Raw genomic sequence first — 102779 nt, 5'->3', positions numbered from 1 at the left:
TCACCCTTGAGGGCGGCCAGAGCAACTTTGGACTTGAATGATGCGCTGTATTGCTTGCGTTTCTTGCTCATGATTCTCCTCCTCGTGGAGATGATGAATCAGAGCTTAGGCACCTGTCCAAAATTTGGGGTCCACTTCAATAAGTATCACTGAGCAAAGGCAGCTGATTAAGAAGAGACTTGTTTACATGCCCAACACCTGTGCTCTTCACACGGAAGTCCAGCGGAATGGAAGCGGTATAACAGAACAGATCTAATAGATCTTTGTCGTTCTTATATATCGTGCTCAAACACGTATGGATGTGACCTACACCTTTCGGGGCAATTGTGGTCATGAGAGTTCGCTCTGATGAAGTCCCGACCATCTCTCGGTTAACCAACCGATAATAGTCCGTCACCAACCGCGCCCGATGCTCGCCCTCTTCCACCCAGGGCACGCGCGGGGTGCGGTCGCGGTAGGTGGCGGGGTCGCAGGCGGGGATGTAGTTGGTGCGCGGCAGGTAGTCGTCCGGCAGGGTTTGCAGGTCGAGCTTGTCGTAATCCTTGTTGCTCTTACAGCCTGGCCGGGGATTCTTGAAAAACGGGCTGCCGACGAAGAAATGGGGGCCAGAGAGTATCCATTGTTCCGGGTTCTCCGGGAAGCGGGTTTCCCGTTTGATGGTGCCGTCTTGCTGGGCATTGACTTCGTTCCAGTGCTGTGTGGAGTAGTACTGCCCTTTCAGATCCCCCAGCCGCCGGGGCTGGGCTGCGAACTTGTCCAGTACTGCCAACAACTGCCGGGCGTGAAGGGCCGGCAGGCGCGCTTCCAGAGCATCGGTGCCGGCTTCGTCGTAGAGTTGGGCAAACAGAGTCAACTCATGATCGCCCACTTCAATAATGCGGTCCCGGTGGCCGTCGAATCCCCATTTCACTTTAACCCGGCCATCTGGCAACTCTATCTCTTCCTTGATGCCCGGAACTGGTCCGTGCCCATCATGGCTGAATGAATAATCCACGGTTTGGGGTACAAACAGGTTGGAAATATTGTAGAAACTCACCTCTCCGACCGGACCATAAATGTTCTGGCTGTAGCGTGTGTGGTTATCCACCTCGGCAAACAGCTTCACTTCATTCGCGTACTGGAAATGTGCACGCAAGCGCCGATACACCTCCCGCCGGAATTCCCCACCTTTAGGGTCATCGTAAATCCCTTCCGGATGCAGGAAGCCACTCACGCCCTGCCTGTTCACATTGGCCCAGGCGCGGGGCAGAAAGCATTTGTAAAGGTTGGCCTTTTGGCCAGCGAGCTGCGGGTAGTTCTGGGTGGCATTCAAAAACGACTGGGAGCCTTCCGCTTCCGCCAGTTCGTCAAACCAGGCCTGCTGCAGTTGCGGGCTGCGCTCGAAGGCGGCTTCGCGCTCGTCGGTCGGTTGCTTGGCACTGAGCTTGTGCAGCACAAAGGCCGGGTTGTGGTCGCCGAGGATGCCGGCTTCCTGCCATTCCACCTTGCGCCAGGGCGGGTTACCCAGGGTGATGTCGAAGCCACCGCGCCTGGCGAAGATGTCGGCGAAGGCCAGCTCCCAGTGGAAGAAGCGGTAGTGCTCGCCCAGTTTGTTGGCAATGGCCAGGGTGTTGAAGAAGGGGTTCCTGAACAGTTTTTCCAGGTTAAGTTCGCCGCGCTGGTTGCTGACATCGCGGGCGGCCTGTGTTTCTGCACGCAGGGTTTGCTGGGGCTCGTCGGCGGCGAACAGGTCGTCTACCGGTTTGGCAAACAAGTCTTCGCCCTGCTCTACCGGCTTGCCGTTTTCCGAGGCGGAACTTTCAGCGGTTGGAGTGCTGCCCAGCAGGCTTTCCTGCTCCGGGGCAAAATCAAAGGTACCGGCGCTGTTGAGGATGGTGTTCAGGTCGAACAGCCATTTCTGCCGGTCCGGCAGTTGGTCCACTTTGTCTAGGGGCCAGAACCAGAGGGCGCACCAGTAGTCCATGGCCAGTTTCAGGCGGCGGTAGGGCGAGGCAATGCGGGCGTTGGTGTTGAAGATGCCGTGGGCGCGCAGGTTGTCTTTTTCCCGGGTGGTGGTGTGGTGTTCTTCTACCTGTTCCTGGCCCCACAGGGGGTAGGTGTCTTCGGTGCGCCGGCGGTGTTGTTCCAGCATTTGGGTGTGTTCGCGCCACAGGCGGTCTACGGCATCGCTCAGGCTTTGCAGGGTTTTGATTTCCTGCTCGTCCAGCGGGGCGCAGAAGTCTTTTTTCCAGTCTTTGATTTTCTTGAAGGCATCCGGGCGCAGTTGTTTGGCCACTTTGTCGTTGTAGCCGGCCATGCCGGGGTCGGGTAACAAAAAGTGATAAATCTCGTTTTCGCCGCGGCCGCCCTCGCCTGTCGGGTTCAGCAGGGATTCCGGAGTTAGCCGGCGCGGGGCGTTGTTGTACCAGTAGCCTTCTTTGCCCTGTTTCTTCAATGCAATCTTCGGATACACCTCGCGGCGGGCGCCGATCAGGCTGTTGCCGGTAAAGAGCTGGTAGCCGAACCAGGGTACGTTGTGGCCGCCGCTGAGGGCGTTCAGCCACAGGGACACTTCCGCCAGTTCCACGGCGATGGGGTTGAGGTCTACCCCGTATACGTTGTGGTCGGCGATGTGCATTTTTACCCGCTGCAGTTCCCGCTGGTAATCCTCGTGGGGGATGCGTTCGCCAAGCTCCTGCTGTTTGCGGGTTAAATAGGCTTCCGCGAGCTGGTTGACGGCTTCGTTCAGGAAGGCCGCGCTGCCCATGGCGGGTTCGCATACTGTTAAGTCGAGGATGTCGTCTGCCGTTACCTCAGCCGTCAGGCGTTCTTTGAGGGTGTATTTCACCAGGCTTTTGGTGAGCACTTCCGGGGTGTAGTAACTGGCGGATTTTTCCCGGTCGCGCCCAGCCATGCGGTAGATGAATTTGCCTTTGGGGTGTACGCGCAGGCTGAGTTTGCCGTCGACTTTGTCGTACACGCGCTCTTTGTCGTCGAATTCGTCCAGCTGGCTCTGGGTAACGAAGTAGCCGGTGTCCAGTTCATCCGGGTTGATGTTCTGGCCTTTGGGGGCCACTTCGTAAAGGTCTTCGGTAGCGAAGAAGCCACGGTAGCTCAGCAGGGCTTCGTACACAGCACCTAGTTGGTTGATGCCCAGCTGGGTGTAGCTTACGCGGCCCCTGCGTCTTTTGCCTTTGGCGGGGCGTGTGAGCGACATGCTCTGGACAACCTGCTGCAGGGTGGCGTTGCTGAATACCACGCGGTTGAGCAGCGGAGTTTTGGCCGGGTCGAACAGGTGGCTGTCCAGGCCTTGCAGGGTGAAGGCGTTGGTGGTGCTTTCGTGCAGGTTGTCTTGCTGCTGGCTGGCCTGGTTGCCCTGGTAGATCAGGCTGAACATGCGCTGCAGGCTGTGGTGGAAGTATTCGCCCTGCTGGCTGTGTTCGGTGGTCAGGCGCACCATTTCCAGGTCGCGCAGGCTGTCGAGGCTGTAGCCCATGCGCCAGGTTTCGTCTTCCGTGGGCAGGTAGCCCAGTTCCGGCCGCGCTTCGATGTAGAAGAGGAACAGAATGCGGTACATGTAGCGCAGGCATTCCTTGGAGAGCTGGTCGGCATCCAGGGCGTTGCTGCCACTGTAGATGCCTTCCTTGCGGTCGCGCGCCTGTTCGATGAGTTGTTCGGCGGCCTCGTTGCCCAGGGCTTCGATGGCCTGGCGCAGGGCGTATTTGAGGTCGTCGGAGACTGCAAAGGCGTGTTTGTGGCTGTTTTCGTCCAGGCTGTCCAACCTGCACTGGCCTTCATCTGGCGCGAGGCTTTCCCGGTGCAGCAGTACGGCGGTGGCTTTGAGGGTTTTGTCGTCGCGCCGGCCGAGGATTTCTTCCCAGTCGAAGCGCAGCATGCGGTTTTGCGACCATTTGTAGCGGTCGATCAATATGCCTTGGCGGTCGCTCAGCAGCAGTACCCAGCGGGGCGGATTTTCGTTGTGGGGTGCGTTCTGGCGGAACACGGCCTGGTCCAGGATGTGGTACCAGTCGGTGTTTTTCAGGGCATCAAAGTGCGGGCCGGGGCCGAAGAACTGGTTGCTGTGCAATTTGAGGGAGAGCGGGTCTTCGCCTTCGTTGTCGGCATCCAGTGCGCCCAGTACCCACAGCTGGTCGCCCAGGGTGCTGAGCACGGGCAGTTCGGTGTTGGGGGCTACGGTTCGGTTTTGTGGCTGGTACGGAATGCCCAGGGTGCCTAGCAGGTCTTTGAAGAATTCCCGCTGCAGGCGAATACGCTCGGCGACGCTGCGCTCGGTTTTGAGTTTGTGGCGCAGGGCGAAGTAGGTCTGGTTGAGGTTGCGCAGGGCGCGGTGGGGCGTGGCGTATTCTGCCCCGGCCTCTTTGGCCTGCTCTTCGCGGGCATCCCAGTCTTTAATGGTGTCGGCAAAGTCGCCCTGGAACACTTCGGCCAGGTAGTGGGCACTGAAGAATTCGTTGTCGTTGGTTAACCCGATGAAGGTGGCGGCGGTGTCTTGTACGGCCATGGTTAGTCCTGCTCCCCGGCTTCGCGGGTGAATACAGCAATGATCTGGATAAACGGTACAGGTTCGATGGTGAGGGTGTCGCGCACCCAGGCCTGGTAGTCATCGAACGCTTTTTCGATGCGGCCGATGCGCTCTTCCCTTCTGGCAGCTTTGAAGTGCTCTGCCTGGGCAGATTTTTCCAGCTGGAGCTCTATCTGTTTTACCTGCCGCTGCTGGAGTGCTTCCAGTGCCTGCAGCTGTTCTGTCAGCTCTTCGTTCTTCTGTTCTGTGTAGGCCTGCTGGCGCTGGTGCATTTCTGCCTGGGCTGCGTTGATGACCGGCTGGCGCAGGTCTTCGAGTTCGCTGATGTTGATCGGCTGGGCGCGGTTGGGCAGTTTGTTGTCCAGTTGCAGGGTTTGCAGCCAGTGCTCTGCCGGTTCCACGGCCGATACTTCGCCGTTGCGGGTTTTAATGGCAAACCACTCCCAGATCACAGGGTGGGCCTTGCGGTTGGGAATCAGCCCGCTGACCAGGAATACAGACTCGCCCGGTTGCAGGGCCTGTTTCACGGCATTGGTATCCGGCAGGGCCAGTACCGGGGCGCTGTGGCGGGCCACCTGGGCCAGCAGTTTGTCTTGCAGCCACTGGATGGCCGGATGCTGGGGCCACAGGTAATGGAGTTTGGGCCAGGCGCTTTCGTCTTGCCGGCTGCGGCGGATTTCGTCTTCAAACCGCTGTTTATCGGCGGTGAGCACCAGGCTGCCATCGCTGGGGCTGATTTCCGGCGGCAGGAAGCGGAACCGGTAGTCCAGATCGTCTGGCGGCGTGATGGTGAGAGTTTGTTTGTCGTTGTTGGCGCTGAACTGAACTTGCTTGCGCTCGCGGTTCAGGGCTTCCAGGGCCTGGCGGGCGAATTCGTAGTCGCTGGGGAACAGGCTGTACCGATCTACCGTGTGCTGTTCGGCCTGTTCTTCGGTTTTCGGGGCTGCAGCTTCCGGGTTCAGGAACAGCGCCAGCAGGTCGTCGCCTTCGTTGCTATCGTCGGCCTGGTATTTGTCATCAAAAGCTTTGGCATCGGTGCCTTCGGCCATGGCTTCCATGGTGAGGGCTTCTTCGGCTTCGGCATCGTGCACTTTCATGAAGGTGGCCGGGTCGCCGATGTTTTTGTAGGCCTGTTCGTCTTTCTCTTTGAGGATTTCCAGTATGCGCTGGTCGCCGCGCACTTTTGGGTTGTCGCTCTGGTTAATCAGGTAGGTGATGATCGGCGTTTGTTCCTGGCCGTAGCGGTCTACCCGGCCGTTGCGCTGCTGGAACACCATGAGTGACCAAGGCAAATCAAAATGCACCAGCCGGTGCGAGAGGTAATGCAGGTTGATGCCCTCGCTGGCGACATCGGAGCACAGTAGTACGCGCAGTTTGCTTTCCGGTTTGCCGAATTCTTCGACGATGCGTTGCTGGTCGATATCCGGCAGCGTGCCGTGCAGTATTTCAACGGCCTCGGGTTTGAGCTTGAGGTCATCCTGCAACTGCTGCTTCAGCCACTTAACGGTTTCGATGCGTTCGCTAAAGATGACCAGACGGTCGTTGGTGTCGGTTTTGCTCCAGCCGAACTCACGGCTGCCCAACAACTTCAGTAGTTTCTGATATTTGCCAAAATGGGCCGTATTAACGTTACGCAGGGATAGCAACAAGCTGTTGAGGGCCTGTATTTCCTGCTGTTCGTCTTCGGTAACTTCCGGCTTGTTCGCCAGTTTTTTGATGCGTTGCTGCACAGAAACTTCCGCCGCAGCCGGGGAACTGAAGATGGCCTTTTGCAGGCCGATGCGCACCAGTTGGCCGTTTTTAGTGGTGCTGTGCTCACCCCGGTAAGTGAACGGTACGTCAAGCAGCGCCTGGTAGGCAGCTTCTTCTTCCGGGCTGGCGTTCAGGTAGATGTCGTTTACTACCCGTTCTTTGAATTCCTGCTGTACCTGATTCCGGATGTCCTTCTTGAACCGGCGAATGACCAGCCCCTTATCGCGGAAATCTTCCCTGGCGTAGTCGTCCGGATCGGAAATGGCCGTGGGGTCCAGCATGTTCATAAGGCTGGCGAACGACCGTGCCCTGCCGTCGTGGGGCGTGGCGGAGAGCATGATCAGGGTGTCCGACCGGCCCGCCAGCAGTTGCGCCAGCTGCGCCCGCTGGGAGCTGCTGCCACGCTCGGCCACGTTGTGGACCTCATCAATCACGATGATGTCCCAGTAGGCCTTTTCCAGGTGCTGGCGGTATGCATTGCCCTGCTTGAGGGTGTCGATGGAGATGATCGACTTATCGTAGTAGTAAAACGGGTTATGGTTGCCCGGAATGTGGTTACGCACCCGCTGCAGGCCGGCGGAATCCAGCCGGGTGAGCGGGATGGTAAAGCGGTTCCACATTTCTTTCTGGAACTGGGTCATCATGCTTTTGAGGGTGAGCACAAGGATGCGCTTGCCCCGGCCACGGCGCATGAGCTCGGTCATCAGAATGCCGGCTTCCAGGGTTTTACCCAGGCCCACGGCATCGGCAATCAGGATGCGCTGGCGGTTCTGCTTCAGCGCCTGCAGGGCCGGGTCCAGCTGGTAAGGCACCGGGTCCATGGCCGCTTTGTGGCCGAGGTGGATCCTCTCATCCGCCGGGGTAATCTGGCGCAGCTGGGTTTCAATGAACAGACGGCTTTTCTCGAAGCCGGGGGTCAAGTCCTGCTCAAAGCGGGTTTCCGCCGGGTCCAGTACGCGGATGGTGTTGGCCTGCTCTTCCAGCCGGGTCAGGAATCGTGCGGATTTGCCATTCACCAACTCCGACAGGCCGTCAACGGTAAGGGCATAGCCGCCGTCATCACTGGGGTCTGCCCGGCGGACAACCCATTCGCAATCCCGGATAACAACTCTGGCGCCTGGTGCGTAGAGTGAAGACATGTGCCCTTCCCGACTGGTTTGGTGGAACTGGATGTCGGGAGGGTAGCTGGTGGCTCCGACATCCGTTGTCGCTTTCTGATTGTTACCTTTTGGTTATGACTTTGATGATCGTCCATATAAGGACAAAGGTGAAGGGGTGTTTAATAATTTTTGACAATTCATGTGTCTGTTTTTTCAGGTGTTTCACTTACTCAACTAATTATCAGTTCGCGGGTAAGTTGCGGGTAGGTCAGCTGGGACTTCCTCCCGTTCAAAACAACCAGAAGCAAGACTCCACTCCCTGTCGATTAATCACTCACAGGATTCTGGCGGCTATCACTACCGTCAGTAGTTGTTGTGGCATCTTGCCATCCTATAGCGCTTACTATTCCCCAGTTGCCTTTCAAATTTGGCCTGCGCCATTTTGCGGTTGGCATCCGTTTTAGGTATTCCAATGCAGCTGAATAGTTGGAAAAGCGCTGCTCGGAACCTTTCTCACCCACGGTAAAATATCCGTTTTTGTTGCAGAGATTTATGCAGAATGAACTACCATCCCTTGCATAGGGTATCTTCGACGTCTTCTGCTCAGCACTTGCGGATTTGGAACGAGAACCGACGTTTTGTGTCGTTGAAAAAATTTCGACTAACGCAGCCTGTAGATTTTCTATCGCTACGGTATCTAACTCGACCCAAACTACTGCACCGGATCTGTGCTGGTATTTTATTGGCTGTACAAGGGGCAAGACGTCGCCCAATACCCAGGCGTGGTTCCACTTGTAGCCATCTCGGGTATAGATCTCCGGGCCAACGTTATGTTTTATCTCGTTCTCAAAAACTTCTTCAAAGCACAATGGGCCGATGGAATCGAGAATTGAACCAACACCAACAATGGTCCCACTACCCTTCTCGATCAGGGCGATGGGGCCTCGAATTGTTGTTCGGGCGCTTCGCATTTCCCAGGTTTTATAACCCTTGAGAATTTTATCGATCCACGGCTGGTCAATAATTAAGCCACGAGTAATAGGTTTCGCGCCCGCTTCCCAATTCTTATTTAGTTCGTGTTTCTCTTTAGGCATAGTTGATTCCCTTCATCGGTTTTTCGACCAACGCAAGCTTGCGATCTAAAGTCCCATCGACTTGAGAACCTCATTCTCGCTAACAGCTTCAGGCGTCACCACTGCATCCTTCAGCATCAGTTTTCCGCGTAGCAATCTATCCAGGTGAACATCGAACGCATCGTACTCAGGGTGTAGAACCGCAGGCAGATGGATGCTGACCGGCTTTGTTTGACCAATCCGATAAACCCTGTCCGATGCCTGGGCTTCTTTTGCAGGATTCCAATGCCGTTCCAGATGGATTACGTGATTTGCTCCCACAACGGTGAGGCCGACGCCAGCTGCTACCGGAGACATGATCAGAATATTGAACCCTTCTTTAGCCTCAAACTGCGTAATCAGTTGCTTGCGGCTGAGCACATCTGATTTTTTTGAGACGGCAGCGGTATCACCGTTAATAACGGCGATGTCGAGGCCGTATATCTGGTCAAGCCAAAGTTTAAGAAGACGCTGCAGACGTTTGGTAACCATGAACAGAATGACTTTTTCGCCTCGCGTCCTAATGGCGTCCAAAGAAGTAAGAAGGACCGCCAACTTGGATGACTCCTGCATCACCTTTTTCGCGGATCGGGCATCATTGGTAACCAATTCTGCTTCGTGTCGAAGACGGGGGTGGAGTGAGATTTCCCTGAGTTGCTGCAGCACAGAAAGCGCTTTACCCCGCATGTCTTCAGTTGCTTGTTGCGCGCGATACTCTCTCAAAACGTCTTCGTAAGCCCGTCGTTGGAAACCCTCCATGGTGCTGGTGAGTTCCTGGCTGTAAACAACGTTACCATGGTCAGACTGAGGCACTCCGCAACGAATCGTCTTGGCTGGCAAACCAGAGAGCTGGTCTTCTTTCACCCGGCGTAACATAAACGGGCCTACGACATCCCTCAAATCCTTCCCCAACGCCACTCTAACTGAATCGCGGTTCTCTTCATCTGCCTCGAGTATCGGTTTTATCCAGGTATCCCGAAAAGTAGTCCAGCTCCCGAGCAAACCAGGCTGGGCGGTGTCCATCAGACACCAGAAATCCCCCAGGCTGTTCTCTACTGGCGTACCTGTCGCCAGTAATTTGAAGTCTGCTTTCAGCCCTTTTGCTGCTCTTGTTTGAAGGGTATTGGGATTTTTGATGTTCTGAGCTTCATCAAAAATCACTAACCCCCAATCGATTCTGCAAAGGGAAAACTGGTAATCGCGTAGTGTCTGGTAAGTTGCAAGTACCAGTCGACGCTCCTGATCGAGTCGTTTGGTGCCCGCGTCGGGGCCTATGTGCAATGCGTAACGAATGGCATCTTCGTCTAAGACCTGATCGTTATCCAGAATCGCTGCTATCTGCGCCGCTTCTCGCTTTTCGCCTCTGACCCGGTATTTCGCCAAATCCCGCCCAGACTGCAGAACGACAATGTCTTTGAAGGGAATGCCGTTGTAGGTAACTCTTACTTCATCCTCCCAATTTTCAAGCAAGCTAAGAGGAGCAACGACCAATATCGGTTTTTGCTGCTTACTCGCTTCCTTTTGTCGCCGCAAATATTCGCCAACGGCGACAAGGCTCATATACGTTTTACCAAGACCCATATCGTCCGCCAGCAAAGCACCCTGTAAACGATACAGGTCACCGGAATTTTCACTCCGAGCCTGCTCGATCAGGCTCAGCATCCAGGAAATCCCTTCCTTTTGATGAGGGAACGGCTGCCGCGCATACATACCCCAGTCAGGCTCCGCCTCGCCTTGCGATTCTCTGCCCTTTTGACGAAGTTCTTGATGTAGCTCTTCGGCTTCCTTCAGAACAAGACTGAGCTTCTCTTCTTTGATTGGAGTATCATTGATCTGCGGTTCATCAATGCCTGATGGGTTTCGCAGGTTCTCAGTAATTTGTTCAAGTTGAGATCCAACGGCGTTTCGATCTGAGATATCGATGGTTTCGCCATTAAAAGATAGGATGTCTGCACCCTGCCCCCACGCTGCGTCCACTGCCTCTTGGAATTGAGCCAACTCTTCTTCTGACTGAATAACGTTGGGCAGAGACTCGGGAGGCGCGGGCAGCTTATCAAGTGCAAACCAGTCCTGTTTTTTGGCGTCAGCTTCACCGAACTCCATATGCTGGAGCTTACCAACACCTTCAACTCGCACCGAAAAACCAAGCTCGAGATTGACCAGCGATGCGTCTAGGAACGCGCCAGGGGTTTCGATAAATTCCTGCACTTTGTCCGCAGGAATCCTTCGGTTACCAAATACTTCTTTTACCGCCGCTACCTTTTCTGGTTCCAGAAGAACTACCCGCTTTCCAATTCGAAGAGCACCGCCGGTGTCCTTATCGAAATCGAGTTGATCCCACCTTTTGCCCAGTTCTTCAGGGGTCGATCCATCACCAAGACTTGGGCTAAGGAAAAGACTGCCATCGGGCATTTTGGTTGCGACAACGCCTATACCCTCCGGCACCACAACATCCAATTTTTGGAAATGCCCCAAGTCCAGATTCATTCCATTACGCTGAGCAGTCTGAAGCTCGGCCATTAGACGAAGATTCGCTCCTTCGCCTCTATCATCTGGAGGCAAATACTGATGATGCTCCCAGGCCTCAAGTGCAAACAGTTCTGGGGAAGTAAGGCGATAGGTCTCTGTCGACGTGAGGTTCAGAAAAGGCCCTTTCCTTGAAAACGGCGTACTTTGACCATCAATCAACGCGGTGACATTAACGCGAAATCCGCTATTTCCTGAACGGCCATTGATTTCAGCGTGAAAACTCCCGGGAAACCTTGGGGGTAAGCTCAGAACGTCCGCCTGCTCATCATCAAGCCCTGCGATATTCTCAGCGCCGATGTGGAAACCATTCGCCATAGGTTCCGCATAACCCTGCTCTTCAAGCATTCGAAGGGCAATCAGCTGCATCTTCTGAAAAGCTGGCCCTTGACCATGCTTGAGTTCGTCAAACTTTGTGGGCTCGATGAAGAACAATACACCAGAGGAGTCTGCTCGCAGCTCAAAACCTGCTTGCTGAGAGACGTTCTCTTTCTCACCTGAAACCATTGAGCGCAGTAGATCGAAAAGGCCCATAAAATTCCTTTTTGTTTATTTGAACTTATTGATGAATTCGGACTTTACCACCCAGGTATGTAGGTCTTTTCTTTCAACAAAAGGCTCCAGCGGGCCCGCGAACATAGCAACGAGCTCCTTTAGAGAAAAGCCAAGCAGCGAAGCGACATGTCTCGCTTTCGCATTTGGATTATGCGCCAGATAGCCCAGAACCGTTTTGTGCTGATCAGATAGATTTTGAGACCTGTCCTCTTTAAATCTCTGCTGCCTTTGAACGTAGGCATCTCTGCGCTCTTGTGCAGTTGTTGATGGTTTTCCGCGCAAGAATCGATCAGCAGCGCTGGAAGGTGCTTTTTCTGAGAAAAGATCCTGAAATTTTGGCGGGGGTCGTCTCTGGGCCCTCTGACGCATCCTAACTTCCAGATGCCCAGGCAACTCCTTTGGTTCCGGAACACGTACCTTCGGTGTCTTCACTACCGGATAACCATGGATCGCGAGGTGCCCCCGGTATTCGGCTGGACTTAGCAGGGATTCTATATCGAGCTCGACACCTTGCTCAGCAAGGAAATTGATCACCTTGGACTGCCACGTACCGTTATGAGTCACAGCTTCATAGGGCAAACCGTACATGGCGCTGTACTGCGACGGAGTGATATGAGTCAGCTCACCGTGAGTAAATGACGAACAATCATACGATGGAACAAGCTTTCCCGGCGGAGCGAGATAAACCCAAATCTTGAAACTATGGGAGCCTTCTACGAGGTAAAAATCGCTGCAATCAACGTAGATGATAGCTTTATCCGCGAGTCCGCCCTCCAAGCTCGCAAAATTGGTTTTAATTTCATCTCCGAGCAGTCTTTTAACAATGCCCTCTGCCGACCTACCCAGCATCAAGCGCGTGTTGCGAATGAGTTTCTGATTATAGAGGCCCTCAAGGAAACGTTTTCGTGCAGGAAACATACGCTGCAAGTCGGATTTTCCACTCTCGATTCCGTATTGTTCCAGGGCTTGCAGAAAGAGCTTGAGGTCTTCTCGGGAAAGCCATCCCCTGACTTTGTCTACCCGAGCGGCGCCCAAAGGCCTCCACCACTCCTGGTAATTTGTCGCCGAACTGTTGATTCGAGGATCTCCGGCAACGCCTAGAACGAAATCCTGCCAAGCTTCTGAGACTTCAGAGCCCGCTCGATCAATGAGGATTTCCAAAGCTACGTGGCCTATCCTTTTGCCTTCACCGAAAGGAGCGCGATTGACTGACGGTTTGAGAAGTTCATCGAAAATAGGATCCCACTGGCCGAGCTCCACTTCTTTGAGAGTCTCAATATAGTAGTGCGCCCGGCATAGGTCCCCATACCGCCCTTGGTCATAGCCGACCAAGCCAAGCGCAGCGAACTTTTGCTCAAGTTCCTGGCCACTTTCACGGACCTGTCGAGAAAAATAGGAGGGGCCCTCACTGCCGATCAGCCAGTTGACATTCTCCTTGATCGACGCAACAGGATCTCTCGACGTGTGCTTGTGCGTCTGACGAGGTTGTTTTTTGCTTTGGTCCCGGAGTACCGCTTCTAATTTAGAGGAAAGCCCAGGCTCTATACTTTCAAGGTGGTCAAACTCCTGAAAATAAAGCTGGCATAACTGCAGGAAGGTTGTTCGGGTAAGCCTAGGGTTTTGGGCCTCCACCAACACCTCTATAACTGACTGTCTACAACTGATTTTCCGAATTTTTTCGTCGTTACACCACAGCCAGGTTAGCGCTCTTGCGCCAAGGCGCTTCTCCAAAGCGTCATAAACGTCGCCGAAGTCGCCATTATTAATTGCTTTGACTATCCTTTGACACATCGAATCAAAGGCACTGCCACTTCCCGCTGATTGAGCGAAACTTTCGGCCTGATTAATGAGATTAGACCAGCCGGACTGAACGTGTTCCGGCCATTCCTTTTTAAGTTGCGGGGGCTGAGGCAGCTTCATTTCGTTAAATCTACCTTTGCTCGGACCTTTTCATAGTCCTCGCTACTGGGCCGTCGAATAGTAAATCGAATATCAATTCGACGGTTCTTGCTATAGTCATCTGCAGTACGCTGATTTTCGACGACGGGCCTGGTTTCCGCGTACCCACTCACGGAGAAAAGTGGTTTGCCCTCTCCGTTTTTCAGGCTGCTCAACTTGGCACGCTCCTGAAGTGAGCGCTCCCAGAATTGCCAGAGTGAGATAGCTCTGAATGTAGACAAACACCAATTACCTTTTTCGCCACACAACCGTCCGGTAAACGGCCTGCTATCGGTATGCCCCTCTACGAAAACGGTATCCAGATAATCGGACCGGTCTTCTTTAGAAATGAGCTGGTGGAGCACTTCACCAATTTCGCGAGCGGTATTCTGATATTGCTGGCCGATTTGGTCAGCGGCAGTATCAAATCCTAGCAACTGGTTTGGAATCCTGAGAACCGTACTGTTCTCGCTAACTTCGACCTGAATTCCACGCTTTTGAAGAATCTCTGCGGCCTCTGTTAGGATATTTCGTCGAACCTCCTCCGCTTTTCGAAGCAGCTTAATCTCTTCCTCTACTTCTTCTACTTGTTCCTGCAAACGCTCCCGCTCTTGCTCCGCTTCCTCCTGCAGCTCCATCAACTGGAGGATTAAGATCACTGAGGCCAAGATAAAAATCACCAACAACCCAGACATAATGTCGGAGAAAGACATCCAGTAAGGATTCTCTTCGTCTACCGACACGTGCTTCTGAGACCGGAGCAGCGCCATTAGCGGGTCTCCAATTCATCAAGAATACTGTTCATATTCTCGACCACCCGCAGCATGGAGTCGGCATAAGCTCGAGAACTGTTATTCCATTTGTCCATGCGGTCTTCGATTTGTTGGTTCACCTGTGTGGAATAACTCGACAGCCAGGACTCTGCCTGTTTTTCAATACCAGAAACCTGATTGGCCAGATTCTCAGATAACCCACTGAATTCAGTCTTGATTGAGCTCAACCATTCCTGTTGATGCTGTTTGAGCTCAGCGAAACCTTCGTTTGTTAGTTTTGCAGCATTGCCATATTGCTCTACGCTAGCTTGAATCGACCGTTGGAGGCCTTCAAGCAGTCTAGACTGTTCGCTCAGTCGTTCTGAAAGCAATGCATTCTGCTCGCCGGCAGATTCTATGACTGATAAAACCTCCGACATACGGGTGCCCAATAGGTCGGTGGCTTGTTTTACCTGGGAGCTGAGTAGGCCAAGCTGATTTGCACTACTATCCAGATGTTTGCTGCTCTCGGAAATGGAACCGGTAACACTAGCGAGTTGTTGGAGAGTTTCTCGGTGCTGCTCAGCCAATTGCAGGCTTTGTTTTTGCGTTGTTCTGACAGATTCCGCAATCTCATTAAGCAGACGTTGCTGTTGCTCGGCGACTTGTTCATTCTGCTCTCGGAAACGTTCTTGTCTAAGACCTTCTCGCTCATCTGCCGCCTCAATCTGTGACTTGAGGCTTTCCATAGTCCGACCGGTCAGAACCGCGAACATTTGCTCCATTTTCTGCTCGCGTTTCAAAGATCCTTCTGATGCCCTCTCAGCTCTCTTATCGGCAGCCTCCAGTTGTCTTTCGACCTGTTCTGAGAAACTAGCCATCAGCTGACCGAACTTGTCCTCCAACGCTTTTTGGCTGCTTGATGCGGAGTCCGCAACCCGACTAATCTGGTCGTCAAATTGACTGGCTTGTTGCCGTGAATTCTCAAGCTGTCTTTCTTGCTGTTCGTTGAGTTTTGTGAAGAGCTCTCCAAGTTGGTGGCTCATATCAGTGACAGCAGTGTTCACGTCGGAAGCCGCCTGTTCAAGCAATGCCCCCTGATTTTTTGCTGCCCCGCTAACGCCCTCAACGAAATCGCCTACCAACCGCTCGAGAACCTGAGTGGACTGCTGGCTTGCGTTACTGACTAGAGACTCAATGGCAGGCGCCATAATCTTGTTTAACGCCGTGGTAAAAGCCTCTTCCATCGAATCAGAAACGCCTTTGATACTCTCCTGTAACCGATCACCTATACGCTCATGAAGTTCCTGAAGTGCCTCCTTGCTCTCCCGACTACTATCGGCGATGTGAACCAAAGACTGCTCTGCCGGTATTCTTGGGTAGAGAAAATCGATCTCTTGCTGCACCGACTTAATCTTGGATAACGCCGAGCGCTCCATAAACTTTTCAACCATATTGAGTAGTAGGCTAAGACCCACACCCCAAACAGAGGTCATAAAGGCAACTGTCGCCCCCTGAATTAGTCGATCAATACCATCACGCAGTTCGGGGATGTCAGAGCGGGAGCTCAAGTTCAGGCTATCCAGGCCAACCGTTAAACCCACGAAAGTCCCTAGCACACCGATCGCCACCAAGAAGCTTGGCGTCGCCGCAAGCAAACGACTTCCTGTAAGGCCAGGCGCAAGGGTTCTGGCGTTAAAGAAATGATCAGCATCCAGGGTGTTAAACAGCGCCTTCTGATCGCCCGAAATCACCAGGCTCTCATCAAATTCTCGCCAAACCTTACCAACATCCTCTTGCTTTAAGGCCAAAGCTTTTTGCAAAACTTCACGACGATTGCTCGCGAGCGATTTCTTATCTTGATCACTGATGAGGGTTCTGAGCGAACCCAACCTGCCTTTGAAACGCAGAAAATGACGAGTAACTGCGATGACTGCGACCAAAAAAATCACAATCATAAGCAGCCAAAACAACGTTGCTAGGCCTTGTGGTGTGCCGTTTGATAAAGCAGTAAAGTCAGGAAGTAGGTGCGAAAGCAAACTGACAAAATCCATTTTTGGTACCCTGTTTTTTATCGATTTTTCTTTTTTCAGAGACGGCTGACGTAACAAAAAGCCTCTTTGGCGAGTTCACGCTCACCATCCCACCGGTAAGCGCATAGTTTTCCGTCAGAGTCACCCGCAATGCTGTAGTCCAAGCATGCAATATGCTCATTCAGCGGCGCAGGCTCGCCTTTCATCCAGTAGTGACCGACGAATACAGGCTTCTCACCGTCGTAGCCTGGCAAGACATGAGAGGCAACCGGCAAATGCGGTATCTGGTCGATCGCGTCGCCGGGAACCATGGCAAGATCACGGTAGGTCAACTCGCCCTGCTGCCACCATTTAGTCCGGATATTACTTCGCTTGTGGTTATTTTTGTCAAAAAAATGGTGATCTCGCGGCAAAGGGATTTCCAATCCTTTAAGCAGAGTCTCGATGGCTTCATAGGCATCACTCCCCTCCCTACTCGTTTGCTCCCACGCCTCTGGAAGCAACCGGTTTTCTGAATCGGTGTACTTGCCAATCGCGGCCAGATGTTGCGGATGCCAGCAGGCATGAACAACACGAAATTCCGGCAAGTCCAGGTACACAGGTAATGTTTTGAACCACTCGACCATTCTGTGGTGCAGCTCACTGCCTTCACCCACTTGTTCAAGAAACGCCTGATGTTGGTCCAGGTTTTTATCGGTATGGGGGCGCAAGTACTCACCAGGGCTCTGCGGATCTTCCATGGCCCAGGCCACGGCATTGAATTCGTGATTACCCATCACGGCCAGGGCTTGGCCGTTCTCGACCATACTGCGGGCAATGGTGACGGTTTCCACCTGCTCAGGGCCGCGGTCTACAAAGTCACCCAGGAAGATTACCCTACGTTCGGGATGCTGCCACACACCGTCTATTTCACGGTAATCCATTTTGGTGAGGAGAGCTTTAAGTTCGGTTGCGTGGCCGTGTCTGTCACCTATCAAGTCATACATCATTCATTTCCTTTTGAATTCGTTATTGCCGGGCCGCCTGCACCACTGAATTAATGGCGCCCAGTTGGCGCCCGCTGACTACCCCAACCGATTCCGCCCCACACAGCTTACCAACCACTTCACCATGCAGGTTAAAAAGGTAGGCTGCGTTCTTTTCGTAATAAAACCAATACTGCTTGATCTTACCCCAGATGCCAAGTTCTCCCCCCGTTTCAGCAACATGCGCCCGAATGCGACTCTGGGCCTCACCTAATTGATCAGTTAATGAATAGCGCCAGAACCCTTCAACAAACTGCAGATAACGCTGGTGGTCGCAAGCTGCCAAAGCGAATAACGGTTGGCTTTTTCGCATAAAATCAGTGTCTATCCAGATATAAGGCTTGAAAGCTCGCCGTTCCTGCTCCAAACGGGTAATGAGTTTTGCAATACGCTGTTCAACCACTAGCTTCTCCATACCGACTGCTCGACAAAGGGCTCCGAGGAAATCTTTGCTGCTGTACTTGAAGTCGAATCCGCCCCCACCGAGACCAAAGTTAGGGCATTCCAACACTCGTTGGAGGCGCTTTCGATTCGCAGCGGTAGGTCGCACGTAGCCCATTGTTTTGAGAATGTCGTTATGTGACTTTGCGGCCACCCGGATAATCAGATCCGTTTTAAAGTTGTTGATCACGTTATGCCCTCCCTCATTGTCTGTTAACTCTAACGCGACCATGCGACAAATTCGGTCGCTCTGATGAGATGCGGGGGCTATGGTAAATTGCGTGTCTTAGGTTGCCGGAAAAGATCAACGGAGACTCAAAGGTTCAACTATGCCCTACCCGATTGAAGACAAGCTGGTTATAGCCGTTGCGTCCAGCGCTCTGTTCGATCTGTCTGATTCAGACCATGTTTTCAGAATGCAGGGCGAAAAGGCCTACCGGAAATACCAGGAAGCAAATCTGGACTCTCCGCTGGAGAAAGGCGTTGCGTTCCCTTTTGTCCGGCGCTTTTTGGCGATTAACCAACGGTTTCCGGATAAATCCCCTGTTGAGGTGGTTTTGCTATCCCGCAACTCCGCGATTACCGGCAAGCGAGTGTTCCGCTCGATCAACCACCACGGCCTGGATATAACCCGCGCCGCCTTTCTGGAGGGTAAGTCGCCCTACCCCTACATTCCCGCATTCAACGCTTCGCTGTTCTTGTCAGCTAACGAGAATGACGTTCTACAGGCTATCGACTACGGACACCCTGCCGGCACAGTATTGCCAAGCCAGGTGGTGGACGATGAAGGCGATACAGAGCTGAGGATTGCTTTCGACTTCGACGGTGTGATTGCGGATGATGCATCGGAAAAGGTCTATAAATCTGGCTCTCTGGAAGAGTTCCAAGAACACGAAACCTCCCGTTCCCACATTCCGCACAGCCCGGGCCCTTTGGCTGACCTATTCCGAAAGCTCTCTCATCTCCAAAAGCTGGAAGATAAAGCGGTAGAGGCAGCCCCTGATTATCAGCGTATTCTCAGAACCGGCATTGTCACCGCCCGCAATGCCCCTTCCCACGAGCGGGTGATCACGACTCTGGAGCACTGGGGCGTAGATGCCAATGAGGTGTTCTTCCTGGGTGGTATGAAGAAGGACAGGATACTGAGTGTGCTAAAGCCGCATATGTTCTTTGATGATCAGCGATCCCACCTGGAATCTGAGGCGGGCAATGTGCCGATGGTACATATTCCGTTTGGGGTGGCTAATGTGGGCTGATTCAGGTGCGCACGCCTTGGCGCACCTGAATTGAGAGGGTCTCAGAACCGGAATTCGGGGCCAACGGAGAATACGTTGATATCCGCTTCGCCGGTCTCGTCTTCATCGCCAACATTCAGCAGCAGATCCCAGTCTGCGCGCAAACGCAGCTGCTCGGAAACCTGGTAGCTCATGCCAAGGCCCGTTCGAAACGCAACGCCGCTATCATCGTCGCTTTCTGAAATGGACAGAAAGCCGTTGCTTGCCTCAACCTCATAGTTAAGACGCCACACCATCAAGCCGGCTTTGCTGAACACCTTGAACGGGCCTGATTCAGGCAGACCGAGCTGGAGTGTTGTGTCGACAAAATGGCCATTGATAGCGGCAGCAACAGCGACACCACTGATGAAGCCCGAGGCTTCAACATCATCGATGTAGCGATAACCCACTTCGAGATTGACGAAATCAGTGAGCTCTGTACCACCATGAATCCGGAAGGAGACAGCGTCGTCATCACAGGACACTTCGATACCATCACACAAATCATCTACCGTTGCCTGGCCCGCCGTGACACCAAAATAGCCGGTTCGGTCACTGGCTGCATACGCCGGTGCGGACATTGCAATGGCGAGTAATGGCAGAGCAGCAAGTAATTTGTTGGATTTCATTTCGACTTCCTCGTACTAATCTTCAAATGTCGATGGTAAGCGGGCTATCGGCCGCGGAAAAAATATCATATTCCTGGAAAGCGACATATAGGATCGTGTTACACAAACCTATTCGAGTTCTCAAGGTTACTTGGTTGCGCTGCGCCAATAGCCGATGGAGGTTTCGTTTACATACCCTTGGGTCAGCCCAAGGGTTATGAACGCCGCCTGAACCGCCCTCGCCAACTCAGGCTGATGGCAGTAGTGCAGGCTCCGGATGATGCGGGTAATGCGAAGGTGATTATGGCCCCCCGCTTTCAACCAGATATGGTCCCTGGGGTTCAATCCCGGCAGGGCCTCTATCACACCATTCCGGCGCACGAGACCGTAGAAAGCAAGCATTCGATCCAGCGCTTTTGTCTGTTGCTGCCTTAGATCGGTATCGCGTTTGAAAACGTCGCAGTCTTCTTGGGTTAGTACCGGTGCCATCGGATTGGCTCGACTGGCTTCCGGAATGGGAAACAGCCACTGCACGAAATCGTGGGTGTACTCCAGCCAGAAGTCATCAAAGGCGAGGATTTCATCGATCGTTCGGCCCTGGTGGTCCCGGCCCTCGCCTCGCATGAATTGAATCAGGCGACTCTCCTCCGGCTTGGTAGTTTCGGCGATACTGATGAGGTTGTGTTCAGACCAGAGTTCCGCCGATGTCTCATCAAAACAGACCAGCCAATAGCGATTATTTTCGCTGGTGAAGCCTCCGAATTCGGATAATGGCTGCTCGAGTACTAGGGGCTCTGTCACGTCGAAATATTGGGCATTCCCCAGCACTCGACGCTGCACTTTCCGGGCATCTGGATTGTCATTCGGCAATGCCCTAAGTTGTTCAGAGAGCGCGTCCCAGCGCCCTTGGGAGTATAAAAGAATGGCAGGCCAGTCCGGTGATGCAGTTGCTACCAACTTGCCTGTCATTAGGCGATTCAACTCTGGCGACAGAACTGCAAGCTCTGCCTTGTTCAGCGTCGCCGCTTTCTGCCAGTTAATGGTCATTGAGTTTACCGGGTAGGCGCAGCCGACTTTCCAGGCTGGTTTTGGCGTTCTAATCACTTACGCTCTCCTCTACTGGACAAAGCCGATGGGCTGGCTGAGCAGGCCCTCAGTTTGCTGGCGCTGCTCCTCTTTCAGGGCATCGAGCAATCGGCCTGTACGTGGCCGGAATCCTCGCAGCCGAAGGTTCTGAACGGTAGCTCGCATAACGCCCGGTGTGAGATGGTCCAGTTCGGCCAGCTCTGACGGTGTCAGGTTGTTGGTCTTGTCCGAGTCCACAACGCAGGCTGCAAGTATGGCCTTCACCTGCTCCGGGGTCAGGTAGCCAAATTCCACTTTCATCTGGAAGCGGCGAAGGATGGCTTTGTCAAAACTGTCGAATCGATTGGTGGTAGCGAGGAAAACGCCTTCGAAGCGCTCCAGGCGAACCATGAATTCGTTGACAGCACTGATCTCCCAGCTGCGGTGTGCGATATTCCGGCTATAGAGAAAGGTGTCTGCTTCATCCAGCAGCAACACCGCACCGCTACGCTCTGCTTTGTCAAACATCTCGGCAATGTTCTTTTCAGTCTGGCCGACGTACATGCCCAGCAGATCACTGCCGGATTGCAGCATAAAGGGTTTGTTCAGGCGCTTGGCAAGTTCCTGGGCATAAGCGGTTTTACCGGCACCGGGCGGGCCATACAGGCAGATTCGGGCGCCGCCTTCCTCACGAACGAAACGCTCTACGTTCCAAAGTGTCGGTTTGGTGTTGATCCACTCGGCCCGGAATTCGGGAAAATCGGACTTCTGAGCTTTGGGCAGAATACGGCCCGGCATCCTCTCCCCCATCACTTCCAGCCGCTGCCGGACCATGGTCTCCAGGCGATGCTGGTTACGCATAACCTGGCGTTGCGGAAGATAGCGGCCTACCTCGGCCAGATTTCTCGCGAGAGCGGGCGTCATCCAGGGTTTCCTGGCTACTTCCGATACCCAGGCCGGAGCAACGGGTAACTCAGAAAGCGTTTGTTTCAGCTTATCGGCTTGGCGATCACTACCTGTGCCCTCGATCTCAACAATGAAATCAAACCTCCGCAGAAAAGCAGGGTCGACGGCACTGATGTTGTTGCTGATCCAGATCACCGGGGCGCGATTCTCCTCCAGCATCTGGTTGAACCAGCCTTTGGCGAGCTGATCGGATTTGCGGAAAGCGTCTTCCATTTCATCGAACAGCAGAACGGCGCCTAGCCGATCTTCCAGAAACATCTGCGCCATCTTGGCAGCGTCCAGGCGAACACGGCCGGTCATGGCGCCAGAGTGGCTGTCTTTGGTGGGTACTTCATACAGCGGCGCACTCAGCTTTTCCGCAAGGGCCCTGGCCAATTGGGTTTTCCCGGTGCCGGGCTTGCCGTAGAGCAGAATGTTTTTGCCACGAGATTTGTTATTCAGAGCATCCTGCAGGTAATCCAGCATCAGCTGAAGATCAGGAACACCCCTGAAATCGGCGATGGAATGCAGTGCCGCTGGTCCTGGCGGGCAGATGTGCTTGAACAGCATCTGTTCGATGTCTTCTGTGGCGCCTGCCTCACATTGCTCAGAGGTGGCCACCACCAGCTGACTCAGGAGCGGCCCGGCCTCTACCAGATCCCAGATATCGCTGTTCTGGTTCGGTTCCTCCAACAGGCGAATTTGGCAAAGCATGGCGTCCTGATCTAACGCCGCCGCAATGGTTCTCCCGGATTCTCGCATCGCCCTGGCCAGAGCACTAACCGAGTTTCCAAATTCATTAATCTCCAGATCCCGCATGACATCCTTAGCCTTCGGGTGTTTGAGGAGAAGGATGGCGAAGATCAACAGTTTGACCTCAACCACGCTCGGCTTCAGCAGCTTGATCAGGTTGGCCAACAGAGGCTCAAAGGACAGTTCCGGCTTGCCTTTCAGGCTTCGGGTGAGCTGTTGCTCACGTTTGCGCACTGCCTCCAGAAAGACGGGGGCGCTTACCTCACCATCATCTCTTGTCGGCAGCTTCAGCCCAAGGAAAACGTCCGACTCTTCCATGCCAACGAGACGGAATTCCTTTTTATACCCGGTGATGAGGAACAACCGACAGAGGTAGATTTGCAGTAGCTTCAGGTCGTCTTTGGATGAGGATGCAGGATAGTCCGGCTCGTGGGCTTCATTGATGAGTTCTTTCCATAACAGCATAGCGGGCCTCCAGAGGATCTACGTGCATTCTGAAGGCCGAAGGCGACACGCTGTGTCGCTAACCTAATCTGGTTTTGAGCCATTCAGTGACGTCGTGCTTGTCAATTGGGGAGTATCGGCTGAGATGGGGCAGGCCGGCGACGTATGTTGGCCGACCATTTATTTGGCAGGAAAATCCTTTGATCCTCCAGCTACCATGTCCGGCGGGCAGCTCTTCTTGGCTCCCCCCAAATCTTGAATGCAAATACTCGTATGGCGATACCTGGGAATTACCAAAAGCCAAAATCAAATTTGGCTTTATTATGTCCATAATTGCCTCATGAACCGGCCAACAGATATCAGCCAGCTCATAACCGATATCCTTCACCGTTCTACTCTGCAGAAAGATCAAATTACTTGCACAAACCTCACGTGTCTCCAAACCGAGCTCAGTAAGCAACCAGTCTATTCTCCGCTGCAAGGGCGCCTCACCACTATCCCACGAGCCACTGCCATTACACCAACATTCATCAATATAGGCGTTCTCAGTGTGTGACAGCATGGTGTCCAAGCTATTCGCCAGTGAGCTCCCATTACTACCTCCCGGATTGAATCCTAAGAGGTAAACTTTGCCTGGCTTCAATGTTTCATGGCTACTGTAGAGTACCCCGCCAGGTTCATGGAGGTAATCACTGAGTAATTTCTCAGCCAGCTTTGGAATGTCTTCTTTGTTCATACAGACTCCTCATTTCTTCGAATTATTTTCAGTCACTGTTTGCGACAGACTAAAAAATTACCTCATGTGCAAACAACAGGATTTGGTAGCCGTTAAGCGCTGCATCACACTTCGAAGCACTCTTGAATTTCATGTACAGATAAAAGAGCATATGATTTCTTTTATTCTGCCGGGGCCAATATGTCGAACTGTCTTGTTTCAATTTCAGACCAAGCCTTTTTCACGATAGTGACTGCTGCATTGGAGGCCTATGCCATTGATCACGGAGACCCAGATTCTGAAGAAGAGTCAAAGCACCTTGAAACTTTCGGTAACCTCTGGGGCTATCGAAGCAAATCGGGGCTAGGTGAAGAGGTTTTTCGGATTGCGATGGCCGACGTGTCAACAGCAGCTCACAGAGGAAAGGGTTTTGTAATTGACAAAGAAGAGAGCTACGAAGCCAAAGCAGATTTCGTATCCGTCTTCTACCCGGAACTGACATTTTTAGGGGACTATCACAGTCACCCCTACACTACGCCTGCAGATGGCGTAAATACTGAACTCGATCTTGAGCGACACTCGCTCTATCAATTCTCCAACGCCGATTTCAGTTCCGTGAAGTACCAACAGGACAGTGGACGCGATTATCGTGTTGGGCTCGTTGCCACTGTCTTTGAGCGGAAGGAAGGCATTCCGAGAACAAGCAAACACATGGACGGTGCAAGCTGTATCAGATTCCAATATCAAGACGTGACTATCTGGATCAAGGCCTACGTTTGGGCCGGCGACGATTACCGTCGGAAATCAGATAAAATGGTGCACCTTATCTGCCCAAACCTGGGATTCAATGCCAGTTAAATATTCAGAAAGACGTCGCGGAGCTTCTCAGCCCGCGGCTCGTTCTCAGCAAAGCATTTCGAGCAAATAACTGCCATCCACTTCTCGAGTTGCTCAGCCTTTAAGATTTAATTCGAAACAAACAGCGCTCGAGCGTTGAGGTTACTTCCTGTTTTAGCCATTCAGGCTCCAGAATATCGCAATGAATCGCCTGCGCCGTCAGCCACCACCGCAAATCCTGGGTGTCGCCCACAGTAACGGCAATCTCGAACGTTGAGTCGTCAATCTCATTGGTGATTTGGTCAAATCCCAAAGGTGATTCAATCAGATGGTTCAAAGCCGGTTTGTCACAACGTAACTTCAGGTAAACCGGTTCATTGGACTTGAGAATCCCCATGGCGCCCGAACGGATGTACAAATCCAGGTCGAAATCCTCTGGTCTATCCGATGGTTCTTCTATCAACTCACCTGTGGTGGCTCGATGCAGAACCAGTTGGCGCGTGCTTTCCCTGCCCTCGATGGTGCCAATCAGATACACATTCGGATCCCGGAAAATCAGTCCAAACGGGTGTACCACGATCTCCTCAGGCTCGGCCCATTTACGAGCCTGGTAGGTCAGCTTGCACTTGTACTCTCGTAACAGGGCTTCGGTAACGGTTTCCAGAACATCCGCATCAATAGCCGGCCGTTCACCACCCAACCCGCGGTTGATGACACGCACTCTGTTTGGCCACTGACCCAGAGGATTCTTTTCCCGGAGCAAGGTGCGATGGGCTTCGTCGAAATGGGGCTTCAGGTGAGATAGCGCCCGTGGTGGCAGCATGGGTGACAGGTAGGCTCTGGCCAACTCAAACGTTAACGCGGCAGGTAGGTCGAGTGCCGGGATAATATCAATCGTTGCATTACGATCGAAAGACCACCGGTACGGTCGGGATTCCTCATCCACGATTAACGGAAAGTCCAGACTCAGTTTCTCCAAATCCCGCTGTATTGATCGCATGGTGACCCGGAAACCATGATCATCAAGGCGCTCTGCAAGTTCACTAGTGGTGATGGTCTTCGGGAAACGAGGCACCATTCTGAGCATGGTGAGGTAACGAACCGCGGTGTTGGACATTGGGGGTTCTCTGTCAGATTGGTAGTTTCAAGCGACTGACTGTTCGTAACGCGTCACCTTAATCAATCTCAAAGAATCAAACCAGCTTTGCGCCTGCTCGCAATCCTTGACATGGGCGACATAGTATTTCAAACAGCGCGCTCTATCAGTCAGATTCGGCTGAGAAAACAAGCATCGCAGTTCGTCAGGAAGTTGAGTATCTGGAGGGATGAATGCGAGGTTTCAGCGTTACGGATAGGCCGGTTTCGAGCCTCGAGAAACTTTCGGAGAACTTCCTGAGTGCAGAATAAAACTATTCTGATCGCTGAAATTCGTTTGAAACACTGGGAAAAATGGAGGCGCGGGTCGGAATCGAACCGGCGTACACGGAGTTGCAGTCCGCTGCATAACCACTCTGCCACCGCGCCGGGGAAGCCTGGATTCTGGCTTTTGCTCTCAGGAGGCATTGAGAGACTTGGAGAAATTGGAGCGGGAAACGAGATTCGAACTCGCGACCCCAACCTTGGCAAGGTTGTGCTCTACCAACTGAGCTATTCCCGCTCTAATGTTTCCGAGGCATTGCCTCGTCAACGGCTGCGTATTCTACGGATTCCGCCTTCGCCGTCAACACCTTTTTTTCAACTTTCTGTTTTTACTGAAAATCTGCACAAAGTTTAGCCAGCAACGATTTAGGATCGATCTCCAACCACCGCTGTGGTACTTCGCGCACCGGCCAGCTGCCCGGCGGAATCGCAGTTCAGGTAACTGGAGGACTGGAGCCACTCCTGATCGGGGTAGTATTTAAACACCAGCTGTCCGCCCTTGAGCTCGTCTACCACGGTTTTGATGATTTGATTGTCTACCGCCGGACAGCCATGACTACGGCCGATTCTGCCGTACTTTGTTACCCAGCTGTCCTGAACGTAGTCTGCACCATGGATAACAATTGCCCGCTGACGAGCCAGGTCGTTGAAACCCGGTTCCAATCCATCAAGGCGCAACGAATAGCCATGGGAACCCCGATAGGATTCGGCGGCTTTGAACAGGCCGATACTGGACTTGTGACTGCCCTCGATATTGGAAAATGCGGTTGCCTCAGCATTACCAGAGTTTTTACCGTGAGCCACGAGGTCACGAAGGATTAATTCTCCTTCGTTCAGATCAAACAACCATAGCCTTTCTTTGGAGGACGGCAAAGAGAAGTCGATCACCGCCAGCCGCTCTGGCATGGCCGTGCCATTGCTGATGGCGCAACGGGTTGCCTTGAGTGCAGCTTCGAGAACCTGTGGGCTGAGCTTGGGAGCCGCGGAAGCCAAACGTCCAAACATCTCCTCGTTCGCGGTTTGGGCGTGGCCTGCGGCCGACAACCCAAGGGTAAAAAGCGCGCCTGCAACCAGGGCAGAAATCTTTCGTCGTTTGTGATGCTTTGGCATCAAACTTACCTCTCAACCAGATAGAAGCTGCATAAATCCGCAGATCAAAAAATGCCCCATTCTATCAATAAAAAATGAGACACCCGTCATCGCCGTACAAAAAATAAACAAGCAGTAATCAAACATACGAATTCCGGGGTGTGGCTCCGGCGTGATAGCATTGACTCAACTCAACGGGGTGCCTGGAAGGGCTGAGACCATACCCGCGGAACCTGACCCGGTTAATACCGGCGTAGGGATTGAGTCACCACCTTTCGTGGTGTTCGCGGCATGGCACCCCCGCTACTGAACAAGGTGCCCATGTATGATTTCACGCTTGATTCCCGCGTTGTTCGCCGTGTCGCTGCCGCTGATGGTTGCCGCCGATGAACCGACCGTCCTGAATGTGTATACCCATCCCTCCTTTGCCGCCGAATGGGGCCCGGGGCCCGCAGTTAAAGAGGCGTTTGAAGCCCAATGCGGCTGCTCCCTGAACTACACGGTATTGGACAGCGGCGGAGACATTCTGCAAAGGCTCCGGCTGGAAGGAAGCTCCACCCCGGCAGATGTGGTTCTGGGGCTGGATACCGGCACCATGGAGACCGCTCGGCAAACCGGCCTTCTGGGCCGCCACGGCCAATCACTGGAACGCCTGGCATTGCCTGTTAACTGGGACGACGACACTTTCGTGCCCTACGACTGGGGCTATTTTGCCTTTGTCTACGATACAGAGCAGTTGTCGGAACCGCCCTCAAGCCTTGAAGAACTGGTCAACGCGCCAGACGATCTCAAGATCATCATTCAGGATCCGCGCACCAGCACACCGGGACTCGGCCTGTTGCTCTGGATGCATGCCGTCTATGGTGATGAAGCGCCAGCAAAGTGGCAGCAGCTCAGCGACAAGATTCTCGCAACCACCCAAAGCTGGAGTGACGGTTATTTCTCGCTATTCATGAATGGCGAAGCGCCTATGATCCTCTCTTACAGCACTTCTCCTGCGTATCACATGGCTATCGACAAAACTGACCGTTATCAGGCGGCCCGTTTCAATGAAGGACATTACCTGCAGGTGGAAGTCGCCGCCCTGGTGGAAAGCTCCGATAACAAGACACTTGCCAGAGAGTTTCTGGACTTCATGCTGACCGCGGACTTCCAGCGTCATCTTCCACTGAAGAATGTGATGTATCCGGCGGTTGATCTTGGCGATGAATTGCCAGACGTTTTCGACAAGCTGATTACACCATCCGAAGCCCTGTATATAGACCCCGCGAAAGTTGCCACCATTCGCCGACAGTTGGTGAACGACTGGCTTGATGCACTGACCGACTGATGTGATGCCAACACACGCGAGTGCCGCCCCCTTCAGCCATCCTGGCTGGCAAATCTGGCCCGGCCTGTTACTCGGCACCGGGCTATTGCTGCTCGTGGCACTTGGCTTGGGGAGCATACTACAGGAGGCCGGAGAGCTGGATCCGGGGCGCACGCTGGCAAGTTCCTATTTCCAGAGCGTGGTCCGATTTACCCTTTGGCAGGCCTTTTTATCTGTCCTGTTAAGCCTGGCGCTGGCGCTCCCGGTAGCGACCGCCCTCGCCCGCTACAGAGGCTTCCCTGGTCGCACATTGATTCTGCGGCTGATGGAGTTGAGTCTGGTCTTACCCACTATCGTGGCAGTCTCAGGCATCATAGCGGTGTTTGGTCGGCAGGGCTGGTTAACCGGTCTGCTCAATACTTGGCTTCCTGGAAATGGTTGGAATCTTTATGGGCTGACCGGCATTCTGCTCGCCCACGTGTTCTTCAATGCGCCACTGGCGGCCCGAATCCTGTTGCAGGCTCTGGATTCCATACCCGCGCCACGAATGAGAACAGCTTCTCAGCTTGGGCTCGGCGGCTGGTGGCTGTGGCGTGCGGTACACTGGCCCGCCATCAAACCGGTACTGCCCGGCGTGGCGGCACTGGTGTTCACGCTGTGCTTCACCAGTTTTGCCATCATCATGACGCTGGGCGGAGGGCCAGGAACAACGACCCTGGAAGTCGCCATCTACCAGGCCCTGCGCTTTGAATTCGATTTCGCCCGTGCCGCGCTGTTTGCCATTCTGCAGCTGTTGATCTGTGGCAGCCTCTGGTGGCTGGTTTTCAGGAAGCGTCTGGACACAGCTGTACTGCCAAACCGCCGGTTATCACGTCCGGTCCCTCTGTTTGCACGGCCCTGGCAAGGGTTTTCAGCGGGTCTGCTCCTGGCGATTTTCACGGCCTTTCTGGTCGCGCCACTGCTGGCTATTATCCTGCGCGGTTTGCCGGCGTTATGGCCAACGGCGGAGACTACTTCTATTTACCAGCAGCTCTTGCCGGCCACCGCCCGCAGCCTGTTCATCGCCCTTCCAGCCGGGCTGGGCTCGGTGCTCGTTGCCTTGCTAACTCTGGCAGCCGCCAACCGGGCTGGTCGGCGCTGGCTGGCCATAGTGCCAGCCGTCACCGGCTATCTCCCCTTAATCGTTCCGCCTCTGGTACTGGGGACCGGACTTTTTATTCTGTTAAGGCCGCAATTGGGGAATACCATGCAGGGCTGGTTCCTGGTGGGCCTGATCAACGGGCTGATGGCCGTGCCGTTTGTGCTACAGATACTGCGCGGACCTCTCGCAAGCCTAGACTCCGGATCACTCAAACAGGCAGACCAACTGGGCATCCTGGGCTGGTATCGATGGCGATGGCTGTATTGGCCGTATCTGCGCCGTCCAGTTGCTCTGGCCCTGGCGTATGGTGTGGCATTATCTCTGGGTGACTTCGGTGTTATCGCCCTGTTCGGCAGTCCCGGCAAACCCACTCTCCCCGTTTTGCTATATCAGCAACTGGGTAGTTACCGCTTAGGGGAGGCCGCAGGTACCGGACTCTGGCTGTTGGGGTTACTGATACTGATTTTTGTATCGCTCTCCCGTGTTCCCGGCATTAAGTCCAGAACAACTTCCGCTGCGAGCCAACCACTGCCGGAGCCTGAACATGCTTGAGATCAAAGATCTGGCCTTCGAGTATGGCCCTGACGGCCATCTCTGGCGATTCGATTTTTCCGTGCCTGCTGGTGAATGTCTGGCCATCCAGGGCCCGAGCGGTTCCGGCAAATCAACCCTGCTCAGTCTGGTTGCAGGTTTTCTCCCGCCAGCCAGCGGCCGGATTCTCTGGCAGGACAAGCCGATCCACTTGCTAAAACCCTGGCAGCGCCCGGTCACGAGCGTGTTCCAGGAACACAACCTGTTCGAGCACCTGGATGTCTTTACCAATATTGGCCTTGGCATTCACCCCGGTCTCAAGCTGGATGAATCTCAACGCCACGCCATTGAAACCGGGCTGGAACGCACCGGGTTAGCAGGTTTCGGTCCCAGAATGCCTGGCGAGCTTTCCGGTGGCCAACGCCAGCGCGTTGCCTTGCTGCGAGCCATCCTGCGGCGCCAACCATTGCTCTTGCTGGATGAGCCGATGACTGGCCTGGACACCGAGACCCGGAAGATTCTGTACGCCATGCTGCTGGAAGAGAAAGCCCGGGGCATCACCATGCTACTGGCCAGTCACGATGAAGAAGAACGCAGAATACTGGCAGACAGCCACTGGAATCTTTAAGCTTTCAGAGAACTCAAACAGGGACTCCGTGACTCCGTGGCAAATGAACCAGGCCTATCTCAGCCACTTGGCGCCCACACTCCTGGTAACGCCGAATTCGGTGGCCATACGCTGAAGTTTTCCGGCGACTGGACTCTGTCCCACTATTCCGTCCTGAATCGGCAAACAACTGCCCTGAAACCTCGCGCAGCCGCCTGCAACCCGGATTTTTCCGGCCTGGGCCGCCTGGACACCGCCGGCGCCTCGTTGATGGTCAAATTGCTTGGCAGCGACGCTCTGATCAGCGCTCTGGAACGAGCCGAATTACCGGATGAACAGCGTGCCCTGATACAGGCGGTTGCTGAAGCCATGAACCAGCCGTCGGCGGCGGTCGCAACCGTTAACCCGGTCGTGGCGTTCCTGGCGGAGATCGGAAAGAAGGTGACCACGCTGGGGCAGCTGGTCTGGTTGCTGGCCGGGTTTATTGGCCAGACGCTGGGCACCCTGTTCTACATCCTGCCCCGGCCTACTCGCTGGCGTATAACACCCTTTGTGGCGGCACTACAGGACACCGGCCTGAACGCCCTGCCCATTGTTGCCCTGCTTACCTTTCTGGTTGGCGCCGTGGTTGCGTTTCTTGGCGCGACAGTTCTTGAAGACTTTGGCGCAACCATTTACACCGTGGATCTGGTGGCGTTCTCGTTCCTGCGGGAGTTCGGCGTGCTTCTGGCCGCCATCCTGCTGGCCGGCCGCACCGCCAGTGCATTCACCGCACAGATTGGCGCCATGAAGGTCAATGAAGAACTCGACGCCATTCGCACCCTGGGGCTTAATCCGGTGGAACTGTTGGTGGTTCCCCGGGTATTGGCGATGATGTTCAGCCTCCCCATTCTCACCTTTATCGGCATGATCTCCGGGATGGTTGGCGGGGCCATGGTTTGCGCTCTGGCACTGGACATTCCACCCAGCCAGTTCATTGCCATTGTCGAACGGGATATCGCCCTGAAGCACTTCCTGGTCGGCCTTGGCAAGGCGCCGGTGTTCGCATTTCTGATCGCCGTCATTGGTTGCCTGGAAGGCTTCAAAGTGGCCGGCAGTGCTCAGTCTGTCGGGGAACACACCACCTCCAGCGTGGTGCAGTCTATCTTTATGGTGATACTGCTGGATTCCGTGGCAGCGCTGTTTTTCATGGAAATGGGTTGGTAAAGCATGGCGGATCATCCGGTCATACAGGTACGCGCACTCGACAACCGGTTCGGCAGCCACATCGTTCATGAGAAACTCGATCTGGATCTGTATCCCCGGGAGATTCTGGGTGTGGTCGGCGGTTCCGGCACCGGCAAGTCCGTTCTTTTGCGCAGTATAGTTGGCCTGAATCCACCGTCCGGCGGGCATATCACCGTTTTTGGTGAAGATTTGACGGAATTATCCGCCACCGAACGATCTCGCTATGAGCAACGTTTCGGGGTTCTGTTTCAGGGCGGTGCCTTGTTCACCTCACTGAACCTTGAGCAGAACATCGCGCTGCCGCTGATTGAACACGCCCGGCTGTCGCGGGCCGAAGCGGAGGAACTGGCCCGAATGAAACTGGCATTGACCGGCCTGCCACCAGAAGCCGCCACGAAATACCCGGCCGAACTCTCCGGCGGTATGGTCAAGCGGGCGGCCCTGGCCCGGGCGCTGGCGCTGGACCCGGAAATCCTGTTTCTGGATGAACCAACCGCCGGTCTGGACCCGATCGGCGCTGCCGCCTTTGATGAGCTGATTGTCACCCTTCGCAACGCACTGGGCCTGACGGTATTTCTTGTTACCCACGATCTGGATACCCTGTACACCACCTGTGACCGTGTTGCGGTTCTGTCTCAACGCAGGGTGCTGGTTGCCGATACTCTGGAAAAGGTGGCACAAACCGACGATCGCTGGATTCAGGACTACTTCCATGGCCCCCGTGGCCGCGCGGCGATTACAGCCCACAACAGGCTAACCAAACAGGAGCCCGGTTAATGGAGCCCAAGGCCCATCACGTTATCATCGGATTCTTCACGCTTGCGGCAGTCAGCGCTGCCTTGCTGTTTGCCCTGTGGCTTGGAAAATCATCTACCGACACCAACTGGGCCTATTACCGGATCGGGTTTGATCACCCGGTTGGCGGGCTGGCCAAGGGTAACCCGGTCCTCTATACCGGCGTCCCGGTGGGCGACGTGCTGGATCTTACCCTGGCGCCGGACAACCCCGCCCATGTGCGGGTACTGGTGAGGGTGAACCAGGATATTCCGGTACGGGAGAACACCCGCGCGGGCCTGGTCCTGGCCAACATAACCGGCAGCATGAGCATACAGTTTACCGGAGGCACACCAGACAGCCCCATTCTGGAAGGCCACAAAGACAATCCACCGCTGATAGCCGCCGAGCCTTCGGCCTTCAGTAACCTGCTGACCAACGGCGAGGCCATGCTCGGTAAAGCCGAACAGTTGCTGGAGAGTGCCAACCAGCTGATGTCCGAGAACAACCTGAGTAACATTGCCGAGATTCTTGAAAACACCCGCCAGGCCAGTGAATCCCTGCTGGCCAGTCGGGACGAGCTGGAAGCGCTGATGGCCCAGTTTGATGCGGCCGGAATACGCGCCGAAGAAGCTGCTATCAAGGTGTCTGCCGCAGCAGACAGGTCCCGAGAGGTACTGGATGAACGGGTAGAACCGGTTCTCCTGGCCATGTCCAGAGCACTGACTACCCTTCAACCTACCCTGGACCGGCTGGACACCCTGACCGGCGATAATGAACTGGCGCTGGACGCCGGCCTTCAGGGTCTGGGAGAAATCACGCCGGCACTGCGGGAACTGCGTAGCACCTTGCGCAACCTGAACTCATTTACCCGCAGGCTGGAACAGGACCCCACCGGAACCTTGTGGGGCGGCGCCGGCATCAAGGAGTACGAACAATGAAAGTAGTATTCGCTCTTGCCTTGAGCCTGATTCTGGCTGGCTGCACGGTATTCCCGGTACCCGAATCCCCTCGCCTGATGGAGCTGGCACCAGCGAGCGACTTGCCAGCATTTGACCAGTCGCTGCCGGCCAGCCTTCGGGTAGATACGCCACTGGCTTCTGACCCGCTGGACAGCACTCGTATTCTGATTAAACCATCGGCATACGAATACCGGGCCCTGGCAGGCGCCCGATGGCGGGAGAGCATTCCCGTGGTCGTTCGCGATCACCTGCTTGAAACTTTCCGGGCAAGTCGGGCGTTCGAGAATGTAATGACTGACACCAGCCCGGCAACGTCGCAGTTAACCCTGGTCTCCGAGCTGACCGGATTTCATGCTGAGAATGGTGAAACTGGCACACGGGTGGTGATCAGGCTGCATCAGCAACTCATGGATAATCGCACCAGACGGAGCTTGTGTGTGAGGAGTTATGAAGCCAGTGCGAACGCACAAAGCACCGCGCTGGGGGAGTTGATGGAGGCCTTCAGTAATGCCAGTGCACATTCATCCGTGACCACAGTCACCTGGGCACACCAGTGTATGGCCCAGGAACCTCCGGCCAATTAACCTGCCTCTTTCGGAAACAAGTCAGCCCAGGCGGCACGAAGGTAGAGAATCATGGACCACAGGGTCAGCACTGCTGCGATGTATAGCAGACCGATGGCCACATAAGCCCAGAAATTACCCGGCGGAAACGCCAGCAACCCGACAATGGCCGCCATCTGAGCGGTGGTCTTGATCTTGCCGATATAAGACACAGCAACACTGGCCCGGCTGCCCATTTCGGCCATCCATTCACGCAACGCCGAGATCACAATCTCGCGACCGATAATCACGGTGGCGGGAATAGTCAGTAGTACCGCCGAATACTCTTCAATCAAGACGGCCAGCGCCACTGCCACCATGAGTTTGTCGGCCACCGGATCCAGGAAAGCGCCGAACGGCGTGCTCTGGTTCAATTTGCGGGCCAGGTACCCGTCCAGCCAGTCCGTCAGGCCTGCCAGAGCAAATATGATGGCGCTGACCAGGTAACTCCATTGCATGGGCATGTAAAAGATCACCACGAATACCGGAATCATCACGATACGGGACATGGTCAGTATGTTCGGTAAATTCATGGTGTTCCTATTGGTCATGCAATGCTGCGTAAATGGTCTCTGCCAATGATTTGCTGATGCCCTGCACTTTGGCCATTTCATCAACACTGGCTTTTCTGAGTTCCTGGATGCCACCGAAATAGCGAATCAGTTCGCGCCGGCGCTTCGGCCCAACCCCTTCGATACCTTCCAGGGTCGACTGGCGCCGCTTTTTATCTCGCCCGGCCCGGTGTCCGGATATGGCAAAGCGATGGGATTCATCCCGAATATGCTGTATCAGGTGCAGCGCCGGAGAATCCGCCGGTACTCGGAATACGGCCCCAGTTAAGGCGTCAATCAGCTGCTCCATCCCTGCGCGCCGGGTCACACCCTTGGCGACACCAATCAGAGGGATATCGGAAATTCCAAGCTCTTCAAACACTTCACGAGCAACATTCAACTGGCCCTTACCACCGTCGATAAACACCAGATCTGGCCGCTTGCCCTCGCCGCTCACCATCCGCCGGTAACGCCGGGTGAGTACCTGTCGCATAGCGGCATAGTCATCGCCGGCGGTTATGTCCTGGATGTTATACAACCGGTAATCGCTTTTCAGTGGCCCATTCTCGTCGAAAACCACACAGGATGCGACGGTATTTTCCCCATGACTGTGGCTGATATCGAAGCATTCCATACGGGAAGGTGTTTCCGTCAGCTCCAGCAGGTCGCGCAGGGCCAGCAATCGACGATACACGGTTTCTTTGCTGGCGAGGTGTGTCAGCAGGGTTTGCCGGGCATTGGTCATCGCCAGCTCCAGCCAACGCCGGCGTTCGCCCCGCACATTGCCGCGAATGCGGGTTTCCCGTCGAGCGGCTTCCGACAGGGCCTGCGATAACAATTCCTGCCCGTCTACCGCCACCGGCACCAGGATGTCGCGCGGAATCTCCCGCCGGGTGTCGCCACCGAAATAGTACTGGCCCAGAAACGAGGCCAGCAATTCGCCTTCGGTCTGTTCCAGGGAATAGCGAGGAAAATAATCCTTGGTGCCCAGCACCCGCCCGCCACGAACAATAATCACAACGATGCAGACCACACCGGCATCCTGGGCAATGGCGATGACATCTGCATCCCCTCCCTCACCGTCTACGGATTGCTGTTCCTGAACATGGCGAAGATTGTTGATCTGATCTCTGTACGCCGCGGCTTTCTCAAACTCCAGCGCCCGTGATGCATCCTCCATGGACTGCATCAGGTCCTGAATAATCGCCGGGTTCTTGCCCTCCAGAAACATGCTGGCGTGCCGGATATCCTCTTGGTATTCCTCAGGGCTGATAAAGCCGACGCAAGGCGCCGTGCAGCGGTTGATCTGGTACTGCAGGCATGGCCGGGTTCTGTTTCTAAAATAGCTTTCACTACAGGATCTTATGCGGAAAACCTTTTGTAGAATATTAAGACTTTCCTTGACCGCTCCCGAGCTTGGAAAGGGCCCGAACCAGATGCCACCACCCTTTTTGGTGCGGCCCCGCCGAAAGGTCAGCGAGGGATAATCCGAATGCGAGGAGAGATAGATATAGGGATAGGACTTATCGTCCCTCAACAGAATATTGTAGGGCGGCCGCAGCGATTTGATCAGATTCTGTTCCAGCAGCAACGCTTCTGTTTCACTGCCGGTAATAGTGACTTCAATGGCCGCAATCTTGCCCACCAGGGCTTCGGTTTTAGGGGCCAGGCCTGATTTACGGAAATAACTGCTGACGCGCTTGCGAAGGTTGCGGGCTTTACCCACGTAGAGGATGCCACCGGTATCGTCATACATACGATAGACACCGGGGCGTTCTGTCAGTTGTTTCAGGAAATTCTGGCTGTCGAACTTCCCGGGAGATTGCTCGGGATCAGACCTTGTCGGCATCCAGCAATCCAAGCCTTACTGCCATCAGTGCCAGTTCCACATCACTGGAAATCTCCAGCTTTTCGAAAATCCGGTAACGGTAACTGTTTACGGTTTTCGGGCTCAGGCACAGCTTGTCGGAGATATCCTGAACCTTCTGGCAATCCACCACCATCATGGCAATCTGCATTTCGCGCTCAGACAGGCGCTCGAACAACGACAGCTCGCCGTCTTCATCCCGCTCACCCCCGAGCTGTTTCAGTGCCATTTTCTGGGCAATTTCGGGGCTGATGTAGCGCTGGCCGGAATGGGCTTTACGAATGGCCCGCACCATTTCCTGAATGTCAGCGCCTTTGGTGACATACGCGGTGGCGCCGCTCTGCATCACACGGGCCGGATAGGGGTCGTCAGCACAGGCGGTAACCACGATAACGCGAATGGAATCATCAATACGAAGAATGCGCCGGGTCGCCTCCAGGCCGCCAATACCGGGCATGCGAATATCCATCAGGACAATATCCGGACGGTTTTCACGCACACAGTCAATCGCCTCTTCGCCAGACGAAGCCTGGCCAATGACGTCTATATCGGGATTGTCAGCCAGCATGCGAGTGATACCCGAGCGTACGAGCTCGTGGTCATCAACAACCAATACCCTGATCAAAACTCACCTCGCCGTCAGGTATGAGGAAACAGGCCGATTGTAACGGTTAGCAGCGTCAGCCGGTAGGCGGCATGAAAAAAACTGCCAAAATGGGCACCTTGATCACAGACTATTGCCGGAAGGGGAGCCCAGGCCGGCGGTGTTCTCAACCGGATCGAACCAGACCACCAGTTCTCCCCTACGCACAGCTTCAAGTACGTGCTCCCGCTCTGCCAGAGGACTTTCGGTGTCATTCAACCCGTGATAACGGGTGCAGTATTCCTCGGCCAGGCCCTCGAGCTGATCAGCCGTAAGCAAACCCGTGTCTACTACAAATTTTTCTTCTCGCGGGTCCGGATCGGAAGGCTGCAATGCATCGTTACTCATAGAACCTCCAGTCAGTCGCTGTATGTTACGGTTTTATGAGCCAGACAAGAACCCCCGCAGATGAAGACACATCATCACGTTTCTGGAGAGCGGGTGCGGAAACGGGCAATGAGCTGCTTCATGCCCACCGATTCCTGCCTAAGCGCTTCACTGACAAGGCGGGTATCCTCCACATTCAGAGTCAGGGTCTCAGCACTCTCACCGAGAGCCTCCGCACGACGCCCCACTCTCGCGATTTCACCCCGCTGCAAGGCAACCGCACCCTGCACACTCTCACTCTGACGCTGCAGCTCATGAAACTGAGCCGCCAGACCTTCCAGGTGCGCTCTCAGGGCATGCAGATTAGCGCGATTCATTTCGCCAGCGCCCGCCATATCTTCCAACAGTGAGTCTGCATTGTTTGCACCCACGACAAGATCCTGCACCCACTGGCGAATATTGGCGGTGGATTCCGAGGTCCGACGCGAAAGCGTGCGTACCTCGTCTGCCACCACGGCAAATCCCCGGCCGTGTTCGCCCGCCCTGGCTGCTTCAATCGCCGCATTCAGGGCCAGAAGGTTGGTCTGCTCGGCAATATCGGCGATCACGCCGGTGACTTGCTCGATTTTTCCGGTTGCGTCTATCAACGCGGTGATCGACTCAGAAACCCGTCCAATCACCTCAACCGTGTGGTCAGCGCCTTTCTCACTGTTAGCCAGCCCCTCACGGACTTCGCTGTTGGCATTGACTGCATGCATCACCGTTGCTGCAGAGTGCTCGGTGGCCTGTTCGATCTGTGACGCCTGATCCGCGATGGAAGCCATAGACTGAGCCACATCGGAAATCTGGCGACGAGTGCTTTCGGAGGTTTGCTGAAGTGCTTCCGCTCCGTTATCCAGGCTGGCAGAGCGTGCATCAAGGCCTGAAGCCGCTGACCGAACATCCTCAACAAACACCTCAAAGCGCCGGACCAGTTGTTCAATAGCTCCGGCCACGCCGGCAACCTCGTCACGACCTTTTACCGCGAGGATCTTGGTTAGATCAGCGTTCTGCTCCATGGCCGACACATCCCGGGCCATGGCCTGCAAGCGAAGGATCACCGAAGTCCGTAGCCAGAGCGTCATCGCCACGACCAACGCAAGAAAGACCAGGGCGCCACCAAGCAGGAACCTCTGCTGGTCTGCCAGATAATGCAACAGTTCCGATGCGCTCGCAGTAACGCCATCGCGACTGGCTCTCTGGCGCTCAGTTATCGCCGTCAGCATGGGCTCCAACGCCTGGAACAGTTGAAAATCGACGATTTTTCCCACTTCATAGTAGCTGCGCTGGCCTATTCCCTGTTTCATGTCCGCCATCAGCGCCACGACCCGGTCATATTGCTCGCGATTGTCCCGTGACCAGGTGCCTAACCCGGGATTCTGCTGAATCCTCTGCCAGTGCCGGGGAATTGAGCGCTCCAACTCGGTGAACAAAGGATCGATTTCGTCCCACAGTAAAAGCTGTGCCTTGATCTTGTAAGCCAGATCCTGCAGCAGTCGATGGTCCTGCTCCAGATCAACCAGCATCCAGGATTGCTCGAGACTCTCTCCAACCAGTGCCTGCGAGGTATGCTCGGCTTTCGCTATGATCATCCAGGCAATGAACGTGAGGCCGGCAACAGCAGCCACCGACAGCAACGCAAACGCCAGGATTCTGGCGCGAACAGTGGTCAGCATAAAAACTCCGATCAGGTGTACCCGGTCGGAGGGTATGCCCGTTTTATGACACTTTTATGTATTTGCTTGCGTCATTTTTTCGATACTACGTTTGGCGATCTTCAAAAATAACTGCTAAATCTCTATCATCGCTCTTTTATTTCCGTTCGGATGCTAATGAATCACCACGCTTTCAAGCTCACCCTGCCGATTTTATTTGGCTACATCCCCCTTGGTATGGCCTTTGGTGTGTTGTTTACCACGCAACTGGATTATCCCTGGTGGATTGCTCCCTTGATGGGCCTTGTTATCTACGCCGGTGCCGGCCAGATTCTGGCGGTCAGCCTGCTGGCTGCCAACGCCGGACTGGTTGAGGTGGCCGTTGCCATGTTCGTACTGAACGCTCGACATCTCTTCTATGGGTTGTCGCTGCTGGGGCAATTCCGTGGCGCCGGCTGGCGTAAGGCCTATCTGATTTTCGGTTTGACCGATGAAACCTATTCCCTGCTCACCAGCCGCCCCCGTTCGGCCAATCGCGAACAGGAACAGCATGTGGACTTCCGGATCACGGCCATGAACCAGGGCTACTGGATTGTCGGATGCACCTTGGGTGCGGTACTCGGCAAGACTGTCGCCTTCAACAGTACCGGCATTGAGTTTGCACTCGTGGCGCTGTTTATTGTGCTCACAATCGAACAATTGAAAGCATTGGGGGATTCGTTTCCGGTGTGGGCGGGGGCGGCGGCAGCTGCGTTTGCCATGATGCTGGTGCCGGCAACCCATCAACTGATAGCAGGCATTGTACTGGTTACTGCAGTGCTTCTTCTGCACTACCGGAAGTATCGAACCGACACCATGGCAGGAGACGCAAATCGTGGATGAAAGTAGCTACCTGGCGGCGTTTATTGCCATCTCCGCCCTGGCCACATTTGCGACCCGGGTGGTGCCTTTCCTGTTCTTTGAAAAGCACACGGAACACCCTCTGGTCAAACACATCGGGCGCTTCCTGCCCGCAGCCGTGATGGCATTACTGGCCACAGTATTTTTGCAGAGGTCTGCGGACTGGCAGGCACAGGCACCTGGCGCAGATGCGCTGATACCCGCATTACTGGTGGTTGCCGTTCACCTGTGGCGCAGAAACGCGCTGCTTTCTATCGCGGCCGGCACTGCAGCCTACATGGCCATTCAGCAATCAGGCATTCTGTAAGGCACCCGAAAATCAGGGGGTGCCCTCAACATTGGCCACCAGCCGGGAATCTTCCAGCGCGGCCGTGCGGTGCTTCACCACGCCCTTGTATTCCGGGCTTTCAATCATCGCCAGAAACGCGTTAATGGAGGGGTAGCGGACCAGCAGCACCTGATCCCAGGATTCATCCGGCGGCGCAATCAGCGAACCGACGGAACGGCCAGACCAGATCACCTCGGCACCAACTTCCGAGACACTGCGGGCAGCCTCTGTCATATAACGCTTGTAAGCATCCCTTCCGGAACAGTCTTCGCTGTCATCCTTGTATGCAGCCTTGTCCCTGAACCGAAGCAGATTCAGCATCACAACAGGCTGATCTTTGGGGATTTCATCAAGAATCTTCTGTAACTCTTCCTGAGATGGATTGACGGTCGCCATAGTTGTCCCTGTTCATTCGTTTGCAGGATGGCTCTTTGATGCCATTCTTTGAATAGGACAGTAAACGAAAATCCCGAAATGTGCATCTCCATCTTCGCCTTTCGGAGGGGTTCCCTTGCATTATTGACCTTCGTCAAGCAAGAATTGAGGCCACACTACAGCTATAAGCACATAACCATCAGTGCTAAAGCGTACTTATTCAGAACAAGAGAGAGACAATCGACCGTGAGCAAACTCCCAGTGATACTGGCCGCAATCGGGCTGGCCACCACGGCAGGTATTGCATCTGCTGCGGTATCTGGCGACCCACAAAACGGCAAGGAGGTCGCCAACCTCTGCGTAGCGTGCCACCAGGCCGATGGCAGCGGCAAACACATCGAAGGTGGAGAATCCTGGCCCAGGCTGGCCGGGCTGAATGCCACCTATTTGGCCAAACAGTTGCATGACATCAAAGATGGCTCCCGGACCAGCCCCACCATGATGCCTTTCGTCAACATGCTGGACGATCAAAAGATTGCCGACGTTGCGGCCTACTACAGCCAGCTTGAACCCACCGCTGGTGAAGGCGGCCAAAAAGCCGACGAAGCACTTCTGACCAGGGGCGAACAATTGGCTCAGCGTGGCGACTGGTCCCAATACGTTGTTTCCTGCAAAAGCTGCCACGGCCCCGGGAACCAGGGTGCTGGCGACGTATTTCCCGGCATTGCAGGCCAGCACGCGGGTTACATCGAGGCACAACTGAAAGCCTGGAAGGAAGGTACCCGCAAGAACGATCCCCAGGATCTTATGGGCTCCATTGCACGCCGCATGAGCGATACCGACATTCACGCGGTCGCCGTCTGGCTTGCCAACCAGAACACCGCCAGCAACTAAGGGGACAAAGATCATGATGCGCACACTGCTAACCGTCACCCTGTCCGGCTGCGTAATGCTCCCGGTGACTGTGGCGGCCAATGACGACAAAACCCAGGCCTACATCGACCAACTCACCTCGATGGGTTTCCCTGCCCCGAAAGACAACCAGCTGGTACATATTCCACCGACCATGGCGGATCTGGAAGAAGCCGACATCCATCCGGAACTGAAAAAGGTTATCCGCAGGGGCTACGACCTGTTCACCAACACCCAGCAACTGCGTGGCAAGAACGTGTTCAACAATATGAACTGTTCAAGCTGCCACCTGGGTGAAGGCCGGATGCCTTTCAGTGCGCCCATCTGGCCGGCTGCCGTTACCCTGCCCGGCTATCGCGGCAAAAATGGCCATGTAAACAACCTGGAAGAACGGATTGCCGGTTGCTTCACCTATTCCATGAACGGCAAGCCCCTTGAATACGGCAGTGACAACATGCTGGCACTGTCGGCCTACCATCAGTGGTTGGCGACAGGCGTGGAGATGTACCCCAAACAGCCGATCTATGGCCGGGGCTTCCCGGCTCCGGAGCGGCCAGCCGAACTGAGCTACGTCAACGGTGAAAAGCTGTACCAGGAAAACTGCGCGGTGTGCCACGCTGAAGATGGGACAGGCCTGCGTATCGACGGCCACACCGTATTCCCGGCCCCCTGGGGCGATATGTCCAACAACTGGGGGGCTGGTATTGTGCGCCTGCATACCGCAGCTGGCTTTATCAAGAACAACATGCCATTGGGGCAGCCCAACTCCCTGACTGATCAGGAAGCCTGGGATATCGCCTTCTACATGGACAGCCAGGAGCGACCACAAGATCCGCGCTACACGGGCGATGTGAAGGAAGCCGCTGAAAAATTCGGGCCTACTTTCCACAAACATTCCATGTATGGTCAGGTTCGGGAATCCGATGGCAAGTTACTGGGTGACCACGACAACACCGGAGACAAGCCTTTCCTTAAACCAGACACCGTACGGTCGAGAACATTTGACTGACAGACGTTATAATTCGGTGTCACAGGCCTCCCTTGCGGAGGCCTTTTTGCTTGCAATCAACGCAAGGAGGAACACGATGACCATCAATCGCTGGCACTTGCTGGTAAGCGGCAAAGTACAAGGTGTTTACTACCGGGCATCCACCGAACAGAAAGCCCTGGAACTGGGCCTGACAGGCTGGGTACGAAATTTACCGGACGGCAGGGTCGAAATCATGGCCGAGGGCGATCTACTTCAGCTCAAGGCACTGCATGAATGGTGTCACGAAGGCCCGGAACGCGCTGTGGTCGATGAGGTTGCAACCCAGGAACTGCCCGCCACTCAGGAATTCGCTGACTTCAGGACCACACATTGAGCAGTCTTCTTGATACCTTTCTGTACACGCTGGAGACTACGCTGCCGGTATTCGCCATGGTTTTTATCGGCATCGGTCTTCGGCGCATTGGCTGGATTGACCAGGGCTTCATCGCCACCGCCTCTGCTCTGGTTTTCAAGGCCACGCTCCCCACCCTGGTTTTCCTGAGCATTATCAGAGCCGACCTGGATACCACCCTCAGCATCAGCATGCTGATCTTTTACTTCCTGGCGACCCTGGCCAGTTTTGCCCTTGTCTGGTTCTGGGCAACAAAGCGGGTCCGGCAAGAGGATCGCGGGGTTTATGTCCAGGGCGCGTTTCGGGGCAATTGTGGCATCGTTGGTCTGGCGTTGGCAGCCAACCTTTACGGCGACTATGGGCTCTCGGCCGGGGGCCTGCTCCTGGCTCTGGTGATTGTGGTCTACAACTCGTTATCGGTGATCGTGTTGCTGGCGTATCAGCCCGGTAAAACCATGAGCCTGACCAACACCCTGCGAGACATTGCCAGAAACCCACTGATCATCGGCGTAGTGCTGGCTATTCCTTTTGCAGCCCTTGAAATCAGGCTTCCCGGATGGGTAATGACCAGCGGCGACTACTTTGCTTCGCTAACGCTGCCCCTCGCCCTGCTCTGTATCGGCGCAACGGTCTCACTGAAATCCATCCGCAGTGACAGCGGCCCGGCCGTGGGATCATCCATCTGGAAGATGGTGTCTTTGCCGGCCCTGTGCACACTTGTAGCCTGGCTGGCCGGCTTTGAAGGGCGCGAACTCGGGCTCATGTTCCTGTTCTTCGCCAGCCCAACGGCAGCGGCCAGTTTCGTGATGGTGAAGGCTCTGGGCGGCAACGATCGCATGGCAGCAAACATTATCGCGCTGACGACCTTGCTGGCGAGTGTGACGGTAACTACCGGGGTGTTTATCCTGCAGTCGATAGGAGTTGCCTAAGAATAGGAGGGATTATTCGGGCCTGCGGCCCTCACCCCTTCGGGGCCGTCGTCGCTTTGCTCCGACGTTCCTGCGGCTGCTGCGCAGCCTTCGGTCGAACCCGCGAGGGTGCTTCTACCCACCCAATCGGCCAATAAAAAACCCCAGCATTTCTGCTGGGGTTTTGTATTGGCGGAGAGGGAGGGATTCGAACCCTCGATACTCTCCCTCAGAAAAATTCACTTAAGCGCCTGTTTTATATAGCCTTTTTCGCACATATTTTCGGAAAATAAATTTAGTAAAAAAACACGCTTGTACAGTGCAATATATACACCTTCTGGTTTCTTCTCAAGTATTTTTAGTGCCCATAAGAATGGGGAAACACTACCTCACTGGTGGTGGCAACTCTCAACTGTAGGTAGACTTCACCACGCCCGAACACTGCAAGACTCTACCTTTCAGTGTTTTGATCTTTGCTTTAGGCCATCCAATTCTGAATTAAGCCGTTATGTCGCGAAAACCCGCAGTGTTTGTCGAACCACGCCGTTATCGTAAAGAGAAAGTAAACGCTATTCACCGAGCTACCAAGGCTCTTGCCTTGTCAGCTCTTGTAATAGCTGTCTCGCTGAGTTTCTCCACTCTTGCATCACCAGTGAAGATGTCAAAAAGCGGTCTTTGTCATCCTCCCGAAAGCAATTGGTACGACAGAACAAAAAACTACCAAGCATATGACTCACTGGAGAGCTGTTTAGATGCCGGAGGCGAATTACCCCAAGGAATCTCTTTTGCCGCTTTAGATGCTCAACAGGAGCGATCAAGTGGGCCCCAGGATTACGATCGCTCAAAGTTTGGCCATGGTTGGAGCGACTCTGATGGAGATTGCCAAGACAGCCGCGCTGAAGCATTAATCGCTACATCTACCACCCCAGTAGAATTTGCTTCGAATAAACGCTGTCGAGTAGTGAGGGGCCGCTGGATAAGCCCTTTTACGAATCAAGTTATACAAAATGCCTCTGACATAGACATAGACCACGTCGTGCCGTTAGCGTGGGCGTGGCATCGGGGGGCCTATCAATGGACCAGGCGTGACCGGGAACAGTTCGCGAACGACGGCATTAATCTATGGCCAGTGGAGGCCTCGTTGAATCGCAGCAAAGGCGCCCAAGGACCGGATCAATGGCTTCCTCCATCCGGTCAATGCGGGTATGTTGCTCGATTTGCACGAATAACAATGAAATATAAGCTTCAGTATCGAGAAGCCGAGGCAACATGGATAGAAGAGTTTATTGAAAACTGTCGGAACTAAAGAGTGTCTGCTCTCGGCGGGACCATCGCAAAGAATTTGTACCCTTGAACATGGTTCCGAATTGGACATCCTGCATGCCAGTATGAGTTGCGTAGCAAATAGCAAGAATATGGGCCAGAATGTTGTCGTTCTCTCCCCTTCTGCTCAAAAAGCGTCGCAAAAAATGAGACTTGTATGTATATCCGATACACATAGCCGTCACGACAAAATGCCTCCGCTCCCGGATGGAGATGTCCTTGTACATGCTGGAGATTGCACCGGTTCCGGTACATTGGCGCAGCTTGAAAACTTTGCAGATTGGTACGGCCGACAGCCACACAAGAAAAAAGTATTAATCGCAGGTAATCACGACTATTGCTTTGAGCGTGATCTAGCGCAGTCTCGACAAATCTGTGAAAGTCACGGCATCACATATCTCGTCGGTGAGACAGCTATTATCGATGGAATTCGATTTTATGGATTCCCTTGGCAACCAATATTTCGAAGCATGGCGTTTAACGCAGACGAGTCCAAACGTCGCGATCTCGTCGCTGCAATACCTGATGATATAGAAGTCCTGGTGACACACAGCCCAGCTTTTCTAATATTTGACTGGGTACCGTTTACTGGTGAACATGCTGGCTGTCACGCACTCGCTCAAAGAATTGATCAGTTACCGAAATTAAAAGCTCATATCTGCGGTCATATACACGAAGGTTACGGCTTCGGAATTCGAGAATTTGACTCGATTAAATTTGCGAACGCAAGCATCTGCACTGAAAGATATGAACCTAGCAATAAGCCCATAATTATCGATATTGACTAAATCCTAAATTACAACTAAAAAGGAAGGCTTAGGCTTTTGGTCCAAACACCACTTTTTAGTCAAAAAGATACCTATATATGACAGCTATTCAGTATAACTCCCGGTATCTAATGTATCCACAATATTGAAGGTGCCCTCAAGGATGCCCCTCTCTTCCAGAAAAAAGTCGCTGTTCAACTCTGCAAATCAGCTAATAGATGAGGCTCTAGCTTGGACCCACTCCCTGCCGGTTGGAGAACAATTCCAAAAATGCAATCAGGCTGCCCGACTTCAACTACGCTGCACACTTGACACCTTTGAGTTCACTGAGCCTTATCTTATTCTTATCTCACAATCGATAACGCTTCATGAGTCCATTCGTGGAAAAGGCATTTGCCGACGATTTTTTTCAGAATTAGAGAAAGGCCAAAGCTCTGTCGGCATTGTTATTCACCAAGCCGTCCAGAACCCGCATTTAAGATCTAGGCACTATAGAAATGGTTTTATATGCTTTGGCGACGACTGGCAGTTCTACAAGCGTATCGGCCCACCTCTCAAAAAAGACCATCCACTTTATAAGTACTTTATCGCTGAACGGGAATATATAGAAGCTCGAAAAAATGTTTCAAACCATAGAAACATAGGTTTAGGATGCAGAAGAAAGCAGCTAGTAAATCTAAGCCTCGACCAATCGAGTTCGTAACCTCTGAAACAATCAGCTCAACTCCTAAAACCAGGAGGGGGATCAATCCAGACTTTGGGACTTTAGTGCAGTAAATTCTAAAATTTCAAAAAAAAATTTTCGCCCCTCTTTTTGTATTCAAAAAACTGGTGCGCTGTCGCGCGGTACGATGTCAGAGGTGGCAGGGAGTAAAGAGTAATTCTTAAACATTTTTTTAACTCTGAAAGAGTTTTAAAAATTAAGATTACTCGTTAACTAATGAAATTAGTTTAGCATAAATAAAGAAAAAAATCAATATATACAGCAAGTTGAAGACTTTAAACCACTCGGTTTATTGATCAACTGAGAAACCGTACTAAAAGGTAGGCTTTTTAATCCAGCACCCTTCAATTATTTCTTTTACTCAATAAACTTTTACATTTTTTTACATTTAAATCTTAGAATATTTGTATTCAAAATCGCATCGCACCCTTTTAATCGATTCGGAACTAGGTAGAACTAATAGAAAGTATGAAAAACTCCGATTGAAAAAATTAAAATTTTTCTCTCTTTTTTCTTGCCATACTGTAAACTTCCCCGTTTTAGTTGCACCGCTGATTAGAGTTTTCCGCCCACTGGTGTTTCGCAATATTCCCATGGTGTCTGGTCTTCCAGCGAAGTGGAGCGGACTCCAACGGGCTCACGCGGCCCAGGATCATGGTCTTCGGTCGTTTCTGAGTGTCCGCTTTGTTTAGTCCCAAGAGGGATCGCTCCGGTAGCAAAGCGGACATTAAGATTCGAGGATAACGCCCGACAACAGCCGATTGTTATTCCAATCCTCTTGACTACGCTACACGGGTGCAAATAGTGTTCGATGTGAAATTTTCGACTCAAGCGCATTCAGGATTTGCTGTAGTTCAACTTTTGCTTCGGCCTGCAACCCCAAGCATTGGCCAATCCCATCTGCATCTGTACTCAGCCGCCTTTCCATTGATATTGCATATTCTAATGATTTTTGCTCAGAAATGCTGTACGCATGAAAATGCATAGAGTCGCCAATCTTTGCTGGGTTGCTTAAGTGAGCAAAGTTGAACTCTTTTTTCATATAATCCAATAACTTATCTTGGACGATCAAAACAAGTTTTTTGTTCACATGCTCGAATGTGTGAATTTTATGGTGCATCTGAACCAAAATAGTCTTTGCCGTCATTTTCCAGTTCATGCCAAAAGACTTTTTGGAATCCTCACCATTTCCTTCTTGGTCTATATCCAACTCTTTTAGAAGACGCTGCCGTTCAGGCCAAACTGTGCCAGTTGTATCAAGTGTTTGTAGTTCAATTCCGACGAAATCCTTCACCTTTCCATTTTTTGCAGAAACCAAGAAGTAATCAACGCTACCGCCTGGAATCGATACTTCCGGAACAATATGCAACTCATTTCCCGGCTCATGCGTGGTCAATAAGTGAAGGCAATCAGTAAATATCTTACGCTTATCAATTAACCGCGTAGGGCAAATAATTATTGGATTCTCTTCTTTGCCATACAAGACAGTACATGTTCCAATCGAAATTTCCGGATTACTTTTTCTGACCTTGTAACAGGTCTTACCTAAAAATGGGCATTGTTGCTCATCCACAATAGTCTGCCAGTTTTCGTTGGCGACTTTAGTAGATTGGCCAAATAGTTCCAAAACCTTACTCATAAAAGCGACCAACTCCGTTCTTCGGACATATCAAGATATTGTTTGGATATATCAATACCAATGGATTTTCTATTTAACTGTTTCGCGACCAAAAGAGTCGTTCCGGTACCACAAAAGGGGTCTAACACAATCCCATCAACTGGGCATGTAGCTAAAATGGGAATCCTACACAAATCCTCTGGGTATGGCGCAAAATGAGCATCTCGTTTTTGCGTATCTTCTGGAATAATGTCCCATACATCTGTTGGTTTACTTCCCTTTGGATGATATTTAAGGAAATAAAAACCCTTGTCTCGAAGCTCTTTTGCACGGCCAGAAACCTTCTCTTTGTCCGAGTGCGTAGATCGTTGTTGTCCCCGAATAACCATTCTAAAGTCTGACAGTCTGCCTTCTGCAACATCAGATAAGATGTTATCTAGAGCTTCACGAGCCGATAACTTTTCTTCATCGTTTAATGCTGTTGATAATTCTATCTGACGCTTATAACGGACTCCTGAAACACCGGTTGCGGAAACTACTGCCCCATTTACAACCTTTGTTTGGCGAGGTTTAGATCTTATTGAGTCGGCATCATAGTAATACTTATTTTTTTTAACAAAATGAAACACATTCTCATGAACATTACCAAGCCGATCTTTAGTGTTATCCATACCGCTCTTAACTTTGTTCCATATGACGCTATTCCTAAGAATCCACCCTTGATTATCGGTTAGTTCAAATGCCACACGCCAAGGAATCCCAAGTAACTTCTTCGCTTTGTATGAGTCCCCTATGTTGAGCCAGAACGACCCATCATCTTTTAGAACACGCTTCAGCTCTAGAAAAATAGCGCATAAATCCTTAACGAAGTCCCGATAATCCGGCTCTAAGCCAATCCCACCGTTGTCGTACTCTCTTTTACCCCAATATGGGGGTGAGGTTATTACACAATCTATTGATGCATCTGGGAGTTCTTTAAGAACACCTAGTGCATCGCCAAGCATCAGCAATGGCGATGTCGTTGAACTGATTTTGTACTCTTCAAGTCTCTCTGAGAAGTTATTTTCGATAATTTCTCGTTCACTAAGAAAAGTTGATTCTTTTGCTTTCTGCATAACTCTCTCTGTTAGAACCATTTAGGCCGAAATCTACTCTGTGCCTCAAAGGGCATAACGCTCGCCATCACCGGTGGCAAAACCGCCGCGAAGCAGAGGTTCTGGCATCCAGTGCATGGCCTGGTTATTTCTTGCTTGCGTCATACTCTTCCCAGCTGGCAAAACCAATAGGTCGCTTAGGCTGATCCTGATTTTCGCGCTGTAAGGCAACCAGAAGAACACTAATTTGTGAAACATGTTGAATTAGCTCAACGGGGTCGCCGTTCTCGTTTGTTCCGTGAAACGAAATGAGCGAAGGGTTCCAGTAGCCAATGTCCTCAACATGGAATGTTACAGATTGCCCAAAACTTACTAGCCTTGCTCCCACTTCATGCTCATCATCAAGTGACCGATGAAAATCGTTGATCCATGAGATCAGGCGGCGGTGAAACTCATCCGCTGAGTTTGGATCTACTGGTGGCCGCCAGTCCGGCGGCAGAATGCTCGGAAACAGATCATCGTTCGCCATTAGATCTCCTTAGGACATAACGCGAAGCCTTGAGGCAATTTTGGAGCCGCAGAACGGCGGAAAAATTGTCCGGCAACAGCGGCGTGTTCAAATCTTTTAAAGGCGCCGAGCAATATCGCCTATCTCTGGGTCAATGAATGCTTTTGGCTCGTGAGTGACCTCCGCTCCTTGCGTTAGAGCAAATAACGTAGATGGCTTCCGCCTGATTTCATGGGTTTCCGTTGTTTGGAGTGTCGACATTTTTTCTTGCACGTGAGTAACCTCGCCTCTCCCTTTGACGACCTCCACCTGACCCAGGCTTTCATTGGTTTCAGGATCAAATATCTCATCACCGATTGCCAAGATCAGGAAGCGCTGCCCTACACGGACACCGTGCTCGCGGCCTTTGTTGATAACGATCCGATGGTCATCAATGATTTGAGCGATTCGACCCTCAAAAACAACATCATCGGCTTCGGTTTGCTTAGTCGACATCTGCATTATCCTCTAGAAACCGGGACCGTATCTCTGGCACGACACTCATGCTTGCCCATCGAGACTGGTCTGACAAATAATCTTTAAGATTTTCGTTAGTTAACGACCTCAGCACCACACATTGGGGGAACTTTTTAGTTGTAAACGTTTCGACCCTTAATAAGGCCAAGGGTGTCTGGACGTCATCAGTTGTTTGGAGAAGTACCAGTATTTGTTCCGCATGAATCCAGTTTGAACGGTCTAGTATCAGGACCATCGACCCGAGGTAATGATGTTTGCCATCCGCAATCTTTCGAACCGTCACCGGCGCTCTGACTTGAGCATAAATCTGATGGCACCTGTATAGGAGCATAACCGCTGCCAATACAGACGCTAGAGCTACAACGACAAGGACTCGTTCACGATCACTGATACCTGAAGGAAGCCCAAGCCAGCTAGCTATTGACGCCAAGCCAGTTATCACAAGCCAGACCCAACCTAGGACTCCCCAAACCACTTCTCGAATGAAATTCATCGATTTCCTTTCTCAGGCTTCGATAGAAGGAGACTTTGCACGCCAGCCATAAACGGCGCCCTGACAAAGGCGTCCGGTGGAGGCCACAGGCCGGAACGAATTTGATGGCATTGTTAGCCCCCGGCCTTCCAAAAACAATCCTTCTGCCGAATCAGTTTCGCTTCTTTGGATTGGTCACACGGCCTCATCGACAATTACTGCCGCTGCGATTTTCTTGGCAATATCCTCGACCGAATCCTGCTCGGTCGTGAAACCAGCAAGGTCAGGTAGAATACCACTGTATTTTCTTACATCCTCGAATGTCACGTTGTGAAGAACCGGAATCAGGACATTCTTCCCCAACAAAGCACCGAGCTCTCTTTCTGTCCAGAATCGGCCCGTGAGATAGGCCGGCGTAAGAAGGGCAATGCCCGAGCGAGCCTTCCGAAGGCCAGCATCCATCTGCAACGACTGACTGCGGCCAGGTATAATGGCTACTTCGTCAAACCAAACTGCAACACCTAACTCTTCGAGAGCTTCACGAAGGGCGGATGCAACATCCCCTCCATCGATGCGAGCGTAACTGAGGAAGGTGTCATATTCTCGTGGATCGAGCTGACCTACTGCCGTATGCACACGGTCGGCTAATTGCTGTTCAGGCTCGGTGTATCGAACACCGCTTGAGCCAGATCGAAGCTGACGATTGAGCTCTGCAATGGCCTGCCTATTATGTGTATTCCGCTTCCTAACCTCCGAATTATAGTCAGATATTACTTTCCTGTTATGAGAGTCGACACGGCGATTATAAGCGTCAACTTTCCTTTTATTCTCGCGGTTCACCTTGTCCACCTCGCGTTGCAACTTCTGCTCTGCTTGCCGCATCTGTTGCTTTAGCTTTTGCTCCGCTTGGCGCATCTTTTGTTTGATTTGGTTAGAATTGAATCGTGCCATGATTTCTTCCCTTTCAACCGGTATTCACTTGCCTGTCGACCTCACAAATGCCTAACTTTTTCTGTTCGAGCGACAGGATAAAATCCCGGCAATCTCGAATGGCTAACAGCTTATTAGTTTGAATTCTCATTAAACAGCAACGCCACCACCCCATCCAAAATTGTGTCACAGCCCGAATAACCTCTACTTTTCATGCCCTTACCCTCTGATTCCTACCCGCTTTTCCTGTACTGCTTCTGTGAAAGGTTTGTAGGCAGGTTATTGTTGCACGTTTCTGCAAGCTAAATCCAAAAGGCCAAAATTTTTCGTTTCTAAATCAATGGGCTACTAGGGTGCTCTCTGAAAAGAGCTCAGCGCCATGCAAATTGAACCGCAGAATTTTTGGCATTTTCGAGGCTTTTTCATTATAGCTGTACGAGTATACAGCTTTTAGGCACCGAGGGGTGACTGTGTCAAAATCACCGGTTCTGCAATCGGTTCGTACAGAAATCAGGTCGAAGCAGTGTAGCTATCGAACCGAGAAAACCGATCTCTACTGGGTCCGCCAGTTCATTCTGTTCAATGAAAAGAAGCACCCCGAGGTGATGGGCAATCACGAAATTGAGCGTTTCCTGGATCATCCCGCCGTAAATCGAGGTAGCAAGGCCAGGAACCGGTGAACCTATGAGTTTTACGCTTACCCTACGTTCCTATCAAGTATCGGTGCTAGACCAAATAGCTTGCGATCTTCGTTCCTAGTCAGGAACCGATCCATCTCTTTTTTAAGCCGGTGTTTTTCCCGCTTTTTTTCCTCCTCATCGCTCACTTTATTTAACTGGTCTAAACGCAGTGCCCCGATAAGTATCTTCCTTCGGGTGTCTTCTTTTCGCTTCTGATTCAAAATTTTCGCCTGCTCACGCCGCTTTGCTCTGACGATCGCTTCCTTCTCAGCTTTAAGTTTTGCCTCAATCTCCGCCCGCTTTTTGTCTAACTCAGCAATTCTCTGTTCCGGCGTCTTTTTAGTCATAGCCTATTGCTCCTTGATATTTGATTGTTTTTGTTATTCTAACAAAGAAGCGGGAATCTCAGATTGAGCCCAACGTTCCCGCAGCCTACGCATCTCTTTTGGAATGCGTAGAAAGGCGAAGGGCGCACTTAGGACTCCTATCGGAGTCGTGCGGTTCCTCGGCTTCACCGAAGAACAAGGATAAAAACAAGAAAGGTGCCGCATGGCGATCTATCATTTATCAGCAAAAGCCATACAACGCTCCGCCGGCAAATCGGCAGTTGCGGCAGCAGCTTATCGGAGCCGATCCACATTACACGATGAGCGCCAAGGCAGGACCTTTTCCTATACCGCTGCCTCAGACTTGGTTCATTCGGAGATAGTCGGCTTCAACGGTGATCGGGCCACACTCTGGAACCTGGCCGAATCCATGGAAAAGCGCAAAGACGCTACAACGGCTAGAGAGTATGAAGTCGCGTTGCCAAATGAGCTGCCAGTGCCAGATCAGATCGAACTATCTCGTTCGTTTGCAGAATGGCTAAACAAAGAGCACGGTTGTGTAGTTGATTATGCAATTCATTCCGGATCATGTGAGGAGAACCCTCAAAGGAATAATCCGCATATTCACATGCTTACCACGACCCGCGCTGTAGATGAGTACGGCACGATGGCAGATATCAAAATTCCTCGGGAATGGTCCGACAAAAAGCGGCTAGACCATAAATTACAACCCCGTCGAACGGAGTTAATAAAGGTACGGGAACAGTGGTCGTTCATGGCGAATGCTGCGTTAGCGCGAGCTGGCGTGAATGCTCATATCGATCATCGATCTTATGCCGACCAAGGCCGGGATCGTTTGCCAACTTCGCACCTTGGTCCTGCGGTCTCAGGAATGGAGCGCGCTGGTATTCAGACCCGCTCCGGCGATCACAACCGTATGGTTATAGAAACCAACCTGAAACGTCTCCTCGAGCTAGAAGAACGACATGCTCGAGAGATATCGGCCCAGAAACTGGCTGAGCAGCTAACTGACATAGATGCCAAGATCGAGGCGCTACGAAATCAATGTTCGCGAACACCTGGAACGCGCGATACTAAATCGGGAATCGTCAAATTCGGTCACGCGAGTTCTGACCTTGCAACTCGAGCGGACAAAGAGGCAGCAAAATTCACCCGAGGCCTGGCTCTCTCGATCGGCACCCGTTATAAAGCTAAGTTGTTTCGAGATACTTGGAACGATGACCTCGAAAACTCGATCTTGAATACGATTAAGTGGGTCGATGTTGATGCCAAAGCCCTTACGCTCCGGTCTGGTGAGCAAGTCCAGGATAAGGGGGATACAGTTGTCCTCAGTTCTGGCTCGAGTGACGTTATCGCAGCAGCCATAGCCCTCGCGAGGTCCAAACGCTGGGAAAGAGTTACGGTCTATGGGTCAGATGATTTTCAGCTCAGAGTAGCTTTAGCCCTAAAAGAAGCGGGTATCGAACCTCTAGTGAGTAATGATAACGCGAGAAAACGTTTTGTTGATGAGGTGACCAAACGTAGTAAGACACTTCTGCCAACGCCAGAACAAAGAAAAGCTGCCGTAAACCCTGGGCCAATTAAAACGAACGCAGAGCCATCGCGTGACTCGCAACCTGAGCATAGAAAAAACCCTGCGTCATCCAGCCACTTAGACGCTTTGAGATCCCGAGTTCGTTTAGCCCTTAGAGAGCAATCTCCAAAACAAACAACGCCTTTCCGTGACGATACTGCCGCGCTCCGACAATGGGCCGCGAATCAATGGAACAGTCTGGTGAAAATAGAAGGTCGCGAAGGGCTACGCGAAGTATTTCTTGAAGAAGTAAACACCCAAGCGGCAATTGCCGGCTACAGTGCAAGGGAAATCCAGGAAGTTGTGCTGGACGACAAATGGGCGGGTACTCAGGAAAAGCTGGTTACAACTGTCCCCAAGCTAAAACCTCGAGCCGCGTCGCAACAGCGACGGACCGATCGGTCAACTACCCGGCATACACTCTAATTTTTAACACACTTGAGAGTCTCTTGAGATCTAACGGTCCCGTCCTCTTCAACCTCTGAAAAATCGTAGAAACGGGCAATACCACGAACATCAAGAACAATGCTGTATCGATAGGAATCAGAGTCTTCAGCTTCCCCAAAATACCAAATTCGCCTCAATCCTTCGGTTCGGTATCGTCCCTCAAATTCTTGGTCAAGCACTGTCACGAAACCATCTTCGCGATTGTATGTTAGCTGGACAACTACCTCGCCACCGAACGGAGCTTTACAAAGCCACTTTTTTTCATCCAGTTCCGTTCTAGCTGAGTTTTCATTTTCCACAGTTGATTGGTTGGGCGAAGAATCACCGCCTAATAAGGCGCTACTCTCGCGGTCGATGCAGGATCGATAAAGGGATGGCCCGAGGCTTTTGGAGCATGACTCATCCAGCCAGCGCTTTTGGTCTTGAGATAGTCGTAATAGGTCCGGCATGCCAGCCTCAAATGCTGCCTTCTCACGCTCCATGCAACGGAAGGTCAGCCTCGGACCAAGGGATCTGTCGCAGCTTTCTAGAATCCAATTTCGATTCTCGATACGAAGTCCCGATAAATCTGGCATTCCAGATTTTAATGCGTCCATCTCCCTTTTGACGCACTTTGACCAAAGTGACGTAAGCGTCCGGTGATCCCATCTTGAGCCTGGCGCTGCCGTCGTCAGGATAGTGTCCACTTATTTTCTAGTGGACACTTAACATGAACGAATTAAGCGTAACCAAACCCTGCCAACGCCGTCGCCGGTTTTCCCGGGAATTCAAAGCCGGGATTGTCGCCCAGTGCCGAGATCCGGGCGCATCCGTCTCCCGGATCGCTCTGTGTAATGGCCTCAACGCCAACATGGTCCGACGCTGGATCAAGGAGGCGCGACGAGTGCCTAAAGCACCAGCGACAACGCCGGAGTTCGTGCCGGTCAATCTGCCAGCAGCAACTTCAGCACGGAGCCACCACTCGGTCTCGGACAAGCGTAGCACCATCCGCATCGAGATTCCCCGCGCCAGTGGCGCGGTTGTCGTGGAGTGGCCTGCGGAGCAGGCCCACCAGTGTGCCGCCTTGTTGCGGGATCTGTTGGGATGATCCGCATTGATGAGATCTGGCTGGCCACCGAACCGCTGGACATGCGGGCGGGACCGGATAAAGCTCTGGCACGAGTCGTTCAGGTCTTCGGTTCGGCCAGACCCCATTGCGCCTACCTGTTTGCCAACAAGCGAGGCAACCGGATGAAGGTGCTGATCCATGATGGCCTCGGCATCTGGCTGTGTGCCCGTCGTCTAAACCGGGGCAAGTTCCACTGGGGCGAATCCTGGCGAGGCAAACAGTTATGTCTGACCGAAGAACAGTTATCCGCCCTCGTTCAGGGCCTGCCATGGCAACGTATTGGGGCCGATGGCGTCATCTCAATCCTGTAACCACAAGCTGAGCAATACCGCCATAGCCAGAACTGCGAATCGCTTGCAGTACAAGGGCTTGGCATACTAAGGGGCATGACTCAGCGCCCCGACATCAACCAACTCTCTGCCGGTCAGCTCCGTGCTCTCGCTACGGAACTGTTTGATCGTGTTGATAACAAAGAGCGGGCTCTGGTGCACCGTGATGCGGTCATCGAGAAGCTGACCCACGAAGTGGCCATTCTCAAGCGCCATAAGTACGCCCGGCGTAGCGAGCAGCTGGACGCGGTTCAGGGAAAACTGCTGGACGAACTGATCGACAGCGACCTGGCCTCCATCGAGGTCGAACTGGAACAGGCGATGACCGAGGAGCAGAAAGCCGCTCGGCCAAAGCAGCAACCCAAACGCACACCGCTGCCACCGGAACTGCCCCGCACCCTGATCCACCACGAGCCAGAAAATACTCAATGCCAGTGTGGCTGCCAGCTCAAGCGCATTGGCGAAGACGTCAGCGAGAAGCTGGATTATGTCCCGGGTGAGTTCACCGTTGAACGTCACATCCGGGGCAAATGGGCCTGCGACAGCTGCGAGACGTTGATCCAGGCACCGGTGCCACCGCAGGTGATCGACAAAGGCATCCCCACCGCTGGCCTGCTGGCCCAGGTGCTGGTGGCCAAGTATGCCGACCATCTGCCGCTGTACCGTCAGGAACGCATGTTCGGCCGTGCCGGCCTGGAAATCCCGCGCTCCACCCTGGCCGAATGGGTGGGTGCCTGTGGTGTGCAGTTGCAGCCGCTGGTGGATGCGTTGAGAAATACTCTGCTGGAACACAGTGTTCTGCATGCCGATGAAACCCCGGTCAGCATGCTGGCCCCGGGCAAGAAGAAAACCCACAAGGCCTACGTCTGGGCCTACTGCACCACACCGTTTGCCGACCTGAAGGCAGCTATTTACGACTTCGCACCCAGCCGTGCAGGCGAACACGCCCGAACCTTCCTGGGTGACTGGCGGGGCAAGCTGGTCTGTGATGATTACGCTGGCTACAAGGCCGGGTTCGGCAACGGCATTACCGAAATCGGCTGTATGGCCCACGCCCGGCGCAAGTTCTATGACCTGCACGAGGCCAACAAGAGCGAATTGGCGGCCAAGGCCTTGGAATACATCGGTGGACTCTACGAGATCGAGCGGGAAACCAAAGATCTGCCACCGGATATGCGGCGGGAAATCCGGCAAACCAAAGCCAAACCCCTTGCCGATGCGCTGCATCAGTGGATGCTGGCCCATCGCCAGAAAGTGCCGGATGGCTCCGGCACGGCCAAAGCCCTGGATTACAGCCTCAAACGTTGGGAAGCGCTGACGCGCTACCTGGACGATGGCGCTGTGCCCATCGACAACAACTGGGTGGAAAACCAGATCCGACCCTGGGCGCTGGGGCGCAGCAATTGGCTGTTTGCGGGTTCACTGCGCAGTGGTCAACGTGCGGCTGCGGTCATGACCCTAATACAGTCAGCGAAGCTGAATCGGCATGATCCCTATGCCTACCTGAAGGATGTGCTGACTCGCCTGCCGACACAGAAGAACAACGCCATCGACGAGCTATTGCCCCACAACTGGAAACCGGCCATACCTAACAAGGTGTAGGCCGGACGTGTATGGAGAGCCTTCTTCGAAAGCTGGACAAGGTGCCAACTCTAGACGGCAGGATATGCCCTGGGAGATCGATGAGAGAAAGAGGAGGCCATAAGTAGAAAATTTCCCAAGCGACTGGTGGCTCGCTAGGCATACGTGTCGTGTTACTCCTAAGTTATTAGACACACTAGATTTTCCGGGCTTTGCTGGGCTGCGGGTGTCGCAGGTGTATGCCGCACGGAGATCGCAGTTAAACCTGATACTAGGCCGGCTCATGCACTAGCCGGATGTCGATTTCTCTGTCGACATACTTCCACTCCACCGAGGCCCGGAGTTCGGCCAAAAGCCTGTTAAAGCCCGGCTCATCAGACGGGGAATATTCGAACCACGTCAAGAAGTCGAAGGGTTCGCTCTCGCCCAGGTCCCGACAATGGTGGAGACGACGGGCCACAGCAGGGAGATATTGGAGCCCAATGTGAATGTGACGGGACTGCTCCTCAAAAATCTTCCGGCGTTCGTCTTGAGCCAGTCCCCACCATGAGGGGTTTTTCCGGATAGGGATCAGGGCGGCACAGGTGGCCTCTGCTCGACCCAAACTTGGCTGCTTCGCCACGAGACGATCCTTCTCTTCACGCACGACATAACGCTCGTTACTCGTTATCCCGCGAAGAAGCCATTTGGTGCCCAAAGGCTGCGGCGAAACAGAGCCAGCGGCTACGTCGAGCCGGGGGATTCCAGGGAGAGGGGCTCCCGCCACGGCATCCATCCGAACAACGCGCCAAACACCCGTTTCTCCACCAGCGAACGTAAATAATCGTGTATTCATCAGTTTCCTCTCAGGCCTTTCGCCTATTTCTCAGCCAACGCAAAACCGGCATTGCCCGGCGCAACCACTGAAACAAATATAAAAGGTTCGGGGCCAGAGTTCATTGCACCATGTACCTGCCCAGGTTTTGCGATCGCAATATCTCCAGCTTTAAGATGAGTGACTATGCCGTTACCTTGATGATATTCGGCTTCACCTGAGATAACCGTCCAAGTATCTTGGCCGTGAGGATGTACATGGGAAGCTATTTCCTGCCCAGGGTGGGCGTGCCAAACAACGACGACAGAGTCATTGGTTTCCAGAACAACCGAACGAATCGGTTCGCCGTTAGACGGACGAACATATTCATCCACCGAAAAAATCCGCGATTCAGTTTCTGCTCTCATGTTCACACCCATTTAAAACTGATTGGACACGTACTCTAAACGCAACTGCGCCTGGACAGCACATGAAGATATGTACCTAAGCGCCCTTCGGGAAAACTATGCTCTGGCGCACAGAGACCGTCAATACTCCGTCGTGGGTAGGCATGACATAACGGGAGGAGACGGGCGACGCTTTGGTCATATGTACATGAGAAGGTGGCTCGCCCGCTCGGCAGGGTTGTTGTCGATGGGCAGGTGTCCCCCTTTCGATGTAGCGGATCAGCTTTAACCAGTTGCTCGCAAGGCAATTGATTGCTTGCCCAAGGCACTTTGACGACGTGACCTGGGGAGGGGTTTTGTCCAGCCTAGCTTTCAGTTGCTCCAGGAAAGCCTGGCTTTGCGACTGGCGCGTCTGGTATCGCTGGGCATCGCCCGCCTCTTCCATGTCGCGCTCGATGCCGTAGAGCTTGTTGATAAGAGTCAGTGCCATCTCCGCTCGGCCGATCTTGCCCTTGGATTGAGTTTTCTGATGAACTTGCGCCGCGCATGCCCAGCAACCTATACGCTCGACGCCTTTCTGCCTCCAGGAGGCGCTGCGGCACCTCCTGGGTACGGCTAGCGGTGTAATTGAACAGGATGACCGGAAGATTTGGTGGGCCACCGCGATCTCCTCAGTAGCTATAGCCAAACAGGTTGGGTATGAGAAGTTCAAGGGGGGGCGAGCAAAGCCCCCGTTCCAATTGATTCTCTATTCCACACAAATGGCGATATAAGCCGGCGGGTGATGACGACCCTGGAAGCTCTGGCATCGAGAGTGGATGTCTACTCCATCGACGAGGCGTTTCTGGATCTGACCGGAATCGACCGGGTGGTAAGCTTCGAGCCTTTTGGTCGGCAGGCGATTTGGCTCAAGGTGGAATCACCGGACGGTTACAAAGTGACGGACCCAATGATCGCGAACAAGATTCGCTAAGCCATCGTTGATCTTCGGGCGAGAGCCCTTCTGCTCCCCCTAAAGAAGCACCGTTCGTTTGCTTTTTATTATTGGTTTTTGAATCAGAACCAAGTGGGTCAGAGGTCGCTGCGCAACCAGCGAAAACAAACATTAGAGAGAGTATGAGGTTCTGGACAAAAAATCCCTGTACTCGCAAAACTTGAACTCTCCTCGGTTGCTGTTTCCTGGAACACTGTCGCCCAATTCAAAAACTACTACTAAAAGCCTAACCCACTGCTTAAGAGCACGCCACATTATCGCCACGGTGGTTTTCCATCATGAAAATCAGAAAGGGTGCCGAGTCACTGAGGTAGCTCTCCTCCCATCAGACCTCAAAGCACGATTATTTTGGAAGATGAATAAAAAACCCGCTTTCGCGGGCTCTTAGATTTTTCAGGCTGCTTCAAGCAATGTCGATGCTTCAAACGACTGAAACACCTGTTCTAATTGCGCTGAATAGTCCGGGGCATCGTTTTCGATATACTTGCCGTAATTCCTAAACAACATCGTTGTGGTTTCATGACCAAGTTGTGCTGCGATCCACGCCAGGGGCAAACCCTGAGTTAGCATCTGACTGGCAAAAGTATGCCGAGCGGTGTTCGGGCCGCGATATCTGACGCCTGCCCGCTTAAGCAACGGTTTGAAAAAGTACTTTGCATAGTACGATTCATTGGAAATCGGACTGCCGGTAGAAGAATTGAGAAAAAGCATTCTCAATTTGATTCGAAATTCCGTCTTGTTGTCTTCTCTTGTCATGGTATAGGACTTAGCTTTCTGACTTTGGTTAAGGTCCCGAAGACGCCCTAGTAGTTGAAAAGAGCTTCGGTTCATTCTCAGTACTCGTTTACTCTTCTTATTCTTCGGTGCCTTCAGTTTTCCCTGAACCTTCGCCCGAGTAACACTGATCTTGCGTTCCTCGAAGTCAATGTCTTCCCATGCAAGGCCAAGCAACTCACTAATCCGCAAACCCGTGAACAGTCCCAGCTGGAAAAGCGCAATTTCCGAACAGAAAATGGGACAAGCGGCATTTATCACCGCTACTTCCGAACTCTCAAAGGGGTCAGGCTCCGGCTTCAGGGTCTGAAGATTAGAGATACCTGCTGTAGGGTTTGCGTCTATTAAACCGTCCTCTACAACGTCATCCAATACACCGCGCAACACTATCAGATATTCGTTGATCGTCTTGTTGGAATAACCGTGCGTATCGAGGTAAGAAAGAAATTTCTTGATGTCTTTCTTACGCATCGATCTTAGATTCATCCGCTTAAAGTACTGATCAATCAAGCGTGCCTTAGCTCTATAATTCGTATAGGTCGAATCCGCTAATGTACGGCGTTTACTCTCTAGCCAATCAGCTATGTATTGACCAATTTCAGTTCCTGAAAACTGCTTATTTCGCTTACGTGCTTTTGCTCGATTTACTTCATATTTCACAGCCTTTCTCCTGGTTTCAGGACTTATTTTAGGCTGTGAAATATTTTCGTCAAACTTTTTTTTGTTATATAACAGCAACTTACAACTACACGGTTTATTTTTTTGAAGTTAGCTGCCTGAAAGTCAAAGAAAATATTTTTTACACTGTTGAGTACTCTGTGCGAACGAAATCTTACTCATTTGCTTAAGTTTTGTAGCGAGTGAGGAGGGTTTTCCGTATCGAGTGAAAGTAATACCTGTAGTTGAGTGCCCAAGGATCTCCGCAGCAATACGCTCATCTATTCCGGCCTGTTTGAGCTCGTTGGCGATCGTATGTCTGAAGCTGTAAGCCGTCGGTCGTCCCTTCGAATCCCATCCCAGCCTTTTACTGAGAAAACGATTGAAACGTTGGGTAAAGTTGCGCGACCAGTCGTTATTCTTCCCGGTTGGAGTACAACGGAAGAGCTGTGCCCGCTTCAATCGCTTTTGCTGTTTCAAATAGCCCAAAAACCCTAGGTCAATCAGTTCGGGGTGCAGTGGGACTTCCCTCTTCGCAGATGCTGTTTTTAATCTCTGCTGAGGACCCTGATCAGTAATATCAATAAACCAGAGTTCGTGTTGCGCTGAGTATTTAACGTCAGATACCCTCAACTGACACGCCTCCGAAGGTCGCAGGCCGCTGTATAAGAGTAAAAGCGGTAGCCACTGATCCTCTGCCGACCCTCTGGCAGAAAATGATTTGTGAGAAAATAGCTCAGAAAGCTGCTCTGAGGTCCAGACGCTTCGTTGTTCGTGTGCTGCCCTACTGTCGGTTTCAATAAGCCTGATGCTTTCGAATGGATTGTCAGAGGCATATTTCATTCTCTTGCACCAACCCAAGAACTGGCTGGCAACCGCAAGGTACTCTTTCACGGTCTTAGGGCTCCAGTCGCGCTCAAGCAGCTCCTCCTGGTAGTCGATAGCATCGGTGGGCTTCAGGTAACGAACGTTGCGATCACCGACAAAGGCTACCAAAGGCACCAATCTCGTTTTCAATTGGCGTTGATAGCTTGCGGTCACACGAGATCGCTTCTTGAAACTTACGAAGTCCTTAGCTAAGGCTCCTGCATCTTTATACCGCTTGACTGCAACTGGGGCTTTAGAGCTCCTCTTGGGGGGGCTAGCTGGGTTCTGAACGTCTGCGGGGGCAAAGGCCAGACTGACAGGCTTGTTCAGGCTCAATTCTTCTAGGCTTTGACGAGCCCGGGCAACTGCGTTTTGGAAGGTAGAGAGGGATTCGAAGGTTGAATCAGAGTCAAACAGCTCGACCAGAGCGGACGACACACGAAGATTCCGCTTGATTGCTGTCTTGCGATCTTTGGTTCGAAGGGAGATTTTGACTGAATGAGGGAACCCGGCCGCCCTCCACTTGTGAGGAAGGGCAACTCGAGTGTAGTACGTAGAAAAACTGCTTCGTTCAAGGTACATTGTTCCACCAGTTTGTACTAGTGCGAAAATCTACCCTTAAAACAGCCTAAGCTATTGTTTTTCCACGTTATATTGGCGGAGAGAGAGGGATTCGAACCCTCGATACGCTATTAACGTATACACACTTTCCAGGCGTGCGCCTTCAGCCACTCGGCCACCTCTCCAATAAACTGTTTCAAATCAGCGATGTCGTCGCTCATTTGAGGGCGCAAACTTTAATGGTTTTGACGGCGTTTGGCAACTCCATGTTTTGAATTCATCAAAAATTTTTTTAGAAGGACCTTACGACGGCCTCGGGCATAACAAACCCCGGGTCCATGGCGTATCCTTTCAGGAAACCCGCCCAACACGTTCAGGAGAATGACCATGCTGATGAAAGCCGACCAATCCACCCTGTTGCTCATTGATGTCCAGGAACGGCTGATGCCTGCCATTAGCGAAGGCGATGCGGTTGCTGAGCGTTGCATTACGCTGGCAACCATCGCCGGACTGCTTGGCGTTCCTGCGATTGCAACCGAGCAGCTACCTGAAAAGCTTGGGCCGAATCTTGAAGGCGTTAAGGAGCTCTGCTCCACAACCCTGGCGAAAACCCATTTCGACGCCTGCCCGGACGGGCTCATCGATGAATTGCCAGAAGGCCGGCAACATATTGTCATCGGAGGCTGCGAAACCCACGTATGTATGCTGCAAACCGCCCTGAGCCTCCTGGATGCCGGCTACAAGGTATGGGTGGTGGCCGACGCCACCGGGTCCCGTAGCGAACTCGATCGGGACGTTGCCCTGGATCGACTGCACCAGAGCGGCGCTCGCATTGTTACCACTGAAATGGTGGCTTTCGAGTGGATGGTTCACTGCAAGCACCCACACTTCCGGGACATTCAGGCTCTGATAAAGTGAATGACAGAAGGTAGACACGTTATGCTCAACATGGATTTTTCCCAGCGCGTTGTTATTCGTACCCACGAACAGCGCTGGGTCCCCAGCCCCGCCGCAGGCGTTGAGCGCAAGCCACTGGCCCGAGAGGAAGCCGAGCGGGGCCACGCTACCAGCGTTGTACGCTATAAGCCCGGCTCTTCCTTTTCTACCCACGAACACCCTCTGGGTGAAGAGATTCTGGTGCTTGAAGGCGTTTTTTCCGACGAGACCGGCCACTATCCGGCCGGCACCTACATCCGGAATCCTCCGGGCAGCAGTCATGCACCGTTCAGCGAAGAGGGCTGCACCCTGCTGGTCAAACTCCATCAGTTCGACCCGAGAGATACCGCGACGGTTCGAATCGATACCAATGCCGGCCACTGGCTGCCCGGCATTGGCGGTTTACAGGTTATGCCGTTGCACGAATTCGAGCATGAGCACGTTGCCCTGGTGAAGTGGCCACCCAACGAGACCTTTCAGCCACATCGTCACTTTGGTGGAGAAGAGATTTTTGTGCTGTCCGGCGAATTCTGTGATGAACACGGCCGTTATCCCGCCGGGAGCTGGATTCGCAGCCCGCATCTGAGCCAACACCATCCGTTCGTAGAGCATGAAACGGTCATCTGGGTAAAAACCGGTCACTTACCGGTCAATCATTCTCCTGAAACGTAAAAAGGGCCCCAATCGGGGCCCAAGAGAGCGTGCAACGCTGCTAGCTAGAGATGATATTCAGGACGCGTAACGCCCTTGCCACCCGGCGCCACCCAGCAATTCATCACTGGCCCGCTCATGGCCATTCCCCGTGAGATGCAACTCACCTGCTGGCACCGCGAAGACGTGGTAGGCCTCAGGACCAAACGGATCAAGAGCGGTATCGATGTATTGGAACCGATCCGGAACCGGCTCACCCGACATTGCCACCCGGAACTGCCGTTCCACAGTAGGCGTGGTTACATTCAAAGGCTGCTGTACCCAAAGGAAGACCGCTTTGTGCGGCACCAGATACTCGCAGCGCACCACTTCATAACCCTCTCTCAAGGTCAGGGTGGTAGGCTCTTTACCAGGCTCAAGTCTGAACTTGTGAATCGTTTTCATAGCTGCGCTCCTCTGGATACTGCGGAATACGATTCCATAATGGAGCACTGCAGAATTCGATAAAATAAGTTTTATTAAGCAAAAAACATCGTATTTTTCGATGCTTTAACAGAGTGAAGTCTAGCGCTCAAAGATCCCCTGACGAGCCTCGCAGATTGCCCTCACCCCCTCATGGGCCAGCTTTCGGCTTCGGGAGACCGCAAACAGCTGATCCGTCACCTCATCAAGCGAAGCGATCAGAGCCACCTGATACTGACGGCACACCTCATCCTGAATCATCGTAGGCGCCGCGAACACACCAAGTCCCTCCCGACCAAACACCTTGATAAGGGCGCTGTCATCAACTCGGGCAACCAGGTTCATTCGGACATTATTGAGATTGAACCAGTGCATCAGTTTCTCGAAATACGGCGCATCGGTAGCGTTCGCCAGTAACGGCTGGTGATTGAGCGAGTGAGGAAAGCCGGTTTTGAGCTGCTCCGCCAGTTCGGGTGCAGCAAAGAGACTGATGGTAGACCGGGATAGCGGATGAACCGCGAAACGTTCAGGAGATTCTGCCTGGGGCATTCTATCGGTCAGTACAACGTCGAGCTCCTTCCGCTTGAGGCTGAGAAGAAGATCTTCCGTCCGGCCGGTCCGGCATTCCAGTTGCACGGGCCGGTTCAGCTTCATCGCCGGGTGAAGGAGGTAATAGGCGATCAGTTTGTGGATAGACGCCGATATGCCCGCAGACAAGGACAGCGGCCTGTGTTCAGGCCCCGCCCTCAGGGTTTCAGACAACTGACCGGTTAGCTCGAAGATCTCATCGGCATAACTGCGAACCATATGGCCGAGTTCTGTGAGCACCAGTTGCCGGCGCTCGCGGCTGAATAACCGGCCACCCACCGCGCCTTCAAAGGTCGCAAGCTGGCCACTGAGGGTCTGGGGTGCCAGGTCGAGCACCTCGCTGGCTCGGGCAATAGAGCCTTCGCGGCTAATAACCCAGAAATAATAGAGATGTCGGAGGTTCAGATTCTCCACATCGGTCCCCTACTCCGCATTGAACAGTTCCCGGCTATTTTTTGCGATAGATGATGCCAGGGTGACACTGGACCATTTCGTAGAGATTGGGAAGCCCGTTCAAAGACTCAGAAGCACCAAGAATCAGATAGCCTCCGGGGTTCAGAGCACCATGCAGCCGGGTAAGAATGTCCTTTTTCAGTTCCGCTGAGAAATAGATCAGCACATTCCGGCACATGATGATGTCGAACTTGCCAAGCATGTATCGATCCAGCAGGTTCAATTCCTTGAATTCCACCATGGACTTGATTTGCGGTCGAATCTGCCAACCACCGTTGGCCGAGGGGGTAAAAAAGTGCTTTTGACGCTCCGGCGACAGCCCGCGGCCGATGGCGATCATTTCATACTCGCCTCTCCGGGCAACCTCCAGCACGCTTTTGGAAATGTCCGTTGCCGTGATTTTTACATCCCGCAGCTTACCCGGCCGGGTACGGCGGAATTCGTCAATTACCATGGCTACGGAGTATGGCTCCTGGCCAGTAGAACAGGCGGAAGACCAGATTCTTAACGGCTGGAGTGAACTGCGCTCGGCAAACTCTGGCAAGAGCTTTTCCTGCAGAATCCGGAACGGATGGTTGTCCCTGAACCAAAGTGTCTCGTTGGTCGTCATCGCGTCGATGACCACCTCGCGCAAGCCTGCCCTTCCAGGCCTCTTTAATCGTTCCAGAAGCTCTCCAAGGGAATTCAGGCTGTTTTCTTCGAGAATGCGCCGAAGCCTGCTCTTTACAAGATACTGTTTGTTATCACCCAGCAGGATGCCGCACGCATCCTGCAGGAACTTTTTAAAGGCTTCGTATTCCTGGGGCGTTATGTCCGCTTTCATTGGATCTCTTCGTGGGTGAAACCATCAGCCGAGCATCAGTGCTGATCAATAATTTCCATTACTCGCTCGGCCAGCTCATCCGGGCTGAATTTCGCCATGAAATCGTCTGCGCCCACTTTCTGCACCATCGCCCGGTTGAAGACACCGCTCAGCGAGGTGTGCAGCATTACATACATTTCTTTCAGAGCCGCATCTTCTTTGATTCTGGTAACGAGGGTGTAGCCGTCCATTTCCGGCATCTCAACATCAGAGATAATCAGAGACAGGTGGTCGTTCGCTTTCGACCCGTCCTGAGTAAGCTCTCTGAGATACTGTAGCGCTTGCTTGCCATCATTTTTGGTAACCACTTCCATTCCGATGGCGGTCAGGCAACGCTCGATCTGCCTGCGAGCCACGGAAGAATCATCCACAACCAGCACGGGCAAATGACCCGGAACGCGTTCCGCACTTCGACTCACCAGCTCTTCCGTCACATCTTCCCTGAGCGGAGAAACTTCTGCAAGAATCTTTTCTACATCTATGATTTCTACAAGTTTATCGTCAATCTTCGTAACCGCTGTCAGGTAAACATCCTTCCCTGCGCCCTTCGGCGGAGGCAAGATATCTTCCCAGTTCATATTCATGATCCGGTCTACGCCCGTTACCAGAAAGCCCTGGGTTTTACGGTTGTACTCGGTGATGATCACGAAACTGGTAGACAACTGCTCTTGGGGAATACCCGGCAGACCGATCGACATACTCAAATCAATAATGGGAATGGTCTCACCACGAATGTGGGAAACGCCTCTGACGACGCTCCGGCTATTGGGAATCGACGACAGTTTCGGGCACTGAAGAACTTCCTTAATCTTGAATACGTTGATGCCGTACAACTGCCGCCCCCGTAGACGGAACAGCAATAGCTCAAGCCGGTTCTGACCGACTAGCTGGGTGCGCTGGTTAACGCTGTCTAATACCCCTGCCATGATGCTTTACTCCTGGCGTGCCTATACCGGCATCAATATTGCTTTGACCTTTGCAAGGTGTTTTCAGGCCTGTCCAAGACAAATCTTTGACGCCTGCAAACCTGTTAAGGGTTAACGGCCCGACAACCCGAATCCTTAACGTGTTTCGACAAAATCCACAGATACAGACAGCATAGGACAAACCGGTGCGTATGCGAATCATCTTTTTGGCTGCATTGTGTCTATCACTGAGCCCAATCACTCTGTCTTCAGAGAGAACCAGTGCTGAAGCCATCCGTAACGCTGCCCAGACGTTCCTGGCAGAGTGGTCCAGAACCCTTGCTGCCGAGGGCTACACGAGCCGCTACGAAGTTGGCGCTATCGACAGCCGCATCGCCCTTGCTGCCTGCAACCAGGGGCTGAACGCCGAGTTTGCGGGCGATCCGCTACAGACCACCAGCCCGTCGGTCCTGATTTCCTGCAGTGGTGAGCGCCCCTGGAGAATGTACGTTACCACCAGCGTCGAGGTTCACGGCCCTGCCCTGATAGCAGCCCGTCCTCTGGCGCGGGGCGAACGCCTGACGCCGGACCTGGTCACCGTAAATTCGGTGCAGATCAATGCCAGTCGTCGCGGCGTACTCACCCGCAAAGAGTCCGTTTCAGGCATGATGATGCGCCGCCCGGTGAACGCCGGCACGGTAATGACCCCGGATCTCCTTGAAGCTCCCAACGCGATTGAGCGGGGTGACCATGTTATTATCACCGCGCGCTCAGGCTCATTCTCGGTATCATCTCGCGGTAAGGCACTGGCGAGCGCGGGCGTTGGAGAACAGGTACTGGTGGAAAATCTCCGCTCGTCCCGGACAGTCAAAGCTCGTGCCGTTGGCGCCGGGCGGGTCGAAATTCCGATGTAAGGCGGCAAACAGCAAGAGCGGCAAATGTTTTCCGTTTTGTAACTAAAGTATGGCGCGGATTTGCCGTTAAGCAGATATAAACCCGAATACGCCACTTTCTTGTGGCCCCAGGCAAGCAGGTATTGATATGTCAGTTGACTTAAATGGAATTGGCCCCGGCCAGGTCAACACCACGCGCACCACGGCCGACAAAGCCTCAGGCAATCGAACGTCACAGGCGCCCACAGGCGAGCAAGCCAAGGCCCAGAGCCCCGCTGCCCGTGGCGAAAACGTGAACCTGAGCAATCAGGCGAAAAACCTGAAGCAACTTGAGCAGAAGCTGGGGGACTACCCCGAAATGGACGATGATCGCATCGAACAGATTCGTTCTGCTCTTGAGAACGGCACCTACAAGGTAGATGCCCAGAAACTGGCCCAGAAAATGCTTGAGATGGATAAAAGCATTTTCGGGTGAGTAAAGCATGACTGCACATGAACAGTTGAAAGCGATTCTTCAGGAAGATATCCGCCAGCTTGAGTCGCTGGCGGAAGTACTCCACCAGGAAAAATCCGTGCTCTCCTCTGCGGATATCCAACACCTCCAGGAAATGACCAGCCGGAAAAACCAGATTCTTGAGGGCATACGCGAACGCGCCAAAAAGAAGATTCACCTGCTGGTGAATATGGGCTACAAGCCCAATGCCGGAGAGCCATCACGCTTCATTCGCGCCGCTGGTATGGATGAGCTGTACCAACTCTGGAAAGACGCCGACACCCGTTTGCGCGAATGCCAGGCCGTGAATCAGAACAACGGCCGAATTCTTGGCCACCTGCAAAAGCGCCTGTCACGCCTTACCGACATCTTCCGAGGTGCTTCCGCCCAGCAGAAGCTCTATGGTGCCAAAGGTCAGCAGACCAACGTCTCAAGCACCAACATTCTGGCCAGCGCCTGATACGCCCATCGCTCACAGACAACGAAATGCCCGGAGATCTTCCGGGCATTTTTCGTTTCAGGGCAAGATTTTCAACGCGTATAGATGGTCATCTGGGAATCCGGGTGAAAGCGGATATCGCGAATGCTGACATTGCCCATGGGTGGAGTCTGGCCGCCCACCACGCGAATATTATCCATCCGGATTTCCTCGATACGCTCCGGAAATGCCAGCCTCAGGCCTCCGTCTTCCTGTAGCGTGTAGCGAGGCTCTGAGTCCCGGTAATGCACACCCGTAATTGTAAGGTCTGAATCCAGAAAACTGAGCACCGGCACGAATACATTTGCCGCCAGTCTGATCCCTTCCACCACATCGACATCGGGAGATTCTCCTGAGAGATCGTCCCGGGCGCTGGCGGGCATGGAAGACACGGCCTCCAGACGCTCCATCAGGCCAATACCGCTTTGTGCAGACACCCCTGACATTTCCTCTTCCGAGAGGGGGGTGAGTCCGCTCCGCTCGTAGAGTTCGCCCGCTCCGGCGCCTATCTGCGCTGCATTGGTGTTGCTGGACGCCAGTGACACCAAGGGCTGAAATGGCAAGGTGACCATGGTAACAAGCGCTGCTGCATTGCGGTAACGCGACTGATGCTTGAGTACGCGGTGGAGTTCCCTCTCTGAGATCCAGCCGGCAGCAATTAACACCTCACCGAGGCGCTGCCCGGTTTCCCTCTGAGCACGAAGCCCTTCTTCCAGCTGACCTTCAGACAGGTAGCCACGATTGATCAGCAACCGGCCAAGCCGGGATTTCTCTTCAAAACCCTGACGGATTCTCACCAGATTCCTCCTGCAGTATCAGTGATCACCGTACAACCCGGCCCGGTATTCAACAGTCAAGTGAAGCGTAGCCCACAACCTCTGAGCGTGCTGTTCTGATTTGCCCTTAATGGCGTAATGATCTGTTAAGATCTGCACAAACTACGTAATAACCGGATTATCTCAGTATTCTGGTCACCACCTGTAACAGAGAGCTGCCTTGAAATGACAAATCCCGTAAAACTCGTCCCGATTGTGATGTCTGTCCTGTTTGCCTTCGTTGCCACTCTGCTGACCACCTCACCAGCCGTGGCGCAGAACGAGGAACCGGCACTTCCTGAGGTCCGTTTTGTCACGACGGAGGGCTCTTTCGTGCTTCAGCTTCGGCCCGATGTTGCGCCCAAAACCGTGGAAAACTTTCTGGCTTACGTAAACAGCGGTTTTTACGATGGCACCATCTTTCACCGGGTTATTCCCGGCTTCATGGTTCAGGCCGGCGGATTCGATGAGAACCTGGGGCGTAAACAGACCCGAGCTCCCATCGTGAACGAAGCTACCAGCACCCTGCCCAACCTTCGCGGCACCATCGCCATGGCCCGAACCAATGCGCCGGATTCTGCCACCAGCCAGTTTTTCATCAATGTGGCCAATAATGATTTCCTGAACGCCGGAGTTCGGGGCCCGGGCTATGCGGTTTTCGGCAAGGTGACCGATGGCATGGGTGTGATTGATCGTATCGCAGGGGTCCAGACCGGCTACCAGCGCGGAATGGCCGATGTTCCGGTGAGCCCGGTCATCATCGAGTCCGCCGAAGAAATCACAAAAGACAACTAAGCCCCATGATTAACGACCTTCGTCCGCCGGCAATGGAACCGGCGGAGCTGATATGGCGAGACGGAGTGCCTGAATCAGCGCGCTTTGGCGACGTTTACTTCAGCAGAGATGACGGTCTGGCCGAAACCCGTTACGTGTTCATCGAAAGAAATGGACTACCCGGGCGCTTCGCCGAACTCGACAGGAACAGCCACTTTGTGATCGCCGAGACAGGCTTCGGAACCGGGCTCAACTTCCTGGCGACCTGGGCCGAGTGGCTGGCTCAACGACCTGACGATAAAGACCACGCAATTCTTCACTTCATCTCGGTGGAACGTTACCCCCTGTCTCTGGCCGATCTGGAAAAGGCCCTGGAGAGCTGGCCGGGGCTGCAGCCCCTGGCTCGGGAGCTGATTGAGAACTACCCACCGCTGATCAAAGGAACGCACCGCCTGGTACTTGGCGGCGGCGCTATCAGGCTTACCCTCTGTTTTGGCGATGTACTGGACGCCTGGAACGAACTGGAATTCGTGGCCGACGCTTGGTTCCTTGATGGGTTTGCGCCGTCGCTGAACCCGGACATGTGGCTCGAAAAAGCCATTCATCAGATTCGGGCTCACAGCCAACCAGGCACCACCCTGGCCACCTTCACCTCGGTCGGCAGGGTTCGTCGTGCGCTGGCAGATGAAGGCTTCGAGATGGCGAAAGTTCCCGGCTTCGGGCGCAAGCGGGAAATGCTGACCGGCAGACTGCCAACCTCCGAAGATGTCTCTGCCCCCACTGTCGGAACTGACCCCATCGTCATCATTGGTGCCGGGATCGCCGGTGCCGCTCTGGCCCGCAACCTGGCGGAACGGGGCGTTCCGGTGGTGCTTGCCGACCAGGCCAGGGGCCCCGGAGCAGGAGCTTCCGGTAACGACCAGGGGGCCCTGTACGTAAAACTCGGTGTCGAGTACAACGACCAGACAGAGCTCGCAGCCACCGCGCTTTGCTTCAGTCAGCGCTTCTACCAACGCTGGCAGGGCGAGTTCTGGCACCCAAGCGGGTTGCTGCAGCTCGCAGCCACAGACCAGGAGCAGGATCGCCAAAAGCGGTTTCTCGAACGCAGCAGCTACCCCGAAAACCTGCTGGGTGCCGTATCACCCGCAGAAGCTAGTCGTATTGCCGGCATACCGCTCCAGTGCGAAGGGCTATGGTTTCCGGGTTCCGGGTGGCTACAACCGGCCCGAGCGTGCAAAACGCTGATTGAGCACCCACTCATCCGCACGATTTTCGGGTTCAAGGCCGATACGCTGAGGTGGGCAGACAACCACTGGGTCATTCAGGCCAGTGACGGAAGATCTCTCAGAGCCGCAAAGGTTGTGGTTGCTGCCGGCCATGAAAGCACTGCCCTCGCTCCTGTACCTGAGGGCCAGTCACTGCGCCTCAAGCCCATTCGCGGACAGGTCACGCGTATACCCGCAGACGACTGCCAGCTTCCAGATGTAGTCATTTGTGGCACCAAATACCTGAACCCCGCTTATGACGGCAGTGCCATAACCGGTGCCACATTTGATCTTCGCGACGATAACCCCGAACCAACGCCCAAGGGGCATCAGGAAAACCTGGACCAACTTCGGGAACTGCTGCCCTCCGTAAACATCTCAGAGCACATACAGGCAGAACATCTTCAGGGGCGCGTGGGATTTCGCTGTACCACACACGACTATCAGCCGGTGGCAGGTCCGTGCCCCGGCAACAATGAGATATCCCGGACCGGCGTGTATCTGCTCACCGGTTTTGGCAGCAAAGGCCTGGTATGGGCTCCCCTGCTGGCGGAATATCTGGCCGACCGGATCTGCCAGCAACCGGCCTGCCTGAATACCCGACTGGCCCGTCGTGTGGAAACGGGACGCCTTTACCGGAACCAACTAACCGTATAGTAATAAACTCGAGCTATAGCGAACGGTCCGGCGGCCGATAAACCGTCATAAGGTGGCAGTAGAGGGGGAAATCCCCGGAGAGGTGGAACCATGTCCATTTTCGTCAGTGAACCCGGACGTCCGATCGGAACCCGGTTACCCGAAGCGTTCCGAAGTCGCCGGGTGGGCGATGTCACCGAGCTGTCGGAGTCTGCGTCCATTTCTGCCGAACACAGCGAGGCTACCGACGCCGAGTTCCAGCAGGCGGTGCACAGCGGCGGTGGTGGTAGCAGCTTCCGCGCACTTCAGGAGTATGGTGCCGCTGCTGCGGGCGAACGTCGGGAGGAAAGGGTTTACCTGCCCGTCGCCGACATCAGCTCGCCAGCGCAGTTTTCGGTTCCTGCTTCTGCCACCGTCGCAGAGGCGCTGGAGACCATGGAAGAACACGGCGTTCACCATCTGGTCGTGCTCTCGGATAACAATGTCGCAGGCCTGATCGACCTGCGCTGGCTTCTTTCGTGGATTCACGAGAACAGTTCGGAAGCTTTGAACCAAAGCCTGATTCACATCGAACTACCGGCTTTTCTGACTGCATCTCCCGAAACCGATGCCCATCAACTGGCACGCCTGATGCTCGCTCACCGGCTGAATGCGGCCCTGGTCATCAATGCTGCCGGACAACCCGCCGGCGTGGTCACCAGCACCGACTACCTGAAGCTCTATGCCAATGCGGGCCGACAGGAAGGGGCGGTCTGACCCACCCCGGACCTGCAACCCGGAGGATTACGGCGTTATCGGTGTCAGTAACTCACCTTCCGGGCTGAAAACAAGCAGCATCCTTTCGCCATTTCGGTTCACCAACGCCACCACTTCATCGTCGCGGTAATTCTCCAGATCGAGAATGTCCAGACCTTCGAATGCCAGTTGCCTACGCCAGTTGCGGAAGGCTACGTCAGATTCGGAGGTATCCACTCTCGCCAGGATACTCTCTGTGCCCGCCACCGGCGCCGCCTGGCCTTCAACAAAGCTCCCGTTGGTGTTGCCCGACACCACAATATCACCGTCAAACCGGACACCACGGGTCAGGAATTCGTTGGATAGATCACCCGCATCATCAACGGTGTACGCGCTCAGAGGTTCGCCTGAAGTATTGAATCCCAAAACAAAGCCGGCCCGATTATCCAGCCGCGTGCGAATAATTTCATCCTCCGCATTTTCGGTACCGGCATCCTCTGGCTGCGCTTCACGGAATCGGTAGCTATAGGGCGCGTCGCCGACCAGCACCACCCCGGCACCACCATACAGACCGTCCCCGAGCGATTCAGAGCTGTCTTCACCCACCTGATACACGGTCGGTGACTCTCCGGTGTTGCCATTGAAGAAATACGGGCCAACATTTCCGAGGCCATCAAGCGTCATTGGCGACGCCCCGAACAGCAGAGCCAGCGAGCCTTGTGAGCTACCACCGACCACGGTCTCATCACCTGATGAGCCAACCTGCCGTGTCCAGGCCAGGGTCGGCTCCAGAGCCCCTGCGTTCTCCGCCGTATCAATGCGGGCCAGGAAACTGTCGGTGCCGCCCTGGTAGGCATCGGTATTCCAGGCACCGCGGGTTTCGCCGCCCACCAACACATAGCCAGTGGTGCCGTTAATGCCCACCCATCGCACCGAATCGTCCGCCGGCGTGCCAATTCTGAAGATATTGTTTCCGATCCAGCTCGGAAGATAGTTCCCCGAAGCACCGTCATAATGAAACAGGGCCGTTACCGCATCAGACCCGCCAACGGGAGCACCCGGTTCTGCCTGGTCAGAGCTGAAAGCAACGGCAATTTCATAACGATTCACACGGTTATTGTTTTCAGTGACCGTTCGTACACCAACGTCCAGGAATACGTCTGAAGGTTGCAGCGTTATCGCCGGGTCTGTCACCTCAACAATCTGCAGCTTCGTACCCGCCTGGTCATAAATGCGGACCTGGATCTGATTGTTCCCGGGAAGGTAACCAGCAACAAACACCCGGCCCTCATGGCCCAGCGACACATCCGTTGCCATAAAGCCATCACTCCAGACCAGCGGTTCAATCAGACGGTTCAGGTTCAACCTCAGCAGTGTTTCAGACTCGCCCCTCGCATATCCGGCCCGGCCAGCCTGGTAATTTACATCGACGCCAATAGGCGCAGCGTTGTCGTCCAACTCATCCTGAAGATTGTTATAAACAAGCGCACGCACACCAAAGGTGATTTCATCCTGCTCCAGCGGGAATACCAGCTCCTCAATTGGGTCATAGGTACCCTGAGCATTCTTCTCAACAATCTCGAAAGTTTCGTCCTCGACAACACCCGTCAGCTCGCCAATTCTTGCCAGCTTGGCTCTGAACAGGGTTTTACGGTCACCCGTGAGAATGGCGCGATACTCACGAGTGGTCTCGGTATTGATCGTATCGCGACTACCGCCATTGACGGTTTCTATGCTGAGTAGCGGCTCGTTATCCTCAATTGAAAGGTTGGCTTTGACCTCAACACTACCATTGCCCAGCGAGGCAATGCCCTGGCGTACTTCGGTCAGAACCATGGTCGCCACTTCTGTTGGCTCGGGAATCAGGTCGTCAACCACTTCAAAGGGAATGTAGCACTCGGTAAGACCGGGCTTCAGTGTCACAACACCGCCGGTTACCGTATTGCCAGTCGTGTCATATTCGACGTACTCAAGAGGGTTACCCTCTTTATCAACGGGGTGATTCAGCTCGTCGCTGAGCGCAACAAGGTCTTCGCCGATAATAATCGCACCGGTGTTGGCGCGGCTATATTTGCAGTCCTGATGGGCGGGATCAGTTTCGTCATTGTCACAGGCAGTTGGGTCGAAATCAGAACGCAACTCAAAGGCGATTTTGACCTCGGTAACGGAGGGTTGATCCAGATTTACTTTTACATACGCGCGCTTTGTTGGGTAGGTGACTGACTCAGTTCCATCCGGCGCGCCCTCATCCGTGAACTTCTGAAGCTCATAAGAATAGGAGCCTGCATCAAGCTCAGGCACCGCACACCGCTCTTCCGACTCGTCTTCGGAGTCCTGGCTTTCACCTTCTTTCAGATTGGCTCCGGCTAAGGTGATAACGTTCCGCTTGACGTCGATATCAAACGGCTGAAAACCCGCCATGCGGCCATCCGTGGTGACTATCTCGATATTCTCGGTCTGGCCAAGATCAGCTTCACCCCGGTTGCCTCCGGATAGCCCAGGCACACCGCGCATGATAATACCCTGACGCGCCTTATTGCTGGTGTCTTCCAGCGCAAGCCAGGATGGCGCATTGGTCAGCGAGTAATCGAGTATGCTTTCACCGCCATAGGCACCCCAGTTGTAGTAATACTCCACCCCCAGATAGGCGGTGGTGGGTGGCGCCCCCAACAACGTGGGCTGGTCAGGATCTTTTTCGGTCTTGCAGCCGGTTGCTGCCAGGGCAATCAAGGCAACACCAAGGAGGCGGCCCGAGGCGGTTGAGCGGGAGAACAAATCGGCGCGCATGCAAAAATCCGTTTCATGACGTTATTGTTATGGCCGTGCCCGGATGCCTGGCATCCGGTTTACACACCGTTACAGATCAACGCCATGGTAGCCAATTTGAATCCGGAGCGATCTGCGCGAGTTCTCAGATTCTTTGGCCAGCAGCCCTCAGACCTCGATACCATGTTTCCGCAGCAGGTCGGCCAGCCCTGCCTCATCCAACACAGGCACCCCCAACTGCTCAGCCTTGGCCAGTTTAGAGCCGGCGGCCTCGCCTGCGACAACGCAGGCGGTTTTTTTGGAGACACTACCAGCAACCTTGGCACCGAGCTGCTCAAGCTTTTCCTTGGCCTGATCCCGTGTCATGCCTGAGAGAGTGCCAGTCAATACCCAGGTCTGACCACTGAGAGGCTGTTCATCGACCGACAGCACATGCTCTTCCTGCCAGGTGACGCCTGCTTCTTTCAGCGCCGCAAGTGTTTCCTGATTATGGGGCTGATCAAAGAAGCTCCGGATATGACCGGCCACAATAGGCCCGACATCAGGCACCGTCTGGAGAGACTCTTCATCCGCTTCGGAAATCGCTTCCAGCGTGCCGAAATGGGCTGCCAGCCCCTTGGCGGTCGCCTCACCCACTTCACGAATACCAAGTGCATAAAGGAACCGCCAAAGCACCGGTTCACGGGAGCGATCGATGGCGGCAGTAAGATTTGCCGCAGATTTGTCGCCCATACGCTCCAGACTGGCGATCTGGAATTTCGTCAGCCGGTAAAGATCCGCCACGGTGCTGACCATACCTTCGTCCACCAACATCTCGATCAGCCGGTCCCCAAGGCCCTCAATATCCATGGCCTTCCGGGAGGCATAATGCCGGATCGCTTCCTTGCGCTGAGCCGGGCAATACAGGCCGCCCGAACACCGCGCAACGGCCTCTCCCTCAATCTGGACAATATCCGAGCCGCAGACCGGGCAGTGCTCGGGCATTTCAACCATCGGCGCCATGGCCGGGCGCTTTTCCGGCACCACCTTCACTACCTGCGGGATAACATCCCCGGCCCGGCGAATGAACACCGTATCGCCGATATGAACGTCCAGGCGTCGGATCTCATCCATATTGTGCAGGGTTGCATTTGACACAGTCACACCGCCGACAAACACCGGCTTCAGGCGGGCTACCGGTGTCACTGCTCCGGTTCGGCCCACCTGGAATTCCACATCTTCAATGATCGTCAGCTCTTCCTGGGCCGGAAACTTGTGGGCGATCGCCCAACGCGGGGCGCGGGAAACAAAACCCAGCTCCTGCTGAAGATCGAGACGGTTTACCTTGAACACAATGCCATCGATTTCATAGGGCAAGCTGTCGCGCTTGGCCATCAATTCGTGGTAGGCATCCAGACAGGCTTCCACACCCTCGGCCTTGCGCATTTCCGGATTGATCCGGAACCCCCAGTCCCTGACAAGCTGCAAACTGTCCCAATGAGTTTCAGGCAGTACACTTTCATCAGTTACCGCCATACTGTAGGCACACAGTTCCAACGGGCGCCTGGCGGTTACCGTCGATTTCTTCTGGCGCAGGCTTCCGGCAGCAGCGTTGCGGGGATTTACAAAGGTCTTCTCGCCCTGCTCTGCCAGGCGCTCATTCAGCTTCTCGAAACCGGCACGGGGCATGTACACCTCGCCGCGGACCTCAACAAGATCCGGGTATCCCGAGCCACGCAGCTTGAGAGGTACCGACGGAATGGTGCGAATATTGGCGGTGATATCTTCGCCGGTATAGCCGTCACCCCGGGTCGCGGCACGGGTTAATGTACCGTTTTCGTAGTGCAGACTGACGGCGAGACCGTCCAGCTTGGGCTCACAGACATACTCAATGGCCCCGTCCTCTCCCAACCGGTCACGAACCCGACGGTCAAAATCCCGGAGTTCGTCCTCACTGAAGGCATTATCCAGCGACAGCATCGGCAGGCGATGGGTAACTTCCTCGAAACTGGTCTCAGCGCTGCTGCCTACCCGTCGGGTCGGCGAATCCTCTGTCGCGAGTTCCGGGTGTTCGGCTTCCAGCTTCTGCAACTCCCGAAACAACCGATCGTACTCGGCGTCGGGGATCCTGGGGTCGTCCTGAACGTAGTAGTAATAATTGTGGTCTTCGAGGGTAGCGCGCAGAGAGTCCACGCGCTTCCGGATAGTTTCGGGAACGTTGGTCATCGGGTCTGGGGTCCGGACGGGCTGCTAGGCTCGCTGGGAGCGTTGTTTGCGTTCAAACTCACGAATGCGCTGGCGACAGTGCTCAATGGTTTGCGGCGTCATTACGCTTCGGCGCTCATCTTTCAGTTCGCCACCAAGGTTTCGGACTACGCACTGGGCGGTTTCAAGCATGAATTCGAAGGCCTGCAACGCATTGGTGGGCCCCGGCAGGCTCATGAAGAAACTGATACCAGGGGTGCTGAGGCCGGCCATGTCCTGCGGGCGGAAGGTACCCGGCTCCACGGCATTGGCGACACTGAATTGCACAGGCGTGGTAGTGTCCTCGGATTCATGGCGGTGGTAAATGTCCATATCGCCATGCTCCAGGCCGCAGGCCTCAAACAGGCTCTTGAGCTTACTGCCCTGGAACTGCTCGCCGCTGCGGGCCAACACGTTGATCACCAGCACTTCCCTGGCCTCGGGGCGATTGGCTCCGGCCAGGGGCTGATTCTTGCGCGGCTTGTTGGGCGTTCGCCTGGCGGTATCTTCCTCAACTTCGGTGGTAACCACCGGCGGCTCTTCCGCTCTGGGTTCGGGTTCGGCTTTGGCCTTTTCAGGACGGGAGGGCCTGGTTTTCGATCTATCCACCGCCGGTGCCGGAGTGCTGACCGCCTCGCGCTCAACGGGCTCGGATTCTTCTGTTTCCGGTTTCACGACCCTGGGAGGGCTCAGGATGCCGTCATCCTCATCGTCGTCCCGGGCGCTCCAGCCGGATTCCGGGGTTACATCGTCTTCTTGATCAGCACTTACGGGCGCGGACATATCGCGTTTCAGATAGCCCCGGTCTTCCAGTGTCGAGCGGGAAACCGTGCGAGCACCACCGTTTGGCAATTCCGGGTTGAAGTCATCATCCAGCGGGGAATCCTTGAGTTCGTCGGCCCCCATACCGGACGAAATGGCCATGGATTCCTTCCGGGCACGCCGCATACGGCGCACACCGTCAATCACAATTCCAATAATAACCAGGGTACCTATGGCAATTAACCATTCCCTAAGTGACATAATGCTGCTGTCCTGTTTGCAGTTTGGAACGTTGCTACTCTAAGAAAAGCCCGTAATGAATACAACGCACACCGGGCCCAGATGGCGTTATTGTCATGGTTGGCGAGCATTTCACCAACCACTGCGCCTATCAGCCCTCAGCCAGCGCGGCGGCCTCATCCACATCAACAGATACCAGGCGCGAGCAGCCGGGTTCGTGCATGGTGACCCCCATTAACTGATCCGCCATCTCCATGGCGATCTTGTTATGGGTAATGTAGATGAACTGAACCTGTTTCGACATCTCCTTAACCATATTCGCGTAGCGACCCACGTTGGCGTCGTCCAGCGGCGCGTCCACTTCGTCCAGCATACAGAACGGAGCGGGATTGAGCTGGAAAATCGAGAACACAAGCGCGATGGCTGTCAGCGCCTTCTCACCCCCCGACAACAGGTGGATGGTGCTGTTCTTCTTGCCCGGCGGCCTCGCCATGATGGCCACGCCAGTCTCCAGCAAGTCTTCCCCGGTCAACTCGAGATAGGCATTGCCACCACCGAATACTTTCGGGAAAAGGGCCTGCAGGCCGCCATTCACCTGATCAAACGTCTCTTTGAAGCGCTGCCGGGTTTCCCGGTCAATCTTCCGGATAGCATTGTCCAGGGTTTCCAGCGCTTCCATCAGGTCGTTGTGCTGCTCGTCCAGGTAGGTCTTTCGCTCGCTTTGTACCTGATACTCTTCAATGGCCGCGAGATTAATTGCTCCCAGGCGCTGGATGCGGTTACCGATTTTCTCCAGCTCTTCGGCCCAGACCTTTTCTTCAGCATCCTCTGGCAGCTGTTCGAGCACTTCCTGAAGTTTTACGTTCAGCTCTTTGAGCTGCTCAATATGGTTGCCGGAGCGAATTTCCAGGGCCTGGGATTCCATCTTCAGTTTTTCCAGCCGAGCCCGGATTTCCTGAACCTGATGCTCGGTTCGGCTCCGCCCCTGTTCGCGATCACGAACCTGTCGATCAATCTCTTCCAGGGCATCCCGGGCGGCACTAAGCTTTTCTTCTTCGGCCAGTCGTCGTTCCAGCAACCCTTCAAGTTGCAACTGGAGATCCTCAATAGGCTCCTCGGCACTTTCGCGGGATTCCCTGAGTACATCCAGCCGCTCTTGCAGGCGCTCTTTCTGCATCTGCATCCGGTCGATGGTTTGCTGCAGTCCGTCGCGCTGGCTCTGGAGTGTCTGCAACTGTAGTTGCAGTTGATGAGCGTGATCACGGTCATGCCGGGCTTCCTGGCGCAGGCGGTCCAGCGTTTCCCTCAGAGAATCCCGTTGCTCCAGCAACTGCTCTTTCTCTTCCTCACTATCCTCGCTGGATGCGAGTGCAATATCCCACTCTTCACGGGCTTCCTGGAGGTTGGCCTGCTGCTCTTCCAACGCCAGACCCACATCCGCAATGTCTTCCCTGATCCGGGACAGCCGGGCTTCAATCTGCTCTGCCCTGGCTTTCAGACCACTGGCACGTGAGGCCAGAGCCCCAAGCTCCCGCTCAACGTCGCTGTGGCGGGCTTGAGCCTCGTCCCGTTCGGTTTCGGCACGCTCCGCCTTCTCCTGGAGATGCTCAAGCTGCTCGGTTGCCTGCTCCAGCCTGGCTTGTGCTTCCGCCAGCTTTGCCTGCAATTCCGTTACCTTTTTCTGACGCTCAATCACACCAACCTGAGCGGCATCGGAGTCAGGCATCAGCAACCAGTCACGAGAAAGCCAGACACCGTCCCGGGTAATGATGCTCTCGCCAGGCGCCAGACCAGATCGGTTGGCCATGGCTTCAGAAAGGGTATCGGCAGCCTGAACCAAAGAAAGCAGCTGGCTGATCGCCCCAACACCACTCACCTTGGCCGCCAGGCCACGGGTTTCGGAGGCAACGGCACGGTCACTGACCACCGCAAAACCTTTGGGGGCCGATTCCAGCGCTGTAGCCAGTTGATCGAATTCCGGCAACGTCAGGCCCTGAGTGAAGCGGCCAATGACCTGCTCGACGGCAAACTCCCAGCCGTCCTCAATCGACAATTTCGCAGCAAGTCGCGGCGCGTCGGTCAGCCCCTGATCGGCCAGCCACGATTGCAGGGCATTGTCGCCGGCACCCATTTGTTCGTCCAGAAGTGCCTGCTGGGACTCCATCGTGGCTTTGAGGCTCTGTACCGTCTGGCGATATTCAGATGAACTCTGTTCGGCTTCGCGCAAAGCCTGTCGGCTCGAATACACCTGATCCTGCAGTTGCTGAATACGCTCCGCGGTTTCTTCCCTTTTCAGTTCCAGGGTTTCCTGTTCTTCCAGAAGCTGCTCGAGCTCCGAGCGATCCAATTGTCCGTCGAGCAGCGCCTGCTCATCCCGCAATTTCTGTTGTCGGGTTTTCAGCTGTTCGATGGCGTCTTCAAGAGAGCGAATTCGGGATTGCGCCAGTTCGGCCTGCCGGCGGGCATCCGATGAACGGGTACTGAACTCATCCCAGCGATGCTGCCAGTCACTCATGGCCTCTTCTGCCTGCTGGAGCTTCTCGGCCGATTCCTCTGAACGTATCGCCAATGCCTCCTGCTCAGGCTCGATCATGTCGAGCTCTTCCCGGAGCGTGGCCAGCTTTTCTTCATCCTGTTCCAGTTCGCGGCCTAATTCGCGCTCGTTGGCCAGGGCCTGATCCAGCTCTGCGGCAGTCTGTCGGCTGCGCTCGCGCTGGTGCTCCAGACTTTGCTCAATACGGGCAATGTCGGCCCCGGCCTCATAGTACCGGGCCTGAGCCCGGTTAAAGTGCTCGGTCCGTTCGTGGTGGTCTTCCCGGAGCGATTCCAGCGAAGTTTCGAGGTTCACCCTTTCGGTCAGGAACTTCTCAAGTTCCAGCTCGGTATCGCGGATTTTTCCGCGCCAGGTCTGAAGATCGTCATCAAGGGCTTTCCAGCGCAACACCGTTAGCTCGGCTTTCTTTTCGCGCTCTTCCTGTTTGTAGGCTTTGTATTTTTCCGCGGCGGCCGCCTGACGTTCCAGGTGCTGCAGTTGACGTCCAAGCTCTTCGCGAAGGTCTGTCAGCCGCTCCAGGTTCTCCTGAGTACGGCGAATACGGTTCTCCGTTTCCCGCCTCCGTTCCTTGTACTTGGAAATGCCCGCAGCTTCCTCGATGTATACCCGCAATTCTTCGGGCTTCGCCTCAATCAGCCGGGAAATCATGCCCTGCTCGATAATGGCGTAACTGCGCGGCCCGAGACCGGTTCCAAGGAACAGATCGGTAATGTCACGACGACGGCATTTGGAGCCATTCAGGAAATACTCGGATTGCCCTTCCCGGGATACCCGGCGTTTTACCGAAATCTCGTTGAACTTCACAAACTCGCCGGGCGCCGATCCGTCACTGTTGTCAAAAACAAGTTCAATCGACGCCTGTCCCACCGGCTTGCGGGCACTGGAACCGTTGAAGATAACGTCGGTCATCGATTCGCCACGCAGGTACTTCGCGGAACTTTCACCCATTACCCAGCGAACGGCATCGATAATATTGGACTTGCCACAGCCGTTAGGGCCCACCACCGCGGTCATGTTGGAGGGGAAAGGCACCGTAGTGGGATCAACGAAGGATTTGAATCCCGCGAGCTTGATGGACTTCAGCCGCATATCAGGCGGTCTCCTCCGTGAGAATACTCAGAACCTGGTGGCGCTGATGCTCGCCAAAGTCCTGAATAACCCGTTGCAGACGCTCGGAATCGCCCTCAACGGCAGCATCGGCCAGACGACGGAAGAAGGTACCGGTTTCTGCGATCTCACTCCGGAAATGATCCAGCGCCACGTAATAGGTCCGGCTGATGGCGGGACGGAAGTTTTCGAGGGTTTCCTCAAGAAAGGGATTGTCAACCAGACGGTAGGCATACTGCATGACCCCGAACCCCGCTTCAATGACCCGCTCTGCGGCATCGGGCGCATTCGAGTTCAGGGCATCAATAACCGCCTGCATTTCATTAACCTGCCCCATCACGCCGCCGAGCTGTTCACCTGGCCAACGCTCCAGCACCTTGCGAGCCAACATGCACAGCAGATCGATGTAAATATCGTAAAGGGCATTCACCGAGTCTATCGTCAGCTCCGACACCACCGCCCCGCGCCGGGGATAGATCTCAACCAGATGACGCCGCTCCAGAATCAGCAGAGCCTCACGCACGGAGCCGCGGCTGACATTCAGATCGCCGGCGACCTTGAGCTCCTGAATTCGCTCTCCCGGCTTGAGATCGCGAACAACAATGCGCTGCCCCAGATGTTGGGCAATCTGTTCGGATAGGCTTTCCGGTGCCTGAAATCTCATAAATCGACAGCTCGCTTGGTACATTCAAGCGCAGGAGTTTATCACAGGCTTTTGGCAGCCCCACCCCTTTGTCCGACATTTCGATTGCACGTCTTCAGAACCGGCAACCCGCTGCCGGAATTTTGACAACCAGGCAAATATTATCTGCCAGTTTATGGAATCGACTTTAACAGGAGGCACTTTTCTATTGTTTTTATTGGGTTTTTATCTTATGGCATTTTTTCTGCTTGTTGGTACAGCAAATCACTTTGTCACCAGCAGAGCGTCCTACTGTGAAAAACCTGACATCGATCCGGCCAAACACTTCCCGCCCCGCGCGGCTTGCCGCTTTGAAGCAGTCGTTCCAGGACTGGAACAACACCTCCGATGTCATGGCCCGGCTGGCCAGACGCCTGAGCACCACTCTCTCCCTCGAGGCGCAATTGTCGATTCTGGCGGAGGAGATGACAGACATGGTGCCTTTCGACTCACTCAATTACAGGCACCGCATCGCCCGTCAGGACTTCGTTTTTTCCACTGGCATGGGTGGCCCCCATCGCTGCGAGTACCGTCTCTCTCTGGAAGGTCACCAGTATGGCACTCTGACGTTACACCGTCGCCAGCGATTCAGCGAAGAGGAACTGACGGGTATCGAGATGATGCTCTCCGGTGCGATCTGCCATATTCGCAATGCCTGCCAGTTCATTGCCATCGAACAGACCGCACTGACGGATTCCCTGACAGGCATTGGCAACAAACGGGCACTGGATGAGGCGCTCCAGCGCGCCAGCGCCATGGCGGACAGACACGGCGCCCCCTGGAGCCTGATCCTGTGCGATCTGGATCACTTCAAACTGATTAACGACAACCACGGCCACGTGGTTGGCGACCACATTCTCGCTCGCACCGCAGAAAAGCTTGAGCAGGCCCTGCGTAATTCCGACACGGTCTATCGCTTTGGTGGCGAGGAGTTTGCCATTCTCCTGCCTCATACCAACGAGCAGGAAGCCCGTGACGTAGCAGATCGAATTCGGGCTGCCATTGAAAGCATTCGAGTGGACGGCGGTGAAACACCTCTGACGGTTACCGCCAGTTGCGGTGTGGCGATGCACCTGACGGATGAACAGCCCGAGCAATGGCTTGCCCGGGCCGACGAAGCACTCTACCGGGCCAAGGCGGCCGGCAGAAACTGCACACGTGTATTCGCAAGTATTTCCTGAAGAGAAGCCTCAGCGAGCGGGCTTTCTGCCCTTGCCTGCAGACGGCTTCCCGCGGGAATCAGACCGTTTTTTTGGCGGCGCACCATCGGCGACTTGCCAGCTTCCACCTTTACGCGTCCGTTGCAGTGATTTACCAGGACTCTTGCGGCGCTTGCGATCATGGGCAGCCTGCTCTCCCGGAGTTTTCTGGGGTACAGCAACGCTGCCGAGCCCCACGGCACGGCTCAGCGCATCAACACCCTTCTGATCCAGCTCTTCCCAACGGCCCATGGTCAACCGGCTGGGCAGGAAGATCGGTCCATACCGTACCCGCTTGAGACGGCTCACCCGAACGCCCTGAGATTCCCAAAGGCGACGCACCTCCCGGTTGCGACCTTCCAGCAAGGTTACGTGGAACCACTGGTTCATACCTTTGCCACCCGCCGGGCTGATATCGGTAAACTTGGCCATGCCGTCTTCAAGCAGCACACCTTCCTTCAGGCGCTCAATCATGGCGTCATCCACTTCACCGAATACCCGAACCGCGTATTCCCGGTCAATCTGACTGGAGGGATGCATCAAGCGATTCGCCAACTCACCGTCGGTGGTAAACAACACCAGACCGGTAGTGTTGATATCCAGACGCCCAATGGAGATCCAGCGCTGGTCCTTGAGCCGCGGCAGGCGGTCAAACACCGTGGGCCGCCCTTCCGGGTCTTTCCGGCTGGTTACTTCGCCCTCTGGCTTGTTGTAAATCAGCACCCGACGCACAACTTCGGCAGCTGAACTCACGTCCAGCAGCTTGCCATCAAGCTCAAAACGATCAGAAGTGGAAGCCTTCTGGCCAGGCTGAACCGGAACACCATTGACCAGCAGTCGACCGGCCTCTATCCAGCCTTCCACTTCCCGCCGGGAGCCAACGCCGGCGCGAGCAAGCAGCTTCTGCACCCGCTCCGGACCTGCACTTAGAGACTGATCGCTACGGGCTGTTTTGTTTTCGGGGCCTTTTGCCGCCATAAGGGTAAATATCCTTGATATACGGGGCTGAAACCTGGGTTTCAGTGAAGTGTCTGATCCGGTTCAGGCGCCTGGGACTCCGCGTCGGAGTCCGGACTGGCACCGGAACCATCAGGAGAGTCGAATTTGATCTCTCCCTGCATGTTCTGCTCTATTTCCCGACCGATCTCCTCAAGGTCACGTACCTCAGAAAGCGGAGGCAGTTCATCCAGCCCGGTCAGGTTGAAATAATCGAGGAACTGGCGTGTGGTGGCATACATGGCAGGCCGCCCAGGGACATCCCGATGACCGACCACGCGCACCCACTCTCGCTCAAGCAGTGTTCGAATGATATTGCTGCTTACCGTAACCCCACGAATATCCTCGATCTCGCCACGGGTGATGGGTTGACGATAGGCAATCAGGGCCAGAGTTTCCAGAAGCGCCCGGGAATAACGCTGGGGCTTTTCCTCATACAGTCGACCAACCCATGGCGCAAACTCTTCCCTGACCTGCAATCGGTACCCGCTGGCAACCTTGCGAAGCTCAAAGCCGCGGCCTTCGCAGGATTGCTCCAGCATCATCAGCGCATGCTCCATCACCTGCCTGGCCGGGCGCTCATCTTCGCCAAACAGCTCGCGCAGCTGCTCCATAGACAACGGCTTGCCGGCCGCCAACAGTGCCGCCTCAGCAATAGCCTGAATACGGGCCAGATGTTCTTCGTTCATAGTGTCACTCGATCCTTCAGCTTGCCGCCCGCGCCCTGACATGGATGGGGCCGAGCACTTCCGCCTGAACGATTTCAATCAGCTGTTCTTTCACCAGTTCCAGTGTGGCAAGAAAGGTCACCACCACGCCAAGCCGGCCCTCTTCAAGGGTAAACAGGCTCTCGAATGTTACGAACCGGTCGCCCTGCAGCACAGAGAGAATGTGGGACATCCGCTCCCTTGTCGATAACCGCTCTTTCTCGACATGGTGGCTGGTAAACAGATCCGCCCTCTGCAAAACACCCTGCAACGCCAGTAACAGCTCCTTCATATCAACGTCCGGATGGGGTTGCGATGACGGAAGCTTGGGTAAAGCAGCGGAAGCCGGATAGGTATCCCGTTCCATGCGCGGGATTTCATCGATATCCTCCGCAGCCTTCTTGAAGCGTTCGTACTGCTGCAGCCGGCGAATCAGCTCTGCCCGAGGATCAATATCGTCTTCATCGTCACTCTCCTGGCGGGGTAGCAACATACGGGATTTAATCTCCGCCAGGGTCGCAGCCATCACCAGGTACTCGGCTGCCAGCTCGAACCGCATCGCTTCCACCGCACCAATGTAATCCATGTACTGGCGTGTGATTTCACTGACATCAATATCGAGGATATTCATGTTCTGGCGGCGAATGAGGTAGAGCAGCAAATCCAGCGGCCCCTCAAAGGCCTCCAGAAAAACCGCGAGGGCATCCGGCGGGATATAAAGATCCTTGGGGATATCCACCAGGGGTTTGCCGGATACGAGCGCCAGCGGCACCTGTTCCGGTGTCGTTGCCTGCGCTTCTTCCGGCTCCCTGGTGTCTTCGGTCATGCCTTTGCCAGCCTTTGACGTTATTGGCGGTCAGGAATCAGCGGTAGCTGAGCCCCATCGCTGCACGGACTTCTTCCAGGGTATCACGGGCGGCATCGCGCGCATGCTCTCGCCCTTCCTGCAGAATGGAATGCACCAGATCCGGATTGCTCTCGTATTCCCGGGCACGCTCATGCAACGGCTTCTGTTCCTCGATGATGGCATCGATCAGCGGCTTTTTGCAGTCCAGGCAGCCAATACCGGCGCTGCGGCAGCCTTCCTGTACCCACTGGCAGGTCTGCTCGTCCGAGTAGACTTTGTGCATACCCCAGACCGGGCACTTCTCCGGCTCGCCCGGGTCTGTCCGTCGCACCCGCTGCGGGTCGGTTTGCATGGTCCGGATCTTTTGCGCAACACTGTCCGGATCTTCACGCAAGCCAATGTAATTGTTGTAGGACTTGGACATCTTCTGTCCGTCCAGCCCCGGCATCTTGGATTCCGGCGTCAGCAACGGCTGCGGCTCCGGCAGTATCACCTTGCCGCCGCCTTCAATGAAACCGTATAGCCGCTCGCGGTCACCCAGCGAAATGTTCTGCTGTTCTTTCAGTAGGGCCCGTGCGGTCTCAAGCGCCTCAAAATCGCCTTCTTCCTGATACCGTTTTTTCAGGTTGCGATAGAGTTTCGCGTTCTTTTTGCCCATCTTGACGATAGCGGCCTCGGCCTGCTCTTCGAAACCGGGCTCGCGACCATAGATGTGGTTAAACCGACGGGCGATTTCACGGGTAATCTCAACGTGGGATACCTGATCAGCACCAACCGGCACCTTGCCGGCACGATACATCAGGATATCCGCAGTCTGGAGCAGCGGGTAACCGAGGAAGCCGTAGGTGGCCAGATCCTTTTCCCGCAGCTTTTCCTGCTGATCCTTGTAGGTAGGAATGCGTTCCAGCCAGCCCAGGGGCGTGATCATAGACAACAACAGGTGCAGCTCGGCGTGTTCCGGTACCTGGGACTGGATAAACATGGTGGACGAGCCCGGATTAACTCCGGCCGCCAGCCAGTCGATGACCATATCCCATACGCTTTGCTCAATGCCTGAGGGATCATCGTATTGCGTGGTCAGGGCGTGCCAGTCCGCCACAAAGAAGAAGCACTCATACTCGTGCTGGAGCTTGACCCAGTTTTTCAGCACACCATGGTAGTGGCCGAGGTGCAGCTTGCCGGTCGGACGCATGCCGGACAACACTCTTTGCTGGGAATCGACAGAACTCAAAGCACGAACTCCTTCTTTCTGTTTATAGAGCGCCGGAGATCAGCGCCTAAACCGGCCGCTGAAATCAGGCTGACCGGGCATTATAGTCTTTACACTCGCCGGCGTTAAGCAATGCGGCACAAAACCGAGGCTCTATAACGCAAAACCCCCGGAATTCTCGCGAATCCGGGGGTTTTGGTGAAGCTCAGGGCTGCTTTACCAGCCAGTCACTTCCTTCAGGGCCTTGCCGATTTCGGCCAGGCTGCGCACGGTTTTAACACCGGCGTCTTCCAGGGCAGCAAACTTCTCGTCCGCCGTACCCTTACCACCAGAGATGATGGCGCCAGCATGGCCCATACGCTTGCCCGGAGGTGCAGTAACACCGGCAATGTAGGAAACCACAGGCTTGGTGACGTTCTCTTTGATGAACGCAGCCGCTTCTTCCTCAGCGGTACCACCGATCTCACCAATCATGACGATGGCTTCAGTTTCCGGATCTTCCTGCAGCAGCTTCAGAATGTCGATGAAGTTGGAACCCGGAATCGGGTCGCCACCGATACCGATACAGGTGGACTGACCGAAGCCATAGTCAGTAGTCTGCTTGACGGCTTCGTAAGTCAGGGTGCCGGAACGGGATACGATACCAACCTTACCCTTCTTGTGGATATGGCCAGGCATGATGCCGATCTTGCACTCGTCCGGAGTGATCACACCCGGGCAGTTCGGACCGATCATGCGCACGCCTTTACGATCAACGTATTCTTTGGCGTACAGCATATCGATAGTGGGGATACCTTCAGTGATACAAACGATCAGCTGAATACCGGCATCGGCCGCTTCGATGATGGCGTCTTTACAGAACGGAGCCGGAACGTAAATGACGGTCGCTTCAGCGCCGGTCTTTTCTACCGCTTCACGTACGGTGTTGAACACCGGCAGACCCAGATGCTCAGTGCCGCCCTTACCGGGGCTGACACCACCTACCATCTTGGTGCCATAAGCGATGGCCTGCTCAGAGTGGAAGGTACCCTGTGCGCCGGTAAAGCCCTGGCAGATAACCTTGGTGTCTTTGTTGATCAGGATGCTCATTATTTACCCCCTGCGGCTTTAACGACTTGCTCTGCGGCGTCCGCCAGGCTGGTGGCGGCGATGATGTTCAGGCCACTTTCGGCGAGTACCTTGGTACCCAGCTCCGCGTTGTTGCCTTCCAGACGAACCACAACAGGCACTTTAACGCCGACTTCTTTAACCGCACCGATGATGCCCTCAGCGATCATGTCGCAGCGAACAATACCACCGAAGATGTTAACCAGAACGGCCTGTACCGCGTCGTCAGACAGGATGATCTTGAACGCTTCGGATACGCGCTCTTTGGTTGCGCCGCCGCCTACGTCCAGGAAGTTGGCAGGCTGGCCGCCGGACAGCTTGATGATGTCCATGGTGCCCATGGCCAGGCCAGCACCGTTAACCATGCAGCCGATGTTGCCTTCCAGCGCAACATAGTTGAGCTCCCACTTGGCCGCTTCCGCTTCCCGGGAGTCTTCCTGGGAGGGATCGTGCATCTCGTGGATTTTCTTCTGACGGTACAATGCGTTGCCGTCTACACCTACTTTGGCGTCGAGGCAGTGCAGGTCACAAGCCGGGGTGATCACCAGCGGGTTGATCTCAACCAGAGCCAGGTCGCACTCTTCAAACAGTTTGGCCAGGCCCAGGAAAATCTTGGTGAACTGACCGATCTGCTTGCCTTCCAGGCCCAGCTTGAATGCCAGTTCACGACCCTGGTACGGCTGCGCGCCGACCAGCGGATCAATTTCGGCTTTCAGGATCTTTTCCGGAGTTTCTTCGGCAACCTTCTCGATTTCCACGCCACCTTCAGTGGAGGCCATGAAAACGATACGACGGGAACCACGGTCTACCACAGCGCCCAGGTAAAGTTCCTGATCGATGTCGGTGAGGGATTCAACCAGAATCTTGCTGACTGGCTGGCCGTTTTCGTCGGTCTGGTAGGTAACCAGGTTCTTACCCAGCCACTTTTCGGCGAATTCACGGATCTCTTCTTTGCTCTTGACCAGCTTTACACCGCCGGCCTTGCCGCGACCACCGGCATGAACCTGGGCTTTTACTACCCAGCCGTCACCGCCGATTTCGTCTGCCGCTGCTACGGCTTCCTTGGGAGTATCGCAGGCAATGCCTTTGGATACGGGCAGGCCGTACTCAGCGAACAGCTGCTTGCCCTGATATTCGTGCAAATTCATAGTTAATGTCCCGTCTATTGATGGAGGATAACCACGTACGGAAATGAACCCGTCAGTGCACCGCCATTGGTGCAGCTGGAACGAATTCGTTCTGGCAGGCCAGGGATCGCCTCGGCCTGCCGGTTACGCATGCGAAAAGCCGCCGTTATGATGGCAGCGGGGCGCCCCTGTTGGCGCCCCGTATTCCGACAATGCGTTACTTCTTCTTGCGACGGTTGGCGACGTGAATCGCACCGCCTGCAACGGCCAGGGCCGCTTCGTGCACAGACTCGGACAGAGTCGGGTGCGCGAAACAGGTCAGGGCCAGATCTTCTGCGCTGGAACCGAATTCCATGGCGATCACGCCCTGGGCAACGATTTCAGACGCCTGCGGACCCACCACGTGGAAGCCAAGAATACGGTCGGTTTTCGCGTCTGCGATGATCTTGACCATACCGGAAGCCGCATTGGCAGCCATGGCACGACCGTTCGCCGCAAACGGGAAGGTTCCTACGTTGTACTCTTCGCCTTCAGCTTTCAGCTGCTCTTCGGTCTTGCCGACCCAGGCAACCTCAGGGAAGGTATAGATGACGTTGGGAATGCAGTCGTAGTTGACCTGAGGCTTGTGCCCGGCAATACGCTCGGCAACCATCACGCCTTCTTCAGACGCTTTATGGGCCAGCATCGGACCACGAACCACATCACCGATGGCCCAGACACCCGGCGCTTCGGTCTTGCAGTTGTCGTCTACGAAAATAAAGCCCCGCTCATCCATGGTCACGCCGGAGTCTTCAGCCAGTGCGCCATCGGTGTACGGGCGACGGCCAACAGCCACGATCAGCTTGTCGAACTTGGCTTCTTGCTTGCCCTTCGAATCTTCGTAGCTGACGTTAACCAGCTTGCGTTTGACTTCCGCACCGGTCATGCGGGCACCCATGACAATGTTCAGGCCCTGCTTCTGGAATTGCTTCAACGCATCCTTGGCACACTGCTGATCGACCGCCGGCAGGAAGCTGTCCTGAGCTTCGATCACAGTCACTTCTGACCCCAGGCGGGCCCAAACGCTACCCAGCTCCAGACCAATAACACCGGCACCGATCACGCCAAGGCGCTTGGGCACTTCGGTAAACTCCAGCGCGCCCTCGGAATCGACGATGTATTCACCGTCGAACGGCGCCGGCGGAATCTCGATCGGCCGGGAACCGGTGGCGATGATGACGTTGTCGGCTTCGTAGGTCTTCGTTTTGCCATCCTTGTCGGTGACTTCAACCTTGCGACCGGCCAGCAACTTGCCGTGGCCGTGGATGGAGGTTACGCCATTGGCCTTGAACAGGCCGGCAATACCACCGGTCAGCTGCTTAACAATGCCGGCCTTGCGCTCCATCATCTTGGCAACGTCGATTTTCACGTCCTTTGCCAGGATGCCCATGGAGTCGTAATCGTGGCTGGCTTCCTCAAACTTGTGGGTCACTTCCAACAGAGCCTTGGACGGAATACAGCCTACGTTCAGGCAGGTACCGCCGAGCACCTGGCTCTTGCCGTCTTTACCGGTCCAGGACTCTACACACGCGGTCTTCAGACCCAGCTGAGCGGCTTTAATGGCAGCAACGTAACCACCGGGGCCTGCACCAATGACAATAACGTCGAACTTATCGGACATAATCTTTCCTGTTATCGAATTCGTTGAGTGTCAGATTACACATCCAGCAGGATACGTGCCGGGTCTTCCAGCATTTCCTTGATGGCCACCAGGAACTGCACCGCTTCCTTGCCATCGATCATACGGTGATCGTATGACAGCGCCAGGTACATCATTGGCAGGATCTCAACCTTGCCATTCACCGCCATCGGGCGCTCCTGGATCTTGTGCATACCCAGAATCGCAGTCTGCGGCGGGTTCAGAATCGGCGTGGAGATCAGAGAACCGAAAATACCACCGTTGGTGATGGTGAAGGTGCCGCCGGTCATATCTTCAATGGCCAGCTTGCCTTCCTTCGCCTTGGTACCGTACTCGACGATCTTCTTCTCGATATCGGCCAGGCCCATGGCATCGGTGTCACGCAGAACAGGAACCACCAGACCACGGTCAGTGGATACTGCTACACCCACGTCCTGGTAACCGTGGTACACCATGTCGTTACCGTCGATAGAGGCATTCACGGCGGGGAAGCGCTTCAGAGCTTCGGTCGCTGCTTTGGTGAAGAACGACATGAAGCCCAGCTTGATGCCGTGACGCTTCACAAAGCTGTCCTGGTACTGCTTGCGCAGCTCCATGATCGGCGCCATGTTCACCTCGTTAAAGGTGGTCAGCATGGCTGCTGTCTGCTGGGCATCAACCAGACGCTTGGCGATGCTGGCACGCAGGCGGGTCATCGGAACCCGCTTCTCGGCGCGCTCGCCCTGGGCAATGTTCACCTCAGGCATCGCTGCCGGCTTGGCGGCAGCCGCTCCACCGGAAGATTTGTTGCTGTCCACGTAGTTCTGAACGTCTTCCTTGGTAACACGGCCGTCTTTACCGGTGCCCTTTACCGCGCTCGGGTCAACGTTGTTTTCTTCGGCCAGCTTGCGGGCAGCCGGGCTCAGAATGGCATCACCGGAAGCAGCTTCGGATTTCTCTTCGGCTTTCGGTGCTTCGGCTTTCGCTTCGGACTTGCTCTCGGCTGGCTTGGATTCACCTGCCGCGCCTTCTTTGAACTTGCCGATCACCTCACCGCTTTCCACGGTGTCGCCTTCGTTCTTGAGAACTTCTTCGATCACACCATCCGCCGGCGCAACCACTTCGAGCACAACCTTGTCGGTTTCGATATCGACAATCAGCTCGTCACGGGAACAGGCCTCACCCGGCTGCTTGTGCCAGGTCGCGACGGTGCCTTCGGCAACCGACTCAGGGAAAACGGGGGCTTTAATCTCTGTTGACATTACGGATCCTTAGTTCGGTAGCTCGTCAGATTTCAAACGCGTCGTTAACCAGTTTCTTCTGCTCTTCAATGTGAACAGACATGTGTCCACAGGCAGGAGCAGCAGAAGCCTCACGACCGGCATACTGGAGATATAGCTTGGGATTCAGGCGCTGCAGTGCGTTCCGCATGTGATGCTGACTGCAATACCAGGCTCCCTGGTTCATCGGCTCTTCCTGACACCAGACCACATGCTTGAGCTTGCTGTACTGGCTCAGCAGTTCGTCCAGGTCATCGCTCGGGAACGGGTACAATTGTTCGATACGAACAATCGCGACATCGTCCCGCTCATCCGCCTTCTTCTTCTCCAGAAGATCATAGTAGACCTTGCCACTGCAGAGGATCAGGCGAGTCACTTTTTTCGGATCGGACGGTTCTTTCTCCGGCAGAATTGTCTGGAATGTGCCGGATGTCAGGTCGTCCAGACCCGAAATGGCTTCCTTATGGCGCAGCAGGCTCTTGGGCGTAATGGCAACCAACGGCTTGCGCAACGGACGCTTCACCTGCCGACGCAACATGTGGAATACCTGAGACGGTGTAGTCGGCACACAGACCTGAATATTGTGTTCGGCACACAGCTGCAGGAAACGCTCCAGACGGGCGGAACTGTGCTCCGGCCCCTGCCCTTCATAACCGTGCGGCAGCAGCAGTGTCAGGCCACACAGTCGACCCCACTTATGCTCACCACTGGTCAGGAACTGATCAATCACCACCTGTGCACCGTTGGCGAAGTCACCAAACTGGGCTTCCCAGACAATCAGCGCGTTCGGCGTTGTGGTGGAATAACCGTATTCGAACGCCATCACCGCTTCTTCAGACAGCAGTGAGTCATAGATGTCGAACTTCGGCTGATCGTCTTTCAGATTCTGCAGGGAAATATGAGTAGACCCATCTTTCTGGTTATGCAGAACAGCATGACGGTGCGAGAAGGTGCCCCGGCCCACGTCCTGACCAGTCAGGCGGATCGGGTGGCCTTCGTTCAGCAAAGTGGCGTAGGCCATCATTTCGCCGTAGCCCCAGTTCAGGGACAGCGCGCCGGCCGTCATCTTCTCGCGATCATTAACAATCTTGGAAACCTGGCGCTGGATACTGAACCCTTCCGGCACTTCAGTCAGCTTCTTGCCCAGTTTCTGGACGGTTTTCAGTGCGACGCTGGTCTTGCACTTCGCTGTCCACTCATGGCCCAGATACGGAGCCCAGTCCACATACAGCTCTTTGTTGGGCTCTTTAACCAGGGACTTGACCACGTGATCACCCTTGTCCAGGGCGTCCCGGTAATCAGTCTCCATCTGCTTGGCTTCGTCTTCGGTGATCACACCGGCTTCAACCAGCTGGTCAGCGTAGATCGCACGGGTGGTCTTCAGCTTGCGGATCTTGTCGTACATCAGCGGCTGGGTCGCTGCCGGCTCATCCGCCTCGTTGTGGCCACGACGACGGTAGCAAACCAGATCAATCACCACATCGCGCTTGAATTCGTTGCGGTAGTCCATCGCCATCTGGGTGGCAAACATCACCGCTTCAGGATCGTCTGCGTTCACATGCAGAATCGGCGCCTGAACCATCTTGGCAACGTCGGTGCAATACTCGGTGGAACGAGCATCTTCCTGCTTGCTGGTGGTGAAGCCAACCTGGTTGTTGATCACGATGTGGATGGTACCGCCAACACCAAAGCCCCGGGTCTGGGACATCTGGAAGGTTTCCATCACCACGCCCTGCCCGGCAAACGCGGCGTCGCCGTGCATCACAATCGGCACCACAGTGCTGCCATCAGTATCGCCACGACGATCCTGACGGGCGCGTACCGAGCCTTCCACTACCGGGGATACGATTTCCAGGTGAGACGGGTTGAAGGCCATGGCCAGGTGAACCTCGCCACCTGGCGTCATCACGTTTGAGGAGAAGCCCTGGTGGTATTTCACGTCGCCGGAGCCGGAATCCGCGAGCTTCTTGCCCTCGAATTCATCAAACAGTTCTTTCGGATTTTTGCCCAGGGTGTTGACCAGCACGTTCAGTCGACCGCGGTGGGCCATGCCCAGCACGATCTCTTTGGCACCATAGGAGCCCGCACGCTGAATCAGCTCGTCCAGGCAGGGGATCAGACTTTCTCCGCCCTCGAGACCAAAACGCTTGACGCCCGGATAACGGGAACCCAGGTATTTTTCCAGCCCTTCAGCAGCCGTCAGGCGCTCAAGGATATGCTTGCGGGTTTCGGTCTCGTATTCCGGACGGGAACGAACAGGCTCCATACGTTGCTGGAACCAACGCTTGATGCGCGTGTCTACCACATGCATGTATTCAGCGCCGATGCTCTCGCAGTAAGTCTGGCGCAGGCCCTGAACAATATCGCCGAGTTTCATGCTCTCGGAACCAAAGTTCAGAGAGCCGGTCTGGAACTCCAGATCAAGATCGGATTCGCCCAATTCGTGGAATCGCGGGTCCAGATCTTCCACCTGAGGACGTTGCCAGACACCCAGAGGATCAAGCTTTGCTTCCTGGTGACCGCGGAAACGAAAAGCGTTGATCAGCTGCAGAACACGGATCTGCTTTTTATCAGCGTCGGACGTAGCACTGGCAGGCACGCCATTGGTCGCCAGAAAACGCTGATTGCGGGAGATGTGCTCAAACTGCTCGCGGATGGTGGAGTGAACGATGTCGCGGCCCTGATAGCCATCGACGCTCGGGAGTTTATCGAAGTAACTCCGCCACTCTTCTGGAACTGCGTTGGGGTCTGTCAGGTAGGTTTCAAAAAGCTGTTCAACATAGGCAAGATTGCCACCCTGCAGGTGGGAAGTCTGCCATAACTGCTCCATGATGCTTTCGTGCATTTTGAATAGCTCACCTTGGGCTGGTGCGGGGGAGCCAGTATGGTCGGCCAGGGGTAATTCTCAGTCAATACGGGTTATTACGGCATGACTTTGGCCACCACACCCGGCAAGGATGTTTTCCGTCCCCAGTGATTTTTATACTCAGCAATACTGCCTGGTGACTGGATAAGCGCACCGAAACAGCGTGCATAAGTTTGCACCCCGGTAAGACTTTTGACTATAAGCCTTTGGTTGAAGGCCCCGCATATAGCGAGGCCTTCAGGGGTACTAACTGGTGCCAGAACACCAGTATAGCTGGTGCTGCGAATTTTGCCGGTCAGGTGGCTCTTTGCAGCAACAGGTTCCGGATATGGCCAATTGCCTTTGTGGGGTTCAGGCCCTTCGGACACACACTGACACAGTTCATGATGCCACGGCAGCGGAACACGCTGAACGGATCGTCCAGGTTCGCCAAACGCTCTGCCTGGGCGGTATCACGGCTGTCGGCCAGGAAGCGATAAGCTTGCAACAGACCAGACGGACCGATGAACTTGTCCGGATTCCACCAGAAAGACGGGCAAGCGGTAGAGCAGCAGGCACAGAGAATACACTCGTACAGGCCGTCCAGCTTCTCACGATCTTCCGGAGACTGCAGACGCTCGATGGCTGGCGCAGGGTTGTCATTCACAAGGTACGGCATCACTTTTTCGTACTGCTTGTAGAACAGACCCATATCAACCACCAGATCACGAATGACCGGAAGACCAGGCAGCGGGCGCAAAACCAGCTTGTTGTTTTTGACCACATCGGAAACCGGTGTGATGCAAGCCAGGCCGTTCTTGCCATTCATGTTCATACCATCTGAGCCGCAAACGCCCTCACGACAGGAACGACGAAATGCGACAGTCGGGTCCTTTTCCTTGGCCAGCGCCAAAACATCCAGAACCATCAGATCTTTGCCTTCCGGCAACTCAATCTCAACGTCCTGCATGTAAGGGGCGTTGTCAGTTTCCGGGTTATAACGGTACAGACTTACCAACATTTTCAGGATACCCCCTTAGTAGGTCCGGATCTTCGGCTCGAAGGTCGGAACCGTTTTCGGTGCAAAGTTCACGTCACGCTTGCCAACGCGCTTGTCCAGCGGGAAGTACATGGAGTGCTTCAGCCAGTTCTCGTCGTCACGCTCGGTGAAATCGTTACGGGCATGGGCACCGCGACTTTCTTTACGCTCAATCGCAGACTTGGCGGTCGCATAGGCAACTTCGTACAGGTTGTCCAGTTCCAGCGCTTCGATACGGGCGGTGTTGAATGCCTTACTGGTATCAGTCAGCTTGGTCTTGCGAACCCGCTCACCGATCTCTTCCAGAAGCTTCAGGCCCTTCTCCATGCTCTCTCCGTCACGGAACACACCGAAGTAGAGCTGCATGCAGTTCTGCAGATCCTTACGGACCTGAGCTACATCTTCACCTTCGGAAGCCGTATCCAGACGCTCCAGGCGAGCCATGGCACGCTTGATGTCTTCGTCACTGGCGCCGTCAACCTCGAAGCCACCGCGCAGCTGCTCTTCAATGTGCAGGCCAGCTGCACGACCAAAGACCACCAGATCCAGCAGAGAGTTGCCGCCCAGACGGTTGGCGCCGTGCACGGATACACAGGCTGCTTCACCACAGGCAAACAGGCCCGGAATCGGCTTGTCATTACCGTTCTCATCCTGAGTCAGCGCCTGACCACCAACGTTGGTCGGAATGCCGCCCATCATGTAGTGACAGGTCGGAACCACAGGCACCGGCTCTTTGACGGGGTCGACGTGAGCAAAGGTACGGGACAGCTCACAGATGCCCGGCAGACGCAGGTTCAGGGTCTCTTCACCCAGGTGATCCAGCTTCAGCAGTACGTGATCCTTGTCAGGACCACAGCCGCGGCCTTCCAGAATCTCCAGAACCATGGAACGGGCGACAACGTCACGACCGGCGAGGTCTTTGGCGTTCGGAGCATAACGCTCCATGAAACGCTCACCTTCGGAGTTGATCAGGTAACCACCCTCACCCCGGCAACCCTCAGTTACCAGCACACCGGCACCGTGGATACCGGTCGGGTGGAACTGCCACATTTCCATGTCCTGAACCGGGAAGCCGGCACGCAGGGCCATACCGATACCGTCACCGGTGTTGATCAGGGCATTGGTGGTTGACGCATAGATACGACCGGCGCCACCGGTTGCCAGAACGGTCGCCTTGGCCTTGATGTAGCAGACTTCACCGGTCTCAATTTCGATAGCGACAACACCGACCACTTCATCTTTACTGTTCTTGACCAGATCTACGGCGTACCACTCGTTAAGGAACGAGGTGCCGCCCTTGAGGTTGGCCTGGTAAAGGGTATGCAGCAGAGCATGACCGGTACGGTCAGCAGCGGCACAGGTACGGGCAGCCTGACCACCCTTACCGTAGTCCTTGGACTGGCCACCGAACGGACGCTGGTAGATACGGCCCTGCTCGGTACGGGAGAACGGGAGCCCCATGTGCTCAAGCTCAAACACCGCCTGCGGGCCGACTGAACACATGTACTCAATCGCGTCCTGGTCACCGATGTAGTCAGAGCCTTTAACGGTGTCGTACATGTGCCAGCGCCAATCGTCGTTGGGATCGGCACTTGCGATCGCACAGGTAATGCCGCCCTGGGCAGATACCGTGTGCGAACGGGTCGGAAATACTTTTGTGATACACGCGGTATCGAGACCGGATTCGGTCAACTGGAGGGCGGCTCGCATACCGGCACCGCCACCACCGATAACAATCGCGTCGAACGACATGGTCTTGATGTTAGCCATCGATTAAAGCCCCCAAAGAATCTGAATGCCCCACACGACATAAACAAACATTACGAGCACACAGGCTGCCTGAAGCAGAAAACGCGGCATCGCGGATTTGATGTAGTCGGTGGATACGGTCCACAAGCCAACCCATGCATGCCCGGCGATGGACAGTAGCGCAAGCAGGCTGAAGATCTTGAACCATCCCTGAGCAAACAATGCAGACCACGCCTGGTAGTCAACATCGGTGGTCACAAAGAAGCCAAGCAGGAACAACGTATATAGAGCTAATACGTAGGCTGTTACACGCTGGATGATCCAGTCCTGAATACCGTTACGACCAATATTCGTTACACTGTTCATGCCCATACCCAGACTCCTGCCAGAACGATGAGAACAACGGAAACCGCAATCGTGGCTTTCGCGGCGAGGCGCCCGCTTTCAAGCTCTTCGCCAATACCAGCGTCCATCAACAGGTGCTTGATACCTGCAACCAGGTGGTACAGCAGAGCAGACAGGATGCCCCAGATGATCAGCTTCGCCAGGAAGCTGTCCAGCAGCTCATTCACCCGGTTAAAGCCATCTTCTCCGGAAAGGGAGAGATCCAGGCCGTACATCAGGAAGGCAACACCTACGAAGATGATGATGCCGCTGATACGATGCAGGATCGAAGTAATGGCTGGCAGCGGGAAATGAAACTTGCCGAGATCGAGATTTACTGGTCGTTTGCTATTCACAGCGCTCTCACACTCTCTCTTGGTTCCGCGGGACCGCAAAACGGTGGCGGATGGTTGGTATGTTGGGACCGGAGAATCGGTACGATACCGATAACCGATTGGTTCAGGAGGGCGGATGACTACCCGGTAGCTTGCTATACTCAAGCCCATAAGCCGGTGCATCCCCGATTCCGGGCTACGGATTATAAGGAGACACCCCGGTAATTACAAACTTGCAATCGCCCTCCAGGCCTTGCAGCTTGCAGCCTCTACCCATCTATAAGGCTTATTGACAAAACCAATTTCCGCCCCAGGGGCCCGATATTCCGGATATCCCTCATTTACAAACGGGAAGAAATTTGCCGTTTTCTCCGCCAGTGCATTGACAAAAAAAGCTGACGCCCTATATTTTGCCGCCAGTTTTGCGATAATACGCGCTTTCTGGCGCATCTACACATGCAGAAAAGCTGTTATAGCTAATCAGACAGGAGAGCACCATGACCGACAGGAAAGCCACGCTCTCGGTGGGAGATAAGTCCATTGAGCTACCGGTTTATTCCGGCACCGTCGGCCCTGACGTTATTGACGTACGCGGCCTGGTACAGGAAGGCGTTTTCACTTACGACCCCGGATTTGTATCCACCGCAGCCTGCGAATCGGCCATCACATACATCGATGGCGCCAACGGTGTGTTGCTGCACCGCGGCTACCCCATTGACCAGCTGGCCGAGCACTCCGACTTCCTGGAAGTCTGCTACCTGCTGCTGAACGGCGAACTGCCCAGCGAAGAAGAAAACAAGCGGTTCCACGACACCATCAAAAACCACACCATGCTGCACGACCAGATGCGCAACTTCTTCAACGGCTTCCGCCGTGACGCGCATCCAATGGCCATCATGTGTGGCGTTGTGGGCGCGCTGTCTGCTTTCTATCACGACCAGATGGACGTTTCCGATCCCAAGCAACGTGAAATCACCGGCCATCGCCTGATCGCGAAAATGCCGACCATTGCGGCATGGTGCTACAAGTATTCCATGGGACAGCCTTTCATGTATCCACGGAACGACCTGTCCTACGCAGAGAACTTCCTGCACATGATGTTTGGCACTCCGTGCGAAGAGTACAAGCCAAATCCTGTTCTGGCCAACGCCATGGACAAGATCTTCATTCTGCACGCTGACCACGAACAGAACGCGTCCACCTCCACCGTTCGCCTTGCAGGCTCTACCGGCGCCAACCCATACGCCTGTATTGCGTCCGGCATTGCCGCACTCTGGGGCCCGGCTCACGGCGGCGCGAACGAAGCGGTACTGGACATGCTGGCCGAGATCGGCGACGAGTCCAACATCGAGAAGTTCATTGCCAAGGCAAAAGACAAGGACGATCCGTTCCGCCTGATGGGCTTCGGCCACCGGGTTTACAAGAACTTCGATCCACGCGCCAAGGTCATGGCTCAGACTGCCCACGAAGTATTGAGCGAACTCGGCCTGGAAAACGATCCGCTGCTGAAAATTGCCCAGCGCCTGGAAAAGATCGCCCTGGAAGACGAGTACTTCGTTCAGCGCCAGCTGTATCCGAACGTCGACTTTTACTCCGGCATCATCCTGAAGGCCATCGGTATTCCGACCTCCATGTTTACCGTTATCTTCGCTATGTCCCGTACCATCGGCTGGTTCTCCCACTGGAACGAAATGGTCAGCGGTGCCAACCGTATCGGCCGTCCGCGCCAGCTGTACACCGGCTCGCCGAAGCGCGACTACCCGAAGAAGTAAGCGTACCGCTTGCCTTCAACCAGAAAAAAGCCGCTGACTTCGAGGCTGTGTGAAAACAGCCTCCGAAGCTGGCAAAATAACCGCGACACGGCTCGCGGTTATTTTTTATGAGGCATCTTGAAGGCACCCCTCGAAGTCAGGCGCTGTTGCTCCCACCCAGCGTTGAAGATTATGTCCCCGAAGATCACCCGGTTCGCGTCATTGATGCGTTTGTGGATTCACTGAATTTG

At 54.4% G+C, this 102779-nt stretch carries 89 protein-coding genes, 3 tRNA genes, 1 pseudogene and 1 riboswitch; of the genes and pseudogenes, 33 read left to right on the top strand and 60 right to left on the bottom strand.

What is annotated here, in order from left to right; all coding sequences use genetic code 11:
• Positions 1–136: 136 nt before the first annotated feature.
• From JIF53_RS15580 to JIF53_RS15540, 9 genes are all read right to left on the bottom strand, one after another.
• Complete coding sequence (locus tag JIF53_RS15580) at positions 137–4501, bottom strand: class I SAM-dependent DNA methyltransferase (RefSeq protein ID WP_199453239.1); 4365 nt, start codon at positions 4499–4501, stop codon at positions 137–139.
• Between the two features lie 2 nt (positions 4502–4503).
• Positions 4504–7413, bottom strand: coding sequence for a DEAD/DEAH box helicase (locus tag JIF53_RS15575; RefSeq protein ID WP_199453237.1), 2910 nt, complete (start codon positions 7411–7413; stop codon positions 4504–4506).
• Positions 7414–7700: 287 nt separating this feature from the next.
• The gene (locus JIF53_RS15570; RefSeq protein WP_199453235.1) at positions 7701–8468 is read right to left on the bottom strand and encodes an ASCH domain-containing protein; all 768 of its coding nucleotides are present in this window, start codon (positions 8466–8468) and stop codon (positions 7701–7703) included.
• Positions 8469–8513: 45 nt separating this feature from the next.
• Positions 8514–11546, bottom strand: coding sequence for a DEAD/DEAH box helicase (locus tag JIF53_RS15565; protein WP_199453233.1), 3033 nt, complete (start codon positions 11544–11546; stop codon positions 8514–8516).
• A gap of 15 nt (positions 11547–11561) precedes the next feature.
• Positions 11562–13487, bottom strand: a complete 1926-nt coding sequence (locus JIF53_RS15560) for an EH signature domain-containing protein (RefSeq protein ID WP_199453231.1) — start codon at positions 13485–13487, stop codon at positions 11562–11564.
• Positions 13484–14275 carry an OmpA/MotB family protein gene (locus JIF53_RS15555; RefSeq protein ID WP_199453229.1) on the bottom strand — a complete coding sequence of 264 codons (792 nt, stop codon included), beginning with the start codon at positions 14273–14275 and terminating at the stop codon, positions 13484–13486. Before JIF53_RS15555 ends, JIF53_RS15560 begins: the two co-directional genes overlap by 4 nt.
• On the bottom strand, positions 14275–16368 hold the full coding sequence (gene zorA / locus JIF53_RS15550) for an anti-phage ZorAB system protein ZorA (protein WP_199453227.1): 2094 nt from the start codon (positions 16366–16368) through the stop codon (positions 14275–14277). The genes JIF53_RS15555 and zorA overlap by 1 nt, the downstream gene beginning before the upstream one ends.
• Positions 16347–17279 carry a metallophosphoesterase gene (locus JIF53_RS15545; RefSeq protein WP_228285581.1) on the bottom strand — a complete coding sequence of 311 codons (933 nt, stop codon included), beginning with the start codon at positions 17277–17279 and terminating at the stop codon, positions 16347–16349. Before JIF53_RS15545 ends, zorA begins: the two co-directional genes overlap by 22 nt.
• Positions 17280–17298: 19 nt before the next feature.
• Positions 17299–17946: a hypothetical protein gene (locus tag JIF53_RS15540; protein ID WP_199453225.1), complete on the bottom strand. Its 648-nt coding sequence runs from the start codon at positions 17944–17946 to the stop codon at positions 17299–17301.
• A gap of 139 nt (positions 17947–18085) precedes the next feature.
• Here JIF53_RS15540 and JIF53_RS15535 point away from each other — a divergent pair, with 139 nt between their 5' ends.
• Positions 18086–19012 carry a 5'-nucleotidase gene (locus tag JIF53_RS15535; protein WP_199453223.1) on the top strand — a complete coding sequence of 309 codons (927 nt, stop codon included), beginning with the start codon at positions 18086–18088 and terminating at the stop codon, positions 19010–19012.
• 41 nt (positions 19013–19053) lie between these two features.
• Here JIF53_RS15535 and JIF53_RS15530 read toward each other — a convergent pair whose 3' ends face one another.
• The 4 genes from JIF53_RS15530 to JIF53_RS15515 all read right to left on the bottom strand — a co-directional run bounded on the left by JIF53_RS15530 (position 19054) and on the right by JIF53_RS15515 (position 23581).
• Complete coding sequence (locus JIF53_RS15530; protein WP_199453221.1) at positions 19054–19659, bottom strand: outer membrane beta-barrel protein; 606 nt, start codon at positions 19657–19659, stop codon at positions 19054–19056.
• 126 nt (positions 19660–19785) lie between these two features.
• Entirely contained in the window at positions 19786–20685 is a 900-nt protein-coding gene (locus tag JIF53_RS15525) for an opioid growth factor receptor-related protein (protein ID WP_199453219.1), read from the bottom strand.
• A 69-nt stretch (positions 20686–20754) separates the two neighbouring features.
• On the bottom strand, positions 20755–22866 hold the full coding sequence (locus tag JIF53_RS15520; protein ID WP_199453217.1) for an AAA family ATPase: 2112 nt from the start codon (positions 22864–22866) through the stop codon (positions 20755–20757).
• 58 nt (positions 22867–22924) lie between these two features.
• The gene (locus JIF53_RS15515; protein WP_199453215.1) at positions 22925–23581 is read right to left on the bottom strand and encodes a hypothetical protein; all 657 of its coding nucleotides are present in this window, start codon (positions 23579–23581) and stop codon (positions 22925–22927) included.
• 180 nt (positions 23582–23761) lie between these two features.
• Here JIF53_RS15515 and JIF53_RS15510 point away from each other — a divergent pair, with 180 nt between their 5' ends.
• A complete protein-coding gene (locus JIF53_RS15510) occupies positions 23762–24418 on the top strand; it encodes a hypothetical protein (protein ID WP_199453213.1) in 657 nt (218 codons plus the stop codon).
• Between the two features lie 100 nt (positions 24419–24518).
• Here the strand turns inward: JIF53_RS15510 and JIF53_RS15505 are convergent, their stop codons facing one another.
• The 4 genes from JIF53_RS15505 to JIF53_RS15490 form a co-directional block, all read right to left on the bottom strand.
• Complete coding sequence (locus tag JIF53_RS15505; RefSeq protein WP_199453211.1) at positions 24519–25514, bottom strand: helix-turn-helix transcriptional regulator; 996 nt, start codon at positions 25512–25514, stop codon at positions 24519–24521.
• 333 nt (positions 25515–25847) lie between these two features.
• Positions 25848–25921: transfer RNA gene (locus tag JIF53_RS15500), tRNA-Cys, on the bottom strand.
• A gap of 57 nt (positions 25922–25978) precedes the next feature.
• Positions 25979–26054: transfer RNA gene (locus JIF53_RS15495), tRNA-Gly, on the bottom strand.
• Positions 26055–26182: 128 nt separating this feature from the next.
• Positions 26183–26926, bottom strand: coding sequence for a murein L,D-transpeptidase catalytic domain family protein (locus tag JIF53_RS15490; protein WP_199453209.1), 744 nt, complete (start codon positions 26924–26926; stop codon positions 26183–26185).
• Positions 26927–27090: 164 nt separating this feature from the next.
• A riboswitch (TPP riboswitch) is annotated at positions 27091–27182 on the top strand.
• 48 nt (positions 27183–27230) lie between these two features.
• Between JIF53_RS15490 and thiB the strand changes: the two genes are divergently transcribed.
• From thiB to JIF53_RS15455, 7 genes are read left to right on the top strand one after another with little or no spacing between them, the layout of a single operon-like run.
• Positions 27231–28235: a thiamine ABC transporter substrate binding subunit gene (gene thiB / locus JIF53_RS15485; RefSeq protein WP_011784708.1), complete on the top strand. Its 1005-nt coding sequence runs from the start codon at positions 27231–27233 to the stop codon at positions 28233–28235.
• 4 nt (positions 28236–28239) lie between these two features.
• Complete coding sequence (locus JIF53_RS15480; RefSeq protein WP_199453207.1) at positions 28240–29907, top strand: ABC transporter permease subunit; 1668 nt, start codon at positions 28240–28242, stop codon at positions 29905–29907.
• On the top strand, positions 29900–30514 hold the full coding sequence (locus JIF53_RS15475) for an ATP-binding cassette domain-containing protein (RefSeq protein WP_011784706.1): 615 nt from the start codon (positions 29900–29902) through the stop codon (positions 30512–30514). Before JIF53_RS15480 ends, JIF53_RS15475 begins: the two co-directional genes overlap by 8 nt.
• A 36-nt stretch (positions 30515–30550) precedes the next feature.
• Positions 30551–31699: an ABC transporter permease gene (locus tag JIF53_RS15470; protein WP_199453205.1), complete on the top strand. Its 1149-nt coding sequence runs from the start codon at positions 30551–30553 to the stop codon at positions 31697–31699.
• A gap of 3 nt (positions 31700–31702) precedes the next feature.
• The gene (locus tag JIF53_RS15465; RefSeq protein ID WP_011784704.1) at positions 31703–32497 is read left to right on the top strand and encodes an ABC transporter ATP-binding protein; all 795 of its coding nucleotides are present in this window, start codon (positions 31703–31705) and stop codon (positions 32495–32497) included.
• Complete coding sequence (locus tag JIF53_RS15460) at positions 32497–33435, top strand: MlaD family protein (protein ID WP_199453203.1); 939 nt, start codon at positions 32497–32499, stop codon at positions 33433–33435. Before JIF53_RS15465 ends, JIF53_RS15460 begins: the two co-directional genes overlap by 1 nt.
• On the top strand, positions 33432–34040 hold the full coding sequence (locus JIF53_RS15455) for an ABC-type transport auxiliary lipoprotein family protein (protein ID WP_199453201.1): 609 nt from the start codon (positions 33432–33434) through the stop codon (positions 34038–34040). Before JIF53_RS15460 ends, JIF53_RS15455 begins: the two co-directional genes overlap by 4 nt.
• Here JIF53_RS15455 and pgsA read toward each other — a convergent pair.
• From pgsA to JIF53_RS15430, 5 genes are all read right to left on the bottom strand, one after another.
• A complete protein-coding gene (pgsA, locus tag JIF53_RS15450; RefSeq protein WP_199453199.1) occupies positions 34037–34591 on the bottom strand; it encodes a CDP-diacylglycerol--glycerol-3-phosphate 3-phosphatidyltransferase in 555 nt (184 codons plus the stop codon). The genes JIF53_RS15455 and pgsA overlap by 4 nt on opposite strands.
• A 7-nt stretch (positions 34592–34598) precedes the next feature.
• Positions 34599–36458 (bottom strand): excinuclease ABC subunit UvrC, encoded by a 1860-nt coding sequence (gene uvrC, locus JIF53_RS15445; protein ID WP_011784700.1) that lies wholly within the window; start codon positions 36456–36458, stop codon positions 34599–34601.
• Complete coding sequence (gene uvrY, locus JIF53_RS15440; RefSeq protein ID WP_011784699.1) at positions 36442–37101, bottom strand: UvrY/SirA/GacA family response regulator transcription factor; 660 nt, start codon at positions 37099–37101, stop codon at positions 36442–36444. The genes uvrC and uvrY overlap by 17 nt, the downstream gene beginning before the upstream one ends.
• 102 nt (positions 37102–37203) lie before the next feature.
• Positions 37204–37467, bottom strand: a complete 264-nt coding sequence (locus tag JIF53_RS15435) for a hypothetical protein (RefSeq protein ID WP_199453197.1) — start codon at positions 37465–37467, stop codon at positions 37204–37206.
• A gap of 74 nt (positions 37468–37541) precedes the next feature.
• Positions 37542–39161 carry a methyl-accepting chemotaxis protein gene (locus JIF53_RS15430; protein ID WP_153740144.1) on the bottom strand — a complete coding sequence of 540 codons (1620 nt, stop codon included), beginning with the start codon at positions 39159–39161 and terminating at the stop codon, positions 37542–37544.
• 156 nt (positions 39162–39317) lie between these two features.
• Between JIF53_RS15430 and JIF53_RS15425 the strand changes: the two genes are divergently transcribed.
• Entirely contained in the window at positions 39318–40022 is a 705-nt protein-coding gene (locus tag JIF53_RS15425; protein ID WP_023008252.1) for an AzlC family ABC transporter permease, read from the top strand.
• On the top strand, positions 40015–40347 hold the full coding sequence (locus tag JIF53_RS15420; protein ID WP_183577982.1) for a branched-chain amino acid transporter permease: 333 nt from the start codon (positions 40015–40017) through the stop codon (positions 40345–40347). Before JIF53_RS15425 ends, JIF53_RS15420 begins: the two co-directional genes overlap by 8 nt.
• Before the next feature lie 12 nt (positions 40348–40359).
• Here JIF53_RS15420 and JIF53_RS15415 read toward each other — a convergent pair whose 3' ends face one another.
• Positions 40360–40764, bottom strand: coding sequence for a DUF1330 domain-containing protein (locus JIF53_RS15415; protein WP_011784694.1), 405 nt, complete (start codon positions 40762–40764; stop codon positions 40360–40362).
• A 225-nt stretch (positions 40765–40989) separates the two neighbouring features.
• Between JIF53_RS15415 and JIF53_RS15410 the strand changes: the two genes are divergently transcribed.
• The 6 genes from JIF53_RS15410 to JIF53_RS15385 all read left to right on the top strand — a co-directional run bounded on the left by JIF53_RS15410 (position 40990) and on the right by JIF53_RS15385 (position 46056).
• Positions 40990–41637, top strand: a complete 648-nt coding sequence (locus tag JIF53_RS15410) for a c-type cytochrome (RefSeq protein WP_153740145.1) — start codon at positions 40990–40992, stop codon at positions 41635–41637.
• A gap of 13 nt (positions 41638–41650) precedes the next feature.
• A complete protein-coding gene (locus tag JIF53_RS15405) occupies positions 41651–42664 on the top strand; it encodes a c-type cytochrome (RefSeq protein WP_199453195.1) in 1014 nt (337 codons plus the stop codon).
• A gap of 76 nt (positions 42665–42740) precedes the next feature.
• Positions 42741–43019, top strand: a complete 279-nt coding sequence (locus JIF53_RS15400; RefSeq protein WP_153740147.1) for an acylphosphatase — start codon at positions 42741–42743, stop codon at positions 43017–43019.
• Positions 43016–43966, top strand: coding sequence for an AEC family transporter (locus JIF53_RS15395; protein ID WP_199453193.1), 951 nt, complete (start codon positions 43016–43018; stop codon positions 43964–43966). Before JIF53_RS15400 ends, JIF53_RS15395 begins: the two co-directional genes overlap by 4 nt.
• A 487-nt stretch (positions 43967–44453) precedes the next feature.
• A complete protein-coding gene (locus JIF53_RS15390; protein WP_199453191.1) occupies positions 44454–45251 on the top strand; it encodes an HNH endonuclease family protein in 798 nt (265 codons plus the stop codon).
• 61 nt (positions 45252–45312) lie between these two features.
• The gene (locus JIF53_RS15385; protein WP_228285580.1) at positions 45313–46056 is read left to right on the top strand and encodes a metallophosphatase domain-containing protein; all 744 of its coding nucleotides are present in this window, start codon (positions 45313–45315) and stop codon (positions 46054–46056) included.
• 1490 nt (positions 46057–47546) lie between these two features.
• Here the strand turns inward: JIF53_RS15385 and JIF53_RS15380 are convergent.
• From JIF53_RS15380 to JIF53_RS15360, 5 genes are all read right to left on the bottom strand, one after another.
• Positions 47547–48398, bottom strand: coding sequence for a NotI family restriction endonuclease (locus JIF53_RS15380; RefSeq protein WP_199453189.1), 852 nt, complete (start codon positions 48396–48398; stop codon positions 47547–47549).
• On the bottom strand, positions 48395–49492 hold the full coding sequence (locus JIF53_RS15375) for a DNA-methyltransferase (RefSeq protein ID WP_199453187.1): 1098 nt from the start codon (positions 49490–49492) through the stop codon (positions 48395–48397). The genes JIF53_RS15380 and JIF53_RS15375 overlap by 4 nt, the downstream gene beginning before the upstream one ends.
• Before the next feature lie 124 nt (positions 49493–49616).
• Positions 49617–50000, bottom strand: coding sequence for a DUF6173 family protein (locus JIF53_RS15370; protein WP_199453185.1), 384 nt, complete (start codon positions 49998–50000; stop codon positions 49617–49619).
• 96 nt (positions 50001–50096) lie between these two features.
• The gene (locus tag JIF53_RS15365) at positions 50097–50474 is read right to left on the bottom strand and encodes a FlgT C-terminal domain-containing protein (RefSeq protein WP_199453183.1); all 378 of its coding nucleotides are present in this window, start codon (positions 50472–50474) and stop codon (positions 50097–50099) included.
• A 688-nt stretch (positions 50475–51162) separates the two neighbouring features.
• Positions 51163–51918, bottom strand: a complete 756-nt coding sequence (locus tag JIF53_RS15360) for a TIR domain-containing protein (RefSeq protein ID WP_199453181.1) — start codon at positions 51916–51918, stop codon at positions 51163–51165.
• A 449-nt stretch (positions 51919–52367) separates the two neighbouring features.
• On the opposite strand from JIF53_RS15360, the gene JIF53_RS15355 reads away from it, so the two are divergent.
• Complete coding sequence (locus JIF53_RS15355) at positions 52368–52577, top strand: site-specific integrase (protein WP_199453179.1); 210 nt, start codon at positions 52368–52370, stop codon at positions 52575–52577.
• Positions 52578–52594: 17 nt separating this feature from the next.
• Here the strand turns inward: JIF53_RS15355 and JIF53_RS15350 are convergent, their stop codons facing one another.
• On the bottom strand, positions 52595–52924 hold the full coding sequence (locus tag JIF53_RS15350) for a mobilization protein (protein ID WP_199453177.1): 330 nt from the start codon (positions 52922–52924) through the stop codon (positions 52595–52597).
• Between the two features lie 202 nt (positions 52925–53126).
• On the opposite strand from JIF53_RS15350, the gene JIF53_RS15345 reads away from it, so the two are divergent.
• A complete protein-coding gene (locus JIF53_RS15345) occupies positions 53127–54923 on the top strand; it encodes a MobA/MobL family protein (RefSeq protein WP_199453175.1) in 1797 nt (598 codons plus the stop codon).
• Here the strand turns inward: JIF53_RS15345 and JIF53_RS15340 are convergent.
• Entirely contained in the window at positions 54920–55540 is a 621-nt protein-coding gene (locus JIF53_RS15340) for a hypothetical protein (RefSeq protein WP_199453173.1), read from the bottom strand. The genes JIF53_RS15345 and JIF53_RS15340 overlap by 4 nt on opposite strands.
• Positions 55541–55653: 113 nt before the next feature.
• Between JIF53_RS15340 and tnpA the strand changes: the two genes are divergently transcribed.
• The 3 genes from tnpA (at position 55654) to tnpC (ending at position 57983) form a co-directional block, all read left to right on the top strand.
• Positions 55654–56031 (top strand): IS66-like element accessory protein TnpA, encoded by a 378-nt coding sequence (tnpA, locus tag JIF53_RS15335; protein ID WP_008175582.1) that lies wholly within the window; start codon positions 55654–55656, stop codon positions 56029–56031.
• Positions 56028–56363 carry an IS66 family insertion sequence element accessory protein TnpB gene (gene tnpB, locus JIF53_RS15330; RefSeq protein WP_008175580.1) on the top strand — a complete coding sequence of 112 codons (336 nt, stop codon included), beginning with the start codon at positions 56028–56030 and terminating at the stop codon, positions 56361–56363. The genes tnpA and tnpB overlap by 4 nt, the downstream gene beginning before the upstream one ends.
• A 75-nt stretch (positions 56364–56438) precedes the next feature.
• Positions 56439–57983, top strand: coding sequence for an IS66 family transposase (gene tnpC, locus JIF53_RS15325; protein ID WP_008175578.1), 1545 nt, complete (start codon positions 56439–56441; stop codon positions 57981–57983).
• 250 nt (positions 57984–58233) lie between these two features.
• Here the strand turns inward: tnpC and JIF53_RS15320 are convergent, their stop codons facing one another.
• The 3 genes and pseudogenes from JIF53_RS15320 to JIF53_RS15310 all read right to left on the bottom strand — a co-directional run.
• Complete coding sequence (locus JIF53_RS15320) at positions 58234–58737, bottom strand: chlorite dismutase family protein (protein ID WP_009486463.1); 504 nt, start codon at positions 58735–58737, stop codon at positions 58234–58236.
• A gap of 83 nt (positions 58738–58820) precedes the next feature.
• Positions 58821–59183: a cupin domain-containing protein gene (locus JIF53_RS15315; RefSeq protein WP_001201003.1), complete on the bottom strand. Its 363-nt coding sequence runs from the start codon at positions 59181–59183 to the stop codon at positions 58821–58823.
• Between the two features lie 201 nt (positions 59184–59384).
• Positions 59385–59821 (bottom strand): annotated as a pseudogene (locus JIF53_RS15310) (IS66 family transposase); the annotation flags it as partial.
• Positions 59822–59901: 80 nt separating this feature from the next.
• On the opposite strand from JIF53_RS15310, the gene JIF53_RS19800 reads away from it, so the two are divergent.
• Complete coding sequence (locus JIF53_RS19800; RefSeq protein WP_416234187.1) at positions 59902–60135, top strand: hypothetical protein; 234 nt, start codon at positions 59902–59904, stop codon at positions 60133–60135.
• 414 nt (positions 60136–60549) lie between these two features.
• On the opposite strand, the gene JIF53_RS15300 is transcribed toward JIF53_RS19800, so the two are convergent.
• The 3 genes from JIF53_RS15300 to JIF53_RS15290 form a co-directional block, all read right to left on the bottom strand.
• Positions 60550–61590 (bottom strand): tyrosine-type recombinase/integrase, encoded by a 1041-nt coding sequence (locus tag JIF53_RS15300; RefSeq protein WP_199453171.1) that lies wholly within the window; start codon positions 61588–61590, stop codon positions 60550–60552.
• A 123-nt stretch (positions 61591–61713) separates the two neighbouring features.
• Positions 61714–63036, bottom strand: coding sequence for a site-specific integrase (locus JIF53_RS19665; RefSeq protein WP_323127198.1), 1323 nt, complete (start codon positions 63034–63036; stop codon positions 61714–61716).
• Positions 63037–63109: 73 nt separating this feature from the next.
• A tRNA-Ser gene (locus tag JIF53_RS15290) sits at positions 63110–63200 on the bottom strand.
• A gap of 202 nt (positions 63201–63402) precedes the next feature.
• Between JIF53_RS15290 and JIF53_RS15285 the strand changes: the two genes are divergently transcribed.
• Both JIF53_RS15285 and JIF53_RS15280 read left to right on the top strand, forming a co-directional pair.
• The gene (locus tag JIF53_RS15285; protein WP_153740153.1) at positions 63403–63933 is read left to right on the top strand and encodes an isochorismatase family protein; all 531 of its coding nucleotides are present in this window, start codon (positions 63403–63405) and stop codon (positions 63931–63933) included.
• A gap of 21 nt (positions 63934–63954) precedes the next feature.
• On the top strand, positions 63955–64623 hold the full coding sequence (locus JIF53_RS15280) for a cupin domain-containing protein (RefSeq protein ID WP_153740189.1): 669 nt from the start codon (positions 63955–63957) through the stop codon (positions 64621–64623).
• 57 nt (positions 64624–64680) lie between these two features.
• Here JIF53_RS15280 and JIF53_RS15275 read toward each other — a convergent pair whose 3' ends face one another.
• The 4 genes from JIF53_RS15275 to JIF53_RS15260 all read right to left on the bottom strand — a co-directional run bounded on the left by JIF53_RS15275 (position 64681) and on the right by JIF53_RS15260 (position 67893).
• Positions 64681–65046, bottom strand: coding sequence for a hypothetical protein (locus tag JIF53_RS15275; RefSeq protein WP_153740154.1), 366 nt, complete (start codon positions 65044–65046; stop codon positions 64681–64683).
• 120 nt (positions 65047–65166) lie between these two features.
• Complete coding sequence (locus JIF53_RS15270) at positions 65167–66066, bottom strand: LysR family transcriptional regulator (RefSeq protein WP_014421700.1); 900 nt, start codon at positions 66064–66066, stop codon at positions 65167–65169.
• A 34-nt stretch (positions 66067–66100) separates the two neighbouring features.
• Positions 66101–66928, bottom strand: coding sequence for a CheR family methyltransferase (locus JIF53_RS15265; RefSeq protein WP_023008233.1), 828 nt, complete (start codon positions 66926–66928; stop codon positions 66101–66103).
• A 35-nt stretch (positions 66929–66963) separates the two neighbouring features.
• Entirely contained in the window at positions 66964–67893 is a 930-nt protein-coding gene (locus tag JIF53_RS15260; protein ID WP_113879677.1) for a chemotaxis protein CheV, read from the bottom strand.
• A gap of 185 nt (positions 67894–68078) precedes the next feature.
• Here JIF53_RS15260 and flgA point away from each other — a divergent pair, with 185 nt between their 5' ends.
• The 3 genes from flgA (at position 68079) to JIF53_RS15245 (ending at position 69718) form a co-directional block, all read left to right on the top strand.
• Positions 68079–68786, top strand: a complete 708-nt coding sequence (gene flgA, locus JIF53_RS15255; RefSeq protein ID WP_199453167.1) for a flagellar basal body P-ring formation chaperone FlgA — start codon at positions 68079–68081, stop codon at positions 68784–68786.
• A 127-nt stretch (positions 68787–68913) separates the two neighbouring features.
• Entirely contained in the window at positions 68914–69240 is a 327-nt protein-coding gene (flgM, locus tag JIF53_RS15250) for a flagellar biosynthesis anti-sigma factor FlgM (RefSeq protein WP_199453165.1), read from the top strand.
• Between the two features lie 7 nt (positions 69241–69247).
• Positions 69248–69718, top strand: a complete 471-nt coding sequence (locus JIF53_RS15245) for a flagella synthesis protein FlgN (RefSeq protein WP_199453163.1) — start codon at positions 69248–69250, stop codon at positions 69716–69718.
• A gap of 71 nt (positions 69719–69789) precedes the next feature.
• Here JIF53_RS15245 and JIF53_RS15240 read toward each other — a convergent pair whose 3' ends face one another.
• Positions 69790–70533 carry a pilus assembly protein PilB gene (locus tag JIF53_RS15240; RefSeq protein ID WP_199453162.1) on the bottom strand — a complete coding sequence of 248 codons (744 nt, stop codon included), beginning with the start codon at positions 70531–70533 and terminating at the stop codon, positions 69790–69792.
• 204 nt (positions 70534–70737) lie between these two features.
• On the opposite strand from JIF53_RS15240, the gene JIF53_RS15235 reads away from it, so the two are divergent.
• The 3 genes from JIF53_RS15235 to JIF53_RS15225 all read left to right on the top strand — a co-directional run bounded on the left by JIF53_RS15235 (position 70738) and on the right by JIF53_RS15225 (position 73982).
• A complete protein-coding gene (locus tag JIF53_RS15235; protein WP_199453160.1) occupies positions 70738–71346 on the top strand; it encodes a peptidylprolyl isomerase in 609 nt (202 codons plus the stop codon).
• Between the two features lie 5 nt (positions 71347–71351).
• Entirely contained in the window at positions 71352–73247 is a 1896-nt protein-coding gene (mnmC, locus tag JIF53_RS15230; RefSeq protein WP_199453158.1) for a bifunctional tRNA (5-methylaminomethyl-2-thiouridine)(34)-methyltransferase MnmD/FAD-dependent 5-carboxymethylaminomethyl-2-thiouridine(34) oxidoreductase MnmC, read from the top strand.
• 90 nt (positions 73248–73337) lie between these two features.
• A complete protein-coding gene (locus JIF53_RS15225; RefSeq protein WP_014421707.1) occupies positions 73338–73982 on the top strand; it encodes a CBS domain-containing protein in 645 nt (214 codons plus the stop codon).
• 27 nt (positions 73983–74009) lie between these two features.
• On the opposite strand, the gene JIF53_RS15220 is transcribed toward JIF53_RS15225, so the two are convergent.
• The 5 genes from JIF53_RS15220 to JIF53_RS15200 all read right to left on the bottom strand — a co-directional run bounded on the left by JIF53_RS15220 (position 74010) and on the right by JIF53_RS15200 (position 84277).
• On the bottom strand, positions 74010–76748 hold the full coding sequence (locus JIF53_RS15220) for a hypothetical protein (protein ID WP_199453156.1): 2739 nt from the start codon (positions 76746–76748) through the stop codon (positions 74010–74012).
• Positions 76749–76895: 147 nt separating this feature from the next.
• Positions 76896–78932, bottom strand: coding sequence for an NAD-dependent DNA ligase LigA (gene ligA / locus JIF53_RS15215; protein WP_199453154.1), 2037 nt, complete (start codon positions 78930–78932; stop codon positions 76896–76898).
• A 24-nt stretch (positions 78933–78956) separates the two neighbouring features.
• Positions 78957–79973: a cell division protein ZipA gene (zipA, locus tag JIF53_RS15210; RefSeq protein ID WP_014421710.1), complete on the bottom strand. Its 1017-nt coding sequence runs from the start codon at positions 79971–79973 to the stop codon at positions 78957–78959.
• Between the two features lie 130 nt (positions 79974–80103).
• Positions 80104–83595, bottom strand: coding sequence for a chromosome segregation protein SMC (gene smc, locus JIF53_RS15205; RefSeq protein ID WP_199453152.1), 3492 nt, complete (start codon positions 83593–83595; stop codon positions 80104–80106).
• 1 nt (position 83596) lies between these two features.
• Complete coding sequence (locus JIF53_RS15200; RefSeq protein WP_022992464.1) at positions 83597–84277, bottom strand: GntR family transcriptional regulator; 681 nt, start codon at positions 84275–84277, stop codon at positions 83597–83599.
• A gap of 272 nt (positions 84278–84549) precedes the next feature.
• On the opposite strand from JIF53_RS15200, the gene JIF53_RS15195 reads away from it, so the two are divergent.
• Complete coding sequence (locus tag JIF53_RS15195) at positions 84550–85476, top strand: GGDEF domain-containing protein (RefSeq protein WP_022992465.1); 927 nt, start codon at positions 84550–84552, stop codon at positions 85474–85476.
• Between the two features lie 9 nt (positions 85477–85485).
• Here JIF53_RS15195 and rluB read toward each other — a convergent pair whose 3' ends face one another.
• The 14 genes from rluB to JIF53_RS15125 all read right to left on the bottom strand — a co-directional run bounded on the left by rluB (position 85486) and on the right by JIF53_RS15125 (position 101227).
• Entirely contained in the window at positions 85486–86472 is a 987-nt protein-coding gene (gene rluB, locus JIF53_RS15190) for a 23S rRNA pseudouridine(2605) synthase RluB (protein WP_022992466.1), read from the bottom strand.
• A gap of 41 nt (positions 86473–86513) precedes the next feature.
• A complete protein-coding gene (gene scpB / locus JIF53_RS15185) occupies positions 86514–87179 on the bottom strand; it encodes an SMC-Scp complex subunit ScpB (RefSeq protein ID WP_199453150.1) in 666 nt (221 codons plus the stop codon).
• Positions 87180–87195: 16 nt separating this feature from the next.
• On the bottom strand, positions 87196–88023 hold the full coding sequence (locus JIF53_RS15180; RefSeq protein ID WP_011784668.1) for a segregation and condensation protein A: 828 nt from the start codon (positions 88021–88023) through the stop codon (positions 87196–87198).
• Between the two features lie 37 nt (positions 88024–88060).
• On the bottom strand, positions 88061–89275 hold the full coding sequence (locus tag JIF53_RS15175) for a tryptophan--tRNA ligase (RefSeq protein ID WP_011784667.1): 1215 nt from the start codon (positions 89273–89275) through the stop codon (positions 88061–88063).
• Between the two features lie 195 nt (positions 89276–89470).
• A complete protein-coding gene (gene sucD / locus JIF53_RS15170) occupies positions 89471–90343 on the bottom strand; it encodes a succinate--CoA ligase subunit alpha (RefSeq protein ID WP_199453148.1) in 873 nt (290 codons plus the stop codon).
• Positions 90343–91509, bottom strand: a complete 1167-nt coding sequence (gene sucC / locus JIF53_RS15165; RefSeq protein ID WP_199453145.1) for an ADP-forming succinate--CoA ligase subunit beta — start codon at positions 91507–91509, stop codon at positions 90343–90345. The genes sucD and sucC overlap by 1 nt, the downstream gene beginning before the upstream one ends.
• A gap of 196 nt (positions 91510–91705) precedes the next feature.
• Positions 91706–93148, bottom strand: a complete 1443-nt coding sequence (lpdA, locus tag JIF53_RS15160; RefSeq protein WP_199453143.1) for a dihydrolipoyl dehydrogenase — start codon at positions 93146–93148, stop codon at positions 91706–91708.
• A 35-nt stretch (positions 93149–93183) separates the two neighbouring features.
• A complete protein-coding gene (odhB, locus tag JIF53_RS15155) occupies positions 93184–94407 on the bottom strand; it encodes a 2-oxoglutarate dehydrogenase complex dihydrolipoyllysine-residue succinyltransferase (RefSeq protein ID WP_199453141.1) in 1224 nt (407 codons plus the stop codon).
• Positions 94408–94432: 25 nt separating this feature from the next.
• Complete coding sequence (locus tag JIF53_RS15150) at positions 94433–97270, bottom strand: 2-oxoglutarate dehydrogenase E1 component (RefSeq protein WP_011784662.1); 2838 nt, start codon at positions 97268–97270, stop codon at positions 94433–94435.
• 316 nt (positions 97271–97586) lie between these two features.
• The gene (locus JIF53_RS15145; protein WP_011784661.1) at positions 97587–98291 is read right to left on the bottom strand and encodes a succinate dehydrogenase iron-sulfur subunit; all 705 of its coding nucleotides are present in this window, start codon (positions 98289–98291) and stop codon (positions 97587–97589) included.
• 15 nt (positions 98292–98306) lie between these two features.
• Positions 98307–100079 carry a succinate dehydrogenase flavoprotein subunit gene (sdhA, locus tag JIF53_RS15140; protein ID WP_199453139.1) on the bottom strand — a complete coding sequence of 591 codons (1773 nt, stop codon included), beginning with the start codon at positions 100077–100079 and terminating at the stop codon, positions 98307–98309.
• Between the two features lie 3 nt (positions 100080–100082).
• Complete coding sequence (sdhD, locus tag JIF53_RS15135; protein ID WP_011784659.1) at positions 100083–100424, bottom strand: succinate dehydrogenase, hydrophobic membrane anchor protein; 342 nt, start codon at positions 100422–100424, stop codon at positions 100083–100085.
• The gene (sdhC, locus tag JIF53_RS15130; RefSeq protein ID WP_011784658.1) at positions 100421–100798 is read right to left on the bottom strand and encodes a succinate dehydrogenase, cytochrome b556 subunit; all 378 of its coding nucleotides are present in this window, start codon (positions 100796–100798) and stop codon (positions 100421–100423) included. Before sdhC ends, sdhD begins: the two co-directional genes overlap by 4 nt.
• 204 nt (positions 100799–101002) lie before the next feature.
• Positions 101003–101227 (bottom strand): hypothetical protein, encoded by a 225-nt coding sequence (locus tag JIF53_RS15125; protein ID WP_014421719.1) that lies wholly within the window; start codon positions 101225–101227, stop codon positions 101003–101005.
• A gap of 47 nt (positions 101228–101274) precedes the next feature.
• Here JIF53_RS15125 and gltA point away from each other — a divergent pair, with 47 nt between their 5' ends.
• Positions 101275–102549: a citrate synthase gene (gltA, locus tag JIF53_RS15120; RefSeq protein WP_011784657.1), complete on the top strand. Its 1275-nt coding sequence runs from the start codon at positions 101275–101277 to the stop codon at positions 102547–102549.
• The last annotated feature ends 230 nt before the right edge of the window (positions 102550–102779 follow it).

This window comes from Marinobacter sp. bablab_jr008, assembly GCF_016464145.1.
Classification (GTDB): Bacteria; Pseudomonadota; Gammaproteobacteria; order Pseudomonadales; family Oleiphilaceae; genus Marinobacter; species Marinobacter nauticus.
The sequence above is the reverse complement of the archived record's forward strand: the minus strand, read 5'-3'. Positions and strand labels throughout refer to the sequence as shown.

Coding starts and splice junctions, on each gene's coding strand:
- sucC (WP_199453145.1), bottom strand. CDS start 91,509: ATGAATTTGCACGAATATCAGGGCAAGCAGCTGTTCGCTGAGTACGGC.
- tnpB (WP_008175580.1), top strand. CDS start 56,028: ATGATCCGCATTGATGAGATCTGGCTGGCCACCGAACCGCTGGACATG.
- JIF53_RS15405 (WP_199453195.1), top strand. CDS start 41,651: ATGATGCGCACACTGCTAACCGTCACCCTGTCCGGCTGCGTAATGCTC.
- JIF53_RS15150 (WP_011784662.1), bottom strand. CDS start 97,270: ATGCACGAAAGCATCATGGAGCAGTTATGGCAGACTTCCCACCTGCAG.
- JIF53_RS15200 (WP_022992464.1), bottom strand. CDS start 84,277: ATGAGATTTCAGGCACCGGAAAGCCTATCCGAACAGATTGCCCAACAT.
- JIF53_RS15390 (WP_199453191.1), top strand. CDS start 44,454: ATGTCGCGAAAACCCGCAGTGTTTGTCGAACCACGCCGTTATCGTAAA.
- JIF53_RS15515 (WP_199453215.1), bottom strand. CDS start 23,581: ATGAACAAAGAAGACATTCCAAAGCTGGCTGAGAAATTACTCAGTGAT.
- JIF53_RS15245 (WP_199453163.1), top strand. CDS start 69,248: ATGACTGCACATGAACAGTTGAAAGCGATTCTTCAGGAAGATATCCGC.
- smc (WP_199453152.1), bottom strand. CDS start 83,595: ATGCGGCTGAAGTCCATCAAGCTCGCGGGATTCAAATCCTTCGTTGAT.
- mnmC (WP_199453158.1), top strand. CDS start 71,352: ATGATTAACGACCTTCGTCCGCCGGCAATGGAACCGGCGGAGCTGATA.
- JIF53_RS15430 (WP_153740144.1), bottom strand. CDS start 39,161: ATGCTGACCACTGTTCGCGCCAGAATCCTGGCGTTTGCGTTGCTGTCG.
- JIF53_RS15375 (WP_199453187.1), bottom strand. CDS start 49,492: ATGCAGAAAGCAAAAGAATCAACTTTTCTTAGTGAACGAGAAATTATC.
- JIF53_RS15460 (WP_199453203.1), top strand. CDS start 32,497: ATGGAGCCCAAGGCCCATCACGTTATCATCGGATTCTTCACGCTTGCG.
- flgM (WP_199453165.1), top strand. CDS start 68,914: ATGTCAGTTGACTTAAATGGAATTGGCCCCGGCCAGGTCAACACCACG.
- lpdA (WP_199453143.1), bottom strand. CDS start 93,148: ATGTCCGATAAGTTCGACGTTATTGTCATTGGTGCAGGCCCCGGTGGT.
- JIF53_RS15555 (WP_199453229.1), bottom strand. CDS start 14,275: ATGGCGCTGCTCCGGTCTCAGAAGCACGTGTCGGTAGACGAAGAGAAT.
- JIF53_RS15220 (WP_199453156.1), bottom strand. CDS start 76,748: ATGCGCGCCGATTTGTTCTCCCGCTCAACCGCCTCGGGCCGCCTCCTT.
- JIF53_RS15340 (WP_199453173.1), bottom strand. CDS start 55,540: ATGGACGCATTAAAATCTGGAATGCCAGATTTATCGGGACTTCGTATC.
- odhB (WP_199453141.1), bottom strand. CDS start 94,407: ATGTCAACAGAGATTAAAGCCCCCGTTTTCCCTGAGTCGGTTGCCGAA.
- JIF53_RS15505 (WP_199453211.1), bottom strand. CDS start 25,514: ATGTCCAACACCGCGGTTCGTTACCTCACCATGCTCAGAATGGTGCCT.
- zipA (WP_014421710.1), bottom strand. CDS start 79,973: ATGTCACTTAGGGAATGGTTAATTGCCATAGGTACCCTGGTTATTATT.
- tnpA (WP_008175582.1), top strand. CDS start 55,654: ATGAACGAATTAAGCGTAACCAAACCCTGCCAACGCCGTCGCCGGTTT.
- JIF53_RS15180 (WP_011784668.1), bottom strand. CDS start 88,023: ATGACCGAAGACACCAGGGAGCCGGAAGAAGCGCAGGCAACGACACCG.
- JIF53_RS15285 (WP_153740153.1), top strand. CDS start 63,403: ATGCTGATGAAAGCCGACCAATCCACCCTGTTGCTCATTGATGTCCAG.
- JIF53_RS15475 (WP_011784706.1), top strand. CDS start 29,900: ATGCTTGAGATCAAAGATCTGGCCTTCGAGTATGGCCCTGACGGCCAT.
- JIF53_RS15520 (WP_199453217.1), bottom strand. CDS start 22,866: ATGCTGTTATGGAAAGAACTCATCAATGAAGCCCACGAGCCGGACTAT.
- JIF53_RS15480 (WP_199453207.1), top strand. CDS start 28,240: ATGCCAACACACGCGAGTGCCGCCCCCTTCAGCCATCCTGGCTGGCAA.
- JIF53_RS15425 (WP_023008252.1), top strand. CDS start 39,318: ATGAATCACCACGCTTTCAAGCTCACCCTGCCGATTTTATTTGGCTAC.
- JIF53_RS15545 (WP_228285581.1), bottom strand. CDS start 17,279: ATGATGTATGACTTGATAGGTGACAGACACGGCCACGCAACCGAACTT.
- JIF53_RS15525 (WP_199453219.1), bottom strand. CDS start 20,685: ATGACCATTAACTGGCAGAAAGCGGCGACGCTGAACAAGGCAGAGCTT.
- JIF53_RS15560 (WP_199453231.1), bottom strand. CDS start 13,487: ATGAAGCTGCCTCAGCCCCCGCAACTTAAAAAGGAATGGCCGGAACAC.
- JIF53_RS15345 (WP_199453175.1), top strand. CDS start 53,127: ATGGCGATCTATCATTTATCAGCAAAAGCCATACAACGCTCCGCCGGC.
- JIF53_RS15455 (WP_199453201.1), top strand. CDS start 33,432: ATGAAAGTAGTATTCGCTCTTGCCTTGAGCCTGATTCTGGCTGGCTGC.
- JIF53_RS15400 (WP_153740147.1), top strand. CDS start 42,741: ATGACCATCAATCGCTGGCACTTGCTGGTAAGCGGCAAAGTACAAGGT.
- sucD (WP_199453148.1), bottom strand. CDS start 90,343: ATGAGCATCCTGATCAACAAAGACACCAAGGTTATCTGCCAGGGCTTT.
- JIF53_RS15265 (WP_023008233.1), bottom strand. CDS start 66,928: ATGAAAGCGGACATAACGCCCCAGGAATACGAAGCCTTTAAAAAGTTC.
- JIF53_RS15225 (WP_014421707.1), top strand. CDS start 73,338: ATGTCCATTTTCGTCAGTGAACCCGGACGTCCGATCGGAACCCGGTTA.
- scpB (WP_199453150.1), bottom strand. CDS start 87,179: ATGAACGAAGAACATCTGGCCCGTATTCAGGCTATTGCTGAGGCGGCA.
- JIF53_RS15315 (WP_001201003.1), bottom strand. CDS start 59,183: ATGAGAGCAGAAACTGAATCGCGGATTTTTTCGGTGGATGAATATGTT.
- JIF53_RS15320 (WP_009486463.1), bottom strand. CDS start 58,737: ATGGATGCCGTGGCGGGAGCCCCTCTCCCTGGAATCCCCCGGCTCGAC.
- JIF53_RS15530 (WP_199453221.1), bottom strand. CDS start 19,659: ATGAAATCCAACAAATTACTTGCTGCTCTGCCATTACTCGCCATTGCA.
- JIF53_RS15565 (WP_199453233.1), bottom strand. CDS start 11,546: ATGGGCCTTTTCGATCTACTGCGCTCAATGGTTTCAGGTGAGAAAGAG.
- thiB (WP_011784708.1), top strand. CDS start 27,231: ATGATTTCACGCTTGATTCCCGCGTTGTTCGCCGTGTCGCTGCCGCTG.
- sdhA (WP_199453139.1), bottom strand. CDS start 100,079: ATGGCTAACATCAAGACCATGTCGTTCGACGCGATTGTTATCGGTGGT.
- JIF53_RS15360 (WP_199453181.1), bottom strand. CDS start 51,918: ATGGCACGATTCAATTCTAACCAAATCAAACAAAAGATGCGCCAAGCG.
- JIF53_RS15280 (WP_153740189.1), top strand. CDS start 63,955: ATGCTCAACATGGATTTTTCCCAGCGCGTTGTTATTCGTACCCACGAA.
- tnpC (WP_008175578.1), top strand. CDS start 56,439: ATGACTCAGCGCCCCGACATCAACCAACTCTCTGCCGGTCAGCTCCGT.
- JIF53_RS15125 (WP_014421719.1), bottom strand. CDS start 101,227: ATGCGCCAGAAAGCGCGTATTATCGCAAAACTGGCGGCAAAATATAGG.
- rluB (WP_022992466.1), bottom strand. CDS start 86,472: ATGGCGGCAAAAGGCCCCGAAAACAAAACAGCCCGTAGCGATCAGTCT.
- JIF53_RS15260 (WP_113879677.1), bottom strand. CDS start 67,893: ATGGCAGGGGTATTAGACAGCGTTAACCAGCGCACCCAGCTAGTCGGT.
- JIF53_RS15275 (WP_153740154.1), bottom strand. CDS start 65,046: ATGAAAACGATTCACAAGTTCAGACTTGAGCCTGGTAAAGAGCCTACC.
- JIF53_RS19665 (WP_323127198.1), bottom strand. CDS start 63,036: ATGTACCTTGAACGAAGCAGTTTTTCTACGTACTACACTCGAGTTGCC.
- JIF53_RS15435 (WP_199453197.1), bottom strand. CDS start 37,467: ATGAGTAACGATGCATTGCAGCCTTCCGATCCGGACCCGCGAGAAGAA.
- JIF53_RS15350 (WP_199453177.1), bottom strand. CDS start 52,924: ATGACTAAAAAGACGCCGGAACAGAGAATTGCTGAGTTAGACAAAAAG.
- JIF53_RS15535 (WP_199453223.1), top strand. CDS start 18,086: ATGCCCTACCCGATTGAAGACAAGCTGGTTATAGCCGTTGCGTCCAGC.
- JIF53_RS15580 (WP_199453239.1), bottom strand. CDS start 4,501: ATGGCCGTACAAGACACCGCCGCCACCTTCATCGGGTTAACCAACGAC.
- JIF53_RS15415 (WP_011784694.1), bottom strand. CDS start 40,764: ATGGCGACCGTCAATCCATCTCAGGAAGAGTTACAGAAGATTCTTGAT.
- sdhD (WP_011784659.1), bottom strand. CDS start 100,424: ATGAACAGTGTAACGAATATTGGTCGTAACGGTATTCAGGACTGGATC.
- JIF53_RS15365 (WP_199453183.1), bottom strand. CDS start 50,474: ATGTCGACTAAGCAAACCGAAGCCGATGATGTTGTTTTTGAGGGTCGA.
- JIF53_RS15370 (WP_199453185.1), bottom strand. CDS start 50,000: ATGGCGAACGATGATCTGTTTCCGAGCATTCTGCCGCCGGACTGGCGG.
- ligA (WP_199453154.1), bottom strand. CDS start 78,932: ATGACCAACGTTCCCGAAACTATCCGGAAGCGCGTGGACTCTCTGCGC.
- JIF53_RS15380 (WP_199453189.1), bottom strand. CDS start 48,398: ATGAGTAAGGTTTTGGAACTATTTGGCCAATCTACTAAAGTCGCCAAC.
- JIF53_RS15490 (WP_199453209.1), bottom strand. CDS start 26,926: ATGCCAAAGCATCACAAACGACGAAAGATTTCTGCCCTGGTTGCAGGC.
- JIF53_RS15575 (WP_199453237.1), bottom strand. CDS start 7,413: ATGTCTTCACTCTACGCACCAGGCGCCAGAGTTGTTATCCGGGATTGC.
- JIF53_RS15465 (WP_011784704.1), top strand. CDS start 31,703: ATGGCGGATCATCCGGTCATACAGGTACGCGCACTCGACAACCGGTTC.
- gltA (WP_011784657.1), top strand. CDS start 101,275: ATGACCGACAGGAAAGCCACGCTCTCGGTGGGAGATAAGTCCATTGAG.
- JIF53_RS15570 (WP_199453235.1), bottom strand. CDS start 8,468: ATGCCTAAAGAGAAACACGAACTAAATAAGAATTGGGAAGCGGGCGCG.
- JIF53_RS15235 (WP_199453160.1), top strand. CDS start 70,738: ATGACAAATCCCGTAAAACTCGTCCCGATTGTGATGTCTGTCCTGTTT.
- JIF53_RS15145 (WP_011784661.1), bottom strand. CDS start 98,291: ATGTTGGTAAGTCTGTACCGTTATAACCCGGAAACTGACAACGCCCCT.
- JIF53_RS15510 (WP_199453213.1), top strand. CDS start 23,762: ATGTCGAACTGTCTTGTTTCAATTTCAGACCAAGCCTTTTTCACGATA.
- pgsA (WP_199453199.1), bottom strand. CDS start 34,591: ATGAATTTACCGAACATACTGACCATGTCCCGTATCGTGATGATTCCG.
- uvrC (WP_011784700.1), bottom strand. CDS start 36,458: ATGCCGACAAGGTCTGATCCCGAGCAATCTCCCGGGAAGTTCGACAGC.